Genomic DNA, 110,243 nt, shown 5'->3' with positions numbered 1-110,243 from the left:
CGGACGGCGCTCTCGACCGCCAGGCCGTCGAGCCGGTCCTGCAGTCCCGCGGCTTCGCCGCGCAGGGTGAGCGCGGGCGGCCCGAGCCCGGTGAGGTTCTCCCGCTCGATCTTGCGCCGGATCCACCAGTCGGGGTCCCGCACACCACCGAGGTCCGGCAGGGGCTTGCCGGCGCCGGGCAGGTCGTCGAAGTCGCCGCGGCGGAGCGCCTGCTGGATCGCGATCTCGACGTACTGGGCCCGCTGGTCCATCGTCGCCTGGCCGGTGTTCGCCTCCTCCTCGGGGCGCTCGGGCTCTGGGACGGCGTCCGGGTCGGGCGGCGGCACGTGCTCGGCCTGGTAGCGGGCAGCGGCGAGCCGCGAGTCCGGAGGTCGTCTGTTCGTCGTCATGTGGCTGCCCGAGTCGGTCCTGCACGGTAACCGCGGCGGCTGAACGGGGATTCCAAGCGGCGTGGACGGGCGCTGCGGTCAGCGCCGAGCGGCCCACTCGTGGTCGAGGATCGCGAAGACCTGCGTGTCCGCCCAGCCGCCCTTGAACCGCACGTCCTCGCGGAACAGCGCCTCGTCACGCATCCCGAGCCGGCGGCAGAGCGCGATCGACGCGGTGTTGCGCGGGTCGAGCTCGGCCACGACGCGATGCAGCCCGAGCCGGCCGAAGGCGAGGTCGAGCAGCGCAGCGGCGCCCTCGGTGGCGTAGCCGGCGCCCTGCGCATCCGGATGCAGCGTCCAGCCCAGCTCGGCCGTCTGGTCGCGCACGCTGCGGACCGTGAAGTAGAGGTCGCCGATGACCGCGCCGTCCGTCTTCCGCTCGAGCAGCGGCTGCAGGTGGTCGCCGTCGTGCTCCAGGCGCGTCGCGGTCGCGTTGCCGGTGACCCAGGCGGTCACGCGCTCGCGGTCCCGCGGATGGAACGACTGGTACCGGGCGACATCCTCCCGGCCCTGGTAGGCCAGCACCGCGTCGACGTCGGCGAGCGTCGGGAGCCGCAGCCGCAGCCGGGCGGTCTCGATCGGCGCATCGAAGACGAACGGGGTCACGGCGCCCATCATGGCGGAGCGCACGGCCCCGGCCGCCGCGTGTCCGCGTCGAGGTCGGCTGTCCACCCCGCGCGCAGTCGGCGCCCGCTGCCTACGCTGGACGCGGGCGCCGCTCCTCGCGTCCGCTACGGATCCGGAGGTTCGCCATGGTCCCGGTGCGGGTGCTCGGCGTCGCGGTCGACGTGAAGATGCAGCCGGTCGTGCTGCTCACCCCGCTCGATCCGCCTCCAGGGCCGCGCACGCTGGTGCCGATCTGGGTCGGCTCGCAGGAGGCGGCGTCGATCTCGGTGGCGATCAGCGGGCAGGAGGCGCCCAGGCCGCTCTCCCACGACCTCATGCAGCGGCTGCTGGTCGTGCTCGGCGCATCCGTCGACCGCGTCGAGGTGACCCGGATCGAGGACGGCACGTTCTACGCCGAGCTGAGCCTCACCACCGCGAAGGGCCACGTGACGCTCGACTGCCGGCCGTCGGATGCGATCGCGCTGGCGTCCCGGGTGGGCGCGCCGCTCTTCGTCGCCGATGCGGTGCTCGCGGACGCCGGGATCCCGGAGGACGCGGCGGTCGAGCAGGACGACGAGGACCCGGAGGAGAAGGTCGAGGAGTTCCGCCGCTTCCTCGACGACGTCGACCCCGAGGACTTCCAGGGCTGAGTGCCGCCGATCGCGCAGGTGGCCGACGCGCCGGCCTGCCCCCGAATCGCGCCGTTCCGGAGTTCTCGCACGACACGCCGCGCGGATCGCGCGATCCGCGGCGTGTCAGCCGGTTTCTCCGGAACGGTGCGATCGATCGCCGCCTGAGCGCCGGTCCCCTGCTCAGCTCACGTGCACCACGGGCCGGCGCCGCGGCTCCGGCTCGACCTCACGGAGCACCTCCCGCGTGACCGGCGCCACCTCGCCCTCGCCGGAGAAGAGGAACCGGGCCATGTTCGAGATCGGGTTCCCCTCCGTCCACTCGAAGTAGACGTCGGGCACGACCCCGGTGAGGTTCCGGATCTGCAGCAGCACGGTCGCGATCGTGTTCGGCACGTTGCCGCTCAGCACCTCGAGCACGCGGAACCCGTGCCGGATCGCGCCGTGCACGACGAGGTCCTCCTCGAAGTCCGACGAGTCCGTCTTCGTCACCTCGAGGAAGATGATCGCCACCCGCTGCGGGATGTGGCCGTCGTGCCGCTCGTCGCGCGCCTTCGCGTGGTACTCCTTCGCGTCCCGGCGGCCGGGCGCGGTGGCGACGAGGTGGATCTCGCCGAAGTCCTCGGCCTCCCGCACGAACTCGAGCGCCGTGGGGTCGAACTCGATGCTCGTCGCACGGATCCCGAAGGAGCGCCGCAGCCGGGAGACGAACGACACGAGCAGGATCCCGAGGATGAAGAGGGCGCCGATCCGCAGGCCGTCCGGCCGCTCGAAGACGTTCGCGACCGTCGTGTAGGCGAACACGAGCGCGACGACCCCGAACCCGACCGTGCGCCAGCGCTGCCGCTTCCGGAGCGCGGAGATCGTGACCGCGACGGATGCGGAGGTGATCAGTACGAGCACCCCGGTCGCGTAGGCGCCGCCCTGCGCGTCGACGTTCGCGTCGAAGGCGACCGTGATGATGAGCGCGATGACCGTGAAGGTGATCGCGAGCGGCCGGACCGCCCGCGCCCAGGTCGGCGCCATCCCGTAGCGGGGCAGGTAGCGGGGCACGAGGTTCAGCAGGCCGGCCATCGCGGAGGCGCCGGCGAACCAGAGGATGGCGATCGTCGACGCGTCGTACGCGGTGCCGAACACGGGGCCGAGGTACTCGTGGGCGAGGTACGCGAGCGCCCGGCCGTTCGCGGATCCGGTCGGCCCGAACTCCTTCGCGGGGATGAGGAGCGTGGTGATGAAGCTCGTCGCGACGAGGAAGACGCTCATCGTCACCGCGGCGGTCGTCAGCAGCCGGCGGGTGCCGCGGATGCGACGCTCGGGGCGGCCGGGCGCATCCGCTGTCTCGCCGTGGATCTGCGGCATCACGGCGACGCCGGTCTCGAAGCCGGAGAGGCCGAGCGCGAGCTTCGGGAAGACGAGCAGCGCGAGCCCGACCGCGACGAGGGGGTTGCCGCCGGTCGCCGCGTGCAGCGCGTTCGTCCAGCTGAGGACGGCCTGCGGCTGGCGCATGAGCTCCACGACGCTGTCGATCACGACGACGGCGTTCAGCGCGAGGTAGACCGCGACGAGCACGACGGCGACCCCGATCGCCTCGCGGAACCCCTTCAGGAACACCGCGCCGAGCAGCAGGATGAGCACGATCGTGATCGGCATCTGGGCGCCGCGCAGCACCTCGGGCACCAGGGGGTTCTGGACCGTGTGGGCCGCCGCATCCGCGGCCGACAGGGTGATCGTGATCATGAAGTCGGTGGCCGCGAAGCCGAGGAGCACGAGGACGAACAGCTTGCCGCCCCACCAGGGCAGCAGCCGCTCGAGCATCGCGATCGAGCCCTCACCGCGGTAGCTCTCGCCCGCCACGCGGCGGTACACCGGCAGGGCGCCGAACAGGGTCAGCGCGACGAGCACGAGGGTCGCGAACGGGGAGATCACGCCGGCGGCGAGGAACGCGATCGCGGGCTGGTAGCCGAGGGTCGAGAAGTAGTCGACGCCGGTGAGGCACATGACCCGCAGCCAGTGGTTCGTCCGGTGCGCGATCCCATGCGGCCCCTGATGCGTGCCCGCCTGCTCGGTGAGCCCCTCGAGCGCCCAGCGGGCGAGGCGACCCTGGTGCCGCGGCTGCTGCACGCAGACGTCCGGCACGGGGGCCCCGTCGGCCGGCGCTCCTGGATCGTCCGGGCGCGCGGTATCGACCGTGTTCACCATTCCAGCAAGTCAACGCGTGTGCGAACGATGCGGCGCGGATCCTCACGACTCCCTAACGGCCGGGCTGAGGATGGGCTTCGGCCCCATCACGGCAGGGCCGCTTAGGGTCGGACGGCCGGAGGGAGGCACGCGTGGAGGACGTCGAGATCGACGGGACCGTCGTCGTCGGGCTCGGCGGCATCGGCTCCGCGGCCGCCCTCGCCCTCGCCGACCGCGGCGAGACCGTCGTCGGACTCGACCCGCGACCGGCCGGCCACACGGAGGGGTCGTCGCACGGCCCCACGCGCCTCGTCCGCCGCGCCTACTTCGAGGATCCGGCCTACGTGCCGATGACGACGCGCGCCTGGGACCTCTGGCGGGAGCTCGAGCGCCGATCGGGCGAGCACCTGCTCACCGCCTCGGGCGTGGTGTCGGTCGCCGCGAGCGGTGACGCCGCGCGACTGGTGCAGGCGACCCTCGAGGCGGCGGCTCGCTACGGGCTGCCCGTCGAGCACCTCGGAGCGGCCGGCCTGCGCGAGCGGTGGCCGGCCCTCACCGTGCCGGACGACTGGGACGGCGTCTTCGAGCCGGACGCGGGGTTCGTCGATCCGGAGGCGACCGTGCGGGTGCTGCAGCGCCTGGCCGTCGCGGCCGGCGCCGAGCTCCGCGCCGAGGCGGTGCTGTCGATCGAGCACGGACCCGCACCCGTGGTCGTCACCGCGTCGGTGCGCTACCGCCCGAGGCGGGTCGTGCTCGCCGCCGGTCCGTGGGCGCCCGCGCTGCTCGCCGGTCGCCTGCCACTCACCGTCATGCGCAAGGTCGTCGCGCACTTCACGCCGCTCGACGCCCGCGACCTCGGCCCGGAGCGGATGCCCGGCTTCGTGATCAGCGAACCGGATGCGTTCCACTACGGCTTCCCCCTGCTGTGCGGCGACGGCGTGAAGATCGCACGGCACGACGGCGGGGAGCCGACCACGCCCGCCACCGTCGATCGCGAGGTGCACGAGGACGAGGTGGCGGCGCTGCGCCGCGTGCTCGAGCGGGTGCTGCCCGCGGCGGCCGGCCCGCTGCTGAAGGCCTACACGTGCTTGTACACGATGAGCCCGGACTGCGACTTCCTGCTCGGCCCGCTGCCCGGATCGCCGGGCTGCATCGTCGCGACCGGCTGCTCCGGCCACGCGTTCAAGTTCGTCCCGCTGCTCGGCGAGGTGCTCGCCGACCTCGCGCTCGGCCGCCGGCCGGCGGTCGACGTCGGCTTCCTGTGCCCGGCGCGCTTCGCCGCCGCGCGGTAGTTCCGTGCCGCGCGAGTGGCGGGCGACTTCGGCCGATCCGGGCGGGCACGCGCGCCCGCATGGGCCCGAACCGCCCGCCGCCCCCATCCGCCCCCCGCTTGCTGAGCAGCAGCGACGCCCACCGCCGGCGGTTCACCCCGGCGTCCTACGCTGCGGCCATGTGGAGCCTCGAGTTCAGCCGGCGGACGACGGCGTCGCCGGAGCGGATCTGGGCCTGGTACCAGGACCACGAGAGCGCACCGGAGTGGGATCCGCTCGTCGGCCGGATCCAGCCGGACGGCCCGATCGCGGTCGGGGTCACCGGCCGCAACACGCCTCGCACGGGCCCGAGCGTGCCCTTCGTCTACACCGAGGTGACCCCGTTGGCCAGCTACACGGAGGTGAGCCGGGTGCCGGGCGGATCGATGGCGTTCACGCATGATCTGCGCCACGACGGTGACGAGACGGTCGTGACGCACGGCGTGCGCTGCGAGGGTCCCATGTCCACGGTGTACCGGTTGGTGCTCCGGCCGTCCTACAAGCGCGGGATGGCGGAGGCGCTCGACGGCCTGATCCGGCTGGCGGAGCAGGGGCCGCCGCCGGTTCGCGAGGTCTGACCGCGGGTCGGTCTCAAACGACGGCGGCGTCAGACGGCGGCGACGCGGCTGGCGGCCGACTCCGCGGCGACCCACGCGAGCATCGCGCACTTCACGCGGGCCGGGTACCGGGAGACCCCGCCGAGCGCGACGGCGTCGCCGAGCAGCTCCTCGTCGGGCTGGATCTTCCCGCGCGACCGCATCGCGGTGCGGAACGCCTCGATCCGCTCCTGCAGCTCCGACAGGGTGAGCCCCACCGCGACGTCGGTGAGGATCGACGCGGAGGCCTGCGAGATCGCGCAGCCGTCCCCGGCCCAGCGGACCGCGCGGATCCGCTCGCCCTCGAGGTGCACCTGCAGCGTGATCTCGTCGCCGCAGGTGGGGTTGATCTCGTGCGCGGAGGCGTCCGCGCCGTCCTGCAGCCCCTTGTTCCGCGGGTAGCGGGAGAGGTCGAGGATCAGCTCCTGGTACAGGGAGCCCATGGCGTCGCTCATGCGCGCCTCCCGAAGAAGCGCACGGCGGCCTCGACGCCCCCGACGAGCACGTCGAGCTCGTCCTGGGTGGTGGTCAGGGAGCCGCTGGCGCGGGTCGAAGCGGTGACGCCGAGCCGGCGGTGCAGCGGCTGGGCGCAGTGATGGCCGACGCGGACGGCGATGCCGCGGTCGTCGAGGAGCTGGCCGATGTCGTGCGCATGCGCGCCGTCGACCACGAAGCTCGCGAGGCCGACGCGCGGCACCGGCGGCTGCGGCCCGAGCACGCGGACGCCGTCGATCCCGGCGAGGCGCGACGCGAGCTGCTCCCCCATCGCGGCCTCGTGCGCGGCGATCCGCGGCATGCCGACCGCGGAGAGGTAGTCGACGGCGGCGGCGAGTCCGATGGCCTGGGCGACCGGCTGCGTACCCGCCTCGAAGCGCTGCGGCGCGGGCAGGTACTCGGCGGCCTCCATCGTCACGGTGGTGATCATCGACCCGCCGGTGAGGAACGGCGGCAGCGCGTTCAGCAGCTCCCCGCGGCCGTAGAGGGCGCCGATGCCGGTGGGGCCGAGCATCTTGTGGCCGGAGAAGGCGGCGAAGTCGACCCCGAGGGCGCGCACGTCCACCGGCAGGTGCGGCACCGACTGGCAGGCGTCGAGCACCGTGAGCGCGCCGGCGGCCCGGGCGAGGGCGACGAGCCGCTCGACCGGGGCGATCGTGCCGAGCACGTTCGACACGTGGCTGAACGCGACGACGCGGGTGCGCGCGCCGATGAGGCGCTCGGCCTCCTCCATCCGGAGCGCGCCGTCGTCGTCGACGGGGATGTAGCGGAGCACGGCGCCGGTGCGGGCCGCGAGCTCCTGCCACGGGATGAGGTTCGCGTGGTGCTCGAGCTCGGTGACGACGATCTCGTCGCCGGCGGCCAGGCGGAAGCGGTCGGCCTCGGCTCCCCCGCGGCCGGCGGATGCGTTGCCGATCGCGTACGCGACGAGGTTGATCGCCGCCGTCGCGTTCGCGGTCCAGACCAGCTCCTCCTCATCCGCCCCGACGAACGCGGCGACCGTGGCGCGCGCGTCCTCGAAGCGGAGGGTGGCCTCGGAGGCGAGCCGGTGCGCGCCGCGGTGCACGGCGGCGTTCCCGTGCTCGAGGAACGACCGCTCGGCGTCGAGCACGGCGGCCGGCTTCTGACTCGTCGCGCCCCAGTCCAGGTAGACGAGGTCGGGGCTGCCGGCGAGCAGCGGGAAGTCGGCCCGCAGCGCGCGGGCGTCGTCGTCCGAGAGGGCCGCGGGCGGGAGCTCGGTCATCGTCACCGCTGCACCCCCGTCGATCGAGCGTTCGGCATCCGATCAGGTTACGTCGGTCTCCGGCACCCGCTGCGCGTGGGTCAGATCCGGTCGAGGGCGTCGGCGAGGTCCTGCTGGAGGTCGGCGACGTCCTCGATCCCGACCGACAGCCGGACGACGTTCTCGGGCACCGCGAGCGGCGTGCCGCGCACCGAGGCGTGCGTCATCAGGCTCGGGTAGCCGATCAGCGACTCGACGCCGCCGAGCGACTCCGCGAGCGCGAAGATCCGCGTGCCCTCCGCGAGCGCCCGCGCGGCGCGCTCCCCGCCGGCGAGGGCGACCGAGAGCATCCCGCCGGCGCCGGACATCTGCCGGGCGGCGATGTCGGCGCCCGGATGCCCGGGCAGGCCCGGGTAGTAGACGCGCTCGACCCGGGGGTCGGCGGCGAGCTGCGTGGCGATGGCGGTGGCGTTCTCGGTGTGCCGGCGCATCCGCACGTCGAGCGTCTTGATGCCGCGGGTGAGCAGCCACGCCTCGAACGGCGCGAGCACGGCGCCCGCGGCGAACTGCAGGAACCGCACCTGCTCGGCGAGCGCGGCGTCGCTGGTCACGACGACGCCGCCCAGCACGTCGGAGTGGCCGCCGAGGTACTTCGTCGCCGAGTGCACGACCACGTCGGCGCCGTGCCGCAGCGGCTGCTGCAGCGCGGGCGAGGCGAAGGTGTTGTCGACCACCACGAGGGCGCCGTGGGCGTGGCCCACCGCGGCGAGCGCCGCGATGTCGACGATCTTCATCAGCGGGTTGGTCGGGGTCTCGATCCAGAGCAGCTTCACCGGCTCGGCGAACGCGGCCTCGACCGCGGCCGGATCCGTGAGGTCGACGGTGTCGAGGCGCACGCCGCTCGGCTCGTGGATGCGCTTCAGCAGCCGGTAGGTGCCGCCGTACGCGTCGTCGCCGAGCACCACCCGGTCGCCGGGCTTCAGCGCTGCGCGCAGCAGCGCGTCCTCGGCGGCGAGGCCGGAGGCGAAGGCGATCGCATCCGCGCCCTGCTCGAGCGCCGCGACCTGCACCTCGAGGGCCGCGCGGGTCGGGTTGCCGCTGCGGGCGTACTCGTAGCCGCCGCGGAGTCCGCCGATGCCGTCCTGCACGTAGGTGGACGTCTGGTGGATGGGCGGCGTGATCGAGCCGGTCGACGGGTCGGGCTCCTGGCCGGCGTGCACCGCCCGGGTGGCGAAGCCGTGCGAGGGCGTATCGGTCATCTGCTGCTCCTTCTCACATCACTCGCTGACGAACGCGAGCAGGTCGGATCGGGTCACGACGCCGACAGGGCGGCCGCCGACCGTGACGAGCAGCGCGTCGCTGTCGCCGAGCGCGGCGCGGGCGGCGGCGATGGGCTCGTGCGCGCCGATCAGCGTCGGTCGCGGCCCGGCGAGCGGCCCGACGGGGTCTCGGAGGTCGCCCGCGCCACTGAAGACGTGGTCGATGAGGCCGCGCTCGTCGACGGTGCCGGCGACCTCGTCCATCGCGACCGGCGGCTCGGCGCTCATCACGAGCAGCTGCGAGACGCCGTAGCGGCGCATCGTGGCGATCGCGTCGCGCACCGAGTCCGTCGGGCGCACCGAGAGCAGGTCGGGCAGCCCCTCGTGCTTCGAGCGGAGCACGTGCTCCACGGTCGTGCCCTCGGAGGGCTCGACGAAGCCGTAGGAGCGCATCCACTCCTCGTTGAAGATCTTCGCGATGTAGCCGCGCCCGCTGTCCGGCAGCAGCACGACGACGACGTCGTCGGGGCCGAGCCGCTCGGCGACGCGGAGCGCGGCGACGACGGCCATGCCGCTCGAGCCGCCGACGAGCAGCCCCTCCTCGCGCGCGAGGCGCAGCGTCATCCGGAACGCCTCCGCATCGGAGACGGGCAGGACCTCGTCGGCGACGGTGCGGTCGTAGGCGGGCGGCCAGAAGTCCTCGCCGACGCCCTCGAGCAGGTACGGCCTGCCGGTGCCGCCGGAGTAGATGGAGCCCTCCGGATCCGCGCCGATGATCCGCACGCGGCCCTCGGACACGTCCTTGAGGTACCGGCCGGTGCCGCTGATCGTGCCGCCGGTGCCGACGCCGGTGACGAAGTGCGTGAGGCGCCCGTCGGTGTCGCGCCAGATCTCGGGCCCGGTGGTGGCGTAGTGGCTGGCCGGCCCGTTGGGGTTCGCGTACTGGTTCGGCTTGAAGGCGCCGGGGATCTCGCGGGCGAGCCGGTCGGAGACGCTGTAGTAGGAGGTGGGGTCGTCGGGCGCGACCGCGGTCGGGGTGACGACCACCTCGGCGCCGTAGGCCGACAGCACGGCGCGCTTGTCCTCGCCGACCTTGTCGGGCACGACGAAGATGCAGCGATAGCCGCGCTGCTGCGCGACGAGGGCGAGGCCGACGCCGGTGTTGCCGCTCGTCGGCTCGACGATCGTGCCGCCGGAGCGGAGGGATCCGTCGCGCTCGGCGGCGTCGATGATCCGGACGGCGATGCGGTCCTTCACGGAGCCGCCCGGGTTCAGGTACTCCACCTTCGCCAGCACGGTGGCGGAGAGGCCGGCCGTGACGGCGTTGAGGCGGACGAGCGGGGTGTCCCCGATCAGCTCGAGGACGTTCGCGGCGTATCGCATGGTCTTCCTTACTCGCGCGGGCGTGCCTGTAGGCACGGTCGTTCGACGGGTGCGGGTCAGGCCCGGCAACACGCGCGGAGGAGCACGCTGCGACTCTAGCGCCGCGGAGGGGTCCGCGCCCCGGGCCCCATGATCGCCACCGCGCGCGACTCGTCCCGCGCGTCGGCAGATGCCCCGGGCGTAGGGGCGACGGGCGCCATCCGGCCTACACGCGGCACGGATGCCTACGCCCGGGACGGCGGCTGACTTCTCCATCGAGCAAGATCGCCCGATCTTTTCGGCTCCCGCTCCGGAAGGTGCGGCTCGAGGCGGCCGATGCTGGCAGGACACCCCGATCCTGGAGGCACCGATGCCCACGACCGCACCATCCGCTCCGTCCGCTTCGGCCGCCCTCGCGCCCGAGCCGCCCTGCCCCGAGTGCGCCGTCGCGCTCACGGCCGTCGGCGGCGGTCGTCACCGCTACTGGACCTGCCGCTGGTGCGGCACCACGATGCCTCGCCACTGAGCGACCGGCAGGGCCCGCGTTCGCGACCCTGCTCGATCGACGGAGAAACCGCATCCGCCGGCCGAGTTCAAGCGGATGCGGGCCGGTCCGGCGCGAGAACTCCGTCGTTTACGCAGTGCTGACGCGTCAGCCGGCGATCGGGTAGCTCACGAAGGCGAAGCGCTCGCCCGTCGGGTCCCAGCCGTTCACGTTGAGCGTGCCCTGGCCGCCGTTGAACGCCGCGATCGTCCGGCCCTCCGACCACCGGTCCCCCTCGACGAGCTCCACCTCGACCGGCCGGTCCGTCGGATGCCCCGTGGTCCCCGGCGGGTAGGCGAGGAAGTAGCCGTGCTCGCCGGTCGGCGACGGGTGCGGGAACCAGTTCACGCGCTCGTCGAAGGTCAGCTGCTCGAGGCCGGTGCCGTCCGGGCGGATGCGGGCCAGCTGCGCGTGCCCGTCGAAGACCTCGGTGTTGAAGAGGAGCCGTTCGCCGTCCGGCGAGAACTCGCTGCCGTCGGTCGGCGCGGCGTCGTCGGTGACCTGGCGAAGGTCCGTTCCGTCCGCGCGGATCGTGAACACGTTCGAGCGGGCCGTGCCGAAGTCGCCGTCCACGCCCGAGGCGGCCTCGAGTCCGATGAACGCGAGCGTGCGCCCGTCCGGCGAGATGCCGTGCAGGAAGTGCATGAGCCCCGGCCGGTCGTCCGGGCCGTCGGTGATCCGCTCCGCCGCCCCGCCGGCGAGCGGGATGCGGTAGAGGTGCCAGTCGTTCGCGGACGCGAAGACGTGCTCGCCGTCGGGGTCGAGCACGTGGTCGTTGTTCAGCGGCGGATGCCCCGAGGTCGGGACCCGCTCGAGCACCGGCTCGTCGATGGGCAGGCGCCAGAGGTCCCCGTCGGCGTTCAGCAGCAGGGCGGCCCCGTCGAGGGTCCAGTTCGGGGCCTCGACGAGCACCTGATCGGATGACCAGAGCTCGCGGACCGTGCCGGACGTGTCGGCGATGTGCACGACCGAGCGCTGCCCCGGCAGCAGCGTCCGCCCGCGCGGCTCGTCCGTGCCCCTGTTCGCGGCATCCTGGTCCACCGGCATGCGGCTCCTCCCGATCGGCGACGGACGTGGCGTCCGGCGCGCTCATCCGCCATGGTGCAGCACGCCTCCGTCCGTCACCTCCAGGGTGGATGCGCCGCGGGCGCGGCGGTCGGCCCGCTGTCGAGGCGGGTCTGTACCGTCTCGGGGTGACTGCGACCGAGGTGACCGCCCGCCGCAGCCGTCGCGCGTGGCGGCTGTCGCTCGCGGGCACCCTCGTCTCCGCGCTCGGCACCGGCCTCACGATGCCGTTCCTGCTCGTCTACCTGCACGGGGCCCGGCACGTGCCGCTCGCGGTCGCCGGCGTCGTCGTCGCGATCTCCGCGGTGGTCGGCATGGCGGCGACGGCGGTCGGCGGCCCCTTCGGCGACCGGTTCGGGCTCGGCCGGATGCTGGTGGCCGGCCTGGCCGCGCAGGCGATCGGCACCGCCATGCTCGCGCTCGGCGGCGACGTGCTCGAGGCGGCGGCCGCGGTGGCGGTGATCGCCGCCGGCAACGGGATCGCCTGGCCCGCGCTGAACGGCTTGATCGCCGGGCAGGTGCCCCTCGCCGAGCAGCCGCGCGCCTTCGCGCTGCGGTTCGGGGTGATGAACGCGGGCATCGGCATCGGCGGCCTCGCATCCGGCTGGATCGTGACGCTGGACGACCCCGCGAGCTTCCAGCTCGTCTACGCGATCGACGCGACGACCACCGCGATCTTCGCGCTGCTCGTCGTGCTCGGGATGCGGGGCACACCCGGCTACCGCCCGGATCCTGACCGCGAGCGCCACCACGCCTCCCGCGAGCCCCACGAGCGCGGCTACCGGGCGGTCCTCACCGACCGCGCGTTCACCGGCTACCTGCTGCTCGTGCTCGGGATCTGCGTGTTCGGGTACGCGCAGCTCGACGGGCCCTGGGCGGCCTTCGCCACCCTCGAGGGGCACGCGACGCCGCGGGTCGTCGGCATCGCGTTCGCCGTCAACACCGCCGTGATCGTGCTCGCGCAGCTGCCCGTGGTGCGCCTCACCCGGCACTGGCGGCGCACCCGGCTGCTCGCGCTCACCGCTGCGCTCTGGTCCGTGTCCTGGGTGGCGACCGGGCTCGCCGTGCTCCCGGCCCTCCAGGGCCTCGCCGCCGACGTCGTGCTCGTCGTCGCGCTCGCGATCTTCGGGCTCGGCGAGACCTTCTTCAGCCCCGTCTCGGGCGCGATGCCGAACGTGCTCGCTCCGCCCCACCTCCGCGGCCGCTACAACGCGCTCGCGTCGAGCACCTTCCCGCTCGGCAACCTCATCGGGCCGCTGATGGCGGGCGTGCTGCTCGGCGGCCCCGCGCCGATCTCCTGGGTCGTCCTCATCGTGATCGGCACGGCGCTCGCGGCCCTCGGCGCGCTGCGGCTCGGCCGCATCCTCCCCGCGCACGCCGAGCGGGCGCCGGTCGAGCAGTCGGCCGGCTGACCGGCCGCTCCAAGACGCCGGTCGTAGCATCGCGGCACGGTCGAGGACGATCGCTTCTCGAGCCCCTGGAGGAGACCATGACGGACACCACGGCCCTCGAATCCCTGAGCATCGGACGCCCGGATCCGCTGCCGATCCCGGACGGCGCGAACGACGAGGTGCGCGCGATCGTCGAGGGCATCTACGGCGACGGCATCATCGCGAGGAAGGGCGCGTTCTCCCGCCAGTGGACCGTCGACATGGCGGAGGACATCTACCGCGCCTTCCACGAGGCCCTCGCGCGCCCGCGCGGCGCGGTCGGCCGTGGTCGCCGGCGCTACTACGTGGAGATCCACCCGGAGCAGCTGCGGGGCTTCGTCGACCTCGTCGACCACCCGTGGGTGCGCCAGGTCTGCGAGGCGATCCTCGGATCCGACTACCAGATCGTCGAGCTCGGCTTCGACATCCCCTTCCCCGGCGCGACCGACCAGCCGTGGCACCGGGACTTCCGGATGCCGGAGGCCACGAAGACCGAGAAGCGGCTCACGTCGCTGGCCTTCAACCTGACGGCGATCGACACCGTCGAGGAGATGGGCCCCTTCGAGATCGCGCCCGGCACGCAGTTCGACCTCTCCCCCGAGTTCGACCACGAGATGTTCCCGCCGAAGTCGATGTGGTCGCGCTACGAGGGCCTCGCGCAGCGGAAGTACCCGAAGATGGGCGACATCTCGGCCCGCAGCGCGCTCACCATCCACCACGGCACGAAGAACGTCTCGGAGTCGCCGCGGCCGGTGCTCGTGCTCGGCGTCGACGCCCCCGGCGCCGGCAACGCCGAGCACCACGACATGGCGGTCACCCGCGCGTACTACGACGCGCTGCCGGAGCGGGTGCAGCAGCACCTCGTCTGCCCGATCGCCGACGAGCTGACGCCCATCACGCAGAAGCACGACATCGAGGGCCTGATGATGGGCGAGGCCTGACCGTCGTCACATGCCGTCATCCGGGCAGCACGGGGGCCGCCGCCGCATAGCGTGACGGCGTGGTCGGGATCGCAGCGCTGGTCGTGGCCGCCCTCGTGCTCGCCGCGACCGCGCTCGGGCTGCTGAAGCGCGCGACGACCGGGCGGGCCCGGCGGGTGCGCGGGCCGGTGGTGCGCGCTCACGAGGTCGGCGCTGCCTCCCTCGGCTCTCGAGCCACCCTGCTGCAGCTCTCCACGCCCATGTGCACGCAGTGCCCGCCGACCGCGCGCCTGCTCGGCGCGACCGCGGCGGAGCGCGCCGGCGTCGTGCACCTCGAGGTGGACGTGAGCGAGCGGATCGCGCTCGCCGACCGCTTCCAGATCCTGCAGACGCCGACCACCCTGCTGCTCGACGCCGAGGGTCGCGTGCGCGGCCGCATCGGCGGCCGTCCGCGCCCCGATTCGCTCGAGCGCGAGCTCGACCTGCTGCTGGAGTCGCCCGCATGACCGCATCCGTCGCCGTCCGCCCCGCCGTCGTCGACCCGCGTGCGCCGCGGTTCGGCGCCGCGATCACCGCGGTCGTGCTGCTCGTCGACGTGTTCCTCGGGGTGGCGGGCGCCACGGTCGCGGCGGCGGTGCTGCTCGCGGCGGTCACGGCCCTCTTCGCGTGGGGCGCCTTCGCCGGCATCCGGCGGCACCCGTACGGTGCCCTGTTCCGCCGGTTCGTGCGCCCGCGCCTCGCGCCGCCCGCCGAGCTCGAGGACGCGGCGCCCCCGACCTTCGCCCAGCTCGTCGGCTTCCTGGTCACCGGCATCGGCCTGGTCCTCACGATCCTCGGCGTCCCGCTCGCCGCCCCGATCGCGGCCGGCATCGCCTTCGTCGCCGCCTTCCTGAACGCCGCGTTCGGCTTCTGCCTCGGCTGCGAGCTCTACCTGCTGCTCGTCCGCGCTCGCCTGATCCGGCCCCGCTGAGGGCTCAGCGCTTCGCTGCCCGGTCCAGGCGGGACGGCCACCAGATCGTGCGGCCGATGTCGTGCGAGAGCGCCGGCACGAGCAGGGTCCGCACGAGGAACGTGTCGAGCAGCACCCCGAACGCCACGACGAAGGCGATCTGCACGAGGAACAGGATGGGGATCACGGCGAGCGCCGCGAACGTGGTCGCCAGCACGATGCCGGCGGACGTGATCACGCCACCGGTGACCATGAGGCCGACGATGACGCCGCGACGGGTGCCCTGGCGGGCGGACTCCTCCCGCACGCGGGTCATGAGGAAGATGTTGTAGTCGACCCCGAGCGCGACGAGGAACACGAACCCGAACAGCGGCACCGACGGGTCCGCGCCCGGGAAGCCGAAGCCGTAGCGGAAGACGACCGCGGCGACGCCGAGGGTCGCCGCGTAGGACAGCACCACCGTGGCGACGAGCAGCAGCGGGGCGACGAGCGCCCGCAGCAGCAGCGCGAGGATCACGAGGATCACCGCAAGCACGATCGGGATGATCGTGCGGAGGTCCTTCTGCGCGGTGAGGTTCGTGTCGAGGTCGAGCGCCGAGGTGCCGCCGACCTCCGCGGCGGGCTCGACCGTCGCGAGCCGGCTCCGGAGATCCTTGACGGCGGCCTGGGCCGCCGCCGAGTCCGCCTGCTCGTCGAGGGTCGCCTGCAGGAGCACCCGGCCGTCGACGACCTTCGCCGCGGCCGGAGCCCCGGTCGGCGGACCCTGCGTGCCGGTGAAGACCGACGCGTCCGTGACGTGCGGAGTCGCCTTCACCGCGTCGAGCACCTGCTGCTGCGACGCCTCCGGCGCCGTCACGGCCAGGGGACTGCCGCTGCCGGCGTCGTAGTGCTTCGCGAGCTCCTTCTGGCCGGCGACTGCCTGGGACGGGGTGAGCAGCACATCCGTCTGCGGCACCCCGCTCGCCTGCAGCTGCGTGAGACCGAGGGCGAGCACGCCGAGCACGACCGTGGTGCCGATCCAGAGCAGCCGCGGCCTCGTCGCGACTCGAGCGCCGACCCCGCTCCAGAAGCGGCCGACACGGGGCGCATCCGGGGCGGCCGCCGGGTCGAAGCGCGGGATCAGCGGCCAGAAGGCGGCCCGGCCGAGCAGGGCGAGCATCGCGGGCAGGGCCGTGACGGCGGCGAGGAACGAGAACAGGATGGCGATCGCGGCGACCGGCCCGAGCCCCTTGTTCGAGTTGAGGTCGGAGAAGGCCAGGCAGAGCACCGCGAGGATCACGGTCGCGGCCGAGGCGCCGATCGGCTCGATCGACCGCTTCCACGCCTTCGTCAGCGCCGTCAGGTGCCGCCGCTCGGTCGACAGCGTCTCCCGGTACCGCGCGACGAGCAGCAGGCTGTAGTCCGTGGCGGCGCCGATCGCGAGGATCGCGAGGATGCCGCGGCTCTGCCCCGTCACGGTCACCCAGCCGGCCTTCGCGACGAGGTAGACGACGAGGATGCTGCCGGTCAGCGCGAAGCTCGAGGTGAGCAGCACCACGATCGGCAGCAGCAGCGACCGGTAGACGATGAGCAGGATCACGAACACCGCGGCGAGCGCGACGAGCAGCAGGACGCCGTCGATGCCGCTGAAGCCGGCGCCGAAGTCGGCGCCGAGCCCCGCGGGGCCGGTCACCCAGGTCTGCAGCCCGGGGACGGCCCGGGTCTTCAGGGTGTCCCTGAGGTCGCCGACGACCACGGTGGCGTCGGCCTTCGCGTCGATCTGGAGCAGCGCCTCGAGCGCCTTCCCGTCCTTGGACGGGATCGGCGGGGACGCGGCGGTGACCCCGTCGATCCCCTTCAGCGCTTCGACGTCCGCGGCCGCAGCGGCGCGGTCGGCCGCGGTGAGGCCGCCGGGTCGGACGAAGAGGACCACGGCCGGGATGGTGTCGGCGCCGAAGAAGCGCGTCTCGGCCGTCTGCACCCGCGTGGACTCCGCGGTGGCCGGGAGGTAGGACGTCTGGTCGTTGTTCGTGACGTCGGAGATCGTGCCGAACGTGGGGCCGCCCACGGACGAGATGCCGAGCCAGGCGGCGAAGACCACCACGGCGGCGACCACGCGGAGCACGGTCCCTCGGCGGGTGGACGCGCCTGCGATCCCTGTGTTCGCCATGGGGTGAGCATGCCGTGCTCCCGCCCCGCACGCAGCATCCTCGAAGGAGGAGGGGGCGCGGCGTGCCGTTTCGGGCCGCCCGGGAGCCGAGCCGCGCGGAGCCGGCTCAGCGGATCGAGCGGAGCAGCGCCGCCACGTCCGTGCGCCGCAGCCGATCGTTCAGGTCGTTCCTGCGCACCCAGGCGTCGAATGCCCGGCCGTCGTTGAGCGGCGCCGGGCCGCGCACGTCCTGCCCCAAGCGATCGACGGCGTCCCGGAGCGCCCGGCCGGCGCGCCGCATCGGGCGCACACCGACCGCGACGATCGCCACGGCGAGCACGAGCAGCGCGGCGACGATCTGCAGCACCGGCCAGTGGACCGGGAGCACCACGAGTACGACCCACGCGGCGACCAGCAGGAGCAGGAAGGCGGCGAGCGCCCGGTAGGCGGGCAGCCGCACGACGGCGAGCTCCTCCGCGGCGGCGCGGCCGATCCGCCGGTCCCACAGCGCGTGCGCCGCGCGGCGGTTCCAGCCGGCGATCGTCCAGGGCGCCGGCCCCCGGTGTGCGGATGTGCTCATGGCTCGGAACGGTAGGGGCGAGCGGCCGCGCGGCGCGCGCCCCAGTTCACGGCGCACCACCACGCCGCTCCGACCCGACGCACGGCGACTGCCCAACGACCTCGAAGTCCCGGGCCCCGATCCGCGCCTACCGTCCCGTCATGGACTTCGAGGGCGACGATCCACCGAACTGCCCGCGGTGCCTCCACATGCTGCGCTGGACCGGGACCGAGCGGTACCCCTTCTGGGAGTGCGGGTACTGCGGCTTCTTCACGCCGACGCTCTGAGCGCGGGCGGTGCGACGCCGCGCGTGGCGCTCCCGCGGCCGTGGTGGAATGCGTCGGTGACCTCGACGACGCCGTCCGCCCCGCTGCAGCAGCATCCGATCGACCTGCTCGCCCTCGAGGACGAGCTGACGGACCGCGAGCGCGAGTGGCGCGACGGCGTGCGCGACCTCGTCACGCGGGCGATCCGGCCGAACGCGGCCCGGTGGTTCGCCGATGCGGTCTTCCCGGACGAGCTCGTGCCGGAGCTCGGGCGCGCGGGCCTGCTCGGCGCGCACCTCAGCGGCTACGGCTGCGCGGGGCGCTCCGCGGTCGAGTACGGGCTCGCTGCGATGGAGCTCGAGGCGGGCGACTCGGGCATCCGCACGCTCGTGTCGGTGCAGGGCTCGCTCGCGATGACGGCGATCCACCGGTACGGGAGCGAGGCGCAGAAGGAGCGTTGGCTGCCCGCGATGGCCACCGGCGAGGTGCTCGGCTGCTTCGGCCTCACGGAGCCCGAGGCCGGGTCCGATCCCGCCGGCATGCGCACCACGGCGACGCCGACGCCCGACGCCGGATGGTCGATCACCGGCTCGAAGCGCTGGATCGGCCTCGCGTCGAAGGCGGAGGTCGCGGTCATCTGGGCGCGCACCGAGGACGGCGTGCGCGGCTTCCTCGTGCCGACGGCGACGCCCGGCTTCACCGCGACGCCGATCGAGCCGAAGCTGTCGATGCGCGCATCCGTGCAGTGCGACATCGTGCTCGACGACGTGCGGCTGCCGCCGGACGCGCTGCTGCCGGAGGCCCGCGGGCTCGGGGCGGCGCTGCGCTGCCTGAACGAGGCGCGCTACGGCATCGTCTGGGGCGCGATGGGCGCCGCCCGCGACGCCCTCGAGGTCGCCCTCGCCTACGCGCAGCAGCGCGAGCAGTTCGGGTCCCCGATCGCGGCGTTCCAGCTGACGCAGCAGAAGCTCGTCGACATGGAGCTCGAGATCGAGAAGGGTGTGCTGCTCGCGCTCCACCTCGGGCGGCGGAAGGATGCCGGCCGCCTCACGCCGGAGCAGGTGTCGTTCGGCAAGCTGAACAACGTGCGGGAGGCCATCGAGGTGTGCCGCCAGGCGCGCACCATCCTCGGCGGCAACGGCGTCACGACCGAGCTGTCACCGCTGCGCCACGCACTGAACCTCGAGAGCGTGCGCACGTACGAGGGCACCGACGAGGTGCATACCCTCGTGCTCGGCGCCGCGATGACGGGCATCCCGGCCTTCCGCATCCGCTGACTCATCACGCCGTTCCGGAGAAATCTGGTGACACGCCGTCGGCGGGCGCTCCGAGGCGGCGTGTCGCGAAGGAACTCCGGAACGGCGCGATCTGGGAGCGGGCTCAGCCGCTGAGTGAGGCCCGGGCCACCACACCGCCCGTGTCCGTGCGGATCTCCACGGTGCGGATGGAGCGCTCGGCGATGCTCGTCGCCGCGGCGAGCCCCTTGGCGCCGTCCCCATGCGCGGCCCACGTCGCCACGGTCGCCGTCCTGCCGCCGGTGGTCGTCACGACGAGCCGGTAGGCCTCCTCCCCGTACGCTCCCCCGCCGGACGGGTAGTGGCAGCTCCAGGTGAGCCTCGTGCCCCAGGGCACCGCCGTGGCGGTGAGCTCGGCCGAGACGGCGGAGCCGCCCACGGGTTCGAGCCGCGTGGCTGCCGCGGCCGGTCCGGACGGGACGCTGCCGAGCGTCGCACCGCCCACCGCGGCCAGCACGATCGCGGCCGCCCCCGCGAGCGCCGCCACCCTGCGGCGGCGGTGCACCCGCTTGGCGAGATGGGCGACGGCGCCCTCCGTGCGCAGCGGTTCGTCCGCGTCCTCCGGCAGGTCCCGGAGCTCCTCGGCCGACTCCCCGTCGAGCCGGCCGAGGATCCCGGGCATCCCGGCCAGCTCGGCCACCCGCGCGGAGCAGGCGGCGCAGGTGCCGAGATGCGCCTCGAACTCGAGCCGCTCGGCCGAGCTCAGCGCGCCCAGCACGTAGGCGGCATCCCACTCCGCGTAGCGGTCGTCGGGGCCGATGCGCCGCGGCTCCCCGCTCATCGGGTCACCCCCCGTTCCTGCAGGGCGAGGCGCAGCGCTCGCATGCCGTAGTGCAGCCGCGACTTCACGGTTCCCTCGGGCACGCCGAGCCGTTCCGCGATCTCGTGCACCGACCGGCCGCCCCAGTACGCCTCGAGCAGCACCGCGCGGTGGTCGGGCGAGAGCGCCGTGAGCGCGTCGCTGAGCAGGATGCGGTCGAGCAGCGCGTCGGCCTGGTCACCCACCGCCTGCTCGGGCACCGACTCGACCGCGATCTCGCGGCGGTGCCGCGCGCTCCGGACCTCGTCGACGATGAGGTTGCGGGCGACGGTGAAGAGCCAGGCGCGCGCCGAGCCGCTGCTCCCGCTCACCGCGAGCGGATGCCGCCACGCGCGGGCGAAGGTCTCCTGCACCACGTCCTCCGCCTGGCCGCGGTCGCGGGTGTGCCGGAGGGCGTAGCGGAGCAGGTCGTCGCCGTGCTCGTGCTGCAGCGCCTGCAGCAGCGCGATCGACGGATCGGCGGCGGACCGGGGCCGTCCGGCGCGCATCAGGCGCGCTCCAGTGCGGGACGCGGCGAGCGCGTCGAGCGTCGGCGGGATGCAGGCATGGTGGGTCCGGTCGTCAGGGTCTCACCCGGACAGACGGATCCGCGCCCCATCCGGTTCAAATCGCGCCGTTCCGGAGAAACCGGACGACCCGCCGCGGCGGGCGCTCCGGTTGCGGCGTGTCGCTCAAGAACTCCGGAACGGCGCGATTCAGGGGGCGGCGGGGAGCTCCCCCGAAGCCGCGAGCAGCGCGGGCAGATCCGCGACCGACGGCAGCAGATGGGTGTGCCGCGCCGCCCCGAGCTCGGCCACGGTGTGCGCGCCGGTGAGCACGCCGACCACGTACCGTGCGCCGGCGTTCGTGCCGGCCTGCACATCGTTCACGGTGTCGCCGGCGACGAGCACCTCGGCGACGTCGGTCGTGCGGGTGGCGGACATCGTGGCGAAGATCAGGAAGGGAGCCGGGCGCGACGCGGGCACGTCGTCGGCGGTCACCAGCGCGTCGATGTCGTCGCCGACCCGCCAGCCGACGGTGTCGAGCAGGCCCTGCGCCACCTCGCGGGCGTAGCCGGTCTGCAGCGCGACCCGCACCCCGGCCTCTCGGAGCCCGTGCACGGCCTCGGCGATGCCGGGCAGCAGCACCGGCGGGTCGTCGCGGTAGGCGCGCTCGAGCGCGAGCGAGAAGCGGCGGAAGATCTCCGGCGCGGCCGCCGGGTCCCGGTCGAGGGCGACGAGCAGGCCTTCGATGGCCTCGAACTTCGACGTGCCGCTCCACGAGGAGAGCAGCTCGTCGGGCACCTCGAGGCCGGTGGCCTGCTCGACCGAGTCGCGCAGGACGGCGTAGACCGCACCGCCCTCGTCGATGGTCGTCCCGGCCATGTCGAGGGAGGCGAGTCGGATCGGCACGCCCCGGATCCTGCCTCCCGGCCGGGCGCCGGCGGGGGCCGCACCCCGGTCGTTCACCGACAGTTCGCCGATGGGGAACATTCGTGACGGGCCGGCGAACAGCCGATGCACAGTCCCGCATCTCCCCGTTCCGAGGGCTTCACGAAGGGCACGCTGACCTCCGTGCGTGAACGGAGAGCCGACCTGGTCGTGGTCGGCGGTGGCATCGTGGGCCTCGCCCATGCCTGGCACGCGCACCGCGCCGGCCTCGAGGTGCTCGTCGTCGAGCGCGACGAGTTCGCCGTGGGGGCCAGCATCCGCAACTTCGGCCACGTCTGCACGACCGCCCAGGCCGGCCTCGTGCTCGAGCTGGCCCGCGCCGCCCGCGAGGACTGGCTGACGATCGCCGCCGACGGCGGCGTCCCGGTGAGGACGGACGGCACCGTCGTCCTGGGCCGCACCGAGGCGGAGCGCGCGGTGCTCGAGCAGTTCGCCGCGGACCGCGGCAGCGACGAGGTGCGGCTGCTCGACCCTGACGCCGCTGCGGCGCGGATCGGCTTCACCCCGCCCGGGCTGCTTGCGGCGGCGCACCTTCCCCTGGACCTGCGGGTGGACGCGCCGACCGCGATCCCCGCGATCGCCGCCCACCTCGAGGCCATCGGCGTCGACTTCCTCCGCCGCACGACCGTGCAGGACGTGGGCGAGGAGATCGTCCGCACCACCCGGGGGCCGATCCGCGCCGAGCGGATCGTCGTCGCCGTCGGCCACGACGTCGACCGGTTCTTCCCCGACCTCGCCGACGAGGCCGGCGTGCGCCGCTGCCGGCTGCGGATGCTGGAGGTCGACCCGCCCCAGGACATGCGGGTGGCCCCCGCGGTGCTCACCGGCCTATCGATGCTCCGCTACGACGGCCTGTCGAGCATGCCGGCGGCGGATGCCGTCCGCGCCGAGGCCCACCCCGCGCTGCTGCACGAGCAGGTGAACCTCATGTTCACGCAGCGTCCCGACGGCCGGCTCGTGCTCGGTGACACGCACCACTACGACCTCACCGAGGATCCCTTCGAGGACGAGGCGTCCGACGAGCTGCTGCTCGGGGAGTTCCGCCGCCTGCTCGGCTCGGCGCTCACCGTGCGCCGCCGGTGGCGCGGCGTGTACGCGTCGAGCACGAAGGCGCCCTTCCTCATCGCCGAACCGATCCCGTCCGTCACCGTCGCCTCGGTCACGACCGGGGTCGGCATGACCACCGCGTTCGGGCTCGCTCGATCGGTGCTCGCCGAACGTCCGCTCGTCGGCTGACCCACGACGTCCCGGCCGCGAGGCAGGCCGGGCCGACCCCCATCCCATCCCGGAGGATCCATGCAGCACATCACCACCCGGCGACGCATCCGCGCCGCCGCCGCCGTCGCCCTCTCGGGCGCGATGATCGCCGCGCTCGCCGCGTGCTCGTCGGGCGGATCCGGCTCCGCATCCGCGGACGTCCTGCCGAAGGCGAAGGCGGAGACCGCCACGTCCGCCGCCGATTTCGGCGGCATGAAGGGCCTCGTCGCGGCCGCGAACGCAGAAGGCCACCTCAACGTCATCACCCTGCCGCCGTCGTGGGCGAACTACGGCAAGATCATCGCCGGCTTCGAGGCCAAGTACCCGAAGATCAAGATCACGTCGCAGAACCCGAACGGCTCGTCCGCGGACGAGGTCTCGGCGGCGAAGGCCGCGGGCACCGGCAGCAACGCCCCCGACGTCTTCGACATCGGCACCGCGGTGCTCAGCCAGAACCTCGACCTCGTCACCCCGTACAAGGTCGCGAACTGGTCGGACATCCCCGCCGACTTCAAGGACGCGTCGGGCAAGTGGTACTACGACTACACGGGCCTCATGTCGATCGGCTACGACTCGTCGAAGGTCCCCGCGCCCACCTCCATGGCCGACCTGCTGAAGCCGGCGTACAAGGGCAAGGTCGCGATCAAGGGTGACCCGACGCAGGCGAACGAGGCGGCGAGCGCCGTCTACCTCGCCGCGCTGGAGAGCGGGGGATCGCCGACGAACATCCAGCCCGGCATCGACTTCTTCGCGAACCTCAAGAAGGCGGGCAACTTCATCTCGGTGCTGCCGACGCAGGCCACGGTGAACTCCGGGCAGACCCCGGTCGTCATCCAGTGGTCCTACAACAACCTCGCCTGGGGTCCAGCGGGTGGCTCGTCCGCGAACCCGAACTGGAAGACCCTCGTGCTCCCGGGCACGGCGGTGGGCAGCTACTACAACCAGGCGATCAACGCGAAGGCCGCGAACCCGGCGGCGGCGCGGCTCTGGGAGGAGTGGCTCTACAGCCCCGAGGTCCAGAACCTGTACCTCGCATCCGGCGCCTACCCGGCCACCCTCGCGGCGATGCAGAAGAGCAGCACCGTCGACCCCGCCGTGCTGAAGTCCGTCGGCGCACCGCCGTCGAGCTTCGTGCAGCTGACGAGCGAGCAGGCGACCGCCGCCGCGGCGCTCCTCAAGTCCGGCTGGTCGAAGGCCGTCGGCTGATCCGATGACCGTCGCCCCCGTGCGGGTCCCGATCCGCGGCGCCGGAGGTCTCCTCCGGCGCCGCGGCGTCGGCTGGCTCGGCTTCGCCCCGTTCGGGGCCTACGTCGTCCTGTTCCTCGGGATCCCCGGCGTGGTCGCCGTCGCGAGCGGCTTCTTCGCCGCTGACGGCAGCCCCACGCTCGCCAACTTCAGCGCCTTCACCGACCCCACGATCCTCAAGGACTTCTGGAACTCGCTCTGGGTGTCCGCGCTCTCCGCGCTGCTGAGCGCGGTGCTCGGCGCCCTGATCGCCTGGGCCCTCACCTCCACCCGGCCGGACGGGTTCGTGCGGGCGTCGGCCGACTCGGCCAGCAGCGTGCTCGCCCAGTTCGGCGGCGTCATGCTCGCGTTCGCGTGGATCGCGACGATCGGCCCCGAGGCCCTGGTCACCCGCTTCCTCCAGGCCCTGCTGCACGTCGACATCAACGCGAACGGGCCGATCCTCTACAGCGTCCCCGGCCTGCTGTTCCCCTACACCTACTTCGGCGTGCCTCTCATGGTGCTCACGTTCCTGCCCGCCCTCGACGGCCTGAAGCCGCAGTGGGGCGAGGCCGTCGCCACGCTCGGCGGGACGCGCCGCCGGTACTGGTGGCGGATCGGCGTCCCGGTGCTCGCCCCCGCGTTCCTCGGCAGCTTCATCCTGCTCTTCGCGAACGCGTTCTCCTCCTACGCCACCGCGGCCGCGCTCATCGACCAGGGCGGCATCGTGCCGCTCGCGATCAAGCAGCAGCTGACGAGCGAGACGATCGTCGGCGTCGCCAACACGGCGGGGGTGCTCGCCCTCGGGATGGTCGTGATCATGGCCGTGCTCATGTCCGGATACGCGCTGCTCGAGCGGCGGACCCGGCGGTGGCAGCGATGAGCGCCGGCCCCGCAGCCGGCGCCCCCGCTCCCGGCTCCCTCTCGATCCCGGCCCGGATGGCCGGGCGCCGGGTCGGCGCCCGGTCCCGCACCCTCACCGGTGCGGTCCCGTCCCGCGCCACCGGACGGGTCGTGCTGATCGTCTCCGGTGTCCTGTTCGCGGTGCCGCTCGCCGCGATGACCTGGTTCACGCTGCAGCAGGTCGGCACGGGGGCGTTCACCCTCGCCCACTACGGCGCGATCTTCGACCCGGCGCAGGCCTCGAACTACGAGGACCTCTTCACCGGCCTGCAGAACTCGCTGATCATCTGCGTCCTCACGGTGCTCATCGTGCTGCTGCTGCTCCTGCCGGCGATGCTGCTCGCGGAGCTCCGCTTCCCCGCTGTTCGCGCGGTGCTCGAGGTCGTCTGCCTGCTGCCGATCACGGTCCCGACGGTCGTGCTGGTGGTCGGGTTCGTCCCCGTCTACCAGGTGCTCGGCGGCACGCTGGGGACGGATCCGTGGACGCTCGCCTTCGCGATCGGTGTGATCTCGCTCCCCTACGCGTACCGGCCGATCAGCACGAACCTGTCCACGCTGAACCTCACCATCCTTGCGGAGGCGGCGCGCTCCCTCGGCGCAGGCTGGTTCAGGACCGTCTGGCGGGTGGTGCTCCCGAACCTGCGCCGGGGGATCCTGTCGTCCTGCCTCCTCACCGTCTCGGTGGTGCTCGGGGAGTTCACCATCGCGAACTTCCTGAACCAGACCACCTTCCAGACCGGCCTGCTGCTGCTGCAGCAGACCGACCCCTACGTCGCGACGATCTTCGCGCTCCTCGCGCTGCTGTTCGTCTTCCTCCTGCTCGTCGTGATCAGCACGGCGGGCTCGATCGGCCGCTCCAGGAGGTCCCGCAGATGACCATCGCCCCGCCCGCCACCGAGTCCCTCGTCCAGCGCGGCACCCCCGTCGAGCTCGTCGAGGTCGTGAAGGACTACGGGACCGGCCAGCGCGCCCTGGACGGGGTGAGCCTCGCGCTCGAACCCGGCGAGTTCGTGGCGCTCCTCGGCCCGTCCGGCTGCGGCAAGACGACGGCGCTGCGCGCCCTCGCCGGCCTCGAGCGCATCGACGGCGGGCACGTGCGGATCGGGAACGAGGACGTCGAGCAGACGCCCGTGCATCGGCGCGACATCGGGATGGTGTTCCAGTCCTACTCGCTGTTCCCGCACATGACCGTCCGGGCGAACGTCGCGTTCGGGCTCGAGATGCGGCGGGTGGAGGCGAAGGCCAGGGCGAGCCGTACCCAGGAGGCGCTCGACCTCGTGGGCCTCGGCGCGATGGCGGACCGGTACGCGCATCAGCTCTCCGGCGGTCAGCAGCAGCGCGTCGCGCTCGCGCGGGCACTCGTCACCCGGCCGCGGGTGCTGCTGCTCGACGAGCCGCTGTCCGCGCTCGATGCGAAGGTGCGCGTGCAGCTCCGCGAGGAGATCCGGCGCATCCAGAAGGAGCTCGGCATCACCACCCTCTTCGTCACGCACGACCAGGAGGAGGCGCTGGCCGTCGCCGACCGGGTCGCGGTGATGAACGCGGGCCGCATCGAGCAGATCGGCACCCCGGAGGAGCTCTACCTCCGGCCCGCCTCGCCGTTCGTGGCGGACTTCGTCGGGCTGAGCAACCGTCTGCCCGGCGAGCTCGCCGGCGGCACGGTCACCGTGCACGGCGTGCGGCTGCCCGCGATCGCCGCGGGCGTGGCGGACGGCCCGGTCACCGCGTTCGTGCGGCCGGAGGACCTCGGCTTCGGCGCGGAGGGGCTGCCGGCCACGGTGGTCGCGACGAGCTTCCTCGGCGCCATGCGGCGGACCACGGTGCGGCTCGCCGCGGACGACGCCCTCGTCGCGGTCCAGCACGAGGTCGGCTCCCGCTTCGGCACCGGCGACGCGGTGCAGGTGGCGTTCCTCGGCCGGCCCGTCGCTGTCGGCGGCCGGTGAGGGGCCCGAGGCCGCTCGTCATCGGCCACCGCGGAGCGCCCGGCTACCTCCCGGAGCACACGGCGTCCTCGTTCGAGCTCGCGATCCGCCAGGGCGCGGACGCGATCGAGGTCGACGTGGTCGCCACGGCCGACGGCGTGCCCCTCATCCGCCACGAGCGGGAGCTCGGCGGCACGACGGACGTGGGCGGGCGGCCCGAGTTCGCGAGCCGTCGGCGCGAGGGCGTCGTGGACGGCAGGCGGCGCACCGGCTGGTTCGCGGAGGACTTCACCTGGGACGAGCTGCAGACGCTGCGCGCCCGGGAGCGGATGCCGCGCCTGCGGATCGCGAGCGCGGTGCACGACGGCGCGGAGCGGCTCCTGCGCCTGTCCGACGCCGCGTCCATCGCCGCCGCGGCGGACGTGCTGCTCGTCGTCGAGATCAAGGAGGCTCGGGTGTCGGCGGAGCTCGGCCTCCCGCTGACCGAGCTCGTCACCGGCGACCTCGCCCGGCTGCCCCAGCGGCCCGACGTCGTCATCGAGAGCTTCGAGCGCACCCCGCTGCTCGCGATGCGGGATGCCGCCGCCGGCTGGCCGATCGTCTACCTGCTCGACGACCACGGCCGGGCCGCGGACACCCCGGAGGGCGGGCCGACCTACGCGGCCGAGCTCGCCGATCCCGCGGCGCTCGAGCAGTTCGACGGGGTGAGCCTGCCGACCTCGCTCGTCACCCCGGGCCGCACCGCGCTGCTGCACGAGGCGGGGCTCGGGGTGTGGACGTGGACGCTTCGTCCCGAGAACCGGTTCCTCGAGCCGACGTACCGGCGCGGCACGGCACCCGGCGCGCGCGGCGACTGGGATGCGAGCTGGTCGCGGCTGATCGCGGCGGATGTCGACGGGGTGTTCGTCGACCATCCGGACCTCGCGGTCGGGCTGCGCGACGCCGCCCTCGAGCGGGCGCGGCGCTAGGACGTCAGCCGGCGCGCTGCACCATCGGCGGCAGCTCCTCGCCGTGCGAGACCGCGCGGGCGACGGCCCACAGGTCCGCGTCCTCGGCGTCGCCGCCGGATGCGCTGAGCGCGGAGGCGAGCATCCCGAACGTGAGGTCGACGCTGCGGTTGTCCCACGTGCGCAGCACGATGTCGTCGAGGACGACCCCGTAGCGCTCCGTCAGCATGCGGGTGACCGCCCGGATGCGGGCTCGCTCGTCGTCGGCTGGCACCCGCCTCAGCGTAGAGGCAGCGCGGGGGCCTCGGAAACGTCGGCTCGAGCGCTCACCGAAGTGCTGCAACCTGGTCCGGGCGGATACGAGGGCCGGTGCCGTGCCGTGGCGACGGCGGTCCACCGAGCGAGCGAGGGGCCGCGCGGCGCCCCGCTCGGGGTCAGCGCGATGACGGGCGGATCCGGGACCGCCGGCAGCTCGCCGGGACGGTGGGGCCGAGCGCCGGCGGCCCGGCGAGCGAGCCGCCCACGAGCCGCTTCGGGTGCGACGGGCGTCCGAGACGGCCCGTCGCCGGTGCGAGGATCGACGGGTGCAGAGCATGTCTCCCGTGCCCGTCGCGGCCGTCGTGGACCTCGTGCTCGTGCTGCTCTTCGTGGTCATCGGGCGGTCGAGCCACGGCGAGCAGCTGAGCCCCGGCGGCTTCTTCGCGACGTTCTGGCCGTTCCTCGTCGCCCTCGCCGCCGGCTGGGCGGTGGCCCGCGCATGGCGGCGGCCGCTGGCGGTCTGGCCCACCGGCATCGTGATCTGGGTCGTCACCGTGGTCGTCGGGATGCTGCTTCGGCTCATCGCCGGTCAAGGCGTGCAGTTCGCCTTCGTCGTCGTCGCGACGCTCGTGCTCGGGGCGTTCCTCGTCGGCTGGCGCGTGCTGCTCGAGGCGATCGACCGGCGCTCCACCCGCCCCTCGTACCGGCGCCCGCGCCGGCGCTGAGCCACGTGCGGGCTCAGGGGCGGATGCGGCGGAGGCCCCAGCTCGGCACCCACTGGTCGCCGGGCTCGAGCCAGCGCAGGCCGCGGCCGGAGTTGAGCGCGTCGGCGGCGCAGGTCATCGGTTCGATCGCCACCGCGCGGATCCGTCCGTCGTCCGTCTCGTAGACGTCCGTCGTGAACACCTGCGCGTACGCGAACTCCGGCTCGGCCCAGAGCTCGACGCCGGACCCGTCGGGCGCGGTGATCCGGTGCCGCACGAGGCCGTCGATCAGCGCGATGTCGGTGTAGCCCTGATCGAGCGTGACGCCGGCGAGCCGCTTGCCGCCCCGGAGATCGAGGTCGGTCCCGGTCACGTCCTCCTCGCCGACGGGGATCTTCGCGTCGTCGGCGAGGATCGCGGTCGCTGCCGCGACGGTCACCGTGAGGTCGTCGACGGACGTGTCCCCGACGCGGAGGTACGGATGCACGCCGATGCCGACGGGAGCGGGCGCGTCGCCGGCGTTGTGCACGCCGTGCGTGATGGTCAGGCCGTCCGGCTGCAGCTCGAACCGCACCGACGTGTCGAGGTGGAACGGATAGCCGTGCTGCGGGAAGACCGGCGCCGTCAGCGTGATCGCGGCGTCGCTGCGATCCGTCACCCGGTAGCCGGTGTTCCGCAGCAGCCCGTGGGTGGCGTTGCCGCGGGAGGGCTCCGTGAGGTCGAGCTGCTGCGGCTGCCCGTCGAGCTCCCAGCGGCCGGCCCGGACCCGGTTCGGCCAGGGCACGAGCACGATCCCGGACGCCTGGCTCGGGATCGCGTCCGCGCCGTAGTCCTGCACGAGGGCCACGCCGTCGACGACGAGCCCGCGGAGGCTCGCCCCGAGCTCGGCCACGACGGCCGTGACCGCGCCTCCGTCGAGGGTCAGGACGTGCTGCTCACCGGTCGCCGGAACTGCCATGCGGACGACGCTACGGCCGCCGCCCGAGCGTGCGCTCCGCGGCCGCCACGACGTTCGTGAGCAGCATCGCGCGCGTCATGGGGCCGACGCCGCCCGGCACGGGCGACAGGTGGCCGGCGACCCGGGCGACGTCCGGATGCACGTCGCCGACGAGCTTCAGGCGCCCGTCGACCGGGACGCGGGTGAGGCCGACGTCGACCACGGCGGCGCCCGGGCGGATCCAGTCCGGCGTCACGAGGCCGGGCACGCCGGTCGCCACGACGACGACGTCCGCGGTGCGGGTGAGCGTCGGCAGATCGGGCGTGCGGGAGTGCGCGAGGGTGACCGTCGCGTCGACGCCCTTCCTGCTGAGCAGCAGGCCGAGCGGGCGGCCCACGGTGATGCCGCGGCCGAGGACGACGACGTGCCGGCCCGCGACGGGCACCGCGAAGCGGGCGAGCAGCGCGAGGATCCCGGCGGGGGTGCAGGGCAGCGGGCCCGGGATCGGCCCGTCGCCGGCCAGCACGAGCCGGCCGAGGTTCGCCGGGTGCAGGCCGTCCGCGTCCTTGCCCGGCTCGACGGCCTCGAGCACCAGCTCCTCGTCGAGCCCCGCGGGCAGGGGCAGCTGCACGAGGAAGCCGGTGACCGACGGGTCCTCGTTCAGGACGTCGACGGCCTCGAGCACGTCGGCCTCGGTCGCGTCGGCGGGCAGGTCGACCCGGACCGAGGTGATCCCGACCTCGGCGCAGTCGCGGTGCTTGCCCGCGACGTACGCGAGGGAGGCGGCGTCGTCACCCACAAGGAGGGTGCCCAGCCCGGGCGCGAGGCCCGCAGCACGGAGCGCCGCGACGCGGGCGACGAGCCCGTGGCGCAGCTCCGCCGCGGTGGCGGCGCCGTCGAGGCGGACGGCCGTGGCGGCCGCCCGTGTCACCACGCCTCGAGGCCCTCGTAGAGCGGGAACCGGTCGGCGAGCGCCGCCACCTCGCCACGGAGCCCCGCGACGTCGGCGTCGGGCTGCAGGGCCCGGGCGATCACGTCGGCGACCTGCCGGAAGTCGTCGGCGGCGAAACCGCGGGTCGCGAGGGCCGCGGTGCCGATCCGCACGCCCGACGTGGTCATCGGGGGCCGCGGGTCGAACGGCACGGCGTTGCGGTTCACGGTGATGCCCGCCTCGTGGAGCCGGTCCTCCGCCTGCCGCCCGTCGATCTCCGACTCGCGCAGATCGGCGAGCACGAGGTGCACGTCGGTGCCGCCGGTCAGCACGTCGACGCCCGCGGCCCGGGAGTCGGGTGCGACGAGGCGCTCGGCGAGCAGGGCGGCGCCCTCGACGGTGCGACGCTGGCGGTCGCGGAACTCCTCCGTGGCGGCGAGCTTGAACGCGGTCGCCTTCGCCGCGATCACGTGCATGAGCGGGCCGCCCTGCTGGCCGGGGAACACCGCCGAGTTGAGCTTCTTCGCGTAGGTGTCGTCGCGGGCGAGCAGCAGGCCGGAGCGCGGGCCACCGAGGGTCTTGTGCACGGTGGTCGAGACGACGTCGGCGAACGGGACCGGCGACGGATGAAGCCCGGCGGCGACCAGGCCGGCGAAGTGCGCCATGTCCACCCAGAGCCTGGCGCCGACCTCGTCGGCGATCGCCCGGAAGGCGGCGAAGTCGAGCTGCCGCGGGTATGCGCTCCAGCCGGCGATGATCACCGTCGGCCGGTGCTCGAGTGCGGCGTCGCGCACCCGGTCCATGTCGATGCGGAAGCTCGTCTCGTCGACTCCGTAGGTGACCGCGTGGTAGAGCTTGCCCGAGAAGTTCAGCTTCATGCCGTGCGTGAGATGGCCGCCGTGGGAGAGCTCGAGGCCGAGGATCGTGTCACCGGGCGCCGCGAGCGCGGCGAGCACCGCGGCGTTCGCGGTGGCGCCGGAATGCGGCTGCACGTTAGCGTAGCCGGCGTCGAACAGCGACTTCGCGCGCGCGATCGCGAGCTCCTCGGCGACGTCGACGAACTCGCATCCGCCGTAGTACCGCTTGCCGGGGTAGCCCTCGGCGTACTTGTTCGTGAGCACGCTGCCGGTGGCCTGCAGCACCGCGCGGGGCACGAAGTTCTCGCTCGCGATCATCTCGAGCGTCGTGCGCTGCCGGTTCAGCTCGTCGCCGAGCACGGCGGCGATCTCGGGGTCGACCTCGCTGAGCGGGGCGGAGAACGTCGAGCGGGCGGATGCGATGTCGATGGCGGTCATTCCCGGCTCCTCGGTGTGCGGTGCGTCAAGCCTACGGGCGGGAGACGACGGCCCGCAGCGGACGGATCCGCGCCCGCGGCAGGACCCCGAGCAGCGACCGCGGGACGAGGCCGGCACGCAACCGGGCCGGCAACGTCGCCGCGCTCCCCATGGCGGTGATCACCGCCATGACGTCGTCCGCGGCCACCTGCTGGTCGCGGCCGCCGTAGGCCTGCCGCTCGTACGCGGCGCGGATGCGGCCGAGCGCCGCGGCGGCGGCCGGCGAGGCGCCGAGCGTCCGGCGGAGCGCGGCCTCCGCGGCGCGGAGGCTGAGCCCGGTCTTCGGCGCGGCCGCGAGGTCCGTCGCCGTGTCGAGCACCTCCTGCCAGCCCACCTCGGCGGGGGCGCCCCGGGACAGGCGGGCGATGCGCCGCCGCCGCACGGACCGGCGCAGGCCGGCAGGCAGCAGCAGCACGGCGACGACGAGCAGGCCGATGCCGAGGCTCCGCAGCACGCCGGGGAGCGCCGATCCACCCTTGCCGCCCGAACCGCCGCCGGCGGCCGCGCTCGCTGTCGCGCTCGGGACGGCGCTCGGGGTGGCGGTGACCCGGTCGGCCTTGTTCGGCGCCGCGTCCGACGCCTGGGAGGCGCCCGGCTGCGGCGCGTAGGTCGCCAGGGCGCCACGGCCGGGGGTCGGCTCGAAGCGCAGCCAGCCGAACCCGTCGAAGTAGAGCTCGGGCCAGGCGTGCAGGTCATTGCTCGTCACCGTGTAGACGGTGTGCCCGTTCACGATGCTCCGCGTCCCGGGCTGGTAGCCCACGACGACGCGCGCCGGGATCCCCTCGAGCCTGGCCATCACGGCCATGGTGGAGGCGTAGTGCACGCAGTAGCCGGACTTCACCGCGAGGAACTTCGCGATGACGCCGAGGCCGTCGCCGTCGTAGCCCTGCTGCACCGGCGTCTGCTCGTCGTAGGCGAACGGTGCGCTGCGGAGGTGGTTCTGGATCGCCAGCGCGATCTCGTACGGGGTGGTCGCGCCCTTGGTCCAGCCCGACGCGGTCGTGCGGATGATCGCCGGCACGGAGCCGGGCACCTCGATCGAGCCGCGGTCGGCGGCGGGCAGCGAGGTCGTCGCGTTCTTCAGGCGGGCGGCGCTGGTGTCGACCGCGAGGCTCCGCACCGAGTAGCTGCCGACGGTGCTCGTGCTGTCGCGGCGCACGAGGGTCAGTCCGCGGGAGTCCCAGTCGAAGCCGAACACGCCGTCCACCTGCGCAGCCGGGTAGGTCAGCGGCAGGCGCTGGCCGATGGCGTCATCGCTCGCCGCGGTGATCCGGGTGGTGACCGTCGGTCCGCTGTCGTCCGCGAGCCCCGGGGCCGTCGGCGCGTGGTCGTTCACCCCGACGCCGTAGCGGTCCGCCTCGTTGGGCGACCAGGTGGCGCCGGTGAAGTTCTCCAGCACGGCGAGGCGCAGGTAGACGTCGTCGGTCGAGGTCGTCGAGTAGGTGAGCACCGGCACCTCCGGGCCGCGGCGCAGGTTGTCGCCGAGGCGGATGAGCGGATCCGCCCCCGACCCGAAGAGCGGCTGCAGCGGGAGGCCCTGCGCGTCGGTGACGAACGGCGCCGGCAGCACCACCTGCGCGAGCAGGGCGAGCACCAGCGCCGCTGCCCCGCCGGTGACGAGCCCCACGACCCGCGGCGCCGAGCCGCGACGGCGGCGGTCGGCGGCGACGACGAGCAGCACGGCCACCGCGACCCCCGCGAGCAGCCATCCGCTCGTGCCGGTGTGCAGCGCCTTGCCCGGCACGATCGCGAGCGCGAGCACCACGAGCATCGCCGGCAGCGGCGCGCCGAGCCCCACCGCGACGGCGTCGACGAGCACGGCGGCGGTGGCGGCACCGACCGCGACGAGCAGCACGATGCCGGGCGACGGCTCCGCGGGGACGGTGTCGGCGTAGATCTGCACCCACGCGTCGTTCAGGACCTGCAGGACCGAGCGCGACGACGCCGCCGTCGGGAACAGCAGCAGCACCCCGCGGCCCTGCCCGTCGAGGGCGGTCGCGAGCAGCGGCATCGTCGTCAGGCCGAGCAGGGCGCCGGCAGCGGTCGGCGCACCGAGGCTGCGCGCCCAGGCGCTCACCGCGGTCGCGGCGACCGTGAAGATCACCGCGGCCCACCACCAGTCCGTGCCCTGCACGATCGGCAGGAACGACAGCGCCGCCACCAGCACGGCGGCCGCGCCGGCGGCGGAGAGGACGCCGTCGCCCCGCACCTCACGCATGAGCCCACGCCTCCTCGACCGGCCGCATGGGGTCCAGCACGTGGATGTGCCAGCCGCGCGTCGCGGGCACCGGCTCGAGCGGGTCGCCGACGAGGGAGACGATCCCGACGGCACCCTGGCCGAGGGGCGGCAGCTGCCCCAGCTCGCGGAGCGCGCCGACACCGGTGAGCAGGTGCAGCACCTGCACGTCCTGCCCGCGGATGCGCCGCACCAGCTGCGCGGGGGACGGCCCGTCCTCGGTGCGGGTGATGGTGGCGAGCGCCAGCAGCGCGCGCTCGCCGTCGGTCACGACGGGCGTCCGCGGGTCGTGCACGAACCGCACGGCGGAGCTGCGCCGGCCGACCGCCGCGAGCAGGGACGCGGCCGCCTCGACGCCCCACTCGAACGATCGCTCGTCGCGCCACACGCCCTCGCGCACGTCGAAGGCGAGCGCCGTGGACACCGACGCGGCGGCGGCCTCGGACCGCACCATCAGCTCGCCGCGGTGCGCGGTGGACCGCCAGTCGACCTGGCGCAGCGGGTCGCCGGCCCGGTACTCGCGGGCGATGATGTCGCGCTGCTCACCCGCGAGGCCGAAGACGGCGGCGGCGTCGGGGTCGAGGTCCACGCGCGTCGCGGCGACGGGCGGCCGCACCTCGTGCACGAGGGGCAGCACCGTCAGCACGGCGGCCTCGCCCGACCTGCGCTTCGCGGAGGCGACGCCCAGCGGATCCGTCCGCTCCACGACCAGGGGCCCGACCGGGACGCGGCCGCGACGGCGGGCGACGACCTCGTACTCGACCTCGACGGCGGCGAGATCGGCGCCCAGGCGCGGCAGCCGGCCCTTCGCCGAGCCGAGGACCTCGAGCCGCCGGGTGGTCTCGTCGCGCCACTCGGCGCCGGCTGCGGCGTGCCCGGCGATCGTGAGCCGCACCGTCACCGGACGCCCCGGCTCGGTGACCTCGGGAGCGAGCCGGCGCTCGGCCGTGGCGCGCGTCGGAACGAGCACGACCGCGAGCACCCCGGCGCCGACGAGGGCGGCGAGGAAGAGGGCGACCGCGAGCAGGGCCGGCCAGCCCGACGCGTAGGCGACCACGAGGCCGGCGAAGGCGCAGCCGAGCATCGCCCAGCCCCGCCGGGTGACCCGGACCGGAGGCAGCTGGCGCGCCATCTACTGCAGCGGGACGGGCGTCGCCTTCACCACCCGGTCGATGATGCGCCTCGCCGCCTCGGTCTGGCCGTCGCGGGCGTCGATGCCCGCGCGGCGCAGCACCAGCCGGTGCGCGAGCACCGTCCCGGCGAGCGCCTCGACGTCGTCGGGCAGCACGAAGTCGCGGCCGTCGAGCAGCGCCGCGGCCTTCGCGGCCCGCACGAGCTGCAGGCTGGCGCGCGGGCTCGCCCCGAGGCGCACCTCGGGATGCGTGCGGGTGGCCGCGACGATCTCCAGCACGTAGGTCTCGACGGCGTGCGAGACGAACACGGTGCGCACGGCGCGCGCCAGGGAGGCGAGCTCGCCGGGCGCGAGCACCGGCTCGAGCTCGTCCATGGGCTCGACCCGGTCGTGGGAGCGCAGCATCGAGCGCTCCGCCTCCTTGTCGGGGTAGCCCATGGAGATGCGCGCCATGAAACGGTCGCGCTGCGCCTCGGGGAGCACGTACGTGCCCTCCATGTCGACCGGGTTCTGCGTCGCGACGACCGTGAACGGCACGGGCAGCGGCCAGGTCTGGCCGTCGACGGTGACCTGGCCCTCCTCCATGCACTCGAGCAACGCGGACTGGGTCTTCGGCGAGGCGCGGTTGATCTCGTCGCCGATCACGACGTTCGCGAAGACCGCGCCCGGCTTGAACTCGAACCTCCCGAGGTTCTGGTCGAAGACCGAGACGCCCGTGACGTCGGAGGGCAGCAGGTCGGGCGTGAACTGGATGCGGCTGACGCTGCCGGCCGTGACCTTCGCCAGGGCCTTCGCGAGCACGGTCTTGCCGACGCCGGGCACGTCCTCGATCAGGAGGTGGCCGCCCGCGAGCATGACGGCGAGCGCCGCACGGATGACGTCGTCCTTGCCGTCGATGACGGTGGACACGGCGGTCACGATGCGGTCGGCGGCGGGACGGACGTCCGCCGAGGTCTCGGCGTCGAGGGCGGTTCGGTCGATGGTCAGCCTCCGGGAGAAGCGGTCCGTTCACCATAAACGACCCCGGTGATGCGGCTGCGCCGAAGTGGGTGAACCGCTGTGGATACAGTGAGCGCCGTGACCGAGCGGACGCACTGGGTGCTGACCCTGTCCTGCGCCGATCGTCCCGGGATCGTGCACGCGGTGAGCGGGGCGATCGTGGCCGCCGGCGGCAACATCACCGAGAGCCAGCAGTTCTCCAGCGCGGACACCGGCCGCTTCTTCATCCGGATGCAGGTCCAGGCGTCGGTCTCCCGCGAGCGGTTCGCCGCCGTCCTCGCGCCGGTCGGGGTGCGGTTCGACGCGGAGTGGGGGCTCGACGTCGTCGGCCGTCCCCTGCGCACCCTCGTGCTCGTCTCCACAGCGGCGCATTGCCTGAACGACCTGCTGTTCCGGCAGCGCTCCGGCGACCTCGCCGTCGAGGTGCCGCTCGTGCTCGGCAACCACGACGTGCTCGAGGGGCTCGCGCGGTTCTACTCGGTGCCCTTCGAGTCGCACGCGATCGGATCGCCGCAGTCGAAGGCGGCCTTCGAGCAGCGCATCGTCGCCGCGCTCGACGAGCACGACATCGAGCTCGTGGTGCTCGCGCGGTTCATGCAGATCCTCTCCCCCGGGCTCTGCGAGCGGCTGGCGGGCCGGGCGATCAACATCCACCACTCCTTCCTGCCGGGGTTCAAGGGCGCGAACCCCTACAAGCAGGCCCACGCCCGTGGCGTGAAGCTGATCGGCGCGACGGCGCACTTCGTCACGAGCGACCTCGACGAGGGGCCGATCATCGAGCAGAACGTGGTGCGCGTCGACCACTCGTCGTCGGTGCGCGAGCTCATCGCGATCGGTCAGGACGAGGAGAGCCGCACGCTCACGCGGGCCGTGCAGTGGTTCGCGGAGCACCGGGTGCTGCAGGACGGCCGCCGCACCATCATCTTCCGCTGAGGATCAGCCGGCGTCGTACTCGTCGAAGTCGTCGATCGCGCCGGCACCGGCGAGCGGCTCGGTCGGCACGAAGCCGGGCGTGCGCTCGCGGATGCGGCGCTTCAGGTCCGCGGCGGCCGCGTCCGCCAGGTCGCCGAGGCCGTCGCCGTCGTCCTCGCCCCAGGCCGTCAGCTGGCTGGCCGGCCCGACGAGCATCGTGATCCGCTCCACGGCGCCGGACTCCGCCCGGTACGGGATGCTGATCGTGTCGGCGGAGTTCGTGCGCGCGAGCACCTTCGCGTACTCGAGCACGAGATCGGCGAGACGCCCGTCCGTGTCGATCACCGTGTCCGTGTAGGCGATGTGCTTCACGCTCCCCCTTGGTCCGGTCGGCCGGCAGCGGCGGGGGGCTCGGGGATGAGGCGCAGGCCGGAGGGCTGGTTCGCGCTCTCCCGCAGCACCCGCAGCCACTCGCGGTTCACCGCAGGGTCACGGCTGCCCGCGTACTTGAACACGATGGGCACGCCGGGCGAGATCCAGATCGAGCCGTGGCCGTCGCCGACGCCCGGCTCGTCCTTCCAGTTGAACGCGAACGACTCCTGGGCGCGCAGCTTCGAGTAGATGACGAGCTGCAGGTGCACGAGGGCACGGTCGTCGACGGGGATCGGGGCGTTGGTGCCGTAGATCAGTGCGCCCATCTGGAGGAGGTCCGATCGGTGGAGGGTGTCAGGTGGAAGGGAACCTAACGCATCAGCCCACCGCTGTTCGGGAGGTCCCCGGGAGCCCTGAGAACTCGCTCAGGAAGTAAGGGGCCACCACTTCCATTCGAGACTTGAGCGTCATACACTCAAGTCACCGGCGGAACGCCGGAACACCTCGTCCGCCTCGAGAGACAAGGAGCACACCATGGCGACGACCTACGACCCGTTCCGTGAGCTGGACCGCATGGCCTCGGCACTCCTCGACACCCGTCAGGGGCCGCGTCTCATGCCGATGGATCTGTACCGCGACGGCGACCACTACGTGCTGGCCGCCGACCTCCCGGGCATCGACCCGGGCTCGGTCGACATCGACGTCGACGGGCAGCTGCTCACCATCCGCGCCGAGCGAACGCTGCGCAACACCGAGGGCGTCAAGTGGCTCGCCCGCGAGCGGCAGAGCGGCTCGTTCCTCCGTCAGCTGAACGTCGGCCAGGGGGTCGACACCGAGCGGATCACCGCCTCGTACGAGAACGGCGTGCTGCTCGTCACGATCCCGGTGAGCGAGCGCGCGAAGCCGCGGCGGGTCCCCGTCACGACCGCGTCCGGCGGAGACGCCCAGCAGATGACCATGGAGCAGCCGGAGCAGTCGGCCATCTCGGCCTGACGCCCGGCGGAACGCGAAGGGCGGGTGCCTCCTTCTCGGAGGCACCCGCCCTTCGCACAACCAGCAGGGATCAGCCGAGGCGCTGCTTCAGGTTCTCGGTGATGGTCGCCAGGAACTCCTCCGTGGTCTGCCAGGCCTGGTCGGGCCCGACGAGCAGGGCGAGGTCCTTCGTCATCGCCCCGGCCTCGACGGTCTTCACGACGACGTCCTCGAGCGTGGCGGCGAAGTCGATGAGCGCCTGGTTGCCGTCCAGCACACCGCGGTGGTTGAGCCCGCGGGTCCACGCGTAGATCGACGCGATCGGATTGGTCGAGGTGGGCTTGCCCTGCTGGTGCTGGCGGTAGTGCCGGGTCACGGTGCCGTGGGCGGCCTCCGCCTCGACGATCTTCCCGTCCGGCGTGGTCAGCACGCTCGTCATGAGTCCGAGGGAACCGAAGCCCTGGGCCACCGTGTCGGACTGCACGTCGCCGTCGTAGTTCTTGCAGGCCCAGACGTAGCCGCCCTCCCACTTGAGGGAGGAGGCGACCATGTCGTCGATGAGGCGGTGCTCGTAGGTGAGGCCGGCGGCCTCGAAGCGGTCCTTGTACTCCGCGTCGAAGATCTCCTGGAACAGGTCCTTGAAGCGGCCGTCGTAGGCCTTCAGGATCGTGTTCTTCGTCGACAGGTAGACGGGGTAGTTGCGGTCGAGCCCGTAGTTGAAGCTCGCGCGGGCGAAGTCGCGGATCGAGCTGTCGAGGTTGTACATCGCCATCGCGACGCCGCCGCCCGGCGAGTGGAAGACCTCGAAGGACTGGGCCTCGCCGCCGCCCTCGGGCTGGAAGCTGATGGTGAGCGTGCCCTTGCCCTCGAACACGAAGTCGGTGGCGCGGTACTGGTCGCCGAACGCATGACGGCCGATGACGATCGGCTTGTTCCAGCCGGGAACGAGGCGCGGGATGTTCGAGATGACGATGGGCTCGCGGAAGATGACGCCGCCGAGGATGTTGCGGATGGTGCCGTTCGGGCTCCGCCACATCTTCTTCAGGCCGAACTCCTCGACGCGCGCCTCATCCGGCGTGATCGTGGCGCACTTCACGCCGACGCCGTGCTTCTTGATCGCGTTCGCGGCGTCGATCGTGATCTGGTCGTCGGTCTCGTCGCGCTTCTCGATGCCGAGGTCGTAGTACTCGAGGTTCACATCGAGATAGGGGTGGATCAGCGTGTCCTTGATCGACTGCCAGATGATCCGCGTCATCTCGTCGCCGTCGAGCTCGACGACCGTGCCCTCGACCTTGATCTTCTCCACGCTGTTCTCTCCTCGGTTCTCGTACGTCCGCCCGTCGAACGAGTCTGGGTGGACCGCCCGCCATCGTATCGAGGCGCCGATGCGCATTCCTCTGATGGGTGGAACGGGGCATCGCGACCCGTCGGAGGCCCCACTAGCCTGTGCGCATGCCGACGCTCCGACTCGAAGCGCTGAACGCGACCAACATCGTCGCGGCGAACTCCCTGACCCTGAAGCCGGGGCAGGAGGCCTACGCGACGCCCGTCTCGCTCGCCGAGGCCGAACGCACCCTGAACCAGGCGGCCTCGTGGCCGCGGGTCGTGCTCGAGGGCAAGGAGGTCGTCGGGTTCATCAAGGGCAACCTCGATCCCGACGAGCCCCGCGAGGAGTTCCGCTGCTGCGTCTGGTCGATCAACGTGAAGGCGAGCGCGCAGGGGCACGGCGTGGGGCGCTTCGCGATCCACGGCCTGGCGGACGAGGCGCGCAAGCGCGGCTTCACGCGGCTCACCGTCATCTGGGAGCGCGGCGAGGAGGGGCCGGAGGAGTTCTTCCTGCACCTCGGCTTCGAGCCCATCGGGGAGACCCAGTTCGGTGAGGTCATCGGAGCCATGGCCTTGGCCTGATGGCCGTCTTCGAACGCTCCGGGGACTACACCGAGGCGGTGCTCGAGGTGGTCGCGCGGATCCCCGCCGGCCGCGTCATGACGTACGGCGACGTCGCGTGGACCTTCGGGCGCGCCGGCGCGCGGGCGGTCGGCATGGTCATGCGGTACCACGGCTCCGGCCTGCCGTGGTGGCGCGTCGTGAAGGCCGGCGGCCATCCGCCGTCCGGCCTCGAGGCCGAGGCCCGCGCGCACTACGACGCGGAGGGCACGCCCCTGCTCCCGTCGGACTCCCCCGCGGGCTACCGCATCGACCTGCCGCGCGCCCTCTGGACCCACCCCGACCCCTGACGGTCGCCACGTTCTGAACCCTGACGGTTGCCACTTCTTGCGACCTTGGGGCGCCCAAGGTCGCAAAAAGTGGCAACAGTCAAGATCGTCGGGCCGGTCAGACCAGGCTGTCGCGCCAGGCGGCGTGCAGGGTGGCGAAGCGGCCGGTGCCGGCGATCAGCTCGGCAGGCGGCCCGTCCTCGACGATCCGGCCGTGCTCCATGACCAGCACCCGGTCGGCGATCGCGACGGTCGAGAGCCGGTGGGCGATGATCAGCGCGGTCCGGTCGGCGAGCAGCGTCTGCAGAGCCTCCTGCACGAGCCGCTCGCTCGGGATGTCGAGCGACGCGGTCGCCTCGTCGAGGATCAGCACCTCGGGGTCGGCGAGGAACGCCCGCGCGAACGAGATCAGCTGGCGCTGCCCCGCCGAGACGCGGCCGCCGCGCTTGTTCACGTCGGTGTCGTAGCCGCCGGGCAGGCTCCGGATGAAGGAGTCCGCGCCCACCGCCTCGGCAGCCGCGACGATCTCCGCCCGCGAGGCGCCCGGCTTGCCGAGCGCGATGTTGTCGGCGACCGTTCCGGAGAAGAGGTACGCCTCCTGCGTCACCATGACGATCGCGCGGTGCAGGTCGTTGCCCGCGAGGTCGCGCAGGTCGACGCCGTCCAGCGTGATCCGGCCCGCGGACGGGTCGTAGAAGCGGGCGATGAGCTTCGCGAGCGTGGACTTGCCGGCACCGGTCGAGCCGACGAGCGCGATGGTCTGCCCCGCCGGCACGTCGAGGTCGAACAGGGGCAGCACCTCCCGCCCCTCCTTGTACTGGAAGCGCACGTGCTCGAACCGCACCGACCCCGGCCCGGCCGTGCCGGGCTCCCGCGCCGGCCGCGGCAGCGGCACGGGCGAGACCGGCTCGGGCACCGAGGGCCGCTCCTCGAGCACGCCCGACACCTTCTCCAGGGCGGCCGCCGCCGACTGGTAGGAGTTGTAGAACGTGGCGAGGTCCTCCATCGGGTCGAAGAATCGCCGCGCGTAGAGCACCACGGCCAGCAGGACGCCGATCGCCATGCCGCCGGAGGCGACCCGGAAGCCGCCGATGAGCAGCACGACCGCGACCGTGAGGTTGCCGATGAGGGTCAGGCCGGGGTCGAGCACCGCGAACAGGCGGATGGAGCGGGCGTTGATGCGCCGGTAGTTCTCGGCCAGCTCGCCGTACTCGTCGTTGTTGCGGGCCTCCTTCCGGAAGGCCTGCACGGCCCGCATGCCCGTCATCGTCTCGACGAAGTGCACGATCAGCTTCGCCGACGCGACGCGGGACTCACGGAAGACCGCCTCCGACCGGCGCTGGAACCAGCGCAGCAGCAGCGCGAGGGGCAGGAACGAGCAGACGAGCACGAGGCCGCTCGTCGGGTCGACGAGCACGAGGCCGACCGCGGTGAACAGCATGTAGAGCACGCTCATCACGAGCTCGTTCACGCCGCCGTCGAGCAGCTCCCGGATGGAGTCGAGGTCGCTCGTCTGGCGCGAGATGATCCGGCCCGACGTGTAGGCCTCGTGGAACTCGAGGCTCAGCCGCTGCGTCTGCAGGAACACCCGCTTGCGCAGGTCGATGAGGATCGCCTGGGCGACCTGGGCGGTCTGGATCGTGTAGGCGGCGATCAGGGTGCCTGCGAGCACGCCGGCGACGAGGTACAGGGCGACGGAGCCGAGCAGCGGCAGCGCCATCCCCTTCTCGAGCGCGGGCAGGCCGGTGTCGATGCCCCACGCGATCACCGCGGGCCCGAGGGCCTGCAGCGCCGTGCTCACGATGACGAGCCCCATCGTCCAGACGAGGCGCCCGCGCAGCGGCCGCATCAGGCTGCCGAGCAGCCGCACCGAGCGCCGGCGGAGCTGCTTGCGCTCCGCCACGGTGAGGTCCGCGCCGCGTTCCTCCCCCTGGACACCGATCACGGCGGTCATGCGCGCACCTCCGCCCGGTCGGGCTGCGGGCGTTCGTCGAAGCTGGAGATCACGAACCGGTAGCGGTCGCTGCGGGCGAGCAGCTCGGTGTGGGTGCCGACGTCGAGGATCCGCCCCTCCTCGATCAGGGCGACCCGGTCCGCGAGCTGCACGGTCGAGGGCCGGTGGGCCACGATCAGCGCGGTCGTGCGGGTGAGCACACGCCGCAGCGCGGCCTCGACGAGCGCCTCGGTGTCGACGTCGAGCGCCGACAGCGGGTCGTCGAGCACGAGCACCGCGGGGTTCGCCGCGACGGCGCGCGCGAGCGCGAGCCGCTGCCGCTGGCCGCCGGAGAGGCTGAGCCCCTCCTCGCCGATCCTCGTGTCGAGCCCCTCGGGGAGGTCGTACACGAACGAGGCCTGCGCGATCTCGAGGGCCTCGACCAGCGCCTCCTCCCCGGCGTCCGGGCGTCCGAGCAGCACGTTGTCGCGCACGCTCGCGGAGAAGAGGGTCGCATCCTCGAAGGCCATCGCGATGTGGGTGCGGAGCTCCTGCCGGGTGAGGTCGCGGATGTCGACGCCGTCGAGCTTCACGGCGCCGCCGGTGACGTCGTAGAGGCGGCCGGCGAGCTCGACCATGGTGGTCTTGCCGGAACCGGTGAGGCCGACGAGCGCCATCGTCTCGCCGGGCTCGATCGCGAGATCGACACCGTCGAGCAGCGGCCGCGCATCCGGGCCCGTGTCCGGGTAGCCGAAACGCACGCCCTCGAACGTGAGCCGGCCCCGCGCCTCCGTCAGGTGCTTCGGGTGCTCGGGGTCGTGCACCGTGTTCTCGCTGTCGAACACCTCGGAGAGGCGGTCGACCGCCGCTCGGGTGTCGAACAGCATCGACAGCAGGAAGCCGATCGACTCGAGCGGGAAACGCAGCACGGTGGCCGTGGCGAAGAACGCCACGAGGGCGCCGACGGTCATGTTGCCGAGGCTGGCCTGCCACACCCCGGCGAGCAGGCAGAGGGCGAACGCGACGTCGGGCACGAGCAGCAGCCAGAGCCAGATTCCGGCGACGGCCCTGGACTTCTCGATCTCGGTGCCGCGCAGCTCCTCGGCGCGGTTCGCGAACTGCTCGAGGGCGGTGCGGCCGCGACCGAACGCCTTCAGCACGCGGATGCCGTGCACCGACTCCTCGACGAGGGTGGCGAGGTCGCCGGCCTGGTCCTGGCTGCGCCGGGCGACCACGTTGTAGCGCTGCTCGAAGCGGAAGCCGTTGATCCACAGCGGGATCGAGCAGACCGTGAAGATGACCGCGAGCAGCGGGTTCAGGACCAGCAGCACGACGACGCCGATGCCGATCGTGATCACGTTGACGACGAGGTAGACGACGCCGAAGGCGATGAACCGGCGGATGAGGCTGAGGTCGCTCATCGAGCGGGACAGCAGCTGGCCGCTCGGCCAGCGGTCGTGGAAGGCGACCGGCAGGTCCTGCAGCTTCGCGTAGAGCGCGCGGCGCATCCGGGTCTCGACCCCGGTCGCGGGACCGATGATGTAGGTGCGGCGCAGGGCGTAGAGGCCGGCCTCGACCGCGCCGAGCACGGCCACCAGGGCGACCGCGCCGGGCACCGCCGACGGGTCGCCCGTGCTGAGCGGGCCGTCGACGAGGCGCTGCAGCACCTGCGGGATGGCGAGCGAGACGATCGAGGCGGCGAGCGCCATGACCATGGCGATGAGCACGTTCGGGATCGCCGGGCGGGCGAACGGCATCAGCTTGCGCATCGCGGTGATGAGGGATGGGGCGCGCGCCGGCTTGGCCGGTTTCGCGGTTCGAGTCACAGCAGTCCTTCGTATCGGCGCGCACGGTTCCGTGCGTCCGTTCGACGGGATGCGCCGTCGTCGGCGCGGGTGGGGCGGCGCCGGTCGGCGCGGAGAGGGGGTCGGTCCGGGGCGCCGTCAGGCGAGGCGGACCGGCCGGGCGGGGACGGCGTACCCGGAAACGAGAATCGGGTTCATGGCGGCCTCCTACCCCTCGCGACCGGTGCGGCCGGCCGGCACCCCCGAGCGGTCGTGCCGAGGGAGCCTTGCAGTCTATGAGACCGCCGAGCGCACCGGCCAGAACCCGGGGGAACCGCTCAGCATTCCTGCTCAGTGGAAGAAGTGCCGCTCCCCGGTGAGGAGCATGGCGACGCCGGCGGCCTCGACGGCGGCGATCACCTCGGCGTCGCGCACCGATCCGCCGGGCTGCACGATCGCCCGCACCCCGGCGTCGAGCAGCACCTGCGCGCCGTCCGCGAACGGGAAGTAGGCGTCGGAGGCGGCGACCGAGCCGGCCGCCCGCTGCCCTGCGCGGGTGACGGCGAGGTGGCAGGAGTCGACCCGGTTCACCTGGCCCATGCCGATGCCGACGGCGGCGCCGTTGTCGGCGAGCAGGATCGCGTTCGACTTCACCGACCGGCACGCCTTCCAGGCGAAGACGAGGTCCGCGAGCGTCGCCGGATCGACCGGGGCGCCGGTGACCTGCCGCCACGTCGAGGGGTCGAGGGCCGTGAACCGGTCGGGCTCCTGCACGAGCACGCCGCCGGACACCTGCCGGAACTCCGTCGTCGGCAACGCGAAGCCGGCGGGCAGCTTCAGGATGCGGATGTTCTTCTTCGCCGACAGCACCTGGAGCGCCTCGGGCTCGAAGCCGGGCGCCACGATCACCTCGGTGAAGATCTGCGCGACCGCCTCGGCCATCCCGAGCGTGACGGTCCGGTTCGCCGCGATCACCCCGCCGAACGCGGAGACCGGGTCGCAGTCGTTCGCCCGCCGGTGCGCTGCCGCGATCGGATCCGGAGCGCGCGGCGGGGCGACGGCGATCCCGCAGGGGTTCGCGTGCTTCACGACGGCCACCGCCGGCTCGTCGAAGTCGAGCACGGCCCGCACGGCGGCATCCGCGTCGACGTAGTTGTTGTAGCTCATCTCCCGGCCGTGCAGCTGCTGGGCCTGCGCGAGCCCGCGCCCGGCCGGGTCGCGCCAGAGCGAGGCGGACTGGTGGGCGTTCTCGCCGTAGCGCAGCGGGGTGACGGTGAACCGGTAGTCGCCCTCGACGGCCTGCTCGTCCTTCGCCTCGCCGGCTTCGGCCGGCCGGGCGAACCAGTTCGCGATCGCGAGGTCGTAGTCGGCGATGCGGCCGAACGCCGCTGCGGCCAGTGTCCGGCGCTCCGCGAGCGTGGTGCCGCCGGCGCCGAGCGCGGCGACGATTCCGTCGTACTGGGCGACGGAGGTGACGACCGCGACGTTCGCGTGGTTCTTCGCCGCGGCGCGCACGAGGGCGGGGCCGCCGATGTCGATCTGCTCGATCACGGCGGCGTCGGCCGCGCCCGAGGCGACGGTGCGCTCGAAGGGGTAGAGGCTGGAGACGACCAGCTCGAACGGCGCGATGCCGAGGTCGGCGAGCTGCTCGGCGTGCTCGGGGCGGTTCAGGTCGGCGAGCAGGCCGGCGTGGATCGCCGGGTGCAGCGTCTTGACCCGCCCGTCGAGGCTCTCCGGGAACCCGGTGACCTCGGCCACCTCGGTGACGGGGAGGCCGGCGCCCACGAGCGTCGCCGCGGTGGAGCCGGTGGAGACGAGCACGACGCCCGCATCCGCGAGCGCCCTGCCGAGCTCGACGAGGCCCCGCTTGTCGCTGACCGAGAGCAGCGCCCTCGTGATCCGGACGCGGTCCCGCTGCTGGCTCATGCCACCTTCTCCTTCAACTCGATCCGTCCGGTCGCCACGCCCTCGAGCACCTCGGCGAGCAGCCGCCGCTCGACGGGCTTGATCCGGTCGTGCAGCGCGGCCTCGGTGTCCCCCGGCTCGATCCGCACGCGCTCCTGCGCGAGGATCGGCCCGCTGTCGACGCCCCGGTCGACCACGATCACGCTGGCCCCCGTCTCGGCGACCCCGGCGGCGAGCGCGTCGCGCACCGCGTGAGCGCCGGGGAACTCCGGCAGGTAGGCGGGGTGCGTGTTGATCAGCCGGGGCGCGAGCGCGTCGACGACCTTCGGCGGCAGCAGGCGCATCAGGCCCGAGAGCACCACGACGTCGGGCCGCCACTGCGCGAGCTGGGCGAGCAGCGCGTCACCCCACGCCTCGCGGGACGGGTAGGCCGTGTAGGGCACGAGGAAGGACGGGATGCCGTACTCCTCGGCGTGCACGATGCCGGTCGCGTCGCGGTCGGCGCCGACGGCGAGCACCCGGACGGGGAAGGCCGGGTCCGAGCAGCGCTCGAGCAGCGCCCGAAGGTTGGTGCCGCTGCCCGAGATCAGGACGACGACCGCGAGCACCCGGGAAGACTATCGGGGCATCTCCGCCGCCATCGGACGTGCCGGCTCGGCCATCGTGCGGGTCCGGACGACCGCCGCGCCGATCAGCGCACCCAGCCCGACCTCGACGGCGGCGCGCCAGGCGACCTGCAGCGCATCCGGACCCACCTCGGCCAAGCGGCCGGGACCGATCGCGCCGGATGCCGCGAGGGCGAGGAGGCCGAGCACCACGCCCGCGGTCGCGCCGGTCGCGAGGGCCGCGCCGACCAGCCGGCCTGCCCCCGGGCCGGCGTCACCCCGCAGCTTCAGGGCGATCCCCACGGCGAAGCCGGCGAGCACGGGCACGAGCACCCCGGCGAGGCCGAAGCCGCCGACCTGCTGCGGGAGCGCGCCGAGCAGCGGGAGCGAGGGCAGCGGTCCCACGGCCGTGCCCAGCGGCCCGACGGACGAGCCGGCGCCGAGGGCGAACCCGGCGCCCGTGAACCAGGCGGCCGCCCAGACCACCACCGTGGGCAGCAGCGCGATCTGGAGCACCGTGAGCGCGAGGCCGCCCGCGATCCCCGCCGACGACGACTCGTAGAGGCCGACCACGGCGGGCAGGTGCAGCGCGAGCAGCACCGCGACGGCGACGCCCCCGGCGGCGAGCACGGCTGCTGCGGCACCGACCCCGCCGCGGAGCCCCGCGGCGACGGGCCCCCGCCGCGCCGGGCGGCGACCCGGCAGCAGCCCCGCGAGCGCCGCCACCCCGTAGACGAGCAGGGGCAGGAGCAGCGCCTGCGGCGCATCCGGACCGGCGCCGTCGGCTGCGGAGGCGAGCAGCAGCAGGACGGAGGCGGCGAGCACGACCAGCAGCCCGGCGGCGATCGCGAGGCCCGGCACGGCGGTGCGTCCCGCGCGGCGGCCGGCACGGACGCCGGCGAGCACCGTCACGAGGGCGGGGCCGAGCAGCGCCAACGTGACCGTGAACGGCGGCGTGGTCGCCACCGCCACGTCGACCCCGTGCCCGAGGAACCAGACGTCGGCTGCGGCGGTGAGGAACACGGTCCACGCGCCGGTCGCGCCGAGGCCGGCCCACGCCAGCAGCCCCGCGAGCACGAGCACGCCGACGGGGATCGCGACCGCGAGCGCCGCGTCCACGGCGCCCACGAGCGGCGCCGACCAGCGGCCGCGGACGCGATCGGCGGCGTCGGGGAGGGTGTCGATGTCGATCCGGGGAGACTAGAGGAGCCGGGTGGCCAGGCGGAAGCGCAGCGCCGGGGAGGCGTCAGGCCGCGAACACCTCGCGCATCAGCGCGGCGGTCTCGCTCGGCGTGAGGCCGACCTTGACGCCGGCGGCCTCGAGGGCCTCCTTCTTCGCCTGCGCGGTGCCCGCGGAGCCGGAGACGATGGCGCCCGCGTGGCCCATCGTCTTGCCCTCGGGCGCGGTGAACCCGGCCACGTACGCGACGACCGGCTTCGTGACGTGCTCGCGGATGAACTCCGCGGCCCGCTCCTCGGCGTCGCCGCCGATCTCGCCGATCATCACGATCGCCTTGGTCTCGGGGTCGGCCTCGAACGCGGCGAGCGCGTCGATGTGCGTCGTGCCGATGATCGGGTCGCCGCCGATGCCGATGGCGGTCGAGATGCCGATGTCGGCGAGCTCGAACATCATCTGGTAGGTCAGGGTGCCGGACTTGGACACGAGGCCGATCGGGCCGGGGCCGGCGATCGTCGCCGGGATGATGCCGGCGTTCGACTTGCCGGGGCTGATCACGCCGGGGCAGTTCGGGCCGATGATCCGGGTCGCGCCGCCCTTCGACTTCGCGAGCGCCCAGAACTCGGCGGAGTCCTTCACCGGGATGCCCTCGGTGATCACGACGCAGAGCGGGATCCCCGCCTCGACGGCCTCGACGACGGCGGCCTTCGCGAAGGCGGGCGGCACGAAGACGACGCTGGTGTCGGCGCCGGTCTCGGCCATCGCCTCGGCGACCGTGCCGAAGATCGGCAGCGTCGTGCCGCCGATCTCGACGGTGGAGCCGGCCTTTCGCGGGTTCACGCCGCCGACGACCTGCGCGCCGGAGGCGAGCATCCGAGTGGCGTGCTTGGTGCCCTCGGAGCCGGTGAGCCCCTGGACGATGATCTTGGTGTCCGTCCCGATCAGGATCGACATGGGTCCTCGTCCCCTCAGGCCGCAGCCAGCTCGGCGGCCTTCTCGGCCGCTGCGTCCATGGTGTCGACGACGGTGACGAGCGGATGCGCCGCCTCCGCGAGGATGCGGCGCCCCTCCTCGACGTTGTTGCCGTCGAGCCGCACGACGAGCGGCTTGTCGGCCTCGGCGCCGAGGGTCGCCAGCGCGCCGACGATGCCGTTCGCGACCGCGTCGCAGGCGGTGATGCCGCCGAAGACGTTCACGAACACGCTCTTGACCTGCGGGTCGTTCAGGATCACGTCGAGGCCGGCGGCCATCACCTCGGCCGAGGCGCCGCCGCCGATGTCGAGGAAGTTCGCCGGCTTCACGCCGCCGTGCCGCTCGCCCGCGTAGGAGACGACGTCGAGCGTCGACATGACGAGACCGGCGCCGTTGCCGATCACGCCGACCTGGCCGTCGAGCTTCACGTAGTTGAGGTCGTGCTCCTTGGCCTTCGCCTCGAGCGGGTCGACGTCGCCCGCGTCCGCGAGGGCCGCGTGCTCGGGGTGCCGGAACGCGGCGTTGTCGTCGAGGGTCACCTTGCCGTCGAGGGCGATGACCTCGCCCGACTCGGTGAGCACGAGCGGGTTCACCTCGACCAGGGTGGCGTCCTCGTCGCGGTAGACCTGCCAGAGGCGCTCGAACACCGGCGCGACCTTGCCGATCAGCTCCTCGGGGAACCGGGCCGCACGGGCGATGGCCTCGGCCTTCTCGGTCGTGACGCCTTCGATCGGGTCGACCTCGACGCGCGCGAGGGCTTCGGGACGCTCGACGGCGAGCTCCTCGATCTCCATCCCGCCCTCGTAGGAGGCGAGGGAGAGGTAGGAGCGGTTCGCCCGGTCGAGCAGGATCGAGATGTAGAACTCGCGGTCGATGCGGGCGCCGGCGGCGACCATGACCCGCTTCACGACGTGGCCCTTGATGTCGAGGCCGAGGATCGACTTCGCGGCGGCCTCCGCCTCGTCGGCGGAGCGGGCGACCTTCACGCCACCGGCCTTGCCGCGGCCCCCGGTCTTCACCTGCGCCTTGACGACGACGGTGCCGCCGAGCCGCTCAGCGGCCGCGCGCACCTCCTCGGGGGTGTCCGCGACGATGCCCGCGAGCACGGGCACGCCGTAGTGCTCGAACAGGTCGCGCGCCTGGTACTCGAAGAGATCCACCGTGCAGGTCCTCCATCCGGATCCGAACCGGCGAAGAGCCTACCCCCGGGCTCCTGATGCCCTCCCCCGGGTCGGGTGAGGTGCGTTGCCGCGTCAACCTTCGGGCCAATACAGTTCCCTCATGGCGGAGGAGCTCACCCAGGGCGAGGCGTCGACGTGGCGGTTCATCCAGCGCCTCACCGACCTCGCGCAGGGCGTCGTCGAGTCGGAGATCCGGGCGGCGGCCGACCTCTCCACCTCCGAGTTCGACGTGCTGTCGTGCCTGCTCGAGGCGCCGAGCCGGCAGCTGCGCCAGAACGAGCTCGCCGCGCAGCTCGGCTGGGACAAGAGCCGCCTCTCGCATCAGCTCACCCGCATGGAGCACCGTGAGCTCATCGAGCGCCACAAGGCCGGCCGCATCCACGCGGTCACGATGACCCGGCTCGGGCAGCAGAAGTTCGAGCTCGCCGGATCCGCGCACGTCACGGCCGTGCGCGCCCTCCTCGTCGACCACCTCTCGAGCGACGAGCGCGAGGCGCTGCTGCGCACCGCGGGCGTGGAGCCCGACGAGATCGCCGCCCCCGGGGCTCCCGTCGCCCCGGTCGCCGCGACGAAGCCGGCGTCCCCGCAGCGCGTGCTGCGCCCCCGCATCGGCTGACGCCCCCTGCCCGCCCCGCGGGGCGGGCCACTTCGGGCGTTCCGGGCGTCCGATGACACCCATCCGCGCCCGAAACCGCCCGTGGGCCGCGCGCCACGCGCCGCGCCGCGGGGCGGTCAGGCGTCGGGGATGAGGCGCTTGCCGAAGCCCGTCGCGCCGTCCTCCGCCTAGCCGAGGCGCCGGTAGAACGCCGCGACCGGCTCGTTGCCACCCCGGATCTGCACGTTCACCTTCGGTTCCCTCTCGCACGGCCGCCACGCCGCGTCCGCGTCGCGGCGGAACCGGCTCGTGGGGCCCGCCGAGCGCGAGCAGCCGCCGCTCGACCTCGTCGAGCAGCGCGCGCCCGATGCCGGAGCCCTGCAGGGACGGCTCGACCGCGACGTAGTAGACCCAGCCGCGGTGCCCGTCGTACCCCGCCATCGCCGTCGCGACGGCCACGCTGCCGCGCTCGGTGACGAGGAACAGCTCGGGCTGGACGGCGAGCTTCCGCTCGATGTCGCGGTACGGGTCGTTCCACGGGCGGGTGAGTCCGCACCGGCGCCACAGGTCGACGACGGGCTCGGTGTCCTCGTCGCGGAACGGCCGGATGCGGTCCACTCGGGTCAGAGCTTCGTGATCGGCGCGACCTTGATCAGCAGCCGCTTGCGCCCCGCCGTGTCGAAGAGCACCTCGGCGATGCGCTTCGCCGCGACGCCGGTGACCGCCTGCACGCGGCCCTCGCCGAAGTCGTCGTGCCGGATGCGGTCGCCGACGGAGAGCTCGAGCTCCCCGTTGTCGCGCACCTTGCCGCTGACCCGGTTGGTCCACTCGGTCTTCGGCTTCGCCGGTGCCTCGTCGCCGCCGCTGCGCCCCGACCAGGCGAGGCTGCCGGCGACGCGCGTGCCACCCGGGCCCGTCATTCCGGGCGACTGCCGCCACTCGATCAGCTCACCGGGGATCTCGGCGAGGAACCGGCTCGGGGACGACACCGAGGTCTCGCCGTACTGGGACCGCGTCATGGCGAGCGACAGGTGGAGCTTCTCGCGGGCTCGGGTGATGCCGACGTAGAACAGCCGGCGCTCCTCCGCGGGGCCGCCCGGCTCGTTCGCCGACATGCGGTGCGGGAGCAGGTCCTCCTCGACGCCGGTGAGGAACACGGCGCGGAACTCGAGCCCCTTCGCGGTGTGCAGGGTCATCAGCGACACGGTGCCGCTCGAGTCGTCGAGCTCGTCCGCGGCGGCGACGAGCGCCACCTCGGTGAGGAAGTCGATCAGCAGCCCGTCGGGGTTGTTCCGCTGGAACTCCTTCGTGACGGCCAGGAGCTCCTCGATGTTCTCGACGCGGGCCTCGTCCTGCGGGTCGCGGCTGGCCCGCAGGACGTCGACGTAGCCGCTGCGCTTCAGCAGCAGCGCGAGCACGTCGAACACCGGGATCGGCGCCATCCCCTCCTCCGGCGGCACGGTGAGCACGGTCGCCTCGTCGAGCAGGTCGGACAGGTCGGTGATCGCCTTCGTCACCTTCGGCCCGAGACCGAGCGCGCCCGCGTGGCGCAACGCCTCGCGGAAGACCATGCCGTTGCGCTCGGCGTACGCGGCCAGCTGCGTCTCGGTGGCCGGACCGATTCCGCGCTTCGGGGTGTTCAGGATGCGACGCACCGCGAGCGAGTCCGCCGGGTTCGCGACGGCGATCAGATACGCCATCGCGTCCTTGATCTCGGCGCGCTCGTAGAACTTCGTGCCGCCGAGGATCCGGTACGGCACGGCCGAGCGGATGAGGATCTCCTCCAGCGCTCTGGTCTGGGCGTTGGTCCTGTAGAAGACCGCGATGTCGCGGTACTCCATCCCTTCCCGATGCAGCTGCTCGATCTCGTCGGCGACGAACTGCGCCTCGTCGTGGCCCGAGTACCCGGTGAAGCCGACGATCTTCGAGCCGGCGCCGTCGACGGTGAAGAGGTTCTTCGGCTTGCGATCGAAGTTGTTCGAGATCACCGCGTTCGCGGCGTCGAGGATCGTCTGCGTCGACCGGTAGTTCTGCTCGAGCAGCACGACCTTGGCCTCGGGGTAGTCGTGCTCGAACTCGACGATGTTGCGGATGTCCGCGCCGCGGAACGCGTAGATCGACTGGTCCGAGTCGCCGACGACGGTGAGCGAGGCGGGCGGCAGGGCGCCGGCCGGCCGGGTGAGCTCACGGATCAGGGAGTACTGGGCGTGGTTCGTGTCCTGGTACTCGTCGACCATGATGTGCCGGAACCGCCGCTGGTAGAGCTCCGCGATGTGCGGGAACGCCCGGAACAGGTAGACGGTCTGGGCGATCAGGTCGTCGAAGTCGAACGCGTTGGCGGCGGTGAGCGTGCGGGTGTACTGCCGGAAGATCTCGAGGAACGTCGCCTCCTGCGGATCCGACAGGTTCGCCTGCCGGGCGAAGGTGTCGACGTCGACGAGCTCGTTCTTCAGCTTCGAGATCTTCGCGGCGACGTTCGCGACGGAGAAGCCGAGCACGTCGGCCTCGAGCTCCTTGATGATCCGCTTGATGAGTGCCCGGCTGTCGCCGGAGTCGTAGATCGTGAAGCCGCGGGCGTAGCCGAAGATCTCGGCCTCGCGCCGCAGGATCCGCACGCACGCGGAGTGGAACGTGGAGATCCACATGCCGTCCGAGCTCTGCTGCCCCACGAGCGCACGGACGCGCTCGCGCATCTCCCCGGCGGCCTTGTTCGTGAAGGTGATCGCGAGGATCTGGCTCGGCCACGCCTCCCGCGACTCGAGCAGGCTCGCGATGCGGTGGGTGAGCACCCGGGTCTTGCCCGATCCGGCGCCCGCGACGATGAGCAGCGCCGGCCCGCGGTGGAGCACCGCCTCACGCTGCTGCGGGTTCAGCCCCTCGAGCAGCGCCGAGGAGGTTTCGACGAGCTGCGCCATGGGAGTCGATGTTAGGCGCGGGCACCGACGGGCTCTGCCCGGCCGAGCGCCGCCCTGGCGAGGTCGGGGTGGTCGGCGAAGACCCCTGCGATGCCGGATGCGGCGAGCCGCCGCCAGTAGGCGGCGTAACGCCCGAAGCGGCCGGGACCGCCGACGCTCCAGTACCCGGCGGGCAGGAAGCAGTTCTCCGGTCGAAGGGTCCAGGTCCACACGTCCAGGCCCCTGGCCGCGGCCCGCTCGACGAGCTCCGATCGCACGAGCGGCGTGCGCACGCTGATGCCGGCCAGTCCCTCGAAGCGCCCGAGATCCCGCAGCTCTTCACGGAAGCCGACCACCGCGTCGGGCGCCACGCGCTGGCCGCCGAGCAGCCGGACGAGCGGATGCGCGAAGCGCCGCTCGGCGAGCGAGCGCAGCGCGCCCTGCTCGAAGGACTCGACGGTGATGGCGGGCAGCGCATCCGTCCGGTCGACCGCGGCCAGCAGCAGCTCGTCGAGCGGGAGGCCGAGGGCGGCGGAACGGGCCGCGTGCTTCAGCTCGATCACGAGCCGGATGTGCGCGGCCGCCGTGACGGCGAGCGCGTCGGAGAGCCTCAGCAGCCCGTCGCGCCCGTCGAACGCGGCGCCCGCCGGCCGCAGCCGGGGCAGCCGCTCGCGTGCGGTGAGGGTCGCGAGCTCGGCCCAGGTGAAGTCCTCGGCGAACCAGCCTCGGAGCGTGCGGCCGTCGACGTCCTTCGCGCTCCGGCGGGACGCGAACTCGGGCCGCGAGGCGACATCCGTGGTGCCGGACAGCTCCGGCTCGTGCCGCACGACGAGCTCGCCGTCCTTCGAGGCGACCACGTCGACCTCGATCGCGTCGGCGCCCTGCTCGACGGCGAGCCGGAACGCGTCGAGGGTGTGCTCGGGCCGGTAGCCGGACGCGCCGCGATGCGCGATCACGAGCGGCGACACCGGCGTCATGCGCTCAGGCTAGATGCCGCCCCGCGCCTCCCGGGTGAGTCGCGGGGCGGCTTGTAGCGTGTGCGGATGATGCCGCGGTTCGTGCTCAGGGGGCTCCCCGCGCCCGAGCCGACCTCGCGGTTGGCGCTGACCTGGGGCGACTACCGCGGCCGGTACGTCGTCGGCGTCGCGCTGCTCATCGCCGGGGCCGCGCTGGTGTCGCAGACGACGGCGGTCACCCTGTCGCTCGGCCTGCTCGGATCGGCGGTGCATCTCGCCGGCTGGGCCGTGCAGCCGGGGCGCCCGCTCGCCCGCGCCGCGGTGGCGGTGCCGTCGCTGATCTTCTGCTGGTGCACGATCACCGGGCCGAAGACGATGTGGCTGCTGGCGTTCGTGCTGCCGTGCTGGTTGCTCGTGCGCCGCAGGCCGCCCATGGCCTACTGGACGCTCGTGCTGCCGCTCGGCCTCGGCCTGATGCTCGCATCCCTGTTCTCCCACGTGTCCGACAAGACGATGACGTTCTGGACCGTGGTCGTCGGCGTCGTGGCCGGCGCATGGCTCGCCCGCGAGTACGCGCTGCGCGTCCGCCTGGTCCATAGGGATCGCATAGGCCCGCCACCCGCGATGAGCTCCGACACGCCGTAAAATGAGCAGTTCACCGATGGGCAACTCGCCCGTCGGCCCTCTCGAAACAGAAGGAACCATGGCGAATCCCGCCCTCTCCAACAACCCGGCGTTCCGCAACAACGCCCCGGTCAGCGCGGCCACGCTCGAGGAGCTCTACGAGCGCCCCTCGGCGACCCCGGCCGAGACGAACCGGATGACCTACGAGGACACCTCGGTCAAGACCGTCGTGCTCTTCGCGGTGCTGCTCGCCACGAGCGCCGTCGGATGGTTCGTGCCCGGCCTCGCGATCGTCGGCGCCCTCATCGGCTTCGTGCTCGCGATGGTGAACACGTTCAAGCGGCAGCCGTCCGTGCCGCTGATCGTCGGCTACGCGGCCTTCGAGGGCCTCTTCATCGGTGGCATCACCGCGATCTTCGAGCGGGCCTACCCCGGCGTGGCCATCCAGGCCGTGCTGGCGACGCTCGTGACCGTCGGCGTGACCCTCGCGCTCTTCGCGAGCGGCAAGATCCGCGCCTCCGCCCGCGCGACCAAGATCTTCCTCATCGCGATGGTCGGCTACCTCGTGTTCCGCCTCATCGAGGCCGGCATCATGCTCTTCGCCGGCCCGAGCTCGCCGTTCGGTCTCTCGAGCGACGTGAAGGTCGCCGGCATCCCGCTCGGCGTCATCGTCGGCCTGCTGGCCGTCGTGCTCGCCGCCTACTCGCTGGTGCTCGACTTCGACCAGATCCAGCAGGGCGTGCGCCGCGGGCTCCCCGCGAAGTACGGCTGGACCGGCGCCTTCGGCCTCATGGTCACGATCGTGTGGCTGTACGTCGAGTTCCTGCGCATCTTCGCGCTGCTGAGCCGCCGCTAGGCCGCACCGCCACCGCACGAAGGAGGGTGCCCGTCCGACCAGGACGGGCACCCTCCTCGCATCTGTGCGCGTACTCGTGAAGCGCCCGCACGGTCGGCCGACGGCGCAGCTGCGTCGCTTCTGTCGTCCGGGCGGCGCTTTTGATCGATCCGACTCGCCGATGCCCAGGAAATACGGGGCGGATGGGGAGCGCCATCTACCGTGGCCCGGTCCCGTCCGCCGCTCGCCCAGGAGGAAGCCTTCGTGCTCGCCATGGTCATGCGTCCGATCGCCCGAGCGCTCCTCGGCCGGGTGCAGTCCGAGCTGGACTCCGTGCCGCATCCGGTCGACCCGCCGCAGTACCACGCCCAGGGGCCCGACCCGGATCGGGTGCTGATCTTCGGCAACGGGCCGGCGATCGGCTTCGGCGTCCGCACGCAGGAGCTGGCGCTGCCGGGCCAGGTCGGCCGGCGGCTCGTGGCGGTCACCGGCCGGGGCGTCGACGTGGACCTCGTCGCGCGGCGCCGCACCCCGATCGAGGCGGCGGTGCCGCTTCTCGGCACGCTGCGGCTCGACCGCTACGACGGCGTCGTGCTCGTCGTCGGGGCGACCGACGCGGCCGCGTTCCTGCCGCTGCGGCGCTGGCGGTCGGCCATGTCGGCGATGCTCGCCGAGCTCACCCGGGCCACCTCGCCCGTGACCCCGATCGTCGTCCTCGGCATCCACAGCCTGCGCCGGTCCGCGCTGACCGCCGGGGTGCTCGGCGACCTGGTCGATCGGCACGCGCGCCGGCTCAACGCGATCACCCGGGCGCTCTGCGAGGCGGATCCGCGCCTGACCTTCATCGAGCGCGACGACGTGCGGGGCGAGACGGTGCGGTACCAGTCGGCCGAGGCCTTCGCCCTGCTCGCCGAGATGATCGCGCCCGCACTCGTGCCGGGGCTCGCCCGCGCCGCGCGGTCCCCGGAGGGCCCCCGCGCCGTCCGGAAGCGACCCGACCCGGAGCAGGGACGGCAAGCGGCCGTCGAGGCGCTCGGGCTGCTCGACTCGGCCCCGGAGGAACGCTTCGACCGCCTGGTGCGGATGGCCCGGACCACGTTCGGCACGGCGTCCGCCGCGGTCTCGCTCCTCGACCACGACCGCTGGTGGGCGAAGTCCGTGGCCGGCCCCGTGGCGGCGCTGCCCGGCGCGCTGCCGCTGGAGCAGCCGCGGGGCAGGACGCTCTGCGACCGCACCGTGCGCAGCGACGAGGTGCTCGTGATCGGCGACCTGGCGCTCGACCCGGAGGTGCATCCGGACCTCGTCGCCGCGGGGTTCCGCTTCTACGCCGGCGCACCGATCGAGTCGCCGGACGGCTACCGGGTCGGGGCGCTGTGCGTGCTCGACACGGAGCCGAGGCGCGCCGAGGACGTGGATCGTGCGGTGCTGCACCAGCTCGCCCTGCGCGTGCAGCGCGAGCTGTGGGCGTCGCAGCCCGAGCTCACCGCACCCGCCTCGACCCGCTGAGCGCCGGCGGTCAACGGGCGGATTCGGACACGAATGGGCGTCATCGGACGCCCATTCCGCCCGAAGTCGCCCGTCGGGCGGTCACTCCCACTCGATCGTTCCGGGGGGCTTGCTCGTCACATCGAGCACCACCCGGTTCACGCCCGCGACCTCGTTCGTGATCCGGTTCGACACCCGAGCGAGCAGGTCGTAGGGCAGCCGCGTCCAGTCCGCGGTCATCGCGTCCTCGCTCGACACCGGCCGCAGCACGATCGGATGCCCGTACGTGCGCCCGTCGCCCTGCACGCCGACGCTCCGCACATCCGCGAGCAGCACCACCGGGCACTGCCAGATCTCGTCGTCGAGGCCCGCGGCCGACAGCTCCTCGCGCACGATCGCATCCGCCCGCCGGAGGGTCGCGAGCCGGTCCGACGTGACGGCGCCGACGATGCGGATCGCCAGCCCGGGGCCGGGGAACGGCTGCCGTCCGACGATCGCCTCAGGCAGCCCCAGCTGCCGGCCGATCTCGCGCACCTCGTCCTTGAACAGGGTGCGCAGCGGCTCGACGAGCTCGAACTGCAGGTCCTCCGGCAAGCCGCCGACGTTGTGGTGGCTCTTGATGTTCGCGGTGCCGCTGCCGCCGCCGGACTCCACGACGTCGGGGTAGAGCGTGCCCTGGACGAGGAAGCGCACCGTCTCCCCCGCCTCGGCCGCCTCCTGGACGACGTCGGCCGCGGCGCGCTCGAACGCGCGGATGAACTCGCGCCCGATCGTCTTCCGCTTCGTCTCCGGGTCGGACACCCCGTCGAGCTCCCCCAGGAACCGCTCGGCCGCATCCACCGTGACGAGGCGCACGCCGGTCGCGGCGACGAAGTCGCGCTCCACCTGCTCGGCCTCGCCCTCCCGCAGCAGGCCGTGGTCCACGAACACGCAGGTGAGCCGCTCCCCGACCGCGCGCTGCACGAGCGCGGCCGCGACCGCCGAGTCGACGCCGCCGGACAGGCCGCAGATGACCCGGGCGTCGCCGACCTGCGCGCGGATCCGCTCCACCTGCTCGGCGATCACGTTGCCGGCGTTCCAGTCCGCGGCGATCCCCGCCCGGTCGTGCAGGAAGTTCTCGAGCACCCGCTGCCCGTAGGCGGAGTGCTTCACCTCGGGGTGCCACTGCACGCCGTAGAGGCGACGCTCGTCGCTCGCGAACGCGGCGACCGGCGTGGACTCGCTGCTCGCGAGCACGCGGAAGCCGTCCGGCGCCTCCGCGACCGAGTCGCCGTGGCTCATCCAGACCGTCTGCTCCGCCGGCACGCCGCCGAGGAGCCCGTCGCCGCCGCCGTCCGCGACCCGCACGGGCGTCGAGCCGTACTCGCGCCGCCCGGTGTGCGCGACCCGGCCGCCGAGCTGCTGCGCCATCACCTGGAAGCCGTAGCAGATGCCGAGCACCGGCACCCCGAGCTCGAGGATGCCGGGGTCGAGGGCCGGTGCTCCCGGCTCGTAGACGCTCGACGGGCCCCCGGACAGCACGATCCCGGCCGGGGCCCGGCGGGCGATCTCCGCCGCGGTCACGTCGTGGGACACGATCTCCGAGTAGACGCCGGCCTCGCGCACGCGGCGGGCGATGAGCTGGGCGTACTGGGCGCCGAAGTCCACGACGAGGACCGGATGCGCCTCGGCGCTCTCCGCGGCTCCCGGATCGGCGCCGGTCGAGGTCGGATTCGGTCGGGGGGCGTCCGTCACTCCAGGAAGTCTAGAGCGGCGCGCATCCGCGACCCCGCGGGGGCGGCCGCACCAATACTCTGGTGCCCACCGACCCCGAGGGAGCGCCGTGACCACCGACATCTCGCAGCCCGGCACGCCGCGTGGCGGCATCGAGCTGAACGGCCTGAACACCATCGCGGAGTCCGAGCGGCACGGCCGCGCCCGCGACCTCTTCTGGCCCTGGTTCGCCGCCAACGTCTCCGTGCTCGGCCTCGGCTACGGCAGCTTCATCCTCGGCTTCGGCATCTCGTTCTGGCAGGCGACGCTCGTCGGCGTCATCGGCATCGTGATCTCGTTCGCCCTCTGCGGCTTCGTCGCCCTGGCCGGCAAGCGCGGCTCCGCGCCCACGATGGTGCTGAGCCGGGCGGCATTCGGCGTGCGCGGCAACCGGGTGCCCGCGGTGATCTCCTGGATCCTGACGGTCGGATGGGAGACGGCGCTCACCGCGCTGGCGGTGCTCGCCACGGCCACCGTGTTCGGCGAGCTCGGGCTCGGCTCGGGCGTCGCCACGAAGATCATCGCCCTCGTCGTCGTCGCGGCCCTCATCGTCGGCGCGGGCATCGCCGGCTTCGGCCTGATCATGCGGCTGCAGGTCTGGATCACCTGGATCACCGCGGTGCTCACCGTGATCTACATCATCCTGACCGCCCCGAAGATCGATCTTGCGGCGGTCGGGTCCGTCGCCGCGGGGTCCCCGCAGGCCGTGATCGGGGCGCTCGTGTTCGTCATGACGGGCTTCGGCCTCGGCTGGGTGAACGCCGCCGCCGACTACTCGCGCTACCTGCCGCGCTCGACCCGCAGCGCCGGCGTCTTCGGGTGGACGACGTTCGGCGGCTCGGTCGCGCCGATCGTCCTCGTCGTCTTCGGCCTGCTGCTCGCCGGATCCTCGCCGAAGCTGAGCAAGGCGATCGGGGCGGACCCGATCGGCGCCCTCACGACGATCCTGCCGGTGTGGTTCCTCATCCCCTTCGCGATCGTCGCGATCCTCGGCCTCGTGGGCGGCGCCGTGCTCGACATCTACTCGTCCGGCCTCGCCCTGCTGTCGGCCGGCATCCCCATCCCCCGCTACGTGGCCGCCGGCATCGACGGGGTCGTGATGATCATCGGCGCGATCTACGTCGCGTTCTTCGCCCCCGACTTCGTCTCGCCGTTCGAGGCCTTCCTCGTCACCCTCGGCGTGCCGATCGCGGCCTGGTGCGGGGTGTTCCTCGCGGACTTCGCGCTCCGCCGCCGCGACTACTCCGACGCCGACCTGCAGGACCGGCTCGGCCGCTACGGCGACGTGCGGGCCGTGCCGATCGTGCTCGTCCTGGTGGGCACGGTGCTCGGCTGGGGCCTGGTGACGAACACGTACGGCGTCCCGGCGTGGCTCAACTGGGAGGGCTTCCTGCTCGACCCGCTCGGGCTCGGCGGCCGGACCGGGCCCTGGGCCTACGCGAACCTCGGCGTGATCGTCGCCCTCCTCATCGGGTTCCTCGGCACGCTGCTGCTCAGCCGCTCGGCCGTGCGACGCCAGGAGGCGACCCCGGACACGGAGCGGACGCCGGAGGCGGCGCGGACCCGCGCATGACCCGCGCCGCGCTCGTCGTGGTCGACATGCAGCACGTGTTCGCGGATCCCGCGAGCCCGTGGGCCACCCCCGACTACGCGCGCGCCGCCGCCGGCGTGCGCCGGCTGCTGCCGTCCTTCGCCGGGGCGACGGTCTGGACGCGCTTCGTGGCACCGGCCCGGCCCAGCGGCGCCTGGGTGCGGTACTACGAGGAGTGGCCCTTCGCCTTGCGGCCCGAGGACGACCCGATCTGGACGATCGACGGCGACCTCGGCCCGGGCACCGACCCCGTCGTCTCGGCGCCGACGTTCGGCAAGTGGGGTCCGGGGCTCGCTGCCGCGGTCGGTGACGCCGACGAGCTCGTGGTCGCCGGCGTCTCCACCGACTGCTGCGTGCTGTCCACCGCGCTGGCCGCCGCCGACGCCGGACGGGCGGTCGTCGTGCCCGCCGACGCCTGCGCAGGGCTCAGCGAGGCCGACCACGAGCGGGCGCTCGCCGCGATGGCGCTGTACGCCCCGCTGATCCGCATCTCCGACGTGGACGAGGTGACGGCGGCCCGATGACCACGCGCCGCGGCCGGGCGCTCGGGGCGCTCGTCGGCCTGGCGGTCGGCGACGCGCTCGGGATGCCCACCCAGGGCCTCTCGCGGGAGCGCATCCGCTCGTCCTTCGGCCGCATCACCGGCCTGCTGCCGGCGCCCGACGACAACCCGATCTCCGCCGGGCTGCCCGCCGGGTCGATCACCGACGACACCGAGCAGGCGCTGCTGCTCGCCGACCTCCTGATCGAGGACGGCGGCCGGATCGATCCCGGCAAGCTGGCCGTACGGCTCGCGGACTGGGAGGACCGGATGCGCGAGCGCGGCTCCCTCGACCTGCTGGGCCCGTCGACGCGGAAGGCGGTGCAAGCGGTCCTGCAGGGCGTGCCGCCCGCGCTCGCCGGCAGGACCGGCACGACGAACGGGGCCGCGATGCGCATCGCCCCCGTCGGGATCGCGGTGCCGCCCGGCGACCTGACCGCCCTGCTCGACCGCGTCGAGGAGGCATGCCTCGTCAGTCATGCGACGTCGGTCGCCATCTCGGGGGCGGCGGCGGTCGCCGCAGCCGTCTCGGCCGCGGTCGACGGGCAGCCGCTGCACCTGGCGATGGGGCTCGCGATCCGCGCCGCCCGGCAGGGGGCGCACCGCGGATCGTGGGTGGCGGGCGCCGACGTCGGCGCCCGTATCGCCTGGGTGCTCGAGCGCGCCGCCCGCCGCGACCCGGCCCGGGTGGTGCCCGAGCTCGTCGCGCTCGTCGGCACGAGCCTCGCCACGCAGGAGTCGGTGCCGTGCGCCTTCGGGGTGCTCGCGCTGCATCCGGACGACCCCTGGGCCGCGTGCTGCGAGGCCGCCGGCCTCGGCGGCGACACCGACACGATCGCCGCGATGGCTGGTGCCATCGGCGGCGCGGTGGGCGGTGTCGACGCCTTCCCCGCCGACGTCGTCGAGACGGTGCTGACGTTCAACGGGCTCGATCTCGAGCGCTACGCCGACGCCCTGCTGGCCCTGCGATGACCGGCCGCGTCGTCACCCTCGGCAACGCCGTGGTCGACGTCGTCGCGCGGGTGCCCGCCCTTCCGCCGCCCGGCGGCGAGGTCGTCGCGGACGGCGGCCCGGAGCCGGGCGGTGGGGGCCTCCGGGTCGTACTCGCCGCGAGGGCCGCGGGCGCGCAGGCGGTGTTCGCCGGGCGCATCGGGGCGGGCCCGTTCGGTGACTCGGTGCGCGCCGCGCTCGCCCACGCCGGGGTGCCCGTGCTGCTCGGCCCCGTGCAGGGCGACGACACCGGGGCGGTGCTCACGTTCGTGCACCCCGACGGCGAGCGCGGCTTCGTGACCCTCCCCGGTGCGGAGCTCGCCGACCCGGCCCTCGACGACGTCCGCGTCGACGCCGGCGACCTCGTGCACGTCTCCGGCTACGGCCTCCGGGGCGCCGGGCGCTCCGCGAGCATCGCCCGCTTCCTCGCTGGTCTGCCGCGTGCCGTGCCGGTGCTGCTCGACCCCGGCCACGTCGGCGCCCGGCCGGAGGCGGCCCTGCTCGACCGGGTCGACTGGTGGAGCGGCTCGGCCGTCGAGGCGACCGACGCGACGGGGCTGCAGGATCCGCTCGCCGCCGCCACCGCCCTCGGCCCGCGATTCCGGCGCGGGGCGGTGGTTCGGCTCGGCGCCGACGGCTGCCTGCTCGCGACGGGTCGGGCCGCTCCGGTGCACCTGCCGGCCCCGCCGGTGCGGGTCTCCAGCACGAACGGGGCGGGCGACACGCACGTCGGCACGTTCCTCGCGGCGCTGGCCGACGGCGCGGATCCGCGGTCCGCCGCCGAGGCGGCCAACGCCGCCGCCGCGGCGTTCGTCGCCGGCTGACCCCGCTGGAGCCGGGTCAGACCTGCGTGGTCGCCTGCTCGCGCTCCTTCGCCTCGCGCTCGGCGAGGTAGGCGGCGACCTCGTTGTGCACGCGCCGCTCGGTGATGAAGGAGAGGAACGGCACCACGCCCCCGGCCGCGATGACGAGGAACCGGGTGATCGGGTACCGCATCACGGTGATGAGCACGAAGTCGCTGATGAGGTAGATCAGGTACAGGTACCCGTGCAGGTACTGGATGCCCGCGGAGAGGTTCACGCCGTGCATCTGGCTCGTCGGCACGAACGCGAGGAACCCGTACGGGCCGCCGAGCTGCAGCTCGAGCCCGAAGACGTACTTCACGATGATCTCGGCGCAGAGCAGCAGCAGCGCGACGCCGGTCGCGTACGCGAACGTCTTGTAGAAGAGCAGAGCGCGCCGGATGGTGGGGAAGTCGCGGGTCGGCGGTACGCGGAGCGGTCGGGTCGGCATCGGGAGTCGATGCTACGCGCGTCCCGCAGGCCCTCTGCCCGCCTCCGCGCGCGCGGGCTCGCGGTCGTCGTCCTCGGCCGGGGCGCCGTCGAGCTCCCAGCGGTCGCGCACGAGCCGGTACCAGACGTAGAAGGCGGCGACCGCGAAGAGCGCCCACTCCACGGCGTAGAAGACGTTGAGGAGGTTCAGCTCGACCTGCTCCTCCGGCCGCGGCGAGTAGATCGTCGTGAGGCCGGCCGGGGCGGAGCGCAGGGTGAGCACGCCCTCGTAGACGGGCACGGACGGCTGCGACCACAGGTTCACGAGGCGGGCGGTCGACACCGCCGACAGCGCCGTCGGCGACCCGGGCGTCGACGGCTCCGCCGGGTCGCTGTCGATGTAGCGGCCGCTCAGCACACCGGCCGCCGGGGGGTCGGCGGCGAGCCGCGCGGCGGCCTGCCGCGCCGCCGCCTCGTCCCTCGTCCAGCCGAGGCCGACGGCGAGGCTCGCGCGCGCGGGATCGTCCACCAGGGCGTGCCCGACGACCCACCACCCCTTCTCGCCCCGATTCAGCCGGTCGCCGACGACGCGGAAGTCCTGTGGCACCCACGAGCCGGTGGTCGTGACCAGCTGCCCGACCGAGGCGTCCGTCTGCTGCGCCTGCGGCGTCGCGACCGCGGACAGCTGCTGCATGGTCTCGGTCGGCCGCACGATCACCGTGCCGGACTGCACGGCGCGGCCGAGCTGCCACTGCCCGAGCGCCGCGAACGTCGCCGCGAGCACGAGCGCGAGCAGCAGCAGCCCGAGCGAGCGCGGCCGCAGCATCTCCTCCCGCAGCGTGCGCCGGCCCGGGCCACCGGGCACGACCTCCGTCACACGGCCTGCGCGATCTCCGGCGCCTCGAGCCGCACCCGGTCGGCGGACTCGTCGTCCGGCATGGTCTGGCTGGCGCGCTCGGCCCGCACCCGCTCGAGGTAGGTCTCCACCTCGAGCCGCTCGTGCTCGTCGTCCCAGCCGAGCACCTCCGCCATCAGCCGGGCGGTCACCGGCGCCGCGGAGACGCCGCGGTCCCACGCCTCGATGGAGATTCGGGTGCGGCGGGCGAGCACGTCGTCGACGTGCAGGGCGCCCTCGTGGGTCGTGGCGTAGACGAGCTCTGCCTGGAGGTAGTCGTCCGCCCCCGGCACCGGCGCGCCGAGCTCGGGCCGCTCGTCGACGAGGGCGAGCACCTCCTCCGCCATCGTGCCGAAGCGGTTCAGCAGGTGCTCGACCCGCGCCGGGTGCAGGCCGTGCCGGGCGGCGATGGCGACCCGCTGGTTCCAGGCGGCCTGGTAGCCCTCGGCGCCGACGAGCGCGATGTCCTGGGTGACGGAGCCGGGGATGCGTCCGTCGAGCGCCGACACCGCGGCGTCGATCGCGTCCTTCGCCATGACGCGGTACGTCGTCCACTTGCCGCCCGCGATCACGACGAGGCCCGGCACCGAGTGGGTGACGATGTGCTCTCGCGACAGCTGGCTGGTCTGCTCGCTCTCGCCGGCGAGCAGCGGGCGCAGGCCGGCGTAGACGCCCTCGACGTCGTCGCGGGTGAGCGGCACCGCGAGCACCCGGTTGATGTGGTCGAGGATGTAGTCGATGTCGGCGGCGGTCGCGGCGGGGTGAGCCTTGTCGAGGTGCCAGTCCGTGTCCGTGGTTCCGAGGATCCAGTGCCGGCCCCACGGGATCACGAAGAGCACGCTCTTCTCCGTGCGAAGGATCATCCCGAGCGTCGACTGGATGCGGTCGCGCGGCACGACGAGGTGCACGCCCTTGCTCGCGCGGACGTGGAACTGGCCGCGCTCCCCCACGAGGGCCTGCGTGTCGTCGGTCCAGACGCCCGTGGCGTTCACGACCTGCTTCGCCTTGATCTCGAACCGCTCGCCGGTCTCGAGGTCGTGCGCCTCGACGCCGATGACCCGCTCGCCGACCTTGAGGAAGCGCTCGACTCGCACCCGGGTGGCGACGTGGGCGCCGTAGCGGGCGGCCGTACGGGCGACGGATGCGCCGTAGCGGGCGTCGTCGACCTGCGCGTCGTAGTAGGTGAGGCCGCCGACCATGGCGCCCTTCTTCAGCGACGGGATGGCCTGGTAGAGCTGCCGCCGGGTGAGGTGGCGGTGGTGCGGAACGCCGGGCGGGCGGCCGCCGGACCAGCTGAAGACGTCGTACATGGCCATGCCCGCGCCGATGTACGCCCGCTCCCACAGGTGGTGGGTGAGCGGGAAGAGGAAGCGCACCGGCTTCACGAGGTGGGGGGCGATGCGCTGCAGCAGCAGGCCGCGTTCGATGAGCGCCTCACGCACGAGGCCGAAGTTCAGCTGCTCCAGGTAGCGGATGCCGCCGTGCACGAGCTTCGAGGAGCGGCTCGAGGTGCCGGCGGACCAGTCGCGCGCCTCCACGAGGCCGACCGAGAGGCCGCGGGTCACGGCGTCGAGCGCGGAGCCCACGCCGACGATGCCCCCGCCCACGACGAGGATGTCGAGCTCGTGGTCCCGCATCGCGGCGATCGCCGCCGCACGCTGGGCAGGGCCGAGCCCCTCCGCGCCCGTGGGCGTGGTGGGGTGGGAGCGGGTCGTGGGTGCCGGAATCGTCGTCATCGATGCAGTTCCCTTCCGAGCCGGAGCGTACTCGCGCGGACTGAAGCCTCGGTCAGGCTTCAGCGGACGGGGGTCCTCAGCTGTAGGGCGCGACGACCACGTCGATCCGCTGGAACTCCTTGAGGTCCGAGTAGCCCGTCGTCGCCATCGCGCGGCGCAGCGCGCCGGCCAGGTTGACCGTGCCGTCGGGCACGTGCGCGGGTCCGAACAGCACCTCGTCGAGGGAGCCCGCCTGGCCCACCCACACCCGTCGCCCGCGGGGCAGCTGGTCGTGGTGCGCCTCGAGGCCCCAGTGCCAGCCCCCGCCCGGCGCTTCCGTGGACCGGGCGAGCGTGGTGCCGAGCATGACGGCATCCGCCCCCATCGCGATCGCCTTCACGATGTCGCCGGAGTTGCCGAGGCCCCCGTCGGCGATGACGTGCACGTAGCGGCCGCCGGACTCGTCGAGGTAGTCGCGGCGCGCGCCCGCCACGTCGGCCACCGCGGTGGCCATCGGCGCGTGGATGCCGAGGGCCGCTCTCGTGGTCGAGGCCGCGCCGCCGCCGAAGCCGACGAGCACGCCCGCCGCGCCGGTGCGCATGAGGTGCAGCGCCGCCGTGTAGGTCGCGGCTCCGCCCACGATGACGGGCACGTCGAGCTCGTAGATGAACCGCTTGAGGTCGAGGGGCTCCCTCGCCTTCGAGACGTGCTCGGCGGACACCGTCGTGCCGCGGATGACGAAGAGGTCGACTCCCGCCTCGAGGACGGTGCTCGAGAACTCCTGGGTGCGCTGCGGCGAGAGGGCGGCCGCCACGGGCACGCCGGCGGAGCGGATGTCGGCGATGCGCCGCGTGATGAGGTCGGCACGGATCGGCGCCCGGTACAGCTCCTGCATCCGGGCGGTCGCGGTGTCGGCCGGCAGCTCGCGGATCTCGGCGAGCTGCGGCTCCGGGTCCTCGTAGCGCGTCCAGAGGCCCTCGAGCCCGAGCACGCCGAGGCCCCCTGCTCGCCCGATCGCGATGGCGGTCGCCGGCGAGGTGACCGAGTCCATCGGCGCCGAGAGGAACGGCACGGCGAAGCGGTAGGCGTCGATCGTCCACGCGATGGACACGTCCTCCGGGTCCCTGGTGCGCCGCGAGGGCACCACAGCGACGTCGTCGAACGCGTAGACGCGACGGCCCCGCTTGGCGCGGCCGATCTCGAAGTCCATGCTCACGCCGCGAGCCTAGCGACGGCACCGACGGCCCCTCCGGAGAACGGCGCTGCGCGGGACGGCGGGGTACGGGACGGCGCGTCACCCACCATCCGCCCCCGAGATCGCGAGAGTGGTGCCGTGGCCAGGATCCTCATCACCAGCGCTCGGCAGGCGGGCTTCGTGCTCCCGCTCCTGCAGATCGCACGGGCGCTGGTCGCGCGCGGCGACGAGGTCACCTTCCTGACCGGCAGCGAGTTCTCGGAGCGGATCGAGGCGGCAGGCGCCCGGTTCGCCCGCCTCCCCTACGACGACGAGGCGCCGCCCGCCGCCGTACGCCCGGCCGGCAACCGCAGCGGGCCGAAGGAGATCGCCCGCCTGCTCGAGCGGCTCTTCCTCGATCCGATCGAGGTGGACCACCGCACCGTGCTCAGCCTCAGCGCATCGCTCGGCATCGACGCCGTGATCAGCGAGCCGCTGTTCGTCGGGTCCTCGATCATCGGGCTGCTGCCGCGGGCCGAGCGTCCCGCGGTGCTGTCGGTCGGGTTCTTCCCGCTGCCCTTCTCGAGTCCCGACACCGCGCCCTACGGGCTCGGCATGCCGCCGATCGACGAGCCGCTGAACACCATCCGGAACGGCCTGCTGCGGTTCGGGACGGATGTGGGCGTGCTCGGGGGCGTGCGCCGCCGGTTCGCGGCCGAGGTGCGCCGCCTCACGGGGGCGACCGTGCGCGGGTCGCTGTTCGACATCGCGCTCAGCCCCGACGCGTTCGCGCAGCTGTCCGTGCCGCAGTTCGAGTACCCGCACCGCGACCTGTCGCCGAAGGTCCGCTTCGTCGGTCCGCTGCCCCCGCCGCCGCTCGGTGTGCTGCCCGCCTGGTGGGACTACGGCGACCGCACCCCGATCGTGCACGTCACGCAGGGCACCTACGCGAACGCGGACCCGACTGAGCTGATCGTGCCGACGATCCGTGCGCTCGCGGACGAGCCGGTTCGGGTCGTCGCGACGACCGGCGGACCGCCGCCCGAGACGATCGCCGCCGCGTACGGCGGACCGCTGCCCGCGAACGCGTTCGTCGAGCGGTTCCTGCCGTACGAGCACCTGCTCGCCGCGTCGAGCGTCGTCGTGACGAGCGGCGGGTTCGGCACGGTGCACCACGCCCTGCGCTGGGGCGTCCCGCTCGTCGTCTCGGGGACCACCGAGGACAAGGCCGAGGTGAACGCGCGGGTCGCCTGGGCGGGCGTCGGCGTCGACCTGAAGCAGCAACGTCCCGATCCGGCGGCGATCCGCGCCGCGGTGCGGACCGTGCGGGCCGACTCGTCCCATCGCCGTGCGGCGACCAGGATCGCCTCGGCGATCGCCGCCACCGACCCGATCCGGGATCTCGCCGCGCTCGTCGACGAGCTCATCGCCACGAAGCAGACCGCCCCGCCGGCGCCGCTGACGGCCCGCCGACGCTGAGGATCCGCAGGACCGCGGGCCGTCCTGCACACGGCCGGCGGTCCTGCAGATCGTCAGCGCGGGGTGAAGGCCAGCCGTCCGGTGACCGTGCGCGCGTCGAGCCGGTACGGCGGCAGCACGCCCGGCCCGCAGGCCGCGGTGCCGATGCCGTGCTCGGCGAGGTCGAGCGTCAGCCGGCAGCGGGCCGCCGCATCCGGCAGCTCGATCGGATGCGTCGCCGCGTCGAGCTCGGCGGACGTCCACGGACTGGCCGTGAAGCTGAAGCCGTCGCCCGTCACGGTGAAGCCGGCGCCGGGCGCACCGACCTCGAGCCGGGTGACACCCGCACGCGACCCGTTCTCCTGCGGCCGCACGTAGTCGGTGTGCAGCTCGAGCACGTCGTCGACGTGCCACGAGCCGAGGCGCTGCGATCCACCGGTGTCGGGATAGCGCTGTCCGGGGCCGAAGCCGTCCCAGACGATGCCGTCCGGTGCGAACGGCAGCAGGAGCTCGAGGCCGACGCGGGCCCAGCCGTACGGCCACTCGCCCTGCGGCTCCACGACGACGTCGAGCCCGAGCGAGGAGCCGTCGGAGGTCCACCGCTCGGTGACGAGCACGTGCGCGTCGACCGCGGCGGGACCCACCCGTGTGACGACCTCGAGCCCCGTGTCCGTCGTCGTCAGCGCGACGAGACGGCGGCGCAGCCGGTGCAGGCCCTCCTTCGCCCAGCCCTCCGCATCCGACGGCCGGTCCTTCCGCTCGTTCGCGTGGCCGATGTCGTTGTCGGTGGGCGCACGCCAGAGGGCGAGCTCCGGGCCGGGCAGGGGCACCCCGCCGAGCGTGACGAGCCGGCCGGTGGCTGCGTCGAAGGTCCCGGGGCCGAGCGTGAGCACCCGACCCTCGGTGACCGGCGCCGCGGACGGCACGGGCGCCGCCGGCACGGGGAGGGCCCCGGCCTGGGCCCAGGCGAGCTCGTGGCCGGCCTCGGCCCACGCAGTGGGCTCGGCGAGCACGAGGCGGACCGTGAGGACCCCGTCCGCGCGAGCCGCGTCGGGCAGCGGCACGACGGCGGTGGTGTGCGGCGCGACCTCGGGCAGCGGCAGCGTGCCGCCGTCCGCGCCCTCGACGCGCCACTCGAGCGCGAGGCCGCCGAGGCTGCCGAGGCCGAGGAAGTCGAAGGCGTTCTCGACCTCGACCGACGCGCGGCCGTCGGTGACGGTGAGGTAGACGGGCTCGTAGGCCTTCTTCAGGTCTTCGAGGCCGGGCCGCGGCGTGCGGTCGGCGTCGACGAGGCCGTCCGCGACGAAGTTGCCGTCGTGCAGGGGCTCGCCGAAGTCGCCGCCGTACGCGAACCAGGTGCGGCCGTCGGGCGTCGAGCGGCGGATGCCGTGCTCGAGCCACTCCCAGACGAACCCGCCCTGCGTCCGCGGGTAGCGCCGGAAGCTCGCCTCGTACTCGTCGATCCCGCCGGGTCCGTTGCCCATGGCATGGATGTACTCGCACTGCAGGAACGGCAGCGAGCGGCGGTGCGCGTCCGCCGCCGCGTCCGCGAGCGGCTCCTCGGCCTGGCGTCCGATCGCATCCACCTCGTCGGGATGCGCGTACATCCGCGAGTAGACGTCGACGTAGGTGCTCGACCAGTCCCCCTCGTAGTGCACCGGCCGCGACGGGTCGAGCTCGTGGGCCACCCGGGCCGATGCCTCGAGGTTCCGGCCGGTGCCGGCCTCGTTGCCGAGCGACCAGAGGATGACGCTCGGGTGATTGCGGTCGCGCGCGACCGTGCGGGTCATCCGGTCGACGTAGGCCGGCTCCCACGACGGGTCGTCACTCGGGTTGCCGCGCCAGCCGACGTGGATGAACCCGTGCGTCTCGAGGTCGCACTCGTCGATCAGGTAGAAGCCCAGCTCGTCGGCGAGGCCCGGCAGGTCCGGGTGGGGCGGGTAGTGCGACGTCCGGATCGCGTTCACGTTGTGCTGCTTCATGAGCAGCAGCTCCGCGCGCACGACCTCGGGCGGGATGACGCGGCCGAGGTCGGGGTGGTGCTCGTGCCGGTTCACGCCCCGGAAGCGGATGCGCTGCCCGTTCACCTTGAGCTGCGCGTCCTCGATGGTGATCGTGCGGAACCCCACCCGGACGGTCGCGGTCTCGGCGCCCGTCGCGACGACCACGTCGAGGAGGTCGGGGGTCTCGGCGGTCCACGGGCGTGCCCCGTCGATCCGGTGCTCCATGCCGATCTCGAGGCCGTCGAGCCCGAGCGCCGGCACGGCGACGGTCGCGGTCGCGCCGTCGCGGGTGTCGACGTCGACCCGCAGCACCCCCGCACCGTCGGACCAGCCCGCGTGCACGACCACGTCGGTGATGCCGCCGGCCGGAGCGGCCTGCAGGGTCACGTCCCGGAAGACCCCGGGCAGCCACCACATGTCCTGGTCCTCGAGGTAGCTCGTCGCGGACCACTGCGTGACCCGCAGCACGAGCAGGTTCTCCCCCGCGATGAGCGCGTCCGTCGCGTCGAACTCGTGCACGAGCCGGCTGCCGCGGGTGCTGCCGAGGCGGCGGCCGTTCAGCCAGACCTCGCCCGCGTTGTCGACCCCGTCGAGGCGCAGGATCGCCGTGCCGCCGTCCCAGGAGAAGCGGCGGCGGAAGTCGCCGACCGGGTTCTCGTCGGGCGGATGCGGCGGGTCGACCGGGAACGGGAAGACCGTGTTCGTGTACGCCGGGGCGCCGTGCCCGGCCATGGGCCAGCTCGACGGCACCTCGATCGCCCCCCAGCCGGCGTCGTCGAAGGCGGGGTCGCCGACCCCGTCCGGCGCATCCGCGACGGTCGGGGACAGGTGGAAGCGCCACTCACCGTTGAGCGAGAGGACGGGGGCGTCGGTGGCGAAGCGGGCGCGCGGCGGCAGGGCGCCGTCGCCGACGATGAGGGTGGGGTCCGGCACGGTTCCTCCGGGGTTCATGCGGTGAGGGTGATGAGGAGCGCCTGCTCCGGGTTCAGCACGGGCATCGGCAGCCCGAGCTCGGTGAGGACGCGGCCCGGGAGCACCGGCGCCGCCTCGAGCCAGGCCACGCCGCTGCGCTCGTTGACGGCGTGCGGGCCGAGCGGCAGCGCGAGCTCGACGCGGTAGGCGCGGTCGGGGTCGAGCCCCTCGAAGCGCACCGGCACCGGCACCTCGTTCGCGCTCGTCGCGAGCGTGGCGACGGAGTAGAGGGCCCTCGAGCCGTCCTGGGCGACGACGCCGGTCACCTGGAGCGACGGGTCCGGGGAGTCCCAGCGCACCATCCGTCCCGTGGTGATGAGCTCCCGCTGCGCCTTGTAGACGCGGATGGCGTCGGCGAGCCGGGCGCGGTCGTCGGGGTCGGCCTGCCGCACGTCCCACTCGATGCCGAAGTGGCCGAACATCGCGGCGATCGCCCGGAAGCCGATGTCGTGCACCCGGCCGGTGCTGTGCGAGAGCGTCGGCCCGACGTGGGCGCCGACGAGCTCGGGCGGCACGAGCAGCTCCGTCCAGCGCTGGATGGTCTGCCGCTCGAGGGCGTCGTTCGTGTCGGAGGTCCAGATCCGGTCCGTGCGAGCGAGGATCCCGAGATCGACCCTGGCGCCCCCGGAGGAGCAGCTCTCGATCTCGACGTCCGGGTGCCGGCGCCGCAGCTCGTCGAAGAGGCGGTACGCGGCGACCGTCTGCTCGTGGGCGGATGCGGCGCCGTCGTGCCCGAGCTCGAGCTGGTCCCGGTTCTGGTCCCACTTCAGGTAGTCGATCGCGTTCTCGGTGAGGATCGCGTCGAGGGCGTCGAGGATGTGCTGCCAGGCCTCGGGGTTCGCGAGGTCGACGACCTGCTGGTAGCGCCAGTCGATCGGGGTGCGGTCGCCGGGACCGGAGATCCAGTCGGGATGGTCGCGGGCCAGGTCGGAGTCCTCGTTGATCATCTCCGGCTCGACCCACAGGCCGAACTGCATGCCGCGGCTCTTGACGTGCTCGATGAGCGGCGTGAGGCCCCCGGGCCACACGGTCTCGTCGACGAGCCAGTCGCCGAGGCCGGCGCGGTCGTGCCTGCGGCCCTTGAACCAGCCGTCGTCGAGCACGAACCGTTCGACGCCCAGCTCCGCGGCCGTGTCGGCGAGCTCCTTCAGTGTGTCGAGGTCGTGGGCGAAGTAGACGGCCTCCCACGTGTTCAGGACCACGGGCCGCGGAGTGGACGGATGCGTCGGCCGGGCGCGCATCCACTCGTGGAAACGGGCGCTCACCCCGTCGAGGCCGGCGGGCGACCAGGCGGCGTACACCGTCGGCGCGCGATAGGTCTCGCCGGGGGCCAGCACGACCTCGCCGGGCTGCAGCAGCTCGCCGGCACCGAGCACGGTGTCGCCGCTGCCGAGGCGCTCCACGAAGCTCTCGTGGTCGCCGCTCCAGCCGAGGTGCAGGGCCCAGACCTCGCCGGTGCGCCAGCCGAATCCGGCCGTGCCGGCGGCCATCACGACGGGTGCGTCGTGACCGGTTCGGCCGTGGCGGCCGCTGCGCACCCAGGTGCCCTGCTGGATGTCACGCCGCTGCGGATGCTTCTCCCGGGCCCAGCGGCCGGTGGTGTCGAGGGACTCGACGGCGCGCGCCGGCACCGGCAGCACCGCGTCGAAGCGCTCGAGCACGTAGTCGCCGTCGCCGCGGTTCGTCACGGCCTGCTCGATGAGGAGCAGCCCGGACGGGGTCAGGGTGAGCGACGTCTCGGCGTCGAGGCCGGCATCCCCGTCCGTCATGCGGATCGCGAGCGAGGTGCCGTCGCCGTCGGCGGACACGAGGGAGAAGCGGGGCGAGAAGTCCCGGCCCGCCCGACTGCCGCGCACGGCGGGACGGCCGCGCCAGCCGCGCGCGAGCTGCGGCAGCACGCTGGGGCGCACCGGGTCGTCGAACATCGAGTGCGGCACGGCGGGCAGCAGCAGCGCCGGGTCGAGGTCGAGAACGCCGAGGTCGGCGCCCCAGTGCACGACGGCGGGATCGTCGCCGGTCGTGTCGACGAGCAGCGCGACGCCGCCGTTCGAGAGTCGATGCAGAGCGGACAAGGCTGCCTCCTCGAGGGCGCGACGGATGGGGCGCACGGCTGCGGCGGGGAACCGTCCGGTCCCCCGCCGCACCCATGGTGACTCAGCCCTTGTTGGCGCCGAGTGTGAGTCCTGCGATGAACTGGCGCTGGAGCGCCAGATACACGACCAGCGTGGGAATCATCGTGATGACCGCGCCGGCCGCCAGCAGGTTGTAGTTCGAGAGGAACTCGCCCTGCAGGTTGTTGATCGCGGTCGTGATCGGCAGCTTGTTGCCGGACTGGATGAGGATCAACGGCCAGAAGTAGTCGTTGTAGATGAAGATGACCTCGAGCGTGCCGAGCGCCGCGAGGGCCGGCCGCGTCAGCGGCATGATCACCCGGGCGTACTGCGTCCAGACGCCCGCGCCGTCGACCCGTGCCGCCTCGGACAGCTCGATCGGGATCGCCTTCATGTAGTTCGAGAGCACGAACGTGCAGAAGCCGATCTGGAACGCGGTGTTGGCGAGGACCACGCTGTACAGCTGGTTCAGCATGGTGCCGGAGTCCGAGATGGCGTAGGGCAGCTGGACCAGCTTGAACATCTCGAACAGCGGCGTCGCCAGCACCTGCGGCGGCAGCAGGTTGCCTGCGGTGAACATGATCAGCAGCGTGACGTTGAAGCGCCAGGAGTAGCGGCTCACCGCGAACGCCATCATCGAAGCGAACAGCAGGGTGAGGATCACCGTCGGGATGGTGACGAGCACCGAGTTCCCGAAGTAGTTGATGAACCCGCCCTGCGTCCACGCCTGGAAGTAGTTGTCCAGGTTGAAGTTCCCCGCGACGCTGAAGTACCCGTACTTGTCGGTGTCGGCCTTCGGCCGCAGCGACGTGTAGATCGCCCACAGCAGCGGGACCAGCCAGATCAGCGCCATGACCGTCAGGAAGAGGTACGTCGGCCAGAGGGTGCCGCCGCGCTTCGACCTGGACCGGGCGACCGCCACGTCGCGCACGTCGCCCTTCGGCCGTGCCGTCGTGGCGGTGGAGGTGGTGCTCGTCATCGGCTCACCGCTCCTTCGTGCTGAACGTGCGCGACAGGTAGATCACGATCGGCACGAGCGAGATGATCAGCAGCACCACCGCGAACGCGGATCCGATGCCGATCACCTGCGTCTCGCCCACCAGGTACTGCACCACCAGCACGGAGAGCAGCTCCAGGCCGTTGGTGCCGTGGTTGATGACCCAGACGATGTCGAACGCACGCAGCGACTCGATCACCGTGATCACGACGATGATCACGTTCGTCGGGGCCATCGCCGGGAACACGATCCGGAAGAAGGTCTGCCGGCCGTTCGCGCCGTCGAGGGACGCCGCCTCCCGCAGGGACGGATCCACGCCCTTCAGACCCGCTAAGTACAGGATCATGATGTAGCCGGCGTGCCGCCACGTGGCGGCCACGAGCGCCGCCCAGAGGTTCACCTTCGAGTCGCCGAACCAGTCGATCGCGTGCGGTGTCCCGGAGGTGCCGAGCAGGTAGTTCAGCAGGCCGTTGTCCTGCGAGTAGATGAGCTCCCAGATGATGCCGATCAGGGCCAGCGACAGCATCACCGGCAGGAAGAACACCGTCTGGTAGATCCTCGTGCCCCGGATCTTCTGGTCGAGGAGCACGGCGAGCAGCAGCCCGAGGGGGGTGCCGATCACCGCGAGGAAGAGCAGCCAGGTGACGTTGTGCAGGACGGCGGGCCAGAACTGCGGCGACTCCGTGAAGACGAACCGGTAGTTCGTGAGGCCGTTGCCCTGGATGGAGGACAGGGCGAGCCCGTCCCACTTCGCGAAGGACAGGCCGACCGAGGCGAGCGTCGGGATCCAGACGAGCAGGGCCTGGATCAGGACGGGGATCCCGACCATGATCCCGAGGACGACCCGATCCCTGGTGCCCAGCTGACGCAGGCGCCGGCGCCGGGCCGGGGGACGGACCCCCGACCCGGCTTCGGTGTCGCCGAGTGCGGCGAGCGGTGCGGACATGGTGCTTCGTCAGTCCCTACTGCTGCGCGTACAGCGTCTTGGCCTGCGACTCGATGTTGGAGAGGTTGATGGTGCCGCTCTTGATGAAGTTGAGCATCGCCGGCTCGAGCACGTTGGCGGCCATGGCCGGCAGCGCGTCGCGGTCGAAGAACTGGCTGATGTGCTTCGCGTTCGCGATGACCTCCGAGAGCTTCTTCGTGAAGGCGGAGTACCCGGAGGTGTCCGCGTCCTTCGCCGTCATGATGTTCGACTTGTCGACGGAGTAGTAGGCCTGCTGGCCGGCGCCCGTGCCCATGAACGCGAGCATGTCCTTCGCCGCCTGGTTCTGGCCGCCCTTCTTCGACAGCATCAGGCCGTCGATCGGCGCCTCGACCGAGTCCGTGCCCTCGACCTTGACGGAGGGGAACGGGAAGAAGTCGATGTCGGCGAGCACGGCCGGGTCGGTGAACTGCTGCGTGATGAAGGAGCCGAGCAGCATCATGCCGGCCTGCTTCTTGCCGAGCTTCTGCGCGCCCTCCTGCCAGGTGAGGCCGGCTGCGCTCGGGTCGTAGTAGGGCAGCAGCTCCTTCCAGGTCGTGAAGACCTCCTGGACCTGCGGGGTGTCCCAGCCCTGCTTGTGCGCGCAGAGGTCGACATGGAACTGGTAGCCGTTGATGCGCATGTTGAGGTAGTCGAACGTGCCGCAGGCGGGCCACTGGTCCTTGTCGGTGAAGGCGATCGGGATGATCCCCTTCGCCTTCATCTTCTTCGACACCGCGATCAGGTCGTCGAAGGTGGCGGGCACCGTCCAGCCGTTGTCGGCCCAGAACGACTTCCGGTAGAAGAAGCCCCAGGGGTAGTTGTAGTTCGGGACGAAGTACTGCTTGCCGTCCTCACCAGTGGAGGCCGCCTTCAGGCCGTCGGAGAAGTTGCTGCCGATCTTCGCCCAGACGTCGCTGACGTCGGCGACGAGGCCCTTCTTGGCGTAGTAGCGCATCCGGTAGCCGGCGAACCACGTGAAGGCGTCGTCGGGGCTGCCCTGGAGGTAGTTGCTGATCTTGTCCTGGAAGCCGTTGTGGTCGCTCGTGTTGACGGTGACCTTGTCCTTCGACTTCTTCTCGAAGGCGCTCACGAAGGCCGCGTAGGCCTGCTTCGGGGTCGGGTCCGAGGCGTTCGAGCCGAACGTCAGGCTGCCGCCGCCTCCACCGCTGCCGCCGCTGCTGCCGCTGCTGGAACCACCCGTGCTGCACGCGGCGAGAACCGGTGCGCTGATGAGACCCACGGCACCGAGCCCGAGTCCCTTGACGAGGCTGCGGCGGTCCATCTGGAACCGTCCTGAAGCCGTCTCTGCCATGCCCACTCCTTCGTGTGTATCGCGGTGTCGCCGCGCGGTCCGAGTGGCTCCGGGGGCGGAGCGACGGGGATCACCTCTGCGGACGAATGCGGGGTGCGAAACGTTCACACCGGCGGTCGAATACTACGGCTGAGCGCCCCGTGGACGTCAACCTCCGCGGCGAGCCGCGTTCCAACCGTGACCTCGGCAGTGCTCGAGCGCACCACGAGACGCCACGGGAGCGGCGGCGTCGACGGCAGCGCGGCGCCGTGCTCGATCTCGTCGATGAGGGCGTCGATCGCCCGGCGGCCGATCTCGGCGAAGTCCTGCTCGATGGTGGTGAGCGGTGGAGCGAGGTACCGCGCGGAGGGGAAGTCGTCGAAGCCGACCACGCTGATGTCGCCGGGCACCGCGAGACCCGCCTCGCGGGCCGCCGCGAGCAGGCCGACCGCCATCTCGTCGTTCGCGGTGAACACCGCGGTGACATCCCAGCGGGCGAAGGCGCTGCGGCCGCTGACGTAGCCGGCCTCGGGCGTCCAGTCACCCGGGTCGGCGAGCATCGGCGCCAGGCCGTGCGCCGCCATCTCCTCCAGGTAGCCGCGCCGGCGCTCCTCCGCCTCGGCCCACCCGGCAGGACCGGGGATGTGAAGGATGCGGCGGTGCCCGAGCTCGATGAGGTGGCGGGTGGCGAGCCGGGCGCCCCCCCGCTGGTCGATGGGGAAGCCGTCGACCTCGTCGGGCGCGCCCTGCAGCGTGAGCACGGGGACGCGGGCGCCGATCCGGTGGATGGCGTCGCGGGCGCGGTCCTGCGGCGCGATGGCGACGATGCCCTCGACGCCGTGCATGAGCAGCGAGTCGATCGCCTGGGCGATGTCGGCGACCTCGTCCGAGGCGTTCGGGCTGGCGGTGACCGCATACCCGCGCTCGCGCGCGGCCTGCTCGATCGCGAGGAACGAGCTGAAGGGCCCGTAGAGGGGCCGGGCGGTGATGAGCACACCGATCGTGCGGCTCCGCTTGGTGACCAGGGCGCGGGCGGCGCGGTTCGGGCGGTAGCCGAGCTCCACCACCGCTGCCTGCACACGGGCCGCGGTGTCGCGGTGCACCTTCGGGTGGTCGTTGAGCACCCGCGAGACGGTCTGGTACGAGACGCCGGCCGCTTCGGCGACGTCGCGGATGGAGGGCGGACGGTGGCGACGCCCCGACTCGTTCATGCGGCCTCGCATCCCGGCGAGGCACGAGCCGCCGCCGGTCGCGATGCTATCCCCGCGCCGCCCGCCCCCGCACTCCCCCGCGCCCGGCCGTGCCCGGGCCCCGGGCGCGGCTCAGGCCCCGACGGGCCAATTCGGGCGCAACGGGCGTCCGATGACACCCATCGACGTCCGATCCCGCCCGCCGCCGCGCGGTCCTCTCCTCCACAGCCCTCCCGCGGGTGCAGTTGTCCACCACGCCCGTGCCTGCGGTCCCCGGGTTCCGCCGGTTCGCGCCATGGTTCCGGCCATGACATCGCTCACCATCCCCGGCCGGTTCGAGCTCATCCGCGTGGGCGCCGGGAACCGGTCCACCACCGACGACCGCACCTTTCGCCGGGCGGTGGAGCGCGGCGAGCTGGTGCGCGTCCGGCGCGGTGTGTTCATCCCTGCGTCCCTCTGGCGAGGGCTGCTTCCCCTGGATCGTCACCGCCTCGCGGTGGCTGCGGCGGTCGATGGGGCTGCCGCGCCGATCGTCAGCCACCGCAGCGCAGGCGCCCTCTGGGGCGTGTGGCTGGTCGGCGACGCGCCGGTCGATGTCGACGTCCTCGCCTCGCCCGCCAACGGGACTCGACGCGAGGGCGGCTTCCATCGTCACGCGTCAGCGGATCGAGAGATCGAGGTGGCGGATCTGGAGGGGATGCGGGTGACGTCCGTGCTGCGCACCGTCGTCGACCTCGCCTCGGCGCTCCCGTTCCGTGAGGGGGTCGCAGCAGTCGACTGGGCACTCGCTCACGGCATCGAACGCGCGGCGTTGGCAAGGCTCGCCATGACCCTCCACTCGGCGGGCGCGCTCAAGCGGGCGGTCGCGGCGATCGCGTTCGGCGACGCCCGTTCGGGCTCCCCCGGCGAATCGGTGAGCAGGGCGCTCATCTCGGAGATGGGCTTCCCGCCTCCCGAGCTGCAGACGCGGTTCAGCGACCGGCTGGGCCTCATCGGCCTGACGGACTTCTACTGGCGCCGATGGCTGCTCATCGGCGAGTTCGACGGCATGGCCAAGTACCGGTCGGAGGAGCTGCGGAAGGGGCGGACGCCGGCCCAGGTCGTCACAGATGAGAAGCGGCGCGAGGACCGCCTCCGAGCGACCGGGCCGCGAGTGGCCAGGTGGATCTGGGCCGACCTCTCACCGGCGCGGCTCGGGCCGATCCTGCTCGGAGCCGGGCTGCCGCGCACGGCGTGATCGACGGGCCGTTTCGGAAACGAATGGGCGTCATCGGACGCCCATTCCGCCCGAAACCGCCCGGGCACGGGCGGGCGGCGAAGCTCAGCGGCGGTAGTTGGGGGCCTCGACGACCATCTGCACGTCGTGCGGGTGCGACTCCTTCAGCCCCGCGGCGGTGATCCGCACGAAGCGGCCGCGCTCCTTGAGCTCCGGCACGGTGCGGCCGCCGACGTAGAACATCGACTGCCGCAGCCCACCGAGCAGCTGGTAGATGACGCTGCTGACCGGCCCGCGGTAGGGCACCTGGCCCTCGATGCCCTCGGCGATCAGCTGCTCGTCGCTCGGGACGTCCGCCTGGAAGTAGCGGTCGCGCGAGTACGAGGTCTTCTTGCCGCGGGTCTGCAGCGCGCCGAGAGACCCCATCCCCCGGTAGGTCTTGAACTGCTTGCCGTTCACGTAGATCAGCTCGCCCGGGCTCTCGTCGGTGCCGGCGAGCAGGGAGCCGAGCATCACCGAGTCCGCGCCCGCGACGAGGGCCTTCGCGATGTCGCCCGAGTACTGGAGGCCGCCGTCCGCGATCACGGGCACGCCGGCCTCGCGCGCGGCGAGCGACGCCTCGTAGACCGCCGTCACCTGGGGCACACCGACGCCGGCGACGACGCGGGTGGTGCAGATCGAGCCGGGCCCGACGCCGACCTTCACGGCGTCCACCCCGGCGTCGATGAGCGCCTGCGCGCCGCTGCGGGTCGCGACGTTGCCGCCGATCACCTCGATGTGCGCCGCGCGGGGCTCGGCCTTCAGCCGGCGGATGATGTCGAGCACGCCAGCGCTGTCGCCGTTCGCGGTGTCGACGACGAGCACGTCAACGCCCGCATCGACGAGGGTCATCGCCCGGTCCCAGGCGTCGCCGAAGAAGCCGATGGCGGCGCCGACGCGCAGGCGTCCCGCCTCGTCCTTCGTGGCGTTCGGGTAGCGCTCGCTCTTGGTGAAGTCCTTCACCGTGATGAGGCCGGTCAGGCGGCCGGTGTCGTCGACGAGCGGCAGCTTCTCGATGCGGTGCTGCGCGAGCAGGCCGATGGCGTCGTCGGGGTCGATGCCCTCCTTCGCGGTGACGAGCGGCTGCTTCGTCATCACGTCGGCGACGCGGATGGTGTCCTTCTCGAACGGGGACACGAAGCGGATGTCGCGGTTCGTCACGATGCCGACGAGCAGCCCGTCGCCGTCGACGACCGGCAGCCCGCTGACGCGGAACTGCGCGCAGAGCGCGTCGACCTCCGCGATCGTCGCGTCCGGCGTCGTCGTGACGGGGTGCGTGATCATGCCGGACTCGGACCGCTTCACGCGGTCGACCTGGTCCGCCTGGTCCTGGATGGACAGGTTGCGGTGGATGACCCCGAGGCCGCCCTGCCGCGCCATCGAGATCGCCATCCGCGACTCGGTGACCGTGTCCATCGCGGAGGACAGCAGCGGCGCGGCGAGCCGGATGCGGCGGGTCAGCCGCGTGGAGGTGTCCGCCTCGCTCGGGATGACGTCCGTGTGGCCGGGCAGCAGCATCACGTCGTCGTAGGTGAGCCCCAGGAACCCGAACGGATCGTCAGTCATACGTCTCCTCAACCCGAGAGCGGCGGGTGATCTTCCCCGCTCCCCATGGTATTAGGGCGATGAGGGGCCGGTCAGCCGGGGTAGGCGTCTCGGTAGAGCTCGGCGACGACCAGCTCCTGCGGCCACTCCTCCATCTGCGCGATCCGGATGAACCGGTTCTCGATCCGGATCACGAACGCCTCGCCGTCCTCGCCGGGCGGCACGGCGACGAACCAGTCGTAGCCGCTCGGCCGGGGCGGGATGTTCCACTCCCCGAGGTACCAGTCGACGTCCGCGTCGACGCTCGCGCGATCGTCGGCCGTGAACGGCAGCTCGTACCGGAGCTCGCCCTCGTTCCGCTCCTCGATGACGCGGACGCGCCGCAGCGAGTCGTCCGTCGGCCGCCGAGCGAACCTCCCGGGCCCGGCGAGGAACGCCATGGCGCACTCGAACCCGTTGTCGTCGACCTCGGCCCAGCCCGCGGTGTCGCCGCCGAGGTCGACCGCCGCCTCCCAGCCGTACGACCAGCGGAGGGTGGAGGGCGGGGGATCGGCCATCAGGACGGCAGCGGCGTCTCGGTGAGCTCCTCGACGTCCTCCGCGAGGGTGCCGAGGTAGAGCTCGATCACCTTCGGGTCGTCCGCGAGCTCGTGACCCGTGCCCGTGTACGAGTTCCGGCCCTGGTCGAGCACGTAGCCGCGGTCGCAGATCTGCAGGCAGCGGCGAGCGTTCTGCTCCACCATGATCACGGTCACGCCGGTGCGGTTGATCTTGCGGGTGCGGATGAACGTCTCGTCCTGCCGCACGGGCGACAGGCCTGCGGACGGCTCGTCGAGCAGCAGCACGGCGGGCTCCATCATCAGCGCCCTCGCCATCGCGACGGACTGCCGCTCGCCGCCCGACAGGCCGCCGGCGCGCTGCGACCGCCGCTCGGCGAGCACCGGGAAGAGGTCGTAGATCGCCTCGAGTCGCTCCGACAGCCGTCTCGGCCGCAGGAACAGCCCCATCTGCAGGTTCTCCTCGATGGTCAGCGAGGGGAAGACGTTGTTCGTCTGCGGCACGAAGCCGACGCCCGCCTGCACGAGCTTGTTCGCCTTGCTGTTGGTGATGTCCTCCCCGTTCAGCAGGACCGTGCCCTGGCGCACGGGGACGAGGCCGAACAGCGCCTTCAGCAGCGTCGACTTGCCGGCGCCGTTCGGCCCGATGATGCCGATGAGCTCACCGGGATACGCCGTGAGGCTGCAGTCGTTGAGGATGTTGATCCCCGGCAGGTAACCCGCGGTGAGATGCTGCGCGTCGACGACGGGGTCGGCCGATCCGGTGTACGCGACCATCAGTGCTCCTCCTCCGCCGTACCGGCCTGCTCGGCAGGAGCGGACTCCTCCGCCGTATCGACGTCCTCCGCCCGCGCGGCGTCCTCCGCGGCGACGGCCGCGCCGAAGTCCTCCTCGAGCACCGCGTCGTCCCCGAGGTCCTGGTCGTGGTGCGACCCGAGGTACGCATCGACGACGGCCTGGTGCCGCATGACGTCGGCGGGCGGCCCCTCCGCCACGATCCGCCCCTCGGCCATGACCACGACCCAGTCGGAGATGTGCCGCACCATGTGCATGTCGTGCTCGACGAACAGCACGGTGGTGCCCTGGTCACGCAGCGACTCGATGTGCCCGAGCAGCGACTGCGTCAGCGCCGGGTTCACGCCGGCCATCGGCTCGTCGAGCATGATCATCGCCGGGTCGCTCATCAGCGCCCGCGCCATCTCGAGCAGCTTCCGCTGGCCGCCGGAGAGGCTGCCCGCGTAGTCGTCGGCCTTGCCGTCGAGCTTGAAGCGGGCCAGCAGCTCGACCGCCTTGTCCCGGATCTCCTGCTCGCGCTTCTTCCACACGGGGCGGACGAGGGCGGCCAGCATCCGCTCGCCGGGCTGGTCCTGCGCCCCGAGCAGCATGTTGTCCATCACGGTCATCCGCGACAGCGCCTTGGTGAGCTGGAACGTGCGCACCATGCCCGACTGGGCGACGCGGAAGGCGCTCGTCGACGTCAGCGACTTGCCCTGGAACCGCCACCCGGCGTACTGCGCGTCATCGGAGGCGAAGCGCGGCTTCGCCGACGTCGGGCGGTCGAACCCCGTGATCAGGTTGAAGAACGTCGTCTTGCCTGCGCCGTTCGGGCCGATGAGCGCCGTGATCGCGCCCCGTTGCACCTCGAGGTGGTCCACGTCGACCGCGGTCACGCCGCCGAAGCGGCGCACGATGCGGTCGACCGAGAGGATCGGCTGCGGCTTCGCGCTGCCCGGTTCCTGCGGCACCGTCGCGAGCTTGGCCCGCAGCTTGGACCGGTCGTAGTCGTAGCCGTCGGCCGCGACGGCCGTCGCCGTGTCAGTCACCGAAGCTCAGCTCCTTCTTGTTCCCGAGGATGCCCTGCGGCCGGAAGATCACGAGCAGCATGAGCCCCACACCGACCACGATCCACCCGAACTGCGGGATCTGCTGCTCGTTCATCACCGACGAGGGGACGAACTGGCTGACGAAGTCGTTCAGCCCGATGATCACCATGAAGTAGAGCACCGAACCGAGGACCGGGCCGAACACCGTCGCGGCGCCGCCGAGCAGCAGGCACGTGTAGAGCAGGAACGTCGTCGTGCGGCCGAGCGAGTCGGGCTGCACGGACGCGGACATCACGTAGAGCACGCCGCCGATCGAGCCGAAGACACCGCCGAGGACGAGGGCCTGCAGCTTGCGGGCGTACACGTTCTTGCCGAGGCTGCGGACCGCGTCCTCGTCCTCGCGGATGCCGCGGAGCGTGCGCCCGTACGGGCTGCGGGTCAGCAGATAGGTGATCAGCAGCGTGATGGCGAGCACGACCCAGCAGACGATGCGGAGGTACCAGCTGTCGCCGGCCGTCATCGGGTAGTTGTACGGGCCGACCTGGAAGCTGCCGTTCTGCGGGAACGGCGACAGCGCCGTGAACGCCGGCTGGTAGACGCTGCCGAGGATGCCCGCCGCGCCGCCGGTGATCGGCGCGAGGCCCTGGTTGCCGCCGACGATGCGCACGATCTCCGCGGCGGCCACCGTGACGATCGCCAGGTAGTCGCCGCGCAGCCGCAGCGTGGGGATGCCGAGCAGGAGCGCGAAGAGCACCGCGGCGATGATCGCGACGAGCACCCCGAGCCAGAACCCGCCGTGCATCTCGACCGTGATGGCGAAGCCGTATGCGCCGAGCAGCATGAACCCGGCCTGCCCGAAGTTCAGCAGGCCGGTGTACCCGAAGTGGAGGTTGAGGCCGACCGCGGCGATCGCGAACGCCGCGGTCACCGACGACAGGATCTGCTGGCCGAAGTCGATGAAGAGGCCGCTCAGGAAGTCCATCGTCCGTCCTTTCGGGTCAACCGACGCGCTCGCGGCGGCCGAGGATGCCCTGGGGCCGGAAGATCAGCACCAGGATGAGGATGAGCAGGGCGCTCGCGTAGCGCAGGTCGCTCGACAGGAAGATGCTCGACAGCTGCACGACGAGGCCGATGACGATCGAGCCGACGAGGGCGCCGAACGCCGTGCCGAGCCCGCCGAGGGTGACCGAGGCGAACAGCAGGAGCAGCAGGGCCTGGCCGGTCGCCCAGGAGACGCCGCCGTACACGAGGGCGTAGAGGATGCCGGAGAGCCCGGCGAGGCCCATCGCCACCGTCCACACCAGGCGGATGATCCGGTCGACGTCGATGCCGGAGGCCGCGGCGAGCGCGCGGTTGTCCGAGACGGCGCGCGTCGCACGGCCGATGCGGGTGCGCTGCAGCGCGAGGCCGACCGCGACGAGCACGACGATCGCGATGAGCATCGAGAGGTAGGCGTTCGGCGTGATGCCGAGCGGCCCCGTGTTCAGCTGGATCTGGTTCGACACCTGGTGCACCTCGGCGCCGACCGTGTACTGGTACAGGTACTCCAGCGCGAGCGAGAGCCCGATGGTGACGACCATGAGCTGCGTCAGCCCGGTGCCGCGGCGCCGGAGCGGCGCCCAGATGAGCCGGTCCTGCACGTAGCCGGTCGCCGCGCACACCGCGACGGTGACCACGCAGGCGAGCAGGAACGGCAGGCCGAGCTGGATGCCGAAGACGTACGCGAGGATGCCGCCGAGGGTCACCTGCTCGGCGTGCGCGAAGTTGCTGAGTCCGGTGGTGCCGTAGATCAGCGAGAGGCCGATCGAGGCGAGCGCGAGCAGGAGGCCGAGCAGCAGGCCCGTGCCGATCTGCTCCCAGATCTGCGTGAGCAGCCCGCTGCCGCCCGCACCGGGCGACGACGACTTCGAGCCCTTCGGCGCCCCGGTGAGGGCGAAGATGGCGGGCTGCAGCTGGCCGAGCGTCGCCGTGATGGTGCGGGACGGGGCGGCCGCCTTCACACCCGTCGGCAGCGTCGCCGTGTTCAAGGTGATCTTGTAGGGGCCGGCCTTCCTGACCTTGAAGCCGTAGACGCCGTCGCCGTTCGTGACGGCGGATGCGGAGGCGCCGCTCGCGCCGGCGAGGGACACCTCGACGCCCTTGACGGGGTTGCCGTTGTCGTCCTTCAGGGTGCCGCGCACGCAGGCGGTCGCGTCGTCGACGACGCAGGTGGCGCTCGCGGTGACGACGGTGCTCGACGACGTCGTCGGCACCGGAGTCGGTGTGGGGGTCGCGGCCGAGGCGGGAGCCGCCACGGCGAGGAGGGTGCCGACGGCGAGGAGGCCGCCGGTGACCAGTGCGGTCAAGGTCCTTCGGGAACGGGTGCGCGAGGCCATTGGCGCCTTTCGGTGCGGGGTCCGGGTCCGATCCTGGCCCATCCGGGCCCGGATATGGGAACGGGGGCCCGGCCTGGCAGGCCGGACCCCCGCAGCTGATCGGATCAGCCCTTGACCGAGTTGACGAACTCGCTCGGGGTGTTGCCCTTGTACTTGAAGATGCTGATGTAGCCGGTGGACGGGTCGTGCTTCGCGTTCAGCGGCCCGATGCCGGCCAGCCCCTCGTAGTGGATCGCCTTCTTCTGCTTGAGCAGCGCGAGGCAGTCCGCGTAGCTCTTGCAGACGGTCCCACCGTTGGCGCCGGACACGTCCAGCATGTTCTTCTGGATCGTCGCGGACGACGAGTCGCCGCCCTTCTGGGCTGCGAGCGCCATCAGCACGACGCCGTCGTACGCCTCGGGGCCGTAGCTGTACGAGGTGATGGTGCTGCCGCCGTGCTGCGTGTACCAGGCCTGCGCCTTCGACTTGAACGCCGCGTTCGGGTTGACGCCCTGCGTGGAGCCGGTGACGCCCGTCAGGGTGTTCGCCGGGAACTCCGTGCCGTAGTCGTTCAGGTTGCCGTCGACGAAGTAGGTGTGCTTCAGGCTGATGCCCGCCGAGACCATCGCGGGGATGATCTGCTTCGTCTGGTCGAACGCGATCACGACGATCGCGTCGGGGTTCGAGGCCTTCAGCTGGCCGACGATGGACTGGAAGTTCGTCTCCTTCGAGGGGAACTCCTGGTTCTTGCCCCTCGCGCCGTAGACGACCGTGCCGCCGGCACCCTCGATCGCCTTCTGCGTCGCGTCACGCAGGTTCGTGCCGTACGGGTCGTTGAAGACCAGCATGCCGACCTTCGAGAAGCCGTCGGCCACGATCTGCTTGCCGAGCGCGTTGCCCTCGACCGTGTTGGGCGGCGCGTCCCGGAAGTACCACTTCGAGGCGCCCGAGAGGGAGTCCGCGGTGTTTGCCGGGGAGAACATGACGGTGTTCGAGGCCGACACGGTCGGGAGCACGTTCAGCGTGACGCTGGACGACTCCGCACCGAGGATCGCGGAGACGCGGTCCTGGAGCAGCTTCTTGATGTTCGTGGAGCCGACCGTGGCGTTGTCCGCGTCGGAGGAGTCGGTGGAGATGGTGCAGGCCTTCTGCCCGTTCACCCCACCGGCGGCGTTGATGTCCTGGATGGCGAGGCCGCCACCGCTGATGGCGGCCGGCCCGAGGAAGGCGAGCGAGCCGGTCAGCGGCAGGAAGGTGCCGAGCTTGAACTGCTTGGCGGGGTCGGAGCCGGAGGGGCAGTCGGTCGGCGCGGCGACGGTGCTGGAGGCCGATGCGGAGGCGGACGCCGAAGCCGAGGTGGACGCGGAAGCCGAGTTGCTGGACCCGGCCGACGGCGTCGAACAGGCTGCGAGGGAGGTTGCGAGAGCAGCCCCGACCGCCAAAGCGGTCACGGTGCGACCGCGGAGGTGTGCAGGCATTGCGATCCTTCGTCTGTCATGGATGCGTCGGCGCAGGAGGACCCGAACCGAGTTGTGACCGTCAACCTAGGAACAGGACGTTCCACAGATGTTTCGCAGAGGCCCTGGGAGGCGATTCGTTACGCGTCCGTGACCTCGGTCAGCCCTCGGCGGCCGTTGCGGCGACGACGAGCGGGGTGCGCCGGGTGCGCCGAGCGACCACGACGGACTCCCCGACGAGCAGGAGCAGAGCGATCCAGACGAGCACGAACCCCGCCAGCCGGGCGGGCGGCATGGCCTCGTGGAGCACGGCCACGCCGATGATCAGCTGCAGGATCGGCGCGAGGTACTGCAGGAATCCGGCCACCGTCAGGGGCAGCCGCTTGGCCGCCGCCGCGAACAGCAGCAGAGGGACGGCGGTGCCGACGCCGGCGGACACCATCATCAGGGTGGGGAACGCCCCCGCCGTCCCGAAGGCCAGGCCCGGGCCGAAGGCGAGCAGCAGCAGCTGGATCGCGGCGACCGGGGACAGCCACAGGGTCTCGAGCGTGAGGCCGGACACGACGTCGGCCTTGTCTCCGACCCGCTTCTTCACAAGGCCGTACAGCCCGAAGGAGAAGGCGAGCGCAAGCGAGATCCACGGCAGCGATCCGGCCTGGATGCCGAGCACGACGACGGCGAGCGCGCTGACGCCGACGGCGACCCACTGCCAGGTGCGCAGCCGCTCGTGCAGCACGAGCACGCCGAGCAGCACCGTGACGATCGGGTTGATGAAGTAGCCGAGCGCGGCGTCGACGACCCGGCCGCTCACCGTGGCGAGCACGTAGACGGTCCAGTTGACGTAGATCAGCGCCCCGCCGAGGGCGAAGGTGAAGGTGGTGCGCCGGTCGCGGAGCACCTGGCGGAAGAGGCCCCAGCCGCGCGTGACGGTGAGCAGCAGCGCGCAGAAGACGAGCGAGAAGAGGATCCGCCATCCGACGATCTCGAACGCGCCGGCGGGCGCCATAGCCAGGAAGTACACCGGCATCGCGCCCCAGAGCAGGTAGGCGCTGAGCCCGAAGGCCATCCCGCTCCGCGCACGGTCGGGACGGGGCTGGTCGCTCACTGCAGGGAGGCTACCGTCCGCGCCTGCGCGCGACCGCCGGGCGACGCGCGTCGCGCATCGGTCGGCGGGATCCCGGCGACCTGCGGCGGGAACGCGACGGGGCCGGCATCCCGATCATCGGGATGCCGGCCCCGTCGTCGAACGGATCGAGCGGCGTCAGTGCGTGACGACGGCGAGCACGTCGCGGGCCGACAGCACGAGGTACTCCTCGCCGCCGACCTTGACCTCGGTCCCGCCGTACTTCGAGTAGAGCACCCGGTCACCGACGGCGACGTCGAGCGGCACACGGTTGCCGTTGTCGTCGATGCGGCCGGGGCCGACGGCCACGACCTCGCCCTCCTGGGGCTTCTCCTTGGCGGTGTCGGGGATGACCAGGCCCGACGCGGTCGTCTGCTCGGCCTCGACCTGGCTGATCACGATGCGATCCTCGAGCGGCTTGATGGAGACCGGCACGGTCCACCTCTTCTTTCTTGGCGATCGGACGTTCTGTTGGCACTGGGGATGCCTGAGTGCCAACACGGGAGTCTAGGGGGCTGCCTGGCACTCCTGCAATGCGAGTGCCAACGGCGCCGCGGCGCCCGCGGGAGACCGGCATGCCGTCTACGGTGATGGCGTGGAGCAGCACGAACTCGAGCAGCTGCTCACGCCCCGCGTCCTGGCCGCCGTGGACGCCGAGCCCGCGCTCGTCGGCACGGCCGACGTGGTGGCGCGGTCGACGGCGCTGCGCCGAGCGGGCTACACCCCCGACGAGACCGCGGCGATCCTCACCCAGGCGAAGCTGCGCCGGAAGGCCGTCGCGAAGTTCGGGGACTTCGCCTCCCGCATGCTGTTCACCCGCGCGGGGCTCGAGCAGGCGACCCGGCTCGACGTCGCCGCGCACCACGCGGCACGCTTCCGCGGCCTCGGCATCACCAGGATGGCCGACCTCGGCTGCGGGATCGGCGGGGATGCGCTCGCCTTCGCCGCCGTCGACCTCGAGGTGCTCGCGGTCGAGCGGGACCCGGTGACCGCGGCGATCGCGGCCTACAACCTCGCCGCCTTCCCCGATGTCGACGTCCGGCAGGGCGACGCGGAGGAGGCGGACCTCACGGGCGTCGGGGCCGTCTGGCTCGATCCGGCGCGCCGCACGGCCGGGCACAGCGACACCCGCCGCGTGGGCCCCGCCGACTACTCCCCCTCGCTCGAGTTCGCCGCAGGCCTCGCCGAACGCCTGCCGGTCGGCCTGAAGCTGTCGCCGGCGCACGACCGGGAGGCGATCCCGGCGCACGCGGAGGCGCAGTGGGTCTCGAGCGGCGGCGACGTCGTGGAGACGGCGCTGTGGTTCGGGGACCTGCGCCGCGGCGACGTCCGCCGCTCCGCGCTCGTGGTGACCGACCGCGGCTCCGCCGAGCTGACCGCTGCCGCCGACAGTCCCGACGAGCCGGTCGGCCCGCTCGGCGGCTACCTGCACGAGCCCGACGGCGCGGTGATCCGTGCCCGCCTGCTCGGCGACCTCGCCCGGTCGACCGGCACGCATCCGGTCGGACCGGCGATCGCCTACCTCACCGGCGACCTGCCCCTGTCGACGCCGTTCGTGACGTCGTTCGAGATCCAGGCGGTGCTGCCGTTCGACCGGCTCGGTATCCGGCGGGAGCTGAAGGCGCGGCGCATCGGGCGGCTCGAGATCAAGAAGCGGGGCGTCGACCTCGATCCGTCGACGTTCCGCACCTTCCTCGGGCTGTCCGGTGACGGCGAGGCGACGCTCGTCGTCACCCGGACGGCGGAGCGCCGGGTGGCGCTGGTCTGCCGCCGGCTGACGGCCTGACCTGAAGTCAGTAGGCCCCGGACGCGGCCCCGTGCGCGATCAGCGCGAAGAGCGCGATGGCCCAGATGATCCCGAGCAGGATCCCGAGGTAGCCGAGCACGAGCGCCCAGATGGCGAGGGCGCGGCCCCGCTCCCCCGTCCGCTTGATCTGCGACAGCGCGATGTGGCCGCAGATCACGGCGCCCAGGGACACCACGAACGCGAGGACGAACGCGACGATGGAGAGGGTGTTGAACCGCTGCTGCATCGGCTGCCCGTACTGCGTGGGCACGGGCTGGTAGGACGAGCTCATGGGGAGCCTCTCTCGTACGGTCGGTCGGGGCGCGGCGAGGCCGCGACGAGGAAGCTCCGGGTCAGGCGTTCGCGTTGACGACGCCGGCGATCACCGCGAGGCCGATCCAGATGATGATCGCGAGGCCGACGGCCACGAAGCCGGTGATGATGCCGGTCAGCCACATGCCCTTGGCCTGCGGCTCCTTGCTGCGGCCGAGGAAGCCGAGCACGATCGCGGCGGCGCCCGGCAGCACGCCGCTGCCGAAGAGGAACAGCGAGAGGACCACGCCGAGGATGCCGAAGATCAGCGACAGGATGCTGAGGACCGGCGACTTGCCCGCGACTGGAGCCGGCGAGTACGGCGTGGACGGGGGCGGGGTGGGTTCGTAGTCGCTCATGGGAATCCCTTCGCCGGCGATCAGGAACTCCGGCAGCGCAATGCTGGCAGCGGCAGGCGACGGGTGTCAACGAGGCGGGTCGACCCGTTGCGAAACGGTTCAGTCGACCTGGACCCGGTCGACCGGGAGCGTCGAGTCCACGCCGAAGGCGAGGCCGCTCGGGCCGTGACCGGCGGCGATGCGCATCGCGGCGAGGCCGGCGATCATCGCGCCGTTGTCCGTGCAGAGCTCCAGCGGCGGGATCCGTACGGTCACCCCGGCCGCCTCGGCCCGCGCGAGCGCGACCTCGCGCAGCCGGCGGTTCGCGACGACACCTCCGCCGAGCAGCAGCCGTGGCACACCCGTCTGCGCGCACGCGTCGAGCGCCTTGGTGACGAGCACGTCGACGACCGCCTCGCGGAAGCCGGCCGCGACGTCGGCCAGAGGCAGCGACTCCCCCTGGGCCGTCGCGTGCTCCACGGTGCGGGCGACCGCGGTCTTCAGCCCGCTGAAGGAGAAGTCGAAGCGGTGCGCCGCGAGGTCCTTCGGCTTGGTGAGGCCGCGCGGGAACCGGATCGCCTCCGGGTCCCCGCCGACGGCCGCCGCGTCGATCCGGGGGCCGCCCGGATAGGCGAGCCCGAGCAGCCGCGCGGTCTTGTCGAAGGCCTCGCCCGCGGCGTCGTCGAGCGTCTCGCCGAGCAGCTCGACGTCGCCGACGGGATCGCGGACGAGCAGGAGCGAGGTGTGGCCGCCCGAGACGAGCAGCGCCACGACGGGCAGCTCCACCGGGCGCGGATCCGCCCCGCGGGCATGCAGGAGGTCGGCGGCGACGTGACCGACGAGGTGGTTCATCCCGTAGAGCGGCTTGCCCGCGGACACGGCGAGCGCCTTCGCGGCCCCGACGCCGACCATCAGCGCCCCGGCCAAGCCGGGCCCGGCGGTCACGGCGACCGCGTCGAGGTCGGCGATGCGCACATCCGCGATCGCGAGCGCCTCGCGGAGCGCGGGCGTCATCGCCTCGAGGTGGGCCCGGGCCGCGATCTCCGGCACGACGCCGCCGTACCGTGCCTGCTCCTCCATCGAGGAGGCGATCACGTTGGCGAGCACCTCGCGGCCACGCACGATGCCGATGCCGGTCTCGTCGCACGAGGTCTCGATCCCGAGCACCAGGGGGGCCGCGGTCATCGCACGCCCACCGGCAGCTCGAGCCGCATGACCACGGCGTCCACGTCGTCGGGCTGGTAGTAGTGCGGGCGGCGGCCGACCGCCTCGAAGCCGGCGGAGACGTACAGCGCGGTCGCGACCGGGTTGTCCGCGCGCACCTCGAGGAAGACACGGTGGGCACCGCGCTCGGCGGCGGCCTCGACCAACCGGGTCAGCAGCGCCCGGCCGGTCCCCCGTCCGCGTGCGGGTCCGGCCACGGCGATCGTGAGCACGTCCGCGTCGCCCGCACCCGGAGGCGCGAGCACGGCGGCGTAGCCGACGACGGTCTCCCCGTCGACCGCGACGACGGCGACGGCGTCCGGGTCGGCGAGGGTCGAGCGCATCATCGCGGCGCTCCACGCGTCGGTCGGGAAGCCGGCCGTCTCGATCGCCATGATCGGATCGAGGTCGCCGACCACTACCGGACGGAGGGCGATCACGAGGCGACCCGCTTCGGCGCGCTGAGGGTCACGTCGGGGCTGCGCAGGTAGCGCGCCGTGGGCGCCTCCGGCTCCATCCCGGCGGTGCGGCGGAGGGCCGCGATGCGGCCGATCAGCGCCGCGTCGACGAGGCCGGATGCCCGTGGGAGGTCCGGCAGCGCATCCGCTGACCCGACCTGCGGCTCGCCGTCCCGCTGCGGCAGCCCGGCCGCGTCGAGCTCGCGGTACACCGTCGAGTACACCTCGCGGCGCTTCGCGTCGGCCACCACGAGCAGGGGCAGCGCCGCCCCGTCCTGAACGGCGGCGACGGCGATCGCGTCGTGGCTCAGCACGGGCAGCTCGGGCACGCCGAGCACGAGCGCCGCCGTGCGGGCGGCGGCCATCCCGACCCGGAGGCCGGTGAACGGGCCGGGACCGACGCCGTACGCGACGGCGGTCACCTCGGCGGCATGCGCGGCGAGCACGGCATCGAGCAGCGGCCCGATCGCCTCCGCGTGGCCGCGCGGGTCGTCCGAGCGCTCCACGGCGACGACCTCCCCGCGCTCGTCGACGAGGGCCGCTCCGGTCGCCCCGGAGGTGTCGACGGCGAGGATCACCCCTTCAGCCTAGAAGCGGTGGCGCGTCCGCCCAGCGCGGGCCGCTGCGCCGCAGCTCGACCGTGCGGGGCTCGATCGGGGCGTCGTCATCCTGCGCCGCCGCGGAGCGGGGCCGGGACAGCACCACCTCGAGCAGCGAGTCGCTCACCCCGTCGAGCAGGCCCTCGCCCCACTCGACGACGACGACCGCGTGCTCGTAGTCGAGGTCGAGGTCGTCGAGCTCCGCCGCGGAGCCCAGCCGGTACGCGTCGACGTGCACGAGCGGAGGGCCGCCGACGAGGGACGGATGGGTGCGGGCCAGCACGAACGTCGGGCTGGTGATGGGCCCCCGCACGCCGAGCGCCTCGCCCAGCCCGGCGGTGAGTGTGGTCTTGCCGGCGCCGAGCGGGCCGGTGAGCACGACGAGGTCGCCCGCGGTCAGGACCGCGCCGAGCACGCGGCCGAGCTCGTGCATCGCGGCCGGGTCCTCGATGCGGGTCCGCTCGATCCGCTCGGTCCCGGAGGCTCCGCTCACTCGGGCCGCCGTGCGACGCGCGGGCCGATCCGGGTCACGATCTCGTAGCCGATGGTGTCCGCCCAGCGCGCCCAGTCCGCCGCGGACGGCGCGCCCGTCGCCGGATCGCCGAACACGACGACCGGGTCGCCGACTGCGACCCCGTCGCCGACCTCGACGACGAACTGGTCCATGGCGATCCGGCCGCGGACGGGTGCTCGACGGCCGCCGACCAGCACCTCGGCCCGGTTCGACGCCGCGCGCGGGATCCCGTCCGCGTAGCCGACCGGCACGAGCGCGAGCGTCGTCGGCGCCGGTGCGCGCCAGGTGGAGCCGTAGGAGACGCCCGCACCGGCCGGCACCGCCCGCACGGCCGCGACGCGCGACTCGAGGGTCATGACCGGCGTGAGGCCGAGACGGGCGTGATCGCCGTCATCGTACGGCGAGAGCCCGTACAGGCCGATGCCGATGCGGACCATCGTGAAGGCCGACTGCTCCCGGCCGATGGCCGCCGCTGTGCTCGCGAGGTGGCGCAGCCGGGGCTCGATACCGGCGTCACGGAGGCGGCGCACCGCGTCCGCGAAGCGGGACTCCGCAGCCGCGTCCTCATCGTCGGAGGTGTTGGCGAGGTGGGAGAGGATGCCGCGGACCCGGATGCGCCCCTCCCGCTCGAGGTCCGCCGCCCGCCGGAAGGCGGAGTCCCAGTCCTCGGGCGCGAGGCCGTTGCGGCTGAGCCCGGTCTCGACCTTCAGCTGCACCGCCGCGCCGGGCGCCGTCGCGGCGATCCGCTCGAGCTGCGCTGCGGTGGAGACGCCGAGGTCGACGTCCGCGGCGGCCGCGGGGCCGAAGTCGGCGTCCTCGTCGAGCAGCCAGGCGAGCACGGGCGCGGCCACACCGGCCCGGCGCAGGGCGAGGGCCTCGGCCGGGTCCGCGACGCCGAGCCACGTCGCACCGCCCTCGAGCGCAGCGCGCGCGACCGTCACCATGCCGTGCCCGTAGCCGTCGGCCTTCACGACCGCCATGAGCTCCGGCGTGCCGGCGAGGCTACGCAGCAGCCGCACGTTGGCCCGCACAGCCGCCGTGTCGATCCGCGCGACGCGATCGGGCGCGCCCTCCGCCGTCACGCGCTCTCCAGCACGACGAACGCGGAGGCGATCCCGGCGTCGTGGCTCATCGAGAGGTGCGTCGCCGTGACGCCCATGGCCGCCAGCCGGGCCGCGACCGCGCCGGTGACCCGCAGGGTGGGCCGCCGATCCTCGTCGCTCGTCACGACCATGTCGTGCCAGACGAAGCCCGTGGAGTCGCCCGACGCCTTGATGAGTGCCTCCTTGGCCGCGAACCGCGCGGCCAAGGAGCTGAGGGGCAGTCCTCGTTCGCTGACCGCGAACAGGCGGTCGCGCAGCGGGGGTGTGCGGTCCAGGGAACGCCCGAATCGGGCGATGTCCACCACGTCCACGCCGATGCCGAGGATCACGCAGACCTCACTCCACGGTGACGGACTTCGCGAGGTTCCGCGGCTGGTCCACATCGAGCCCCTTCGCCGCGGCGAGCTCCATCGCGAAGATCTGCAGCGGCGCGACCGCGAGCAGCGGCTCGAACATCGGGGCTGCCAGCGGGATCCGCAGCACCTCGTCGGCGTGCGGCAGCACCGCCACGTCACCGGCCTCCGCGATCGCGAGCACGTGCGCACCGCGAGCGCGGATCTCCTGGATGTTGGAGACGACCTTCGGATGCAGACTCGTCGAGTCCCGGGGGCTCGGCACGACCACGAAGACGCGCTGGCCGGGCTCGATGAGGGCGATGGGGCCGTGCTTCAGCTCACCGGCGGCGAACCCCTCGGCGTGGATGTAGGCGAGCTCCTTGAGCTTCAGCGCCCCCTCGAGCGCGACCGGGTAGCCGACATGGCGACCGAGGAAGAGCACGCTGCGGGTGTCCGACATGCTCCTGGCGAGCTCCCGGATCTCCGGCCCGGTCTGCAGCACCGTGCGCAGCTTGGCGGGCAGTGCACGCAGCTCGTCGGTGAGCCCGCGGATCTCGTCGTCGGTGAGGGCACCGCGCACCCGCGCGAGGTGCAGGCCGAGCAGGTACAGCGCGACGACCTGCGCCGTGAAGGCCTTCGTGCTCGCGACCGCGACCTCGGGGCCCGCGCGCGTGTAGAGCACCGCATCGGACTCACGGGCGATGGTGGCGCCCTGGGTGTTGCAGATCGACAGGGTACGGGCGCCGCGCTCACTGGCGTACTTCACCGCCATGAGCGTGTCCATCGTCTCGCCGGACTGGCTGATCGAGACGACGAGGGTCGACGCGTCGAGCACGGGATCGCGGTAGCGGAACTCGTGGGCGAGCTCCACCTCCACGGGCACCTTCGCCCACTTCTCGATCGCGTACTTGCCGAGCAGCCCGGAGTAGGCGGCGGTGCCCGCCCCGAGCACGACGATCCGCGTGACGGCCGACAGCACGTCGGCCGGGAAGCCCTCCGCGATCTCGTCGAGCACCACGACACCGTCGACCACGCGCTCGAGCAACGTCTGCTCGATGGCCTCCGGCTCCTCGCTGATCTCCTTGGCCATGAAGCTCGACCAGCCGCCCTTGTCGGCTGCGGACGCGTCCCACGCGACCTCGTAGGGCTCGCCCTCGACCGGCCGGCCGGCGAAGTCGGTGAGCTCGATGCCGCCCGCGCGGATCGCGACGATCTGGTCCTGGCCGATGGCGAGCGCGCGGCGGGTGTACTGCACGAACGCGGCGACGTCGGAGCCGAGGAACTGCTCGCCGTCGCCGAGCCCCACGACGAGCGGCGAGTTGCGGCGGGCGCCGACGACGAGGCCCGGCTCGTCGGCGTGCACGGCGAGCAGCGTGAACGCGCCGTGCAGGCGTCCGACGACGGCGCGGAAGGCGGAGACGAGGTCCCCCGTCGCCGCGTACTCGCGGCCGACGAGCTTGGCGGCGACCTCGGTGTCGGTCTCGCTGGCGAAGGTGTGTCCCTCCGCGAGCAGCTCGTCACGGAGCACCGCGTAGTTCTCGATGATGCCGTTGTGGATGAGCGCGAGGCGCCCGTCGTCACCGAGGTGCGGGTGCGCGTTGACGTCGGTCGGGCCGCCGTGCGTCGCCCATCGGGTGTGGCCGATGCCCGTGCCGCCCTCCGGCAGAGGCTCGGCGACGAGGTCCGCCTCGAGCACCCCGAGCTTGCCTGCGCGCTTGTGCGTCGCGAGGCGCCCGTCGTCGGCGATGACGGCGACGCCCGCCGAGTCGTATCCGCGGTACTCCAGCCGCCTCAGGCCGCCCATGAGGACCTCGATCGCGTCCCGTCCACCCACGTACCCGACGATTCCGCACACGACGCGTCAGTCTACGGGCCGGTCACCGCGCATCCTTCGGCAAGTAGCATCGGGGACCGTGTCCGACCGGTCCGCGGCGGGTCCTGCGCACGGACTCAGCCCCTACATCGAGATCGACCGCGACACCTGGGCGGCGCTCGCGCCGGGCACGCCGCAGCCACTCACGGACGTCGAGCTCACGCGCCTGCGCGGGCTCGGCGAGCCGCTCGACTCCCGCGAGGTGTCCGAGGTCTACCTGCCGCTCAGCCGGCTGCTGAACCTCTACGCGACGGGCGCGCGGCAGCTGCACGAGCGCACGCGCGGGTTCCTGCACTCCCGCACCGACTCGACCCCGTTCGTGATCGGCGTCGCCGGATCGGTGGCGGTCGGCAAGTCGACGGTGGCGCGGCTCCTCCGCGAGCTGCTCGCCCGCTGGGACGACACCCCCAAGGTCGAGCTCGTCCCGACCGACGGATTCCTGCTGCCGAACGCCGAGCTCGAGCGCCGTGGCCTGCTCGCCAGGAAGGGCTTCCCCGAGTCGTACGACCGGCGGGCGCTGCTGCGCTTCGTGACCGCGGTGAAGAGCGGGGCCGCCGAGGTGCGGGCGCCGTTCTACTCGCACGAGGCCTACGACATCGTCCCGGACGCCGAGGTGGTGGTGCACCGTCCCGACGTGCTCATCGTCGAGGGGCTGAACGTGCTCCAGCCCCCGATGCGCAACGGTCTCGCGGTGAGCGACCTGTTCGACTTCAGCGTCTACGTCGACGCCCGCACCAGCGACATCGAGGAGTGGTACATCGAGCGCTTCCGGCGGCTGCAGGCCGGCGCGTTCTCGTCGCCGCGCTCGTACTTCCACCGGTACGCATCGCTCGGGCCCGAGGAGGCGAGGAGGACCGCAGCCGCGATCTGGCGCGAGATCAACGAGCCGAACCTGCGCGAGAACGTGCTGCCCACCCGCTCCCGGGCGACGCTCGTGCTGCGGAAGGCGTCCGACCACGCGGTGCGCAGCGTCCTGCTGCGGAAGATCTAGGCCCGGGCGCGCCGCCCACTCGCCAGTGTCATCAGCCCGCCCAGGGCGGCGCTGACGAGCAGCACGGCGCCGAGCAGCCAGACGGCCAGCGCCACGAGGAACAGCCAGTTCGTCAGCCCGACCCGGACGGGCACGACGACGCCGCTGTAACCACTCACGCCGACCGCGGAGCCGAGCGTGGTGACCGCGGATGTCGCGAGCGCCCCGACGACGAGGGCGACGAACCCGATGAGGGCGGTCCACCAGCGCGACCCGAGCCGCATGCGCAGGGCGCCGTTCAGCAGCAGCCCGAGGACGAGCACCCCGAGGACGAACAGCAGCGACGCGATCACCGGCGCCGGCGTGCGGTCGAGCACGACCCAGGACACGACGATGCGGGGCAGCAGGAGCACGATGCCGATGGCCGCGACGATCCGCGTGCCGCGGCGGAGCGCCTGCGCCTCGGCAGCGGTCACGGCGTGGCGGTCTGGAGGGCGAGGCGCTCGCGCACGACCTCGACGAGCCGCGCGGCGATCGCGTCGGCGGTCTCGTGGTCGGCGGCCTCCACCATCACGCGCACGACGGGCTCGGTGCCGGAGGGCCGCAGCAGCACGCGTCCGGTGTCGCCGAGCTCGGCCTCGGCCGCCGCGACCGCGTCGATGACGCCCTGATCGGAGTGCACCCGGCCGCGGTCGACGTCCCTGACGCCGACGAGCACCTGTGGGTGGACCGTCACGATGGAGGCGAGCTCCGCCAGGGGACGGCCGGTGTGCGCGACCTCGGCGAGCAGGTGCAGCCCGGTCAGCAGACCGTCGCCGGTCGTGGCGTGGTCGGCCATGATCACGTGACCGGACTGCTCGCCGCCGAGGGACAGGTTCCGCTCCCCCAGCGCCTCGAGCACGTAGCGGTCGCCGACCTTCGTCTGCAACACCTGGATGCCCCGCTCCCGCATCGCGTGGTGCAGGCCGAGGTTGCTCATCACGGTGGCGACGAGCGTGTTCTGGCGCAGGGCGCCGCGCTCGTGCATCGCCGTGGCGAGGATGGCCATGATCTGGTCGCCGTCGACGACCGCGCCGGTCGCGTCGACCGCGAGGCAGCGGTCGGCGTCGCCGTCGTGCGCGATGCCCGCATCCGCGCCGTGCTCGAGCACCGCGGCGGCGAGCGGCGCGAGGTGAGTGGACCCGACCCCGTCGTTGATGTTCAGGCCGTCCGGATCGTTGCCGATCACGATCACCTCGGCACCGGCGAGCGAGAAGACCTCCGGCGAGACGCCCGCGGCCGCGCCGTTCGCGCAGTCGAGCACGACCTTCAGCCCGTCGAGGCGATGCGGCAGCGTCTCGATGAGGTGGACCACGTACCGGTCCTCGGCATCCGCGAACCGGCGGATGCGCCCGACACCCGCGCCGGTCGGTGCGAGCGCCGGGCGCTGCATCGCCTGCTCGATCCGGTCCTCGACCTCGTCGGGCAGCTTCGTGCCACCGGAGGCGAAGATCTTGATCCCGTTGTCGGGCGCCGGGTTGTGCGACGCGGAGATCATCACGCCGAAGTCGGCGCCGATGTCCGCGACGAGGAACGCGGCGGCCGGAGTCGGGATGACACCGGCGTCGTACACATCGACGCCCGATCCCGCGAGGCCCGCGGAGACCGCTGCCGCGATGAACTCGCCCGAGATCCGCGGGTCACGGGCGACCACGGCGAGGGGCCGCCTGCCGGCCGCGCGCGGACCGTCGCCCAGCACGTGTGCGGCCGCCTGCGCGAGCGACAGCGCGAGCTCGGGAGTGACCTCCCGGTTGGCGAGACCGCGGACGCCGTCGGTACCGAAGAGTCGGGCCATATCTGGGGAGCCGGCTTCGCCGGACGTCAGCGCTTCGAGAACTGCGGCGCCTTGCGGGCCTTCTTGAGACCGGCCTTCTTGCGCTCCTTGACGCGCGCGTCGCGCGACAGGAAGCCGGCCTTCTTCAGGCCGGGCCGGTTGTTCTCGAGGTCGATCTCGTTCAGCGCACGCGCGATGCCGAGGCGGAGCGCGCCGGCCTGACCCGAGGGGCCGCCGCCGGAGATCTTCGCGATCACGTCGTAGGCGCCGGTCAGCTCGAGCACCGTGAACGGGTCGTTGATGAGCTGCTGGTGGAGCTTGTTCGGGAAGTAGTCCGCGAACTCGCGGCCGTTGACCGTGATCGTGCCGCTGCCCGGGATGAGGCGCACGCGGGCGATGGCCTGCTTGCGGCGGCCCACGGCCGCGCCGGGGACGGTCAGCGGCGGCCGGGAGACGGCGGCCTCGGCGGGCGCGGCGCTCTCGGTGCTGAACGAGGTGGGGGTGTCGATGGAGTCTGCGATGCGTGCCATGTTCGTGTGCTTCTTCCGGGCCCTACTGGGCGACCTGGTTCAGGGTGTACGGCGTGGGCTGCTGCGCGGCATGCGGGTGCTCGGGACCCACGTACACCTTCAGCTTCTTGATCTGGGCGCGGCCGAGCGAGTTCTTCGGCAGCATGCCCCGAACCGCCTTCTCGACGGCGCGGGTCGGGTGCTTCTCGAGCAGCTCGGCGTAGCCGACGGCGGTGAGGCCGCCCGGGTAGCCGGAGTGCCGGTAGGCGAGCTTCTGCTCGCGCTTCGACCCGGTGAGCGCGACCTTGTCGGCGTTCACGATGATGACGAAGTCACCGGAGTCGAGGTGCGGGGCGAAGGTCGCCTTGTGCTTGCCGCGCAGGAGGGCGGCGGTGTGGCTGGCGAGGCGGCCGAGCACGACGTCGGTCGCGTCGATGACGACCCAGTCGTGCTGGATCTCGGCAGCCTTGGGGCTGTAGGTGCGCGTCACGATGCTCACGCTTTCTGTCTCGAGGTGGTCGTGGATCCCGCTCCGGTGCTCGTTCATCGGTCTGATCGACCGGAACGAGCGGATGGAGGGCTCGAAGAGGCGCGCGGGCTTGCCCGCACGAACGCTCAAGCCTACCCCATCGAGGGCCGGCCGACGGACACGCGGCGGGCCCTCGCCCGTTCGGCCTGCGCGGCGAGCTCCGCGCCCTGCGGATAGGCGACCTCGACGAGCGTGAGCCCGTGGGCCGGCGCGGTCGCGAACTCGCCCGTGCGGCCGTCCGCGGCGAGCAGCTGCCCCATCCGCTCGGGCGGCAGCCGTGCCGTCCCGACGGCGAGCGAGGCCCCGACCAGCGAGCGCACCATCCCGTGGCAGAACGCGTCGGCCCGCACATCCGCGACGAGCACCCCTGCCGCGTCGCGCTCCCACGAGAAGGACTGCAGCGTGCGGATGGTCGTGGCGCCGGCGCGCGGTCGGCAGTACGCCGCGAAGTCGTGCAGCCCGGCCATCGGTTCGGCGGCGGCCTTCAGCAGCTCGAGCTCGAGCGCGCGCGGATGCCAGAGCGTGCGGATGCGCTGCAGCGGATCCCTGGCGGCGACCGTGTCGGCGATCCGGTAGCGGTAGCGGCGGTGGACGGCGCTGAAGCGCGCGTCGAAGCCGTCGGGCGCGATCGCGGCGTCGCGCACGACCACGTCGCCCTCCGCGGCGAGCATGCCGGTCAGCCGCTCCGCGATCCGGCCCACGTCCTCGACGCCGTGGTTGCGGCGGACGAGCGCCGCCACCTGCGACTCGGTGAGATCGACATGGGCCACCTGCCCTGTCGCGTGCACGCCGGCGTCGGTGCGCCCGGCGACGACGAGGCGGGGCACGGGGCCGGGGGCACGGCCGGCGGCGACGGCGAGCGCCGCCTCGAGCACCCCCTGGACGGTGCGGAGGCCGCCGGCCTGCCGGGCCCAACCGGCGAAGGCGGTGCCGTCGTAGGCGAGGTCGAGCCGGACCCGCAGGAGCCGCTCGTCCGCGCTCACGAGGGCAGCCCGTGGATCACGGCCTCGAGCGCCCGCTCGAAGCCGACGGAGGCGTACAGGCGATCGGCGCCCGTCGGGCTGTCCGCGTCGACCTCGAGCGTGACGACCGGCCGGCCCGCAGCCGCGGATGCGGCCACGACCTCGGTGAGCAGCGCGCGTGCGATGCCCTCCCCCCGCCGCTCGGGATCCGTGCCGACGAGCGCGACGTAGCTCTCGTCCGTGACGTCCTCCGGCTCCCACGTCACCACGAACCCGGCCACCCGCTCGTCGGCGGTGAGCGCGAGGCGGGAGAGGTCACGGCGCAGCCACGAGCCGAGGTGGTGCTGCGCCCAGGCTTCCGGATCTTCCGGGCTCGACCGCCAGTGATCGGCGAAGGCGAGGTTCTTGGCGACGCGCAACGGCTCGTCGAAGCGGGTCTCGAAGGGGGCGCTCCGCAGGTCCGCCGGCAGCGGCGCCGGCCGGATGGCGCCGGGCGACCGGCGGAGATGGAGGAAGGTGCGCTCGGGCCGGAAGCCCGCGTGCGCGAGGAGCGCGGCGGTGCGAACCGCTACCGAGGGCTGCCGGACGCCCATCGGGAGTGCCGGACCCGCCCCGACGGCACGGGCCTGCGCAACCTGCCAGGCCAGCAGGCGACGGCCGATGCCCAGTCCGTGCACCGCGGGCAGCACGCCGCCGGGCAGCCGCACGGCGGCCGCGCCCGGCACCACGAATCCGAAGGCGACCGGCTCACCGTCCCGCATCGCCAGCGCGGTACGCCCCGGGGACCCCGCCGCCTGGACGCTGCGGTCGAGCTCGCTGCGGCCGACCGGGAACCCCGGCGTCTCGTCCTCCGCGATGCGGCGGGCGATCGCGTGCACCGCGTCCACCGACCCGGCGTCGATCCGACGCCAGGTCACGCCGGCGGGGCCGTCGGGCAGCGCGACGACCGGGGACGCGTCGCCGTCGGTCTCCTGCATCCGCCCATCCTGCCCGCACGAAGGGCCCGTGCCCGAAGACCGCAGGCGGGATGCGGCCGGTGCGCGGCAGGATGGGACCGTGCCCACCCAGCGCCTGCCCGTCGAACTGCCCGTCGAACCGATGCTCGCCAAGGCGGTCCCCACCGTGCCGACCGAGGCTCCCGACGGCGGCGAGCTGCTCTACGAGCCGAAGTGGGACGGGTTCCGCGGCATCGTCGCGTTCGACGGCGAGACGGTCGAGATCGGCAGCCGCGGCGGCAAGCCGCTCACGCGCTACTTCCCCGAGCTCACCGCCGCGCTCGCGGCGGCGCTACCGGGCCCGTGCCTGCTGGACGGCGAGGTGGTCGTGCCGACCGCCGGCACGAGCGGGCAGCGCCTCGACTGGGACGCGCTCACCCAGCGCATCCATCCCGCGCAGTCCCGCATCACGAAGCTCGCGGCCGAGACGCCCGCCTCGTTCGTCGCGTTCGACCTGCTCGCCACTGCCGAGCGCTCGCTGCTCGACGAGCCGTTCGGCGCCCGCCGCGCGGCGCTCGAGGCGTTCCTCGCCGACGCGCAGGCGCCCCTCTTCCTCACCCGCACCACCGACGACCCGGTGCGCGCGGAGGCATGGCTGGCGGAGTTCGAGGGCGCCGGCCTCGACGGCGTGGTGGCCAAGCCCGTCGATGAGCCCTACCGGCCGGGCAAGCGGACCATGCTGAAGGTGAAGCACCATCGCACCGCGGACGTCATCGCAACCGGCTACCGCATCCACGCGAGCGGCCACGGCGTCGGCTCGCTGCTCGTGTCGCTCTACACCGCGGATGGACGCCTGGCGCAGGTCGGCGGCGTGAGCGCGTTCACGCAGGCGACGCGGGACCGGCTCATCGAGGAGCTCGCCGACGTCGTCGAGCGAGACGAGCACGGCGACGCCGTCACCGGCGAGGGCGAGCGGAGCCGCTTCTCGTCCGGGCGCGACACCTCGTTCGTGGTGCTGCGGCCCGAGCGGGTGCTCGAGGTGCGCTACGACCAGATGGAGGGCGACCGGTTCCGGCACACGGTCCAGTTCGAGCGGTGGCGCCCCGACCGGGACGCGCGGTCCTGCACCTACGAGCAGCTCGAGATCCCGCACGACTACGACCTGGCCGAGGTCCTCGCCTAACGCCTCCCGCTCACCGCACCGAGCACTCGAGCAGGCCCGTAGCGCTCATCAGCCGGCGTCGTCGGCCCAGTTGTCGGCGTTCTTGCGGCTCGGCTGCACGCGGGGCGGCTCCCCCGGCATCTTCGGGTAGTCGGGCGGGAACGGCATCTCGCCGAGCCCGGCCTCGAGGTCGCGCTCCCACCAGCCGAGCAGCGTCTCGATCCCCGCGGCGGATGCGGACATCCCGGCCCATGGATCACCCACCTCGGCGAGGCGATCCGGCACGGTGAGCATCGTGAAGGCGCGCGGGTCGACCCCCGCCTCGAGCTCCTCCCACGACACGGGCGTGGAGACGGTCGCGTCCGGCAGCGCCCGAGGGCTGTAGGCGCCGGCGATGGTGCGGTCGCGGGCGGCCTGGTTGAAGTCGAGGAGGATCCGCTCGCCGCGCAGCTCCTTCCACCACGCGGTCGTCACGGTCTCCGGGGTCCGCCGCTCGAGCTCCCGCGCGGCGGCGATCACGGCATGACGCACGTCGAGGAACTCGTGATCGGGGGTGATCGGCGCGTAGAGATGCAGCCCCCGGTTGCCGGAGGTCTTCACGAAGGCGGTGAGCCCGGCCTCGGCGAGCACCTCGCGCATCCCGAACGCGGCGACGCGCGCCTCGGCGAAGCCCGTCCCGGGCTGCGGGTCGAGATCGATGCGCAGCTGGTCGGGGTTGTCGGTGTTCTCCGCCCGCGACGGCCACGCGTGGAAGACCAGGGTGTTCATCTGCCCCGCCCACACGGCGGCGGCGGGCTCGTCGATCACGAGCATCGGATGCGCCCGGGCGCTCGGGAACGTCACGACCACGGAGCGGATCCACTCGGGCGCGCCCTTCGGTGGGTTCTTCGAGAAGAAGAAGTCCCCGTCGACGTCGCCGCCGAATCGCTGCAGCGCGACCGCGCGATCGCCGTTCGCCTCGACGAACGGGCCTCCTACGGCCGCGAGGTAGGTGGCGAGGCCGAGCTTCGTGATCCCGACCTTCGGCCACAGCACGCGCGACGGGCTCGAGATGCGGATCTCCCGCGCGCCGTTCGGTCCGTCGACCTCGATCGTCGTCGATTCACTTGCCATGGGCCGAGCGTAGACCGGCCACCTGATCAGGGGAATCGTCGCGGGAGAAACACGAGGGGCCTGCCACGGATCGCGTGGCAGGCCCCTCGATACGGCGGTGTCAGGAGGCGGGGGTCGTCCCGGTCTCGCTGTCGCCGGTCTTCTCCGCTGCGTCGGCCTCGACCTCGGCGGCGGCCGGGGTCTCGGTCTCGGGCTCGACCGGGGCCGACTCCTCGACGGTGTCGGTGGTCTCCACCGGCACGTCGGCGGGCGAGGACTCGTCCGCGGCGGGCGTGGTCGCCTCGGGCTCGACGGCGGTGGGCGCAGCGGGCGCAGCCGGAGCCGCGGTCGCCGCGCTGGAGCGGCCGGAGCGCTTCGGCGTGACGGGCTCGAGGACGAGCTCGATCACGGCCATCGGCGCGTTGTCGCCCTTGCGGAAGCCGGTCTTCGTGATGCGGGTGTAGCCGCCCTGGCGGTCGGCCACGAGGGGCGCGATCTCCGTGAACAGCTGGTGCACGACGGTCTTGTCACCGATCGTGCGCATCACGCGACGGCGGGCGTGCAGGTCACCGCGCTTCGCGAAGGTGACGAGCCGCTCGGCGAGCGGACGGACCCGCTTCGCCTTCGCCTCGGTCGTGGTGATGGACCGGTGCTCGAACAGCTGCGAGGCCAGGTTGCCGAGCAGCAGGCGCTCGTGGGCCGGGCCGCCGCCGAGCCGGGGACCCTTGGTGGGCTTCGGCATGATCAGGCCTCCTCGTCGTCGTAGGCGGAGTAGAAGTGCGCTCCGTCGAATCCGGGCACGGCGTCCTTCAGCGAGAGGCCCAGCTCGACGAGCTTGTCCTTCACCTCGTCGACCGACTTCTGCCCGAAGTTGCGGATGTTCATGAGCTGCGTCTCGGACAGGGCCACGAGCTCGCTCACGGTGTTGATGCCCTCGCGCTTCAGGCAGTTGTAGGAGCGCACGGACAGGTCGAGGTCCTCGATCGGCATCGACAGCTCGGAGGAGATGGCGGCGTCGATCGGGGCGGGCCCGATCTCGATGCCCTCGGCCGCGCTGTTGAGCTCGCGGGCGAGGCCGAACAGCTCGGTCAGGGTGCGGCCGGCGGACGCGATCGCGTCGCGCGGCGTGATCGCCGGCTTCGTCTCGACGTCGACCACGAGGCGGTCGAAGTCGGTGCGCTCACCGGCACGCGTCGCCTCGACGCGGTAGGTGACCTTCAGCACGGGCGAGTAGATCGAGTCGATCGGGATCTGGCCGGCCTCGCTGAACTCGCTGCGGTTCTGCGTCGCGGAGACGTAGCCGCGGCCGCGCTCGACGGTCAGCTCCAGGTCGAACCGCGCCTTGTCGTTCAGCGTCGCGATGAGCAGGTCCGGGTTGTGGATCTCGACGCCCGCAGGAGCGGAGATGTCGGCGGCCGTGACGGGGCCCTCGCTCTGCTTGCGCAGGTAGGCGGTGATCGGCTCGTCGTGCTCGGACGAGACGACGAGACCCTTGATGTTCAGGATGATCTCGGTGACGTCCTCCTTGACACCGGGGATCGTCGTGAACTCGTGCTGCACGCCCTCGATGCGGATGGAGGTGACCGCGGCACCCGGGATGCTCGAGAGCAGGGTGCGGCGGAGGGAGTTGCCGAGCGTGTAGCCGAAGCCCGGCTCGAGCGGCTCGATGATGAACCGCGAGCGGAACTCGGAGATCGGCTCCTCGGTGAGGGTGGGGCGCTGTGCGATGAGCACTGGTTGGTTTCCTTTCGTGTCCGCTATATGACACAGAGGGTGTCCGAGCGCAGCGGCGCCCGGGAGGGATCAGCGCGAGGGCTGAAGTGGGTGGGGACGAGCCCGGCGCTCAGTCGCGATCAGCCGGCGGCCGGGGCCCGGTGCGGGTCTCGGAGCCGGCGTCGCGGCGCAGGCCCCGAAGGACCTGCGCCCGAGCGCGAGCCGTCAGACGCGGCGTCGCTTCGGCGGACGGACGCCGTTGTGCGCCTGCGGCGTCACGTCGTTGATCGAGCCGACCTCGAGGCCTGCGGCCTGGAGGGAGCGGATCGCGGTCTCGCGTCCCGAGCCGGGGCCCTTGACGAAGACGTCGACCTTCTTCATGCCGTGCTCCTGCGCCTGACGCGCAGCCGACTCGGCCGCGAGCTGCGCGGCGAACGGGGTCGACTTGCGGGAGCCCTTGAAGCCCACTCCGCCGGACGACGCCCAGCTGATCACGGCACCGGTGGTGTCGGTGATCGAGACGATCGTGTTGTTGAACGTCGACTTGATGTGCGCCTGGCCCATCGCGATGTTCTTCTTCTCCTTGCGGCGCGGCTTACGCGCGGCGCCCGCCTTCGGTGCTGCCATGTCTGTTCGCTTCTCCTACGAGTCTCGTCGGGCGGAGGCCGGGGCCTACTTGCGCCCGGCCTTCTTCTTGCCGGCCACGGTGCGCTTCGGGCCCTTGCGCGTGCGGGCGTTCGTCTTGGTGCGCTGGCCGTGCACGGGGAGACCGCGACGGTGGCGGAGGCCCTGGTACGAACCGATCTCGACCTTGCGGCGGATGTCGGCGGCGACCTCGCGGCGGAGGTCGCCCTCCACCTTGTAGGTGCCCTCGATGTGGTCGCGGAGGAGGACCAGCTGGTCGTCCGTCAGGTCACGCACGCGCGTGTCCGGGTTGATCCCGGTCGCGGCGAGCGTCTCGTGCGCGCGGGTACGCCCGACGCCGTAGATGTAGGTGAGTGCGATCTCCACCCGCTTCTCGCGGGGGATGTCGACGCCGGCGAGACGTGCCATGCGTCAGCTCCTTTACAGGACTGCGGAGGATGGAGCAGCGCCGGTGCCCGGGCCTCCGACCCGAGGTGTCCCCCGCGTGATGCGGGTTCTGACGCTGCCGTTCTTGTGGTGCTGCTCCCCGGCCGGAACCAGGGAGGTCGTGCTGTCGTGCTCGTCGGACCGGGTGTCGAGCGGCCGCCCCGGTGGGCGGCCCTTCGGCCCTGCGGCCCCGGACGCTCTCGCGCCCGCGGGGCTCAGCCCTGACGCTGCTTGTGGCGGACGTTCTCGCAGATCACCATCACGCGACCGTGGCGACGGATCACCTTGCACTTGTCGCAGATCGGCTTGACCGACGGGTTGACCTTCATGATTTCCTCTTCTCGCTGTCCTCGTACCGGCCCGAGGGCCGGCCGTTACTTCGCAGCAGCGTTCGCTGTGCTCCGCGAGCAGTCGTTGGACGCTTGTCGTCCGTTGAGCTACTTGTACCGGTAGACGATCCGGCCGCGGGTCAAGTCGTACGGACTCAACTCGACGATCACGCGGTCCTCCGGGAGGATGCGGATGTAGTGCTGCCGCATCTTGCCCGAGATGTGGGCGAGCACCTTGTGCCCGTTGCTCAGCTCCACTCGGAACATCGCGTTGGGCAGCGCTTCGACCACCGCGCCCTCGATCTCGATGACACCGTCTTTCTTGGCCATGGCCTCACTTCGTCTCACGCTGCGGGAACAGCGTGCTGCTGATCATGCGGGGGTGGATTGTCGCCCTGTCGGGCAGAGATCGTCGGTGGCTGCGCATCATGGGACGCACGGCCGAAGACGCCGACGGACAATCCTAGACCACAACACGGGAGGGTGCGAAACACTTCCCATGCGGGCCCTTGCGCTGCTGACGCGGGAGGGTCACTCCGCGCCGATGACGGCGCCGTCGAGCGCGTCGAAGATCCGCTGGGTGACGTCCTCCATCGAGCCCTTGGCATCGACCGACACGAGGATGCCCCGCTCGGCGTAGACCTCCACGAGCGGATGCGTCTGCTCCTGGTACACGGCGAGCCGGTGCCGGATCACGTCCTCGGTGTCGTCGCTGCGGCCCTGGTCGGCCGCCCGCTTCAGCAGCCGGCGCACGACCTCCTCGGGCTCGACGACCATCTGCACCACGACGTCGAGCTCGTTGCCGAGCTCGGTGAGGCACCTGTCGAGCGTGTGCACCTGCGGCAGCGTGCGCGGGAACCCGTCGAGCAGGAACCCGGACGCGACGTCGTCCTCCGCGAGGCGCTCGAGCACCATCGCGTTGGTCAGCTCGTCGGGCACGTAGGCGCCGCGATCCAGGTACTCCTTGACCTGCAGGCCCAGCTTCGTCTTCTGCGCGACGTTCGCGCGGAAGATGTCGCCGGTCGAGATCGTCTGGATCTGGTAGGCCTCGGCCACCCGTTCCGCCTGCGTGCCCTTGCCGGCCCCGGGTGGGCCGATCAGCAGCATCCGCATCAGCGGAGCAGACCTTCGTAGTGCCGCTGCTGCAGCTGGGAGTCGATCTGCTTCACCGTCTCGAGGCCGACGCCGACGATGATCAGGATCGACGCGCCGCCGAACGGGAAGTTCGAGTTGGCGCCGATGAGCACGAAGGCGACGAGCGGCACGAGCGCGATGAGGCCCAGGTAGATCGAGCCGGGCAGCGTGACACGGGTCAGCACGTAGTCGAGGTACTCCGCTGTCGGCCGGCCCGCCCGGATGCCCGGGATGAAGCCGCCGTACTTCTTCATGTTGTCCGCGACCTCCTCCGGGTTGAAGGTGATCGCGACGTAGAAGTAGGTGAACCCGACGATGAGCAGGAAGTACAGCAGCATGTAGAGCGGATGGTCGCCCGTGGTCAGGTAGTTCTGGATCCACGTCACCCACCCGGGCGGCACCTGGCCGTTCGCGGGCTGGTTGAACTGGGCGATCAGCGCCGGCAGGTACAGCAGGCTCGAGGCGAAGATCACGGGCACGACGCCCGCCATGTTCACCTTGATGGGGATGTAGGTGTTGTTGCCGCCGTATGTGCGGCGGCCGACCATCCGCTTGGCGTACTCGACCGGGATCCGCCGCTGGGACTGCTCGACGTACACGACCGCGCCGACCACGACCACGCCGATCGCGACGACCAGGATCGCGACCTCCGGGCTCTGCGCCTGACCGATCGCGATGATCGACTGCGGGAAGCGGGCCGCGATCGAGGTGAAGATCAGCAGCGACATGCCGTTGCCGACGCCGCGCTCGGTGATGAGCTCGCCCATCCACATGATGAG

Annotated in this window: 109 protein-coding genes and 1 pseudogene (1 of these 110 running past the window's edge); 33 read left to right on the top strand and 77 right to left on the bottom strand. The window is 72.7% G+C overall.

Going from position 1 to position 110,243, the window contains the following annotated elements:
• Both VIG76_RS08210 and VIG76_RS08205 read right to left on the bottom strand, forming a co-directional pair.
• Positions 1-389: the 5' portion of a DnaJ family domain-containing protein gene (locus tag VIG76_RS08210; RefSeq protein WP_331952972.1), read on the bottom strand. It extends 226 nt beyond the left edge of the window; only the first 389 of its 615 coding nucleotides appear in the window; it begins with the start codon at positions 387-389; its stop codon lies beyond the left edge, outside the window.
• Between the two features lie 78 nt (positions 390-467).
• Entirely contained in the window at positions 468-1,034 is a 567-nt protein-coding gene (locus VIG76_RS08205) for a GNAT family N-acetyltransferase (protein WP_331952970.1), read from the bottom strand.
• A gap of 146 nt (positions 1,035-1,180) precedes the next feature.
• Here VIG76_RS08205 and VIG76_RS08200 point away from each other — a divergent pair, with 146 nt between their 5' ends.
• Positions 1,181-1,684, top strand: coding sequence for a bifunctional nuclease family protein (locus VIG76_RS08200; protein ID WP_331952968.1), 504 nt, complete (start codon positions 1,181-1,183; stop codon positions 1,682-1,684).
• 162 nt (positions 1,685-1,846) lie between these two features.
• On the opposite strand, the gene VIG76_RS08195 is transcribed toward VIG76_RS08200, so the two are convergent.
• Complete coding sequence (locus VIG76_RS08195) at positions 1,847-3,862, bottom strand: APC family permease (RefSeq protein WP_331952966.1); 2,016 nt, start codon at positions 3,860-3,862, stop codon at positions 1,847-1,849.
• Between the two features lie 131 nt (positions 3,863-3,993).
• On the opposite strand from VIG76_RS08195, the gene solA reads away from it, so the two are divergent.
• Both solA and VIG76_RS08185 read left to right on the top strand, forming a co-directional pair.
• On the top strand, positions 3,994-5,133 hold the full coding sequence (solA, locus tag VIG76_RS08190) for an N-methyl-L-tryptophan oxidase (protein WP_331952964.1): 1,140 nt from the start codon (positions 3,994-3,996) through the stop codon (positions 5,131-5,133).
• Positions 5,134-5,291: 158 nt separating this feature from the next.
• Entirely contained in the window at positions 5,292-5,729 is a 438-nt protein-coding gene (locus tag VIG76_RS08185) for an SRPBCC family protein (RefSeq protein ID WP_331952962.1), read from the top strand.
• Positions 5,730-5,758: 29 nt separating this feature from the next.
• Here VIG76_RS08185 and sufU read toward each other — a convergent pair whose 3' ends face one another.
• The 5 genes from sufU to VIG76_RS08160 all read right to left on the bottom strand — a co-directional run bounded on the left by sufU (position 5,759) and on the right by VIG76_RS08160 (position 11,676).
• A complete protein-coding gene (sufU, locus tag VIG76_RS08180) occupies positions 5,759-6,202 on the bottom strand; it encodes a Fe-S cluster assembly sulfur transfer protein SufU (protein ID WP_331952960.1) in 444 nt (147 codons plus the stop codon).
• Positions 6,199-7,485 carry an aminotransferase class V-fold PLP-dependent enzyme gene (locus VIG76_RS08175; protein ID WP_331953013.1) on the bottom strand — a complete coding sequence of 429 codons (1,287 nt, stop codon included), beginning with the start codon at positions 7,483-7,485 and terminating at the stop codon, positions 6,199-6,201. The genes sufU and VIG76_RS08175 overlap by 4 nt, the downstream gene beginning before the upstream one ends.
• Before the next feature lie 80 nt (positions 7,486-7,565).
• Positions 7,566-8,723, bottom strand: a complete 1,158-nt coding sequence (locus tag VIG76_RS08170; protein ID WP_331952958.1) for a cystathionine gamma-synthase — start codon at positions 8,721-8,723, stop codon at positions 7,566-7,568.
• 18 nt (positions 8,724-8,741) lie between these two features.
• On the bottom strand, positions 8,742-10,106 hold the full coding sequence (locus tag VIG76_RS08165; RefSeq protein WP_331952956.1) for a cystathionine beta-synthase: 1,365 nt from the start codon (positions 10,104-10,106) through the stop codon (positions 8,742-8,744).
• Positions 10,107-10,737: 631 nt separating this feature from the next.
• Positions 10,738-11,676, bottom strand: coding sequence for a TolB family protein (locus tag VIG76_RS08160; protein ID WP_331952954.1), 939 nt, complete (start codon positions 11,674-11,676; stop codon positions 10,738-10,740).
• A gap of 146 nt (positions 11,677-11,822) precedes the next feature.
• On the opposite strand from VIG76_RS08160, the gene VIG76_RS08155 reads away from it, so the two are divergent.
• The 4 genes from VIG76_RS08155 to VIG76_RS08140 all read left to right on the top strand — a co-directional run bounded on the left by VIG76_RS08155 (position 11,823) and on the right by VIG76_RS08140 (position 15,014).
• Complete coding sequence (locus tag VIG76_RS08155) at positions 11,823-13,106, top strand: MFS transporter (protein WP_331952952.1); 1,284 nt, start codon at positions 11,823-11,825, stop codon at positions 13,104-13,106.
• 77 nt (positions 13,107-13,183) lie between these two features.
• Entirely contained in the window at positions 13,184-14,065 is an 882-nt protein-coding gene (locus VIG76_RS08150) for a phytanoyl-CoA dioxygenase family protein (protein ID WP_331952950.1), read from the top strand.
• A 59-nt stretch (positions 14,066-14,124) separates the two neighbouring features.
• Entirely contained in the window at positions 14,125-14,550 is a 426-nt protein-coding gene (locus tag VIG76_RS08145) for a thioredoxin domain-containing protein (protein ID WP_331952948.1), read from the top strand.
• Positions 14,547-15,014 carry a DUF4395 domain-containing protein gene (locus VIG76_RS08140; protein WP_331952946.1) on the top strand — a complete coding sequence of 156 codons (468 nt, stop codon included), beginning with the start codon at positions 14,547-14,549 and terminating at the stop codon, positions 15,012-15,014. Before VIG76_RS08145 ends, VIG76_RS08140 begins: the two co-directional genes overlap by 4 nt.
• A 4-nt stretch (positions 15,015-15,018) precedes the next feature.
• Here VIG76_RS08140 and VIG76_RS08135 read toward each other — a convergent pair whose 3' ends face one another.
• Positions 15,019-17,142 (bottom strand): MMPL family transporter, encoded by a 2,124-nt coding sequence (locus VIG76_RS08135; protein ID WP_331952944.1) that lies wholly within the window; start codon positions 17,140-17,142, stop codon positions 15,019-15,021.
• Between the two features lie 106 nt (positions 17,143-17,248).
• Positions 17,249-17,701 carry a hypothetical protein gene (locus tag VIG76_RS08130; protein ID WP_331952942.1) on the bottom strand — a complete coding sequence of 151 codons (453 nt, stop codon included), beginning with the start codon at positions 17,699-17,701 and terminating at the stop codon, positions 17,249-17,251.
• 140 nt (positions 17,702-17,841) lie between these two features.
• Between VIG76_RS08130 and VIG76_RS08125 the strand changes: the two genes are divergently transcribed.
• Both VIG76_RS08125 and VIG76_RS08120 read left to right on the top strand, forming a co-directional pair.
• A complete protein-coding gene (locus VIG76_RS08125) occupies positions 17,842-17,967 on the top strand; it encodes a hypothetical protein (protein ID WP_331952940.1) in 126 nt (41 codons plus the stop codon).
• Between the two features lie 56 nt (positions 17,968-18,023).
• Complete coding sequence (locus VIG76_RS08120) at positions 18,024-19,223, top strand: acyl-CoA dehydrogenase family protein (RefSeq protein WP_331952938.1); 1,200 nt, start codon at positions 18,024-18,026, stop codon at positions 19,221-19,223.
• Positions 19,224-19,326: 103 nt separating this feature from the next.
• On the opposite strand, the gene VIG76_RS08115 is transcribed toward VIG76_RS08120, so the two are convergent.
• The 3 genes from VIG76_RS08115 to VIG76_RS08105 all read right to left on the bottom strand — a co-directional run bounded on the left by VIG76_RS08115 (position 19,327) and on the right by VIG76_RS08105 (position 21,452).
• Positions 19,327-20,022: an anti-sigma factor family protein gene (locus tag VIG76_RS08115; protein ID WP_331952936.1), complete on the bottom strand. Its 696-nt coding sequence runs from the start codon at positions 20,020-20,022 to the stop codon at positions 19,327-19,329.
• Positions 20,019-20,549, bottom strand: a complete 531-nt coding sequence (locus VIG76_RS08110) for a sigma-70 family RNA polymerase sigma factor (protein ID WP_331952934.1) — start codon at positions 20,547-20,549, stop codon at positions 20,019-20,021. Before VIG76_RS08110 ends, VIG76_RS08115 begins: the two co-directional genes overlap by 4 nt.
• A gap of 207 nt (positions 20,550-20,756) precedes the next feature.
• Positions 20,757-21,452, bottom strand: a complete 696-nt coding sequence (locus VIG76_RS08105; protein ID WP_331952932.1) for a phosphonatase-like hydrolase — start codon at positions 21,450-21,452, stop codon at positions 20,757-20,759.
• Between the two features lie 162 nt (positions 21,453-21,614).
• Here VIG76_RS08105 and VIG76_RS08100 point away from each other — a divergent pair, with 162 nt between their 5' ends.
• Genes VIG76_RS08100 through VIG76_RS08075 form a run of 6 tightly spaced genes read left to right on the top strand, consistent with a single transcriptional unit; the run spans position 21,615 to position 27,765 of the window.
• Entirely contained in the window at positions 21,615-22,727 is a 1,113-nt protein-coding gene (locus VIG76_RS08100) for a TIGR03364 family FAD-dependent oxidoreductase (RefSeq protein WP_331952930.1), read from the top strand.
• 60 nt (positions 22,728-22,787) lie between these two features.
• Positions 22,788-23,954 (top strand): ABC transporter substrate-binding protein, encoded by a 1,167-nt coding sequence (locus VIG76_RS08095; RefSeq protein ID WP_331952928.1) that lies wholly within the window; start codon positions 22,788-22,790, stop codon positions 23,952-23,954.
• Between the two features lie 4 nt (positions 23,955-23,958).
• Positions 23,959-24,855: an ABC transporter permease gene (locus VIG76_RS08090; RefSeq protein WP_331952926.1), complete on the top strand. Its 897-nt coding sequence runs from the start codon at positions 23,959-23,961 to the stop codon at positions 24,853-24,855.
• Positions 24,852-25,751: an ABC transporter permease gene (locus tag VIG76_RS08085; protein ID WP_331952924.1), complete on the top strand. Its 900-nt coding sequence runs from the start codon at positions 24,852-24,854 to the stop codon at positions 25,749-25,751. Before VIG76_RS08090 ends, VIG76_RS08085 begins: the two co-directional genes overlap by 4 nt.
• Complete coding sequence (locus VIG76_RS08080; RefSeq protein WP_331952922.1) at positions 25,748-26,818, top strand: ABC transporter ATP-binding protein; 1,071 nt, start codon at positions 25,748-25,750, stop codon at positions 26,816-26,818. The genes VIG76_RS08085 and VIG76_RS08080 overlap by 4 nt, the downstream gene beginning before the upstream one ends.
• On the top strand, positions 26,815-27,765 hold the full coding sequence (locus VIG76_RS08075; protein WP_331952920.1) for a glycerophosphodiester phosphodiesterase family protein: 951 nt from the start codon (positions 26,815-26,817) through the stop codon (positions 27,763-27,765). The genes VIG76_RS08080 and VIG76_RS08075 overlap by 4 nt, the downstream gene beginning before the upstream one ends.
• Before the next feature lie 4 nt (positions 27,766-27,769).
• On the opposite strand, the gene VIG76_RS08070 is transcribed toward VIG76_RS08075, so the two are convergent.
• Positions 27,770-28,018, bottom strand: coding sequence for a hypothetical protein (locus VIG76_RS08070; protein ID WP_331952918.1), 249 nt, complete (start codon positions 28,016-28,018; stop codon positions 27,770-27,772).
• A gap of 319 nt (positions 28,019-28,337) precedes the next feature.
• On the opposite strand from VIG76_RS08070, the gene VIG76_RS08065 reads away from it, so the two are divergent.
• Positions 28,338-28,727 (top strand): DUF3054 domain-containing protein, encoded by a 390-nt coding sequence (locus tag VIG76_RS08065; protein ID WP_331953011.1) that lies wholly within the window; start codon positions 28,338-28,340, stop codon positions 28,725-28,727.
• 13 nt (positions 28,728-28,740) lie between these two features.
• Here VIG76_RS08065 and VIG76_RS08060 read toward each other — a convergent pair whose 3' ends face one another.
• The 6 genes from VIG76_RS08060 to VIG76_RS08035 are packed head-to-tail and all read right to left on the bottom strand — an operon-like array spanning position 28,741 to position 36,185.
• A complete protein-coding gene (locus tag VIG76_RS08060) occupies positions 28,741-29,664 on the bottom strand; it encodes an aldose 1-epimerase family protein (protein ID WP_331952916.1) in 924 nt (307 codons plus the stop codon).
• Between the two features lie 10 nt (positions 29,665-29,674).
• On the bottom strand, positions 29,675-30,574 hold the full coding sequence (locus VIG76_RS08055) for a bifunctional methylenetetrahydrofolate dehydrogenase/methenyltetrahydrofolate cyclohydrolase (protein WP_331953009.1): 900 nt from the start codon (positions 30,572-30,574) through the stop codon (positions 29,675-29,677).
• A complete protein-coding gene (gene glyA / locus VIG76_RS08050; RefSeq protein ID WP_331952914.1) occupies positions 30,571-31,869 on the bottom strand; it encodes a serine hydroxymethyltransferase in 1,299 nt (432 codons plus the stop codon). The genes VIG76_RS08055 and glyA overlap by 4 nt, the downstream gene beginning before the upstream one ends.
• A gap of 31 nt (positions 31,870-31,900) precedes the next feature.
• The gene (locus VIG76_RS08045) at positions 31,901-34,126 is read right to left on the bottom strand and encodes a transglutaminase TgpA family protein (RefSeq protein WP_331952912.1); all 2,226 of its coding nucleotides are present in this window, start codon (positions 34,124-34,126) and stop codon (positions 31,901-31,903) included.
• Positions 34,119-35,276, bottom strand: a complete 1,158-nt coding sequence (locus VIG76_RS08040; RefSeq protein ID WP_331952910.1) for a DUF58 domain-containing protein — start codon at positions 35,274-35,276, stop codon at positions 34,119-34,121. Before VIG76_RS08040 ends, VIG76_RS08045 begins: the two co-directional genes overlap by 8 nt.
• Positions 35,277-36,185, bottom strand: coding sequence for an AAA family ATPase (locus VIG76_RS08035; RefSeq protein ID WP_414640621.1), 909 nt, complete (start codon positions 36,183-36,185; stop codon positions 35,277-35,279).
• Positions 36,186-36,353: 168 nt separating this feature from the next.
• On the opposite strand from VIG76_RS08035, the gene purU reads away from it, so the two are divergent.
• Positions 36,354-37,208: a formyltetrahydrofolate deformylase gene (purU, locus tag VIG76_RS08030; RefSeq protein WP_331952908.1), complete on the top strand. Its 855-nt coding sequence runs from the start codon at positions 36,354-36,356 to the stop codon at positions 37,206-37,208.
• A 3-nt stretch (positions 37,209-37,211) separates the two neighbouring features.
• Here the strand turns inward: purU and VIG76_RS08025 are convergent, their stop codons facing one another.
• Together VIG76_RS08025 and VIG76_RS08020 are read right to left on the bottom strand one after the other, a co-directional pair.
• Complete coding sequence (locus VIG76_RS08025; RefSeq protein ID WP_331952906.1) at positions 37,212-37,559, bottom strand: hypothetical protein; 348 nt, start codon at positions 37,557-37,559, stop codon at positions 37,212-37,214.
• A complete protein-coding gene (locus tag VIG76_RS08020) occupies positions 37,556-37,885 on the bottom strand; it encodes a DUF7882 family protein (protein ID WP_331952904.1) in 330 nt (109 codons plus the stop codon). The genes VIG76_RS08025 and VIG76_RS08020 overlap by 4 nt, the downstream gene beginning before the upstream one ends.
• A gap of 208 nt (positions 37,886-38,093) precedes the next feature.
• On the opposite strand from VIG76_RS08020, the gene VIG76_RS08015 reads away from it, so the two are divergent.
• On the top strand, positions 38,094-38,552 hold the full coding sequence (locus VIG76_RS08015; protein ID WP_331952902.1) for an Hsp20/alpha crystallin family protein: 459 nt from the start codon (positions 38,094-38,096) through the stop codon (positions 38,550-38,552).
• A gap of 70 nt (positions 38,553-38,622) precedes the next feature.
• Here the strand turns inward: VIG76_RS08015 and VIG76_RS08010 are convergent, their stop codons facing one another.
• On the bottom strand, positions 38,623-39,837 hold the full coding sequence (locus VIG76_RS08010) for an NADP-dependent isocitrate dehydrogenase (protein ID WP_331952900.1): 1,215 nt from the start codon (positions 39,835-39,837) through the stop codon (positions 38,623-38,625).
• Positions 39,838-39,983: 146 nt separating this feature from the next.
• Between VIG76_RS08010 and VIG76_RS08005 the strand changes: the two genes are divergently transcribed.
• Together VIG76_RS08005 and VIG76_RS08000 are read left to right on the top strand one after the other, a co-directional pair.
• Positions 39,984-40,439 carry a GNAT family N-acetyltransferase gene (locus VIG76_RS08005; protein ID WP_331952898.1) on the top strand — a complete coding sequence of 152 codons (456 nt, stop codon included), beginning with the start codon at positions 39,984-39,986 and terminating at the stop codon, positions 40,437-40,439.
• Complete coding sequence (locus tag VIG76_RS08000; protein WP_331952896.1) at positions 40,439-40,768, top strand: MGMT family protein; 330 nt, start codon at positions 40,439-40,441, stop codon at positions 40,766-40,768. Before VIG76_RS08005 ends, VIG76_RS08000 begins: the two co-directional genes overlap by 1 nt.
• 97 nt (positions 40,769-40,865) lie before the next feature.
• Here the strand turns inward: VIG76_RS08000 and VIG76_RS07995 are convergent, their stop codons facing one another.
• From VIG76_RS07995 to sucC, 7 genes are all read right to left on the bottom strand, one after another.
• Positions 40,866-42,701 carry an ABC transporter ATP-binding protein gene (locus VIG76_RS07995; protein WP_331952894.1) on the bottom strand — a complete coding sequence of 612 codons (1,836 nt, stop codon included), beginning with the start codon at positions 42,699-42,701 and terminating at the stop codon, positions 40,866-40,868.
• Positions 42,698-44,449 (bottom strand): ABC transporter ATP-binding protein, encoded by a 1,752-nt coding sequence (locus VIG76_RS07990; RefSeq protein WP_331953005.1) that lies wholly within the window; start codon positions 44,447-44,449, stop codon positions 42,698-42,700. Before VIG76_RS07990 ends, VIG76_RS07995 begins: the two co-directional genes overlap by 4 nt.
• A gap of 366 nt (positions 44,450-44,815) precedes the next feature.
• Positions 44,816-46,390, bottom strand: coding sequence for a bifunctional phosphoribosylaminoimidazolecarboxamide formyltransferase/IMP cyclohydrolase (gene purH, locus VIG76_RS07985; protein WP_331952892.1), 1,575 nt, complete (start codon positions 46,388-46,390; stop codon positions 44,816-44,818).
• The gene (purN, locus tag VIG76_RS07980) at positions 46,387-46,977 is read right to left on the bottom strand and encodes a phosphoribosylglycinamide formyltransferase (RefSeq protein WP_331952890.1); all 591 of its coding nucleotides are present in this window, start codon (positions 46,975-46,977) and stop codon (positions 46,387-46,389) included. The genes purH and purN overlap by 4 nt, the downstream gene beginning before the upstream one ends.
• 9 nt (positions 46,978-46,986) lie before the next feature.
• A complete protein-coding gene (locus tag VIG76_RS07975; protein WP_331952888.1) occupies positions 46,987-48,102 on the bottom strand; it encodes a cell division protein PerM in 1,116 nt (371 codons plus the stop codon).
• 118 nt (positions 48,103-48,220) lie between these two features.
• Positions 48,221-49,105: a succinate--CoA ligase subunit alpha gene (sucD, locus tag VIG76_RS07970; protein WP_331952886.1), complete on the bottom strand. Its 885-nt coding sequence runs from the start codon at positions 49,103-49,105 to the stop codon at positions 48,221-48,223.
• Between the two features lie 14 nt (positions 49,106-49,119).
• Positions 49,120-50,283, bottom strand: a complete 1,164-nt coding sequence (sucC, locus tag VIG76_RS07965; RefSeq protein ID WP_331952884.1) for an ADP-forming succinate--CoA ligase subunit beta — start codon at positions 50,281-50,283, stop codon at positions 49,120-49,122.
• 121 nt (positions 50,284-50,404) lie between these two features.
• Between sucC and VIG76_RS07960 the strand changes: the two genes are divergently transcribed.
• Positions 50,405-50,920: a MarR family winged helix-turn-helix transcriptional regulator gene (locus VIG76_RS07960; protein WP_331952882.1), complete on the top strand. Its 516-nt coding sequence runs from the start codon at positions 50,405-50,407 to the stop codon at positions 50,918-50,920.
• Between the two features lie 351 nt (positions 50,921-51,271).
• Here VIG76_RS07960 and VIG76_RS07955 read toward each other — a convergent pair.
• From VIG76_RS07955 to VIG76_RS07945, 3 genes and pseudogenes are all read right to left on the bottom strand, one after another.
• A pseudogene (locus tag VIG76_RS07955) lies at positions 51,272-51,517 on the bottom strand (GNAT family N-acetyltransferase); the annotation flags it as partial.
• Positions 51,518-51,522: 5 nt separating this feature from the next.
• Entirely contained in the window at positions 51,523-53,814 is a 2,292-nt protein-coding gene (locus tag VIG76_RS07950) for an ATP-dependent helicase (RefSeq protein ID WP_331952880.1), read from the bottom strand.
• Positions 53,815-53,825: 11 nt separating this feature from the next.
• A complete protein-coding gene (locus tag VIG76_RS07945; protein ID WP_331952878.1) occupies positions 53,826-54,770 on the bottom strand; it encodes a glycerophosphodiester phosphodiesterase family protein in 945 nt (314 codons plus the stop codon).
• Positions 54,771-54,836: 66 nt separating this feature from the next.
• On the opposite strand from VIG76_RS07945, the gene VIG76_RS07940 reads away from it, so the two are divergent.
• From VIG76_RS07940 to VIG76_RS07930, 3 genes are all read left to right on the top strand, one after another.
• Complete coding sequence (locus tag VIG76_RS07940) at positions 54,837-55,394, top strand: hypothetical protein (protein ID WP_331952876.1); 558 nt, start codon at positions 54,837-54,839, stop codon at positions 55,392-55,394.
• A gap of 58 nt (positions 55,395-55,452) precedes the next feature.
• Positions 55,453-56,229, top strand: coding sequence for a Bax inhibitor-1/YccA family protein (locus VIG76_RS07935; RefSeq protein WP_331952874.1), 777 nt, complete (start codon positions 55,453-55,455; stop codon positions 56,227-56,229).
• 252 nt (positions 56,230-56,481) lie between these two features.
• The gene (locus tag VIG76_RS07930) at positions 56,482-57,714 is read left to right on the top strand and encodes a GAF domain-containing protein (RefSeq protein WP_331953003.1); all 1,233 of its coding nucleotides are present in this window, start codon (positions 56,482-56,484) and stop codon (positions 57,712-57,714) included.
• Between the two features lie 81 nt (positions 57,715-57,795).
• On the opposite strand, the gene guaA is transcribed toward VIG76_RS07930, so the two are convergent.
• Entirely contained in the window at positions 57,796-59,427 is a 1,632-nt protein-coding gene (gene guaA, locus VIG76_RS07925; protein WP_331952872.1) for a glutamine-hydrolyzing GMP synthase, read from the bottom strand.
• Positions 59,428-59,515: 88 nt separating this feature from the next.
• On the opposite strand from guaA, the gene VIG76_RS07920 reads away from it, so the two are divergent.
• Genes VIG76_RS07920 through VIG76_RS07905 form a run of 4 tightly spaced genes read left to right on the top strand, consistent with a single transcriptional unit; the run spans position 59,516 to position 63,391 of the window.
• Positions 59,516-61,018, top strand: a complete 1,503-nt coding sequence (locus VIG76_RS07920; RefSeq protein WP_331952870.1) for a purine-cytosine permease family protein — start codon at positions 59,516-59,518, stop codon at positions 61,016-61,018.
• On the top strand, positions 61,015-61,560 hold the full coding sequence (locus VIG76_RS07915; RefSeq protein ID WP_331952868.1) for a cysteine hydrolase family protein: 546 nt from the start codon (positions 61,015-61,017) through the stop codon (positions 61,558-61,560). The genes VIG76_RS07920 and VIG76_RS07915 overlap by 4 nt, the downstream gene beginning before the upstream one ends.
• Complete coding sequence (locus VIG76_RS07910) at positions 61,557-62,549, top strand: ADP-ribosylglycohydrolase family protein (RefSeq protein ID WP_331952866.1); 993 nt, start codon at positions 61,557-61,559, stop codon at positions 62,547-62,549. The genes VIG76_RS07915 and VIG76_RS07910 overlap by 4 nt, the downstream gene beginning before the upstream one ends.
• A complete protein-coding gene (locus VIG76_RS07905) occupies positions 62,546-63,391 on the top strand; it encodes a PfkB family carbohydrate kinase (protein ID WP_331952864.1) in 846 nt (281 codons plus the stop codon). The genes VIG76_RS07910 and VIG76_RS07905 overlap by 4 nt, the downstream gene beginning before the upstream one ends.
• Before the next feature lie 16 nt (positions 63,392-63,407).
• Here VIG76_RS07905 and VIG76_RS07900 read toward each other — a convergent pair whose 3' ends face one another.
• The 4 genes from VIG76_RS07900 to VIG76_RS07885 all read right to left on the bottom strand — a co-directional run bounded on the left by VIG76_RS07900 (position 63,408) and on the right by VIG76_RS07885 (position 67,658).
• On the bottom strand, positions 63,408-63,860 hold the full coding sequence (locus tag VIG76_RS07900; RefSeq protein ID WP_331952862.1) for a DUF3817 domain-containing protein: 453 nt from the start codon (positions 63,858-63,860) through the stop codon (positions 63,408-63,410).
• A gap of 12 nt (positions 63,861-63,872) precedes the next feature.
• Positions 63,873-64,715: an SURF1 family cytochrome oxidase biogenesis protein gene (locus VIG76_RS07895; protein WP_331952860.1), complete on the bottom strand. Its 843-nt coding sequence runs from the start codon at positions 64,713-64,715 to the stop codon at positions 63,873-63,875.
• On the bottom strand, positions 64,712-66,370 hold the full coding sequence (locus tag VIG76_RS07890; protein WP_331953001.1) for a glycerol-3-phosphate dehydrogenase/oxidase: 1,659 nt from the start codon (positions 66,368-66,370) through the stop codon (positions 64,712-64,714). Before VIG76_RS07890 ends, VIG76_RS07895 begins: the two co-directional genes overlap by 4 nt.
• A 175-nt stretch (positions 66,371-66,545) precedes the next feature.
• Positions 66,546-67,658: a GuaB3 family IMP dehydrogenase-related protein gene (locus tag VIG76_RS07885; RefSeq protein WP_331952999.1), complete on the bottom strand. Its 1,113-nt coding sequence runs from the start codon at positions 67,656-67,658 to the stop codon at positions 66,546-66,548.
• Between the two features lie 123 nt (positions 67,659-67,781).
• Between VIG76_RS07885 and VIG76_RS07880 the strand changes: the two genes are divergently transcribed.
• A complete protein-coding gene (locus VIG76_RS07880; protein ID WP_331952858.1) occupies positions 67,782-69,101 on the top strand; it encodes a glycosyltransferase in 1,320 nt (439 codons plus the stop codon).
• Between the two features lie 53 nt (positions 69,102-69,154).
• On the opposite strand, the gene VIG76_RS07875 is transcribed toward VIG76_RS07880, so the two are convergent.
• The 6 genes from VIG76_RS07875 to VIG76_RS07850 form a co-directional block, all read right to left on the bottom strand.
• Positions 69,155-72,034 carry a glycoside hydrolase family 2 TIM barrel-domain containing protein gene (locus VIG76_RS07875; RefSeq protein ID WP_331952856.1) on the bottom strand — a complete coding sequence of 960 codons (2,880 nt, stop codon included), beginning with the start codon at positions 72,032-72,034 and terminating at the stop codon, positions 69,155-69,157.
• On the bottom strand, positions 72,031-74,127 hold the full coding sequence (locus VIG76_RS07870) for an alpha-galactosidase (RefSeq protein ID WP_331952854.1): 2,097 nt from the start codon (positions 74,125-74,127) through the stop codon (positions 72,031-72,033). Before VIG76_RS07870 ends, VIG76_RS07875 begins: the two co-directional genes overlap by 4 nt.
• A gap of 82 nt (positions 74,128-74,209) precedes the next feature.
• Positions 74,210-75,145 carry a carbohydrate ABC transporter permease gene (locus VIG76_RS07865; protein WP_331952852.1) on the bottom strand — a complete coding sequence of 312 codons (936 nt, stop codon included), beginning with the start codon at positions 75,143-75,145 and terminating at the stop codon, positions 74,210-74,212.
• A gap of 4 nt (positions 75,146-75,149) precedes the next feature.
• On the bottom strand, positions 75,150-76,109 hold the full coding sequence (locus VIG76_RS07860; RefSeq protein WP_331952850.1) for a carbohydrate ABC transporter permease: 960 nt from the start codon (positions 76,107-76,109) through the stop codon (positions 75,150-75,152).
• A gap of 16 nt (positions 76,110-76,125) precedes the next feature.
• Entirely contained in the window at positions 76,126-77,442 is a 1,317-nt protein-coding gene (locus tag VIG76_RS07855) for an ABC transporter substrate-binding protein (RefSeq protein WP_331952847.1), read from the bottom strand.
• Between the two features lie 104 nt (positions 77,443-77,546).
• Entirely contained in the window at positions 77,547-78,632 is a 1,086-nt protein-coding gene (locus VIG76_RS07850) for a LacI family DNA-binding transcriptional regulator (RefSeq protein ID WP_331952845.1), read from the bottom strand.
• Positions 78,633-78,918: 286 nt separating this feature from the next.
• Between VIG76_RS07850 and VIG76_RS07845 the strand changes: the two genes are divergently transcribed.
• On the top strand, positions 78,919-79,848 hold the full coding sequence (locus VIG76_RS07845; RefSeq protein ID WP_331952843.1) for a hypothetical protein: 930 nt from the start codon (positions 78,919-78,921) through the stop codon (positions 79,846-79,848).
• Positions 79,849-79,932: 84 nt separating this feature from the next.
• Here VIG76_RS07845 and guaB read toward each other — a convergent pair whose 3' ends face one another.
• The 9 genes from guaB to groES form a co-directional block, all read right to left on the bottom strand.
• Complete coding sequence (gene guaB, locus VIG76_RS07840; RefSeq protein ID WP_331952841.1) at positions 79,933-81,432, bottom strand: IMP dehydrogenase; 1,500 nt, start codon at positions 81,430-81,432, stop codon at positions 79,933-79,935.
• 71 nt (positions 81,433-81,503) lie between these two features.
• Positions 81,504-81,968, bottom strand: a complete 465-nt coding sequence (locus VIG76_RS07835; RefSeq protein WP_331952839.1) for a DUF5956 family protein — start codon at positions 81,966-81,968, stop codon at positions 81,504-81,506.
• Positions 81,968-82,744: an ABC transporter ATP-binding protein gene (locus VIG76_RS07830; protein WP_331952837.1), complete on the bottom strand. Its 777-nt coding sequence runs from the start codon at positions 82,742-82,744 to the stop codon at positions 81,968-81,970. The genes VIG76_RS07835 and VIG76_RS07830 overlap by 1 nt, the downstream gene beginning before the upstream one ends.
• Entirely contained in the window at positions 82,744-83,790 is a 1,047-nt protein-coding gene (locus VIG76_RS07825) for an ABC transporter ATP-binding protein (RefSeq protein WP_414640620.1), read from the bottom strand. The genes VIG76_RS07830 and VIG76_RS07825 overlap by 1 nt, the downstream gene beginning before the upstream one ends.
• Entirely contained in the window at positions 83,783-84,772 is a 990-nt protein-coding gene (locus VIG76_RS07820) for a branched-chain amino acid ABC transporter permease (RefSeq protein ID WP_331952835.1), read from the bottom strand. The genes VIG76_RS07825 and VIG76_RS07820 overlap by 8 nt, the downstream gene beginning before the upstream one ends.
• Positions 84,773-84,788: 16 nt before the next feature.
• Positions 84,789-86,135: a branched-chain amino acid ABC transporter permease gene (locus VIG76_RS07815; RefSeq protein WP_331952833.1), complete on the bottom strand. Its 1,347-nt coding sequence runs from the start codon at positions 86,133-86,135 to the stop codon at positions 84,789-84,791.
• Between the two features lie 134 nt (positions 86,136-86,269).
• Positions 86,270-87,622, bottom strand: coding sequence for an ABC transporter substrate-binding protein (locus tag VIG76_RS07810; protein ID WP_331952831.1), 1,353 nt, complete (start codon positions 87,620-87,622; stop codon positions 86,270-86,272).
• A gap of 139 nt (positions 87,623-87,761) precedes the next feature.
• Entirely contained in the window at positions 87,762-88,667 is a 906-nt protein-coding gene (rarD, locus tag VIG76_RS07805; protein WP_414640622.1) for an EamA family transporter RarD, read from the bottom strand.
• Between the two features lie 195 nt (positions 88,668-88,862).
• Positions 88,863-89,159 carry a co-chaperone GroES gene (gene groES, locus VIG76_RS07800; protein ID WP_331952827.1) on the bottom strand — a complete coding sequence of 99 codons (297 nt, stop codon included), beginning with the start codon at positions 89,157-89,159 and terminating at the stop codon, positions 88,863-88,865.
• 160 nt (positions 89,160-89,319) lie between these two features.
• Between groES and VIG76_RS07795 the strand changes: the two genes are divergently transcribed.
• Entirely contained in the window at positions 89,320-90,510 is a 1,191-nt protein-coding gene (locus VIG76_RS07795) for a class I SAM-dependent methyltransferase (RefSeq protein ID WP_331952825.1), read from the top strand.
• 7 nt (positions 90,511-90,517) lie between these two features.
• Here the strand turns inward: VIG76_RS07795 and VIG76_RS07790 are convergent, their stop codons facing one another.
• From VIG76_RS07790 to glmS, 9 genes are all read right to left on the bottom strand, one after another.
• The gene (locus VIG76_RS07790) at positions 90,518-90,802 is read right to left on the bottom strand and encodes a DUF4190 domain-containing protein (RefSeq protein ID WP_331952823.1); all 285 of its coding nucleotides are present in this window, start codon (positions 90,800-90,802) and stop codon (positions 90,518-90,520) included.
• 61 nt (positions 90,803-90,863) lie between these two features.
• The gene (locus VIG76_RS07785) at positions 90,864-91,181 is read right to left on the bottom strand and encodes a hypothetical protein (protein ID WP_331952821.1); all 318 of its coding nucleotides are present in this window, start codon (positions 91,179-91,181) and stop codon (positions 90,864-90,866) included.
• A gap of 99 nt (positions 91,182-91,280) precedes the next feature.
• Positions 91,281-92,345: a tRNA (adenosine(37)-N6)-threonylcarbamoyltransferase complex transferase subunit TsaD gene (tsaD, locus tag VIG76_RS07780; protein WP_331952819.1), complete on the bottom strand. Its 1,065-nt coding sequence runs from the start codon at positions 92,343-92,345 to the stop codon at positions 91,281-91,283.
• Positions 92,342-92,803, bottom strand: coding sequence for a ribosomal protein S18-alanine N-acetyltransferase (gene rimI, locus VIG76_RS07775; protein ID WP_331952817.1), 462 nt, complete (start codon positions 92,801-92,803; stop codon positions 92,342-92,344). Before rimI ends, tsaD begins: the two co-directional genes overlap by 4 nt.
• Entirely contained in the window at positions 92,800-93,399 is a 600-nt protein-coding gene (gene tsaB / locus VIG76_RS07770) for a tRNA (adenosine(37)-N6)-threonylcarbamoyltransferase complex dimerization subunit type 1 TsaB (RefSeq protein ID WP_331952815.1), read from the bottom strand. The genes rimI and tsaB overlap by 4 nt, the downstream gene beginning before the upstream one ends.
• 4 nt (positions 93,400-93,403) lie before the next feature.
• Positions 93,404-93,853 carry a tRNA (adenosine(37)-N6)-threonylcarbamoyltransferase complex ATPase subunit type 1 TsaE gene (tsaE, locus tag VIG76_RS07765; RefSeq protein ID WP_331952995.1) on the bottom strand — a complete coding sequence of 150 codons (450 nt, stop codon included), beginning with the start codon at positions 93,851-93,853 and terminating at the stop codon, positions 93,404-93,406.
• A gap of 56 nt (positions 93,854-93,909) precedes the next feature.
• Positions 93,910-95,016, bottom strand: coding sequence for an alanine racemase (gene alr, locus VIG76_RS07760; RefSeq protein ID WP_331952813.1), 1,107 nt, complete (start codon positions 95,014-95,016; stop codon positions 93,910-93,912).
• Positions 95,013-95,366 (bottom strand): holo-ACP synthase, encoded by a 354-nt coding sequence (locus tag VIG76_RS07755; RefSeq protein WP_331952811.1) that lies wholly within the window; start codon positions 95,364-95,366, stop codon positions 95,013-95,015. Before VIG76_RS07755 ends, alr begins: the two co-directional genes overlap by 4 nt.
• Before the next feature lie 7 nt (positions 95,367-95,373).
• The gene (glmS, locus tag VIG76_RS07750) at positions 95,374-97,227 is read right to left on the bottom strand and encodes a glutamine--fructose-6-phosphate transaminase (isomerizing) (protein ID WP_331952809.1); all 1,854 of its coding nucleotides are present in this window, start codon (positions 97,225-97,227) and stop codon (positions 95,374-95,376) included.
• A gap of 58 nt (positions 97,228-97,285) precedes the next feature.
• Between glmS and coaA the strand changes: the two genes are divergently transcribed.
• Positions 97,286-98,236 (top strand): type I pantothenate kinase, encoded by a 951-nt coding sequence (gene coaA / locus VIG76_RS07745; protein WP_331952806.1) that lies wholly within the window; start codon positions 97,286-97,288, stop codon positions 98,234-98,236.
• On the opposite strand, the gene VIG76_RS07740 is transcribed toward coaA, so the two are convergent.
• The 6 genes from VIG76_RS07740 to VIG76_RS07715 form a co-directional block, all read right to left on the bottom strand.
• Entirely contained in the window at positions 98,233-98,691 is a 459-nt protein-coding gene (locus VIG76_RS07740; protein ID WP_331952804.1) for a hypothetical protein, read from the bottom strand. The genes coaA and VIG76_RS07740 overlap by 4 nt on opposite strands.
• Positions 98,688-100,049 carry a phosphoglucosamine mutase gene (gene glmM / locus VIG76_RS07735; protein WP_331952802.1) on the bottom strand — a complete coding sequence of 454 codons (1,362 nt, stop codon included), beginning with the start codon at positions 100,047-100,049 and terminating at the stop codon, positions 98,688-98,690. The genes VIG76_RS07740 and glmM overlap by 4 nt, the downstream gene beginning before the upstream one ends.
• Before the next feature lie 26 nt (positions 100,050-100,075).
• Positions 100,076-100,558, bottom strand: coding sequence for a 30S ribosomal protein S9 (gene rpsI, locus VIG76_RS07730; protein ID WP_331952800.1), 483 nt, complete (start codon positions 100,556-100,558; stop codon positions 100,076-100,078).
• Between the two features lie 22 nt (positions 100,559-100,580).
• Entirely contained in the window at positions 100,581-101,027 is a 447-nt protein-coding gene (gene rplM / locus VIG76_RS07725; protein WP_331952992.1) for a 50S ribosomal protein L13, read from the bottom strand.
• A 131-nt stretch (positions 101,028-101,158) separates the two neighbouring features.
• Positions 101,159-102,049 (bottom strand): tRNA pseudouridine synthase A, encoded by an 891-nt coding sequence (locus VIG76_RS07720; RefSeq protein WP_331952798.1) that lies wholly within the window; start codon positions 102,047-102,049, stop codon positions 101,159-101,161.
• Positions 102,046-103,005 (bottom strand): GNAT family N-acetyltransferase, encoded by a 960-nt coding sequence (locus VIG76_RS07715; RefSeq protein ID WP_331952796.1) that lies wholly within the window; start codon positions 103,003-103,005, stop codon positions 102,046-102,048. Before VIG76_RS07715 ends, VIG76_RS07720 begins: the two co-directional genes overlap by 4 nt.
• A 79-nt stretch (positions 103,006-103,084) precedes the next feature.
• On the opposite strand from VIG76_RS07715, the gene VIG76_RS07710 reads away from it, so the two are divergent.
• Entirely contained in the window at positions 103,085-104,146 is a 1,062-nt protein-coding gene (locus tag VIG76_RS07710) for an ATP-dependent DNA ligase (RefSeq protein WP_473964780.1), read from the top strand.
• Between the two features lie 48 nt (positions 104,147-104,194).
• Here the strand turns inward: VIG76_RS07710 and VIG76_RS07705 are convergent, their stop codons facing one another.
• The 9 genes from VIG76_RS07705 to secY all read right to left on the bottom strand — a co-directional run.
• The gene (locus tag VIG76_RS07705; RefSeq protein ID WP_331952794.1) at positions 104,195-105,238 is read right to left on the bottom strand and encodes a DNA polymerase domain-containing protein; all 1,044 of its coding nucleotides are present in this window, start codon (positions 105,236-105,238) and stop codon (positions 104,195-104,197) included.
• 100 nt (positions 105,239-105,338) lie between these two features.
• Positions 105,339-105,959, bottom strand: a complete 621-nt coding sequence (gene rplQ, locus VIG76_RS07700) for a 50S ribosomal protein L17 (protein ID WP_331952792.1) — start codon at positions 105,957-105,959, stop codon at positions 105,339-105,341.
• Positions 105,960-105,961: 2 nt separating this feature from the next.
• Positions 105,962-106,951 carry a DNA-directed RNA polymerase subunit alpha gene (locus VIG76_RS07695; RefSeq protein ID WP_331952790.1) on the bottom strand — a complete coding sequence of 330 codons (990 nt, stop codon included), beginning with the start codon at positions 106,949-106,951 and terminating at the stop codon, positions 105,962-105,964.
• Positions 106,952-107,155: 204 nt separating this feature from the next.
• On the bottom strand, positions 107,156-107,557 hold the full coding sequence (gene rpsK, locus VIG76_RS07690; protein WP_331952788.1) for a 30S ribosomal protein S11: 402 nt from the start codon (positions 107,555-107,557) through the stop codon (positions 107,156-107,158).
• A gap of 45 nt (positions 107,558-107,602) precedes the next feature.
• A complete protein-coding gene (gene rpsM / locus VIG76_RS07685) occupies positions 107,603-107,983 on the bottom strand; it encodes a 30S ribosomal protein S13 (protein ID WP_331952786.1) in 381 nt (126 codons plus the stop codon).
• A gap of 233 nt (positions 107,984-108,216) precedes the next feature.
• On the bottom strand, positions 108,217-108,330 hold the full coding sequence (rpmJ, locus tag VIG76_RS07680) for a 50S ribosomal protein L36 (RefSeq protein WP_279713138.1): 114 nt from the start codon (positions 108,328-108,330) through the stop codon (positions 108,217-108,219).
• A 108-nt stretch (positions 108,331-108,438) separates the two neighbouring features.
• Complete coding sequence (gene infA / locus VIG76_RS07675; protein ID WP_055965022.1) at positions 108,439-108,660, bottom strand: translation initiation factor IF-1; 222 nt, start codon at positions 108,658-108,660, stop codon at positions 108,439-108,441.
• Between the two features lie 201 nt (positions 108,661-108,861).
• Entirely contained in the window at positions 108,862-109,443 is a 582-nt protein-coding gene (locus tag VIG76_RS07670; RefSeq protein WP_331952769.1) for an adenylate kinase, read from the bottom strand.
• On the bottom strand, positions 109,443-110,243 hold an 801-nt coding region (gene secY, locus VIG76_RS07665; protein WP_331952767.1), incomplete at its 5' end, for a preprotein translocase subunit SecY. The genes VIG76_RS07670 and secY, both read right to left, overlap by 1 nt.

The sequence above is a fragment of the Amnibacterium sp. genome, from assembly GCF_036559085.1.
Classification (GTDB): Bacteria; Actinomycetota; Actinomycetes; order Actinomycetales; family Microbacteriaceae; genus Amnibacterium.
The sequence above is the reverse complement of the archived record's forward strand: the minus strand, read 5'-3'. Positions and strand labels throughout refer to the sequence as shown.

Excerpts from the sequence above, each read along its gene's own strand:
- VIG76_RS07875 (WP_331952856.1), bottom strand. The coding sequence starts at position 72,034 with ATGAACCCCGGAGGAACCGTGCCGGACCCCACCCTCATCGTCGGCGAC.
- VIG76_RS07855 (WP_331952847.1), bottom strand. The coding sequence starts at position 77,442 with ATGGCAGAGACGGCTTCAGGACGGTTCCAGATGGACCGCCGCAGCCTC.
- VIG76_RS07990 (WP_331953005.1), bottom strand. The coding sequence starts at position 44,449 with ATGCGCAAGCTGATGCCGTTCGCCCGCCCGGCGATCCCGAACGTGCTC.
- VIG76_RS08045 (WP_331952912.1), bottom strand. The coding sequence starts at position 34,126 with ATGCGTGAGGTGCGGGGCGACGGCGTCCTCTCCGCCGCCGGCGCGGCC.
- VIG76_RS07820 (WP_331952835.1), bottom strand. The coding sequence starts at position 84,772 with ATGGACTTCCTGAGCGGCCTCTTCATCGACTTCGGCCAGCAGATCCTG.
- VIG76_RS08170 (WP_331952958.1), bottom strand. The coding sequence starts at position 8,723 with ATGACCGATACGCCCTCGCACGGCTTCGCCACCCGGGCGGTGCACGCC.
- VIG76_RS08000 (WP_331952896.1), top strand. The coding sequence starts at position 40,439 with ATGGCCGTCTTCGAACGCTCCGGGGACTACACCGAGGCGGTGCTCGAG.
- VIG76_RS08195 (WP_331952966.1), bottom strand. The coding sequence starts at position 3,862 with ATGGTGAACACGGTCGATACCGCGCGCCCGGACGATCCAGGAGCGCCG.
- rpsI (WP_331952800.1), bottom strand. The coding sequence starts at position 100,558 with ATGGCACGCATCGCAGACTCCATCGACACCCCCACCTCGTTCAGCACC.
- VIG76_RS07935 (WP_331952874.1), top strand. The coding sequence starts at position 55,453 with ATGGCGAATCCCGCCCTCTCCAACAACCCGGCGTTCCGCAACAACGCC.
- VIG76_RS07900 (WP_331952862.1), bottom strand. The coding sequence starts at position 63,860 with ATGCCGACCCGACCGCTCCGCGTACCGCCGACCCGCGACTTCCCCACC.
- guaB (WP_331952841.1), bottom strand. The coding sequence starts at position 81,432 with ATGACTGACGATCCGTTCGGGTTCCTGGGGCTCACCTACGACGACGTG.
- VIG76_RS08095 (WP_331952928.1), top strand. The coding sequence starts at position 22,788 with ATGCAGCACATCACCACCCGGCGACGCATCCGCGCCGCCGCCGCCGTC.
- VIG76_RS08165 (WP_331952956.1), bottom strand. The coding sequence starts at position 10,106 with ATGCGATACGCCGCGAACGTCCTCGAGCTGATCGGGGACACCCCGCTC.
- VIG76_RS07905 (WP_331952864.1), top strand. The coding sequence starts at position 62,546 with ATGACCGGCCGCGTCGTCACCCTCGGCAACGCCGTGGTCGACGTCGTC.
- VIG76_RS07670 (WP_331952769.1), bottom strand. The coding sequence starts at position 109,443 with ATGCGGATGCTGCTGATCGGCCCACCCGGGGCCGGCAAGGGCACGCAG.
- VIG76_RS07810 (WP_331952831.1), bottom strand. The coding sequence starts at position 87,622 with ATGCCTGCACACCTCCGCGGTCGCACCGTGACCGCTTTGGCGGTCGGG.
- VIG76_RS08060 (WP_331952916.1), bottom strand. The coding sequence starts at position 29,664 with ATGGCAGTTCCGGCGACCGGTGAGCAGCACGTCCTGACCCTCGACGGA.
- VIG76_RS07890 (WP_331953001.1), bottom strand. The coding sequence starts at position 66,370 with ATGCGGGACCACGAGCTCGACATCCTCGTCGTGGGCGGGGGCATCGTC.
- VIG76_RS07960 (WP_331952882.1), top strand. The coding sequence starts at position 50,405 with ATGGCGGAGGAGCTCACCCAGGGCGAGGCGTCGACGTGGCGGTTCATC.
- VIG76_RS07885 (WP_331952999.1), bottom strand. The coding sequence starts at position 67,658 with ATGGACTTCGAGATCGGCCGCGCCAAGCGGGGCCGTCGCGTCTACGCG.
- purH (WP_331952892.1), bottom strand. The coding sequence starts at position 46,390 with ATGAGCCAGCAGCGGGACCGCGTCCGGATCACGAGGGCGCTGCTCTCG.
- VIG76_RS07830 (WP_331952837.1), bottom strand. The coding sequence starts at position 82,744 with ATGGTCGCGTACACCGGATCGGCCGACCCCGTCGTCGACGCGCAGCAT.
- VIG76_RS08150 (WP_331952950.1), top strand. The coding sequence starts at position 13,184 with ATGACGGACACCACGGCCCTCGAATCCCTGAGCATCGGACGCCCGGAT.
- VIG76_RS08130 (WP_331952942.1), bottom strand. The coding sequence starts at position 17,701 with ATGAGCACATCCGCACACCGGGGGCCGGCGCCCTGGACGATCGCCGGC.
- VIG76_RS07860 (WP_331952850.1), bottom strand. The coding sequence starts at position 76,109 with ATGTCCGCACCGCTCGCCGCACTCGGCGACACCGAAGCCGGGTCGGGG.
- VIG76_RS07945 (WP_331952878.1), bottom strand. The coding sequence starts at position 54,770 with ATGACGCCGGTGTCGCCGCTCGTGATCGCGCATCGCGGCGCGTCCGGC.
- VIG76_RS08110 (WP_331952934.1), bottom strand. The coding sequence starts at position 20,549 with ATGCGCGCCGGACGGCCCCGGTCCGCCGCCGATCCGTCGATCGCGCTG.
- VIG76_RS08115 (WP_331952936.1), bottom strand. The coding sequence starts at position 20,022 with ATGAGCGGGGAGCCGCGGCGCATCGGCCCCGACGACCGCTACGCGGAG.
- rpmJ (WP_279713138.1), bottom strand. The coding sequence starts at position 108,330 with ATGAAGGTCAACCCGTCGGTCAAGCCGATCTGCGACAAGTGCAAGGTG.
- VIG76_RS07940 (WP_331952876.1), top strand. The coding sequence starts at position 54,837 with ATGATGCCGCGGTTCGTGCTCAGGGGGCTCCCCGCGCCCGAGCCGACC.
- VIG76_RS07845 (WP_331952843.1), top strand. The coding sequence starts at position 78,919 with ATGACATCGCTCACCATCCCCGGCCGGTTCGAGCTCATCCGCGTGGGC.
- infA (WP_055965022.1), bottom strand. The coding sequence starts at position 108,660 with ATGGCCAAGAAAGACGGTGTCATCGAGATCGAGGGCGCGGTGGTCGAA.
- VIG76_RS08185 (WP_331952962.1), top strand. The coding sequence starts at position 5,292 with ATGTGGAGCCTCGAGTTCAGCCGGCGGACGACGGCGTCGCCGGAGCGG.
- rplQ (WP_331952792.1), bottom strand. The coding sequence starts at position 105,959 with ATGCCGAAGCCCACCAAGGGTCCCCGGCTCGGCGGCGGCCCGGCCCAC.
- VIG76_RS07785 (WP_331952821.1), bottom strand. The coding sequence starts at position 91,181 with ATGAGCGACTACGAACCCACCCCGCCCCCGTCCACGCCGTACTCGCCG.
- VIG76_RS08065 (WP_331953011.1), top strand. The coding sequence starts at position 28,338 with ATGTCTCCCGTGCCCGTCGCGGCCGTCGTGGACCTCGTGCTCGTGCTG.
- VIG76_RS07850 (WP_331952845.1), bottom strand. The coding sequence starts at position 78,632 with ATGAACGAGTCGGGGCGTCGCCACCGTCCGCCCTCCATCCGCGACGTC.
- VIG76_RS07930 (WP_331953003.1), top strand. The coding sequence starts at position 56,482 with ATGGTCATGCGTCCGATCGCCCGAGCGCTCCTCGGCCGGGTGCAGTCC.
- VIG76_RS08160 (WP_331952954.1), bottom strand. The coding sequence starts at position 11,676 with ATGCCGGTGGACCAGGATGCCGCGAACAGGGGCACGGACGAGCCGCGC.
- VIG76_RS07995 (WP_331952894.1), bottom strand. The coding sequence starts at position 42,701 with ATGACCGCCGTGATCGGTGTCCAGGGGGAGGAACGCGGCGCGGACCTC.
- tsaE (WP_331952995.1), bottom strand. The coding sequence starts at position 93,853 with ATGCACGAGCTCGGCCGCGTGCTCGGCGCGGTCCTGACCGCGGGCGAC.
- VIG76_RS08005 (WP_331952898.1), top strand. The coding sequence starts at position 39,984 with ATGCCGACGCTCCGACTCGAAGCGCTGAACGCGACCAACATCGTCGCG.
- VIG76_RS07915 (WP_331952868.1), top strand. The coding sequence starts at position 61,015 with ATGACCCGCGCCGCGCTCGTCGTGGTCGACATGCAGCACGTGTTCGCG.
- VIG76_RS07790 (WP_331952823.1), bottom strand. The coding sequence starts at position 90,802 with ATGAGCTCGTCCTACCAGCCCGTGCCCACGCAGTACGGGCAGCCGATG.
- VIG76_RS07705 (WP_331952794.1), bottom strand. The coding sequence starts at position 105,238 with ATGGCAAGTGAATCGACGACGATCGAGGTCGACGGACCGAACGGCGCG.
- sucD (WP_331952886.1), bottom strand. The coding sequence starts at position 49,105 with ATGTCGATCCTGATCGGGACGGACACCAAGATCATCGTCCAGGGGCTC.
- tsaD (WP_331952819.1), bottom strand. The coding sequence starts at position 92,345 with ATGACCGCGGCCCCCCTGGTGCTCGGGATCGAGACCTCGTGCGACGAG.
- VIG76_RS08200 (WP_331952968.1), top strand. The coding sequence starts at position 1,181 with ATGGTCCCGGTGCGGGTGCTCGGCGTCGCGGTCGACGTGAAGATGCAG.
- sufU (WP_331952960.1), bottom strand. The coding sequence starts at position 6,202 with ATGAGCGACGCCATGGGCTCCCTGTACCAGGAGCTGATCCTCGACCTC.
- VIG76_RS08125 (WP_331952940.1), top strand. The coding sequence starts at position 17,842 with ATGGACTTCGAGGGCGACGATCCACCGAACTGCCCGCGGTGCCTCCAC.
- VIG76_RS07865 (WP_331952852.1), bottom strand. The coding sequence starts at position 75,145 with ATGACGAGCACCACCTCCACCGCCACGACGGCACGGCCGAAGGGCGAC.
- rpsK (WP_331952788.1), bottom strand. The coding sequence starts at position 107,557 with ATGGCAGCACCGAAGGCGGGCGCCGCGCGTAAGCCGCGCCGCAAGGAG.
- VIG76_RS07715 (WP_331952796.1), bottom strand. The coding sequence starts at position 103,005 with ATGCAGGAGACCGACGGCGACGCGTCCCCGGTCGTCGCGCTGCCCGAC.
- VIG76_RS07950 (WP_331952880.1), bottom strand. The coding sequence starts at position 53,814 with ATGGCGCAGCTCGTCGAAACCTCCTCGGCGCTGCTCGAGGGGCTGAAC.
- glmM (WP_331952802.1), bottom strand. The coding sequence starts at position 100,049 with ATGGCCCGACTCTTCGGTACCGACGGCGTCCGCGGTCTCGCCAACCGG.
- VIG76_RS07835 (WP_331952839.1), bottom strand. The coding sequence starts at position 81,968 with ATGGCCGATCCCCCGCCCTCCACCCTCCGCTGGTCGTACGGCTGGGAG.
- VIG76_RS08020 (WP_331952904.1), bottom strand. The coding sequence starts at position 37,885 with ATGGGCGCACTGATCTACGGCACCAACGCCCCGATCCCCGTCGACGAC.
- VIG76_RS08080 (WP_331952922.1), top strand. The coding sequence starts at position 25,748 with ATGACCATCGCCCCGCCCGCCACCGAGTCCCTCGTCCAGCGCGGCACC.
- rpsM (WP_331952786.1), bottom strand. The coding sequence starts at position 107,983 with ATGGCACGTCTCGCCGGCGTCGACATCCCCCGCGAGAAGCGGGTGGAG.
- VIG76_RS08015 (WP_331952902.1), top strand. The coding sequence starts at position 38,094 with ATGGCGACGACCTACGACCCGTTCCGTGAGCTGGACCGCATGGCCTCG.
- VIG76_RS08040 (WP_331952910.1), bottom strand. The coding sequence starts at position 35,276 with ATGGCGCGCCAGCTGCCTCCGGTCCGGGTCACCCGGCGGGGCTGGGCG.
- VIG76_RS08135 (WP_331952944.1), bottom strand. The coding sequence starts at position 17,142 with ATGGCGAACACAGGGATCGCAGGCGCGTCCACCCGCCGAGGGACCGTG.
- VIG76_RS08175 (WP_331953013.1), bottom strand. The coding sequence starts at position 7,485 with ATGACCGAGCTCCCGCCCGCGGCCCTCTCGGACGACGACGCCCGCGCG.
- VIG76_RS08090 (WP_331952926.1), top strand. The coding sequence starts at position 23,959 with ATGACCGTCGCCCCCGTGCGGGTCCCGATCCGCGGCGCCGGAGGTCTC.
- glyA (WP_331952914.1), bottom strand. The coding sequence starts at position 31,869 with ATGACCGCCATCGACATCGCATCCGCCCGCTCGACGTTCTCCGCCCCG.
- rarD (WP_414640622.1), bottom strand. The coding sequence starts at position 88,667 with ATGGCCTTCGGGCTCAGCGCCTACCTGCTCTGGGGCGCGATGCCGGTG.
- VIG76_RS07910 (WP_331952866.1), top strand. The coding sequence starts at position 61,557 with ATGACCACGCGCCGCGGCCGGGCGCTCGGGGCGCTCGTCGGCCTGGCG.
- VIG76_RS08085 (WP_331952924.1), top strand. The coding sequence starts at position 24,852 with ATGAGCGCCGGCCCCGCAGCCGGCGCCCCCGCTCCCGGCTCCCTCTCG.
- VIG76_RS08140 (WP_331952946.1), top strand. The coding sequence starts at position 14,547 with ATGACCGCATCCGTCGCCGTCCGCCCCGCCGTCGTCGACCCGCGTGCG.